Annotated in this window: 68 protein-coding genes (2 of these 68 cut by a window edge); 45 read left to right on the plus strand and 23 right to left on the minus strand. The window is 42.4% G+C overall.

What is annotated here, in order from left to right:
• From B3P16_RS02420 to B3P16_RS02460, 9 genes are all read right to left on the minus strand, one after another.
• Positions 1–866, minus strand: partial view of a sigma-54-dependent transcriptional regulator gene (locus tag B3P16_RS02420; RefSeq protein ID WP_286841216.1) — the 5' portion only. 511 nt of this gene lie to the left of the window's left edge; the window shows 866 of its 1,377 coding nt (coding positions 1–866); its start codon is at positions 864–866; its stop codon lies off the left edge, out of view.
• 10 nt (positions 867–876) lie between these two features.
• Positions 877–3,099 carry a tetratricopeptide repeat-containing sensor histidine kinase gene (locus B3P16_RS02425; protein WP_286841217.1) on the minus strand — a complete coding sequence of 741 codons (2,223 nt, stop codon included), beginning with the start codon at positions 3,097–3,099 and terminating at the stop codon, positions 877–879.
• An 81-nt stretch (positions 3,100–3,180) separates the two neighbouring features.
• Positions 3,181–3,846 carry a YoaK family protein gene (locus B3P16_RS02430; RefSeq protein WP_286841218.1) on the minus strand — a complete coding sequence of 222 codons (666 nt, stop codon included), beginning with the start codon at positions 3,844–3,846 and terminating at the stop codon, positions 3,181–3,183.
• 4 nt (positions 3,847–3,850) lie between these two features.
• Entirely contained in the window at positions 3,851–4,324 is a 474-nt protein-coding gene (locus B3P16_RS02435; protein ID WP_286841219.1) for a Dps family protein, read from the minus strand.
• A gap of 4 nt (positions 4,325–4,328) precedes the next feature.
• Positions 4,329–4,763, minus strand: a complete 435-nt coding sequence (locus B3P16_RS02440; RefSeq protein WP_286841220.1) for a DoxX family protein — start codon at positions 4,761–4,763, stop codon at positions 4,329–4,331.
• A gap of 12 nt (positions 4,764–4,775) precedes the next feature.
• Positions 4,776–6,659 carry an amidohydrolase gene (locus B3P16_RS02445; protein ID WP_286841221.1) on the minus strand — a complete coding sequence of 628 codons (1,884 nt, stop codon included), beginning with the start codon at positions 6,657–6,659 and terminating at the stop codon, positions 4,776–4,778.
• A gap of 12 nt (positions 6,660–6,671) precedes the next feature.
• Positions 6,672–7,436 carry a M17 family peptidase N-terminal domain-containing protein gene (locus B3P16_RS02450; RefSeq protein ID WP_286841222.1) on the minus strand — a complete coding sequence of 255 codons (765 nt, stop codon included), beginning with the start codon at positions 7,434–7,436 and terminating at the stop codon, positions 6,672–6,674.
• A gap of 4 nt (positions 7,437–7,440) precedes the next feature.
• On the minus strand, positions 7,441–8,838 hold the full coding sequence (locus tag B3P16_RS02455) for an alginate export family protein (RefSeq protein WP_286841223.1): 1,398 nt from the start codon (positions 8,836–8,838) through the stop codon (positions 7,441–7,443).
• A gap of 38 nt (positions 8,839–8,876) precedes the next feature.
• Positions 8,877–9,512: a hydrolase gene (locus tag B3P16_RS02460; protein ID WP_153845091.1), complete on the minus strand. Its 636-nt coding sequence runs from the start codon at positions 9,510–9,512 to the stop codon at positions 8,877–8,879.
• A 584-nt stretch (positions 9,513–10,096) separates the two neighbouring features.
• Between B3P16_RS02460 and B3P16_RS02465 the strand changes: the two genes are divergently transcribed.
• From B3P16_RS02465 to B3P16_RS02480, 4 genes are all read left to right on the plus strand, one after another.
• On the plus strand, positions 10,097–13,333 hold the full coding sequence (locus B3P16_RS02465; protein WP_286841224.1) for a SusC/RagA family TonB-linked outer membrane protein: 3,237 nt from the start codon (positions 10,097–10,099) through the stop codon (positions 13,331–13,333).
• A 12-nt stretch (positions 13,334–13,345) separates the two neighbouring features.
• Entirely contained in the window at positions 13,346–15,112 is a 1,767-nt protein-coding gene (locus B3P16_RS02470) for a RagB/SusD family nutrient uptake outer membrane protein (RefSeq protein WP_070567448.1), read from the plus strand.
• Positions 15,113–15,236: 124 nt separating this feature from the next.
• The gene (locus B3P16_RS02475; protein WP_286841225.1) at positions 15,237–15,494 is read left to right on the plus strand and encodes an Imm32 family immunity protein; all 258 of its coding nucleotides are present in this window, start codon (positions 15,237–15,239) and stop codon (positions 15,492–15,494) included.
• A 5-nt stretch (positions 15,495–15,499) separates the two neighbouring features.
• A complete protein-coding gene (locus B3P16_RS02480) occupies positions 15,500–15,955 on the plus strand; it encodes a hypothetical protein (RefSeq protein ID WP_286841227.1) in 456 nt (151 codons plus the stop codon).
• Between the two features lie 101 nt (positions 15,956–16,056).
• Here the strand turns inward: B3P16_RS02480 and B3P16_RS02485 are convergent, their stop codons facing one another.
• On the minus strand, positions 16,057–17,466 hold the full coding sequence (locus B3P16_RS02485; protein ID WP_286841229.1) for an alpha-L-fucosidase: 1,410 nt from the start codon (positions 17,464–17,466) through the stop codon (positions 16,057–16,059).
• A 130-nt stretch (positions 17,467–17,596) separates the two neighbouring features.
• Between B3P16_RS02485 and B3P16_RS02490 the strand changes: the two genes are divergently transcribed.
• From B3P16_RS02490 to B3P16_RS02505, 4 genes are all read left to right on the plus strand, one after another.
• Positions 17,597–19,012: a sensor histidine kinase gene (locus B3P16_RS02490; protein WP_286841231.1), complete on the plus strand. Its 1,416-nt coding sequence runs from the start codon at positions 17,597–17,599 to the stop codon at positions 19,010–19,012.
• On the plus strand, positions 18,999–19,709 hold the full coding sequence (locus tag B3P16_RS02495) for a response regulator transcription factor (protein ID WP_286841233.1): 711 nt from the start codon (positions 18,999–19,001) through the stop codon (positions 19,707–19,709). The genes B3P16_RS02490 and B3P16_RS02495 overlap by 14 nt, the downstream gene beginning before the upstream one ends.
• Positions 19,710–19,735: 26 nt before the next feature.
• Positions 19,736–20,320: a Crp/Fnr family transcriptional regulator gene (locus tag B3P16_RS02500; RefSeq protein WP_182329567.1), complete on the plus strand. Its 585-nt coding sequence runs from the start codon at positions 19,736–19,738 to the stop codon at positions 20,318–20,320.
• A 271-nt stretch (positions 20,321–20,591) separates the two neighbouring features.
• Positions 20,592–21,401, plus strand: a complete 810-nt coding sequence (locus B3P16_RS02505; RefSeq protein ID WP_070567440.1) for a helix-turn-helix domain-containing protein — start codon at positions 20,592–20,594, stop codon at positions 21,399–21,401.
• A gap of 2 nt (positions 21,402–21,403) precedes the next feature.
• Here the strand turns inward: B3P16_RS02505 and B3P16_RS02510 are convergent, their stop codons facing one another.
• The 8 genes from B3P16_RS02510 to B3P16_RS02545 all read right to left on the minus strand — a co-directional run bounded on the left by B3P16_RS02510 (position 21,404) and on the right by B3P16_RS02545 (position 34,816).
• Positions 21,404–22,528: an MBL fold metallo-hydrolase gene (locus tag B3P16_RS02510; RefSeq protein WP_286841236.1), complete on the minus strand. Its 1,125-nt coding sequence runs from the start codon at positions 22,526–22,528 to the stop codon at positions 21,404–21,406.
• A gap of 232 nt (positions 22,529–22,760) precedes the next feature.
• Positions 22,761–24,233 (minus strand): TlpA disulfide reductase family protein, encoded by a 1,473-nt coding sequence (locus tag B3P16_RS02515; RefSeq protein WP_088160614.1) that lies wholly within the window; start codon positions 24,231–24,233, stop codon positions 22,761–22,763.
• Between the two features lie 28 nt (positions 24,234–24,261).
• Positions 24,262–25,647 carry a RagB/SusD family nutrient uptake outer membrane protein gene (locus B3P16_RS02520; RefSeq protein WP_286841238.1) on the minus strand — a complete coding sequence of 462 codons (1,386 nt, stop codon included), beginning with the start codon at positions 25,645–25,647 and terminating at the stop codon, positions 24,262–24,264.
• Between the two features lie 11 nt (positions 25,648–25,658).
• Complete coding sequence (locus B3P16_RS02525; RefSeq protein ID WP_286841239.1) at positions 25,659–29,009, minus strand: SusC/RagA family TonB-linked outer membrane protein; 3,351 nt, start codon at positions 29,007–29,009, stop codon at positions 25,659–25,661.
• A gap of 24 nt (positions 29,010–29,033) precedes the next feature.
• Positions 29,034–30,050 (minus strand): FecR family protein, encoded by a 1,017-nt coding sequence (locus B3P16_RS02530; protein ID WP_286841241.1) that lies wholly within the window; start codon positions 30,048–30,050, stop codon positions 29,034–29,036.
• An 83-nt stretch (positions 30,051–30,133) separates the two neighbouring features.
• Complete coding sequence (locus B3P16_RS02535) at positions 30,134–30,724, minus strand: RNA polymerase sigma factor (RefSeq protein WP_182982458.1); 591 nt, start codon at positions 30,722–30,724, stop codon at positions 30,134–30,136.
• Positions 30,725–31,351: 627 nt separating this feature from the next.
• Positions 31,352–32,953: a sulfatase gene (locus B3P16_RS02540; RefSeq protein ID WP_286841244.1), complete on the minus strand. Its 1,602-nt coding sequence runs from the start codon at positions 32,951–32,953 to the stop codon at positions 31,352–31,354.
• A gap of 33 nt (positions 32,954–32,986) precedes the next feature.
• Positions 32,987–34,816, minus strand: a complete 1,830-nt coding sequence (locus tag B3P16_RS02545) for a right-handed parallel beta-helix repeat-containing protein (RefSeq protein ID WP_286841245.1) — start codon at positions 34,814–34,816, stop codon at positions 32,987–32,989.
• Positions 34,817–35,101: 285 nt separating this feature from the next.
• Between B3P16_RS02545 and B3P16_RS02550 the strand changes: the two genes are divergently transcribed.
• The 6 genes from B3P16_RS02550 (at position 35,102) to B3P16_RS02575 (ending at position 47,302) form a co-directional block, all read left to right on the plus strand.
• Entirely contained in the window at positions 35,102–37,705 is a 2,604-nt protein-coding gene (locus B3P16_RS02550) for a galactose oxidase (protein ID WP_286841247.1), read from the plus strand.
• Between the two features lie 259 nt (positions 37,706–37,964).
• Positions 37,965–41,162 carry a SusC/RagA family TonB-linked outer membrane protein gene (locus B3P16_RS02555; protein WP_286841249.1) on the plus strand — a complete coding sequence of 1,066 codons (3,198 nt, stop codon included), beginning with the start codon at positions 37,965–37,967 and terminating at the stop codon, positions 41,160–41,162.
• A gap of 18 nt (positions 41,163–41,180) precedes the next feature.
• A complete protein-coding gene (locus B3P16_RS02560) occupies positions 41,181–43,154 on the plus strand; it encodes a RagB/SusD family nutrient uptake outer membrane protein (RefSeq protein WP_075991602.1) in 1,974 nt (657 codons plus the stop codon).
• Positions 43,155–43,164: 10 nt separating this feature from the next.
• A complete protein-coding gene (locus B3P16_RS02565) occupies positions 43,165–43,896 on the plus strand; it encodes a DUF3823 domain-containing protein (protein ID WP_286841251.1) in 732 nt (243 codons plus the stop codon).
• Positions 43,897–43,962: 66 nt separating this feature from the next.
• Positions 43,963–44,943: a family 43 glycosylhydrolase gene (locus B3P16_RS02570; protein ID WP_120336608.1), complete on the plus strand. Its 981-nt coding sequence runs from the start codon at positions 43,963–43,965 to the stop codon at positions 44,941–44,943.
• 97 nt (positions 44,944–45,040) lie between these two features.
• On the plus strand, positions 45,041–47,302 hold the full coding sequence (locus B3P16_RS02575) for a GH92 family glycosyl hydrolase (protein ID WP_286841253.1): 2,262 nt from the start codon (positions 45,041–45,043) through the stop codon (positions 47,300–47,302).
• A 186-nt stretch (positions 47,303–47,488) separates the two neighbouring features.
• On the opposite strand, the gene B3P16_RS02580 is transcribed toward B3P16_RS02575, so the two are convergent.
• Together B3P16_RS02580 and B3P16_RS02585 are read right to left on the minus strand one after the other, a co-directional pair.
• Positions 47,489–49,975 (minus strand): glycoside hydrolase family 95 protein, encoded by a 2,487-nt coding sequence (locus B3P16_RS02580; RefSeq protein WP_286841255.1) that lies wholly within the window; start codon positions 49,973–49,975, stop codon positions 47,489–47,491.
• 3 nt (positions 49,976–49,978) lie between these two features.
• A complete protein-coding gene (locus tag B3P16_RS02585) occupies positions 49,979–51,223 on the minus strand; it encodes a glycoside hydrolase family 71/99-like protein (protein ID WP_286841256.1) in 1,245 nt (414 codons plus the stop codon).
• Positions 51,224–51,546: 323 nt separating this feature from the next.
• On the opposite strand from B3P16_RS02585, the gene B3P16_RS02590 reads away from it, so the two are divergent.
• The 5 genes from B3P16_RS02590 (at position 51,547) to B3P16_RS02610 (ending at position 59,488) form a co-directional block, all read left to right on the plus strand.
• A complete protein-coding gene (locus B3P16_RS02590; RefSeq protein ID WP_286841258.1) occupies positions 51,547–54,660 on the plus strand; it encodes a SusC/RagA family TonB-linked outer membrane protein in 3,114 nt (1,037 codons plus the stop codon).
• Between the two features lie 9 nt (positions 54,661–54,669).
• The gene (locus tag B3P16_RS02595) at positions 54,670–56,286 is read left to right on the plus strand and encodes a RagB/SusD family nutrient uptake outer membrane protein (RefSeq protein WP_286841260.1); all 1,617 of its coding nucleotides are present in this window, start codon (positions 54,670–54,672) and stop codon (positions 56,284–56,286) included.
• A 337-nt stretch (positions 56,287–56,623) separates the two neighbouring features.
• A complete protein-coding gene (locus B3P16_RS02600) occupies positions 56,624–57,814 on the plus strand; it encodes an erythromycin esterase family protein (RefSeq protein ID WP_286841262.1) in 1,191 nt (396 codons plus the stop codon).
• A gap of 5 nt (positions 57,815–57,819) precedes the next feature.
• Positions 57,820–58,725, plus strand: a complete 906-nt coding sequence (locus B3P16_RS02605; RefSeq protein WP_286841264.1) for an ABC transporter ATP-binding protein — start codon at positions 57,820–57,822, stop codon at positions 58,723–58,725.
• Positions 58,718–59,488 (plus strand): ABC transporter permease, encoded by a 771-nt coding sequence (locus B3P16_RS02610; RefSeq protein ID WP_286841265.1) that lies wholly within the window; start codon positions 58,718–58,720, stop codon positions 59,486–59,488. The genes B3P16_RS02605 and B3P16_RS02610 overlap by 8 nt, the downstream gene beginning before the upstream one ends.
• Before the next feature lie 29 nt (positions 59,489–59,517).
• Here B3P16_RS02610 and B3P16_RS02615 read toward each other — a convergent pair whose 3' ends face one another.
• A complete protein-coding gene (locus tag B3P16_RS02615; RefSeq protein WP_286841267.1) occupies positions 59,518–62,271 on the minus strand; it encodes a hybrid sensor histidine kinase/response regulator transcription factor in 2,754 nt (917 codons plus the stop codon).
• Positions 62,272–62,563: 292 nt separating this feature from the next.
• On the opposite strand from B3P16_RS02615, the gene B3P16_RS02620 reads away from it, so the two are divergent.
• From B3P16_RS02620 to B3P16_RS02650, 7 genes are all read left to right on the plus strand, one after another.
• On the plus strand, positions 62,564–63,886 hold the full coding sequence (locus B3P16_RS02620) for a sugar porter family MFS transporter (protein WP_112374298.1): 1,323 nt from the start codon (positions 62,564–62,566) through the stop codon (positions 63,884–63,886).
• Positions 63,887–64,084: 198 nt separating this feature from the next.
• Complete coding sequence (locus B3P16_RS02625) at positions 64,085–65,035, plus strand: carbohydrate kinase family protein (protein ID WP_286841270.1); 951 nt, start codon at positions 64,085–64,087, stop codon at positions 65,033–65,035.
• 86 nt (positions 65,036–65,121) lie between these two features.
• A complete protein-coding gene (locus B3P16_RS02630; protein ID WP_286841272.1) occupies positions 65,122–68,247 on the plus strand; it encodes a SusC/RagA family TonB-linked outer membrane protein in 3,126 nt (1,041 codons plus the stop codon).
• 45 nt (positions 68,248–68,292) lie between these two features.
• Complete coding sequence (locus B3P16_RS02635; RefSeq protein ID WP_286752939.1) at positions 68,293–69,975, plus strand: RagB/SusD family nutrient uptake outer membrane protein; 1,683 nt, start codon at positions 68,293–68,295, stop codon at positions 69,973–69,975.
• 43 nt (positions 69,976–70,018) lie between these two features.
• Complete coding sequence (locus tag B3P16_RS02640) at positions 70,019–71,131, plus strand: hypothetical protein (protein WP_286841274.1); 1,113 nt, start codon at positions 70,019–70,021, stop codon at positions 71,129–71,131.
• Between the two features lie 60 nt (positions 71,132–71,191).
• Complete coding sequence (locus B3P16_RS02645) at positions 71,192–72,796, plus strand: glycoside hydrolase family 32 protein (RefSeq protein ID WP_286841276.1); 1,605 nt, start codon at positions 71,192–71,194, stop codon at positions 72,794–72,796.
• Between the two features lie 66 nt (positions 72,797–72,862).
• On the plus strand, positions 72,863–74,368 hold the full coding sequence (locus B3P16_RS02650; protein ID WP_286841277.1) for a glycoside hydrolase family 32 protein: 1,506 nt from the start codon (positions 72,863–72,865) through the stop codon (positions 74,366–74,368).
• Positions 74,369–74,430: 62 nt separating this feature from the next.
• Here B3P16_RS02650 and B3P16_RS02655 read toward each other — a convergent pair whose 3' ends face one another.
• Positions 74,431–75,579 (minus strand): alginate lyase family protein, encoded by a 1,149-nt coding sequence (locus tag B3P16_RS02655; RefSeq protein ID WP_286752936.1) that lies wholly within the window; start codon positions 75,577–75,579, stop codon positions 74,431–74,433.
• A gap of 155 nt (positions 75,580–75,734) precedes the next feature.
• On the opposite strand from B3P16_RS02655, the gene B3P16_RS02660 reads away from it, so the two are divergent.
• The 17 genes from B3P16_RS02660 (at position 75,735) to B3P16_RS02740 (ending at position 106,392) form a co-directional block, all read left to right on the plus strand.
• The gene (locus B3P16_RS02660) at positions 75,735–76,334 is read left to right on the plus strand and encodes an RNA polymerase sigma-70 factor (RefSeq protein WP_053003692.1); all 600 of its coding nucleotides are present in this window, start codon (positions 75,735–75,737) and stop codon (positions 76,332–76,334) included.
• 64 nt (positions 76,335–76,398) lie between these two features.
• Positions 76,399–77,670, plus strand: a complete 1,272-nt coding sequence (locus tag B3P16_RS02665; RefSeq protein ID WP_286841279.1) for a FecR family protein — start codon at positions 76,399–76,401, stop codon at positions 77,668–77,670.
• Between the two features lie 249 nt (positions 77,671–77,919).
• On the plus strand, positions 77,920–81,456 hold the full coding sequence (locus B3P16_RS02670) for a SusC/RagA family TonB-linked outer membrane protein (RefSeq protein ID WP_286841281.1): 3,537 nt from the start codon (positions 77,920–77,922) through the stop codon (positions 81,454–81,456).
• A 23-nt stretch (positions 81,457–81,479) separates the two neighbouring features.
• Positions 81,480–83,237: a RagB/SusD family nutrient uptake outer membrane protein gene (locus B3P16_RS02675; protein WP_115049467.1), complete on the plus strand. Its 1,758-nt coding sequence runs from the start codon at positions 81,480–81,482 to the stop codon at positions 83,235–83,237.
• Positions 83,238–83,265: 28 nt separating this feature from the next.
• On the plus strand, positions 83,266–85,908 hold the full coding sequence (locus tag B3P16_RS02680) for an alpha-L-fucosidase (protein WP_286841283.1): 2,643 nt from the start codon (positions 83,266–83,268) through the stop codon (positions 85,906–85,908).
• A 29-nt stretch (positions 85,909–85,937) separates the two neighbouring features.
• On the plus strand, positions 85,938–86,903 hold the full coding sequence (locus B3P16_RS02685; protein ID WP_286841285.1) for an SGNH/GDSL hydrolase family protein: 966 nt from the start codon (positions 85,938–85,940) through the stop codon (positions 86,901–86,903).
• A 56-nt stretch (positions 86,904–86,959) separates the two neighbouring features.
• Positions 86,960–88,798, plus strand: coding sequence for an alpha-L-fucosidase (locus B3P16_RS02690; protein WP_286841287.1), 1,839 nt, complete (start codon positions 86,960–86,962; stop codon positions 88,796–88,798).
• Between the two features lie 109 nt (positions 88,799–88,907).
• Complete coding sequence (locus B3P16_RS02695) at positions 88,908–90,191, plus strand: Gfo/Idh/MocA family protein (protein WP_286841289.1); 1,284 nt, start codon at positions 88,908–88,910, stop codon at positions 90,189–90,191.
• Between the two features lie 201 nt (positions 90,192–90,392).
• A complete protein-coding gene (locus tag B3P16_RS02700; RefSeq protein ID WP_286841291.1) occupies positions 90,393–91,403 on the plus strand; it encodes a LacI family DNA-binding transcriptional regulator in 1,011 nt (336 codons plus the stop codon).
• A 195-nt stretch (positions 91,404–91,598) separates the two neighbouring features.
• Entirely contained in the window at positions 91,599–94,184 is a 2,586-nt protein-coding gene (locus B3P16_RS02705; RefSeq protein ID WP_286841293.1) for an alpha-amylase family glycosyl hydrolase, read from the plus strand.
• A gap of 11 nt (positions 94,185–94,195) precedes the next feature.
• Entirely contained in the window at positions 94,196–97,165 is a 2,970-nt protein-coding gene (locus tag B3P16_RS02710) for a SusC/RagA family TonB-linked outer membrane protein (RefSeq protein WP_112374273.1), read from the plus strand.
• Between the two features lie 11 nt (positions 97,166–97,176).
• A complete protein-coding gene (locus B3P16_RS02715; RefSeq protein ID WP_046674246.1) occupies positions 97,177–98,772 on the plus strand; it encodes a RagB/SusD family nutrient uptake outer membrane protein in 1,596 nt (531 codons plus the stop codon).
• Positions 98,773–98,985: 213 nt separating this feature from the next.
• A complete protein-coding gene (locus tag B3P16_RS02720; RefSeq protein ID WP_046674245.1) occupies positions 98,986–100,005 on the plus strand; it encodes a SusE domain-containing protein in 1,020 nt (339 codons plus the stop codon).
• A gap of 3 nt (positions 100,006–100,008) precedes the next feature.
• On the plus strand, positions 100,009–101,871 hold the full coding sequence (locus B3P16_RS02725; RefSeq protein ID WP_286841295.1) for a glycoside hydrolase family 13 protein: 1,863 nt from the start codon (positions 100,009–100,011) through the stop codon (positions 101,869–101,871).
• A gap of 33 nt (positions 101,872–101,904) precedes the next feature.
• Complete coding sequence (pgmB, locus tag B3P16_RS02730) at positions 101,905–102,552, plus strand: beta-phosphoglucomutase (protein WP_286841297.1); 648 nt, start codon at positions 101,905–101,907, stop codon at positions 102,550–102,552.
• Positions 102,553–102,659: 107 nt separating this feature from the next.
• Positions 102,660–104,966, plus strand: coding sequence for a family 65 glycosyl hydrolase domain-containing protein (locus tag B3P16_RS02735; protein WP_286841299.1), 2,307 nt, complete (start codon positions 102,660–102,662; stop codon positions 104,964–104,966).
• Positions 104,967–105,066: 100 nt separating this feature from the next.
• Positions 105,067–106,392, plus strand: a complete 1,326-nt coding sequence (locus B3P16_RS02740; RefSeq protein ID WP_286841301.1) for an MFS transporter — start codon at positions 105,067–105,069, stop codon at positions 106,390–106,392.
• Positions 106,393–106,612: 220 nt separating this feature from the next.
• Here the strand turns inward: B3P16_RS02740 and B3P16_RS02745 are convergent, their stop codons facing one another.
• Positions 106,613–110,569, minus strand: a complete 3,957-nt coding sequence (locus tag B3P16_RS02745) for a hybrid sensor histidine kinase/response regulator transcription factor (RefSeq protein WP_286841302.1) — start codon at positions 110,567–110,569, stop codon at positions 106,613–106,615.
• 433 nt (positions 110,570–111,002) lie between these two features.
• On the opposite strand from B3P16_RS02745, the gene B3P16_RS02750 reads away from it, so the two are divergent.
• Complete coding sequence (locus B3P16_RS02750) at positions 111,003–113,987, plus strand: SusC/RagA family TonB-linked outer membrane protein (protein ID WP_201639534.1); 2,985 nt, start codon at positions 111,003–111,005, stop codon at positions 113,985–113,987.
• Positions 113,988–114,171: 184 nt separating this feature from the next.
• A protein-coding gene (locus B3P16_RS02755; RefSeq protein WP_286841305.1) for a RagB/SusD family nutrient uptake outer membrane protein crosses the window boundary here: on the plus strand, positions 114,172–115,343 show its 5' portion. Its footprint extends 400 nt past the window's final position; the window shows 1,172 of its 1,572 coding nt (coding positions 1–1,172); the start codon lies at positions 114,172–114,174; the stop codon falls past the right edge of the window.

Below are 115,343 nucleotides of genomic sequence, written 5' to 3' on the forward strand. Positions count from 1 at the left end.
TTGCGGTTAGTCGCGGCGATAATACGTACATTGATCTTGACCGGCAGCTCTCCACCTACACGGTCGATTTCTTGTTCCTGAAGCACACGCAGTAATTTGGTCTGCGCTTCTAACGGTAGTTCACCAATTTCGTCCAAAAAGATAGTTCCCCCGTCGGCAAGTTCAAATTTACCAATTCTTCTATTTTGCGCCCCTGTAAAGGCTCCTTTTTCATGACCAAATAATTCAGACTCCATAAGGGATAATGGTATGGCAGCACAATTGACTACAACCAAAGGCTGCTGCTTGCGCAACGATAGCTGATGTAATGACTGCGCAATTTTTTCTTTACCTGTGCCGCTTTCGCCGAGCAGCAGGACGGAGGTGTCTGTAGGAGCAACCAATTCGACCTGTGAAAGTACCTCATTAAGAGCTGGGCTTGTACCGATGAGCTGATCTTTTAAGCTTCTGTTTTCAATGGACTTAATTTTTGGATCCTCTGCTTTGTTTTCTGAATTGAGCCTTTCATTGGCAATATCGAGCATAATGAAAAGATCCTTTTCGCGAAATGGTTTTGTCAAAAAACCATAAGGCCTTGTCTCTTTCACCGCTTCTAAAATGCCTTGGTTGGTATTGGCCGATATAAATAGGAATGGTAGCTCTAGCTTGTTCAATTCAATAGCGAGGTCGATACCTGTTTCACTTCCCTTTAATAGGATATCGAGTAGTACCCAATTCGGTTTTGTTGTCGCGATAATTGTCTTGGCCTGCGATACAGAAGACGCTATACCAACGACCTCATAACCGTTTTTTTTGAGGATCATCCTGAGATCATTAGCGACGATAAATTCATCTTCTACGATTAAGATCTTGTTTCCTTTTTGCATAAAATTCGTCTTAAATTTCGCCTTCTTTCTGTGAAAATTGAATAGTAATGAAAACACCTTGGTCAGATGTCAGTTTAAATTCCCCGTCAAGCTGGGAAGTTAGCCCTTGCATGAGATTCATGCCGAAAGAGTCACTATCACTATTGCTAAGATCTTTCTGTATTCCGATACCATTGTCGGCAATGCTAAGCAAGAGATCGTAAGGTGTTGCTCTGATTCGCCTGAAGCTGATAAAAACGGTTCCCTCCCTTTGAGCAAAAGCATGTTTGATTGCATTATTGATTGCTTCATTGAGAATAAGCCCAACTGGGACCGCCTGTGCAACATCAAGTGTAATCGGATCTACCTGAATCTCAAATTTAACTGATTTTTCGGATTGAAAGCTATCTTTGAGGTATTCGGTCAGTTCCTGGATATACCATTTCATGTCAATGCGCGAGAGGTTGTCGGTCTGATACAGCTTTTGATGGATCAGAGACATCGCATGCATCCGATTTTGACTATTTTGAATTGCGTTGATGGCATCTTCGTTTTCAAGATAAGCCGATTGTGTATTGAGCAGACTGATAATAATCTGCATGTTGTTTTTGACGCGATGGTGAATTTCTTTTAGTAGCCATTCTTTTTCAGCGATCAGCTGTTTTAGCTTTTCATTCTGGGTATTGATTTCTTCCTGTTTAAGCGTTAGTTTTGCATTACTTCTTTTTTTAATGGCATTTTGGATATACAAAAAGCCTGCGAAGATCAACAGTACGACAAAGCTGCCTATGAACACGTTTCGTATAATAGCCTCCCGTTCAAGCAGTGATTTTTGCAGCTGACCTTTTTGCTTGAGGAGGACGATATCATGGTCTTTTTTTTCGGTATCATAATCTAATTGTAAGGCCGTAAGCTCCTTTGCCCGCTCTACACTGTTGATGGAATCGCTGATACTTTTGAAAGCCGCAAAGTTTGCGAAAGCGGATTTAAAATCACCGCGGGCCGAATCGGCAAGGTAATAGAGTTTACGCAATTCGGATAGACGAAGCAGACTGCTTTCTTTGGTCAATGATCTTTCTATCTCCGCGAGGTAGGGATACATCTGTTTGATCTGTCCATCAGCAAAAAGATAACTTGCTATGCCAACCATCATGATATGCCTTTCCTGTCCTGTGATATTTCCAGCCTTGTAATATCTTAAGAGTTCCTGATAATAGGGATAAGCTTTTTTCGTATCCTTATTTCTTGTGTACAGCATGGTATACAGATAGGCATATCGTATGGTATAAATATCGGAAGCGTAATCCTTGGTGACATTGTTCAGCAGATCCAATGCATCTGAAACGCGATCGAGACGGGATAGGATCGTTGCCAGGTTGAGTGTGATGGTATGGATGCCATATCTGTCACCTTTACTTTTGGCGATTTCAAATGCCTTTTGGTAATTTTCCAAAGCCTCTTTGTTGGATTTGAGATCATAATAGATCAATCCCACAATATTGTACACGGCAGCTAAATCATCTTTGGTTGTCGTTGTGTTTTCGTTTTCCACTACCCGACGAGCTTCGAGCGCATATTTTAAAGCTTCTTTGAGGCGCAGGAGCATGCGGAGATTACCGGCAACGGACACAAGCTCCTGGCTGATATTTTTATCGCCGGTCTGTTTTTTTAATACGGCGGCACGATGAGCCGTTTCTATGGCGCCTTTATAGTCCCCATAATTGGAAAGGAAGCTGGATTGTTCCATCAGGATTTTGGGCTCAAGTGATTTATCACTTGTCTTTTTGGCTTGTTCTAACGCTTGCTGGAATAAGCTGGTCTTTTGATGAAAGTCTACATCTTTGATGTCGTTAGCCATAGACAGGTAAATCATGGCCGAGGCTTTAGCAAGCTGATGGGTGTTCGCAAAAAGTAAACTAGCCTTTTTCTGGCTTTTTGCAAGGTCAGGTTTACCCATTTCCTCCTGTATACGGGCATCCAGAAGCATATTTAGCGCGGCTTCGGTTTTCAGATTGGCCGAGAGGTGCAGTTTTTGGGATGTCCTATTAAGCCATAAGGCACTGTCTAGGTCTTTTTTTGATTCACCTGGTTTTTCCAGGTAACATTTAGCGGCATCATAAAGCATACGAGCTTTCTGTCCGGGATCCTTTTCATGCGATATGCTGTCTAGCAGACGATGAATAGTCGTGTTGTCCTGACCGAATGTATTAAAGATCGAAAGGATAAAAAAGCTAAGTATTAGATAGATTCTCATTAAGGTGACTTACGTTATAAGATAGAGCAAGCTATCTTTCTACCGGTAGCTTGCTCTATTTGCTTTATGCTTTTATCCGAATTATTGATCCTTGTCTTTCGAAAGGAAATAACAGACGAGCATCGCTATCCCTGCAAATATAATAGAAGTTAATCCAAGTTGTTTACCAAAATAGGCTCCTGCCAAACATCCGATGAAAAAACCGGATAAGGTGATCAGCTGATTCCCAAAGCTGACGTTGGTGTCTGGATTTTTAAATTTATTGGCGATAAGTACACAGAGGTCTAGTGATGCTTGGGTCACATTTCCCGTCATCATGGTTGTTGGTCCGTGAGTTGCTTTTGCAAATAGTTTTCCGAATGCATTTTGCATGCCCAAAGCGAATACGACGAGCATAACCAGGCTATACATCACGGTTTTGGAGGCTTCTACCGGAAGAACAATAGCCAGTAGACCTGCGATGACAAGTAATAGGGCTTCGACAAAGAGGACGGTATTTTTCTTATGGGAGAGTGAGGTAAGCCATCCGCCTGCCATCACTGCGGTGACAAATACAGGGAAGGTTGCCAATTTGATCCAGGCCGTGATATCTCCGCCATTGATAAGCTGATAGGCGAAGACGATAAAGTTGCCGGTCACATGGGCCGAGAATATTTTGTCAGCTGCGACAAAGGTAACAGTGTCACAATAGCCCCCAACAAGGGTGAGAACAAGTGTCGTTAGATGTGCTTTGTTTTGATTTTCCATGGTTTTATGATAAATGCGCACGTAGCATCCAAGCCATTTTTTCGTGGGTTTCCAGAAGTCCTGTTGCGTAGTCGCTTGTTCCAATGTCCTTCAGTGCTATGGCAAAATGGTCGATGTTTTCGCGCAATGAAACAATAATGCTTTCGTGGTCCATTAATAATTCTTTGATATAGGCAGCACTATCATTGCCTGACCTTTTCTGTTCGGTTAACTGCGTCAGCGCCAGAAACTGATTTAAGCTGGCAGGGGCATAGTGTCCTAGCGTACGGATGCGTTCAGCAAGACTGTCAATCAGCTCGTCGAGTTCGTTATACTGCGCTTCGAAAAAGAGATGCTTGTTATAAAAATCGGCTCCCTCGATGTTCCAATGTGCATTTCTTGTTTTCGTATAAAGCAGGTATTCATCGGCTAACAGCTTAGAAAGAATGTGTGCCGATTCAGCTAGGTTATTGTCATGTATTCCGATATGAGGTTTCATATGTTTATTTTGTGAGTAGTTGATAAATGTAATGATCCATTGAATAAGTTCCTGGGCCAGTGAGCAAGAGGAGCAAAAGGCATAGCGTGTACATAAACGGAATATCGCGCACTTCGCGCGAATCGTGGCGATGGACGACGAAATAGCCAACTGCCGTAACTCCTATTGTCGGTAATAGCGCCAACCTTCCGAATAAGCCAAGTGCAATAAAAAAAGGTACAATGGTGTCCGCAAACTGGGCCACCGCGGCGTTGAGTTTTTCTGGCAGTTGCAAAGGATTCGGGATATGTTCAGGTTCAGCCTGTGGGCCTTTTTGTATTTTTTTGAGGCCGTGAACAGTGAGCAACTCCCAGGCTAACAAGATCCGAAAGATCAATATAGCTCCATTGTTGACTGCATTTCCCAGATCTGTGTAAAAAAGTTTTTGAAGTATTTCCATCTTTTCAGTGTCTTAAAATGCAAAACATGAACAGCCTAACGCTCCCCAGAATGCAGCGTAATTGTTTAGCGCGATATTGCTCATTCGGGCTTGATTGTGATCGTGTGCATGTACCTGACAGCTGCCGCTACAAAGGTGGATGGAATTTACAATGCTGCTTTGAGCTGTTGATGTAGTTGAACTGTTTTTTTGAGCTGTTTTCGAAACACTGTAATAACCGCCGTAGCTTTTTGTAGGTGACCAATCGGGTAGAATGGGGATCGGTGGGGGAGAGAAGCGACTGAAATCACCTTCCGCATAGACAATTTTGCCCGCTACGACAGTAAGTTCGGATTCGATCTCCTTAATAGCTTCATCTTCTACCGTAAAATAGTCATTGTTAAGTACCGTTAAATCAGCTAGCATTCCCACAGCAATATCTCCCTTTTTTTGTTGTTCTTGTGAAAACCAGGCACTGCCTTTGGTATAGAGCTGTAGCGCTGTCATGCGGTCAAGCTTGCTATCTTGGTATATTTGGAGTCCACCCACAGTTTTTCCTGCGGTAAGCCAGTACATGGACACCCAGGGGTTGTAGCTACTCACGCGTGTTGCATCGGAACCACCTCCTACAGGAATTTCCATGGCCAGCATTTTTTTGACAGGAGGTGTTTGTTCGGCCGCAGTAATGCCATATCGATCTGCAAAATATTCACCCTGATAGGCCATGCGGCTTTGGATGGCAATACCACCACCTAGCGCTTTGGTGCGTTCGATATTACGCTCGTCGATTGTTTCGGCATGGTCGAAAATCCAGGCCAGTCCATCAAACGGAATGTCGCGATTGACTTTCTCGAATACGTCCAAAAAGCGGCTGATACTTTCGTTGTATGTGGCATGTAATCTGAATGGCCATCGATTACTCACGAGTAAACGAACAACTTTTTCGAGTTCGGCTTCCATATTTTCACCGAGATCGGGCCTTGGTTGGAGAAAATCCTCAAAATCTGCTGCCGAAAAAACAAGCATTTCGCCAGCGCCGTTGTGGCGATACATATCGTCTCCTTGACGGAGTGGCACGCTGTCTATCCATTGCTGGAAATCTTCGTATTCGTGCTTGGGCTTTTGTGTGAAGAGGTTGTAGGCGATACGTACTGTAAGCTGGTCTTCACGATGTAAGTCGCTGATGACTTGGTAGTCATCGGGGTAGTTTTGAAAGCCTCCACCGGCATCGATGACACTGGTAATCCCAAAGCGATTCAATTCCTTCATGAAATGGCGGGTCGAATTGATCTGCTCTTCGTAAGGTAAAGTTGGGCCTTTTGCTAGGGTTGAATATAAGATCATGGCATTGGGCGATGCAATCAGCAATCCTGTTGGATTACCATGGCTATCGTGTTCAATGGTTCCTCCTGGAGGGGCAGGTGTGTCTTTGGTATAACCTACGGCACGTAATGCAGCAGCATTTAGCAGTGCGCGGTCATAGAGATGAAGGATAAAAACTGGGGTATCAGTTGCTATGGCATTGATCTCAGCCAAAGTTGGCATGCGACGTTCTGCAAATTGAAACTCGGACCAACCGCCCACTACGCGAACCCATTGGGGATGTGGCGTACGGTCAACTTGCTCTTTGAGCATACGTAGTGCATCGGCCAATGATGGAACACCATCCCAGCGCAATTCAAGATTATAATTGAGTCCGCCACGGATCAGGTGGATATGCGAATCGTTAATGCCTGGTACAACACGTCGACCGCCTAGGTCAATCAATTTTGTCTGTGTGCTGGCAAGCTTAAGGACATCGCTGTCTGAACCGATGGCAACAAATTTACCATCTTGGATCGCTACAGCGGTAACAGCTTCCTGGTTTTGGCCAAAATGGGTTATCTTTCCGTTATATAGAATAAGGTCTGCTTTCATAATCTAGTTTGTTTAATTGTTTAAGGAAGCAATCGCATTTTTAATGCCTTCGCCTGCTGTTTCGAAGAAAGCTGGTCCGGCTAATAACGTGACCTTGTTCAATACCGGTTGCTGATCCAAGTTTTTTTCGCGCAACCATTTTTGGGTTCTGAAGGCATCGATACAACCGAGAACAACATTCTCTGCGACCAGAGCAGTCGGCGAATCTACACCTGCATCTTTGAGATCACTCGCAAAACTAAAATCTTTGACGCCTAATCGAAGCGCTTCGCGCATGGCAACATGGGCTACATCCTTCATCAGTTCAGCATGGAAGTCCTCCCGTTTGCCAAGCCCAATCAACAACAGTTTTTTACTTCCGAGTGTACCCTTTTGGCTTGGAGCTAAGAGGATGGTTTCGAGTGCATGCCCCTTAAATTTTCCTGTTTTACGTATTTCAGTTAACGTACCATGTAAAGCTTCATCCAAATGGACAAGTCCATTCAATGCGGGAGGTAAAGCGGGCGGAGATACGAAGATATCACCTTCGGTGTATTCAAATACACAGGCAACTTGTAGATCACTTGCAGCAGCCGAAGGACCTTGAACGAGGCCTTCAATAGCAAGTCCATCGACATTTCCCCAGATGGTACTTGTGCCTATTGCTGTAGTTTTAATAGGAGCTGCCGCTGTTACTTGTGCATAGGATTGTATCGGAGTGACCGCCAGGGTGCCAAGTAACGTGATTAGTGCCCATTGACATGTTTTCTTTTGAAAGGGTCTCTTTGTTATTTTCATGATTTTAGAATTTAAAGGCGATCCTGCTATTGAAGAAAATTCCATTTTTTGGTGTACTAATGATGTCTTCAATGAAAGCGCCGGTTTTGAAATATTGAATACCTGTTACCAGCGACAGTTGCTTACTGGCGGCGTAGGTAAAGTTGGCTAGATAAGCCGCGCCGATATAGCGTTTACGCGAAGCAGATCCCGGCAGGTTAAAAGATCCGCTTGGTCTGTATAAACCGTCTTTTAGCGTATGTCGCCAGTTGAAAACCACGTCAACCTGCATCTTGAGTTTAGGAAGAAGGTCTAGCGTGGCATAAGGGTGAATGTCAATCAAGTTGACAGGACCGATCTGCGGACTAAAACCGAAGTATCCGCCTTTGGGGTAAATGGGGTTGAAAGTTTGCAGATTGCCATCTCCAGCCTTTTTGTCCCCTGAAATATAGTCGTTACGTAGATTGATGGATGGTTTGAGTACCGTATTTTCAAAGAGGTAGCCGATATCGACGGAAGCAGTCCATGCTGATATCTTACCGTGGCCAAAAGATCCAAATTGATAAGCCCCTTCAAGGTTGTAAATAAATCCACCGCCATATTTCCAGATCCGGGTTCCAACAGTATGGCGGGTTTCTTGTGCTATACCCTCCTCAAAAGCCGAACGGTCGCGATAGATGCCGATGTAATATAAGTCGAGATTGGCCTGTTGAGGAATAATAAATTTACCGTAAGCTCCCCACAGGTTGACCTGTTTGGATGGTTTGTTGTCAAATATGCCCGGTCTAATGGTATCTGCCATCATGGCAAATGCTTCAACATTCACTTTGCTGCTGTTGTAAGCTAGTTTTGCTCCAGTGAAATATCTTCTGGCATTTGGGCCTTCACCTACGGAGATTAAGCGGCCGGAGCCATAGTCAAGCTCCTGCCTGCCAAGGCGAATCAATACTGATTTATCATTTTGTTTGAACAGCGTTCCATCTATAAATAGGTTCTGTACATTCAGTTGGTCTTCATCGATCTGGCGTGAACCATTTTTGCGGCCATGCTGCAGGGCTGAGCGAAGCTGAGTGAAAAGACGGAGACGCGTCCCGAAATGTAGATCGGCGTGAAGGCTATAGCGTTGCAGTAGAAAGTTGTTATGCCCAAGTTTTACGCGTCCCCAGTCCTCATTGTTAAAATCGACATATTCCAACCGTGCCTCGCCACCCATCGAAAGCCATAATTTTCCGTCAGCAGTTAAAGGGCTATATTTGAGCTTTTGATAACCATGACGTGTACTGTCTGCGAGAGCGCTGTAATCTTCCTCGAAACGCATTAATTTGTAGGTTTGACCCTTGGAAAAATGCGGAAATAGGCTGAGTATCGACAATACGACCACCGCTTGACGGATGTAATTGAATATGGTCTGTTGCTGTTGCACGAGGTACGATTTTGAATGAGTATTTTTTTACAATTGAATTAACCGTGTTTTAGCATATTGTGGGCGTAATGAATCCCTAAGCCATAGCTGCCACCATGTTTTTTCATGAGGTCCGTTACAGCTACATAGGTTTCCTGACGGGCCCAGTCGCGTTGTAATTCCAGAAGGTATTGTACAGCAGTAATCGGTTTTACACCCATATGAATCATTCGTTGCATAGCACGCTCATGTGCCTCTTGACTTACATCACCACAGGCATCGGCAATGACATAAACTTCATATCCCTCCGCTAGTGCAGATAAGGCTGGCCCAACAATACATACACCTGTCCATAGACCGGCCAGCACCAATTTTTTCTTACCTGTGCCTGTTATGGCTCGGTAAGCGGCCTCATCTTCCCAGGTATTCATACTGGTTCGGTCGATATAATCTGTACTGGCTTGTGGATAATATGTCTCAATTTCCGGAAAAACAGGACCTGAAAAGCTTTCTTCCGCGACTGTGGTTACGATGGTCGGCACATTGAAAATCTTGGAAGCACCGCAGATTACGGCGACATTATTACGGAGTTCTTCCATAGTAATGCTTTTTGTGGCAAATGCCATTTGGCCTTCGAAGTCGATCAATACCAATGCATGGTTGCTTGGTGACAATAGTTCTAGTGATGGTTTCATAAATATGTATTTTTTGTTGTTTGATATTTGTTGAGATTCAAATCTTTTACCTTTTTTCTTATTGTTTTGATTTTTAGTTTTCTATGGTGTTTTGTTTGTTTTTAAAATTGACGATATATCGTCAATTTGTTTTTCGTATTAAAATAATCTGATAAGTCAAATGATCTATTCACCGCTTGGGAGTTGCTGTTATCCTTTAGAGATACTCAAAGCATTTGTTGTATACCCAAATTTAGGCGGGCTAATTTTGCTGTTCATTGAACTAGTTCAAGAAAAACAGGGAAAGAAAAAATGTACTAAACTATGGATCTTGCGGAATCTCTTCGCGGTCAATTAGCGTATTTCTGGATTATGAAAAATGGGACTTTAGGTTTTTGAATTGAATAGATTAACTTTTAGATGTCTCAAGGCTTGTTTTTATGATTTATGTTATCTAAAAGATAAATTTTGATTATTTAATGGCGTCCTAAACCTGGTTAAGTAGTAATGTTGTTGATATTAATTAAATATTTGTTAACATTACGGTAAATTATAAACCAAGTCAAAGCATCAAATTTGATGCAAAATTCTAAACCAGACTAAAAATGCAAAAAACATTACTAATCAGTATGGCATTGGGTCTCTCATACCCCACTTGGGCTAATGTAGAGCGTGATTATGTCAAATTGAATCAAGAGGTGCACAGTGTTGCAATTCAATCTACCGTGAAAGGGGTGGTAAAAGACAAAAATGGAACAACCTTGTCCGGAATTACCATTGCCAATTTAACCAGCCAAAAAACAACCTCAACGAATGTAGCGGGTCAGTTCACGATTGAAGCCACTATAGGGCAAAGACTCAAATTGACAGGGATAGGCTACAGTGAAAAGATCGTCAGCGTGACGGCAGGCCAGATCGATATCATCATGGAATCCAAAGATACCGAACTGGAGGAAGTTGTGGTGGTCGGTTATGGTACGCAGAAAAAAGTGAATCTTACCGGTGCAGTAGACCAAGTGGGATCTGAAGCTTTTGAGGGACGCGTACTGGGTAATGCAAGCCAGATGCTCCAAGGTGTAATTCCTAACTTGAATGTAACTCCTGCAGATGGTAAGCCCAATCGGGCACCAAGTTTCAATATCCGTGGGACAACTTCCATTGGTCAGGGTGGAAGTGCACTTGTGCTTATCGATGGTGTCGAGGGTGACCTTTCGGCGATCAATCCCAATGATATTGAAAGTGTAACTACACTCAAAGATGCGGCTTCATCTGCGATTTACGGCTCCCGCGGTACCTTCGGGGTAGTTTTGGTCACAACGAAACGTGCCAAGTCCGGAAAAACTTCAATCAACTATTCAGGAAGTGGCTCTTTTCAAAAACCTGTAACGTTGCCCAAATTCGTGACAGATGGTTACGAATATGCTTCGCATTTCTTTACAGCCTATAATGCCTGGAACAATTATTCTTCGATTCCGAGCAAGCTCAACAAGACACAGATCTTTACAACAGATTGGCTGGAAGAATTTAAGAGAAGAAAAGAACAGGGCATTACCGAACAGGTCACTGTCGACGATCAGGGTAATTATGTATACTACGGTAATGAAGATTATTACGGTACATTGATCAAGGATAATACGTTTGTCCAGGATCACAACCTGTCCATCAGTGGTAATTCAGAAAAAATGGATTACTATATTTCTGGACGTGCTTACGACTACAATGGCCTGTACCGCTACAACAGTGATAAATATAAGACCTATAATACCCGTGCAAAAGCGGGACTTCAGGTCACCGACTGGTTACGGATAAGCAATAACATCGATTTTAATTATGCCAAATATAGAGACCCATCGACTGCTGGTGAAGGTGGAAATATCTGGCGCAATATTGCCGATGAGGGACACCCTTCTTCGCCGATCTTTAACCCTGATGGATCTATGAGCTTCTCTGCAGCCTATACAGTAGGGGATTTTATCTATGGTAAGAATGGTACGAATACGGCTAATCAGGATCTCCGCAATACAACTTCTTTCGAGACTAAGTTTTTCAACAATACGTTCCGCGTTAAAGGGGATCTGACTTTTAGAAATCGCGATTTTAATTCGGTAAGAGTCCGTGTGCCTGTTCCGTATAGCACACAGGAGGGAAAAATGTTGCGGTTGGAAACAAGTATGAACGACAATATTTATCAAGTAGACCAACGCTACCGTTACTTGTTTGGAAATCTCTACAGTGAATATGAACGCACAATAGGCGATCATTATTTTAAAGGTTTGCTCGGATACAATTATGAGCAGCGTACCTACAATTCAACCTATATTACCAAAACAGGTCTACTTAATGATGATGTTGAAAATATCAATCTGGCAGTAGGACAGAATACCACAGCGACAGCGGGATATAACAAGTACCGTAATGTCGGGGTATTTATGCGTGCCAATTATATTTTCAAGGACCGTTACCTTTTTGAATTCAATGGCCGCTACGATGGTTCGTCCAAATTTCCGACAAACCAACGATGGGGATTATTCCCTTCCGCATCCGTGGGCTGGCGTATTTCTGAAGAGCCATTCTTCCAGGTGGACAAAAGAGCACTTTCTGATCTGAAGTTAAGAGCGTCCTATGGTTCATTGGGTAATGGTAATGTCGATCCGTATTCCTATTTGGATATTTACGAGATCAAGATTATGGATCGGGTATTGAACGGACAGAAGCCGGCATATACCTCGGTGCCTAAGGTGATCCCGGATAACTTAACTTGGGAAACAGCGCGCACGGCAAACTTAGGTCTTGATCTATCGTCTTTAAATGGAAGACTGACTTTTACGGGCGATATCTATCAACGCAAGACCTTAAATATGTATACCTTAGGTGTAGCTTTGCCTGACATCTTTGGTGCGGAGTCGCCGAAAGGAAACTATGCTGACATGACCACAAAAGGTTTTGAAGTGAGCCTGACTTATAAGGATAGATTCGATCTGAACGGTAGTCCTTTCAATTGGTCCGTAAGGGGTACTTTGGCTGATTATAGATCCAATATAGACCGTTACGAAAATAAGGAGGGTTTAATCAAAGATGGATCGTATTATGAAGGTCAGCGAATCGGCGAAATATGGGGCTATGTAACGCAGGGTTTATTTCAGAATCAGGCGGAGATTGATGGTGCCGCAAAACAAAAATTGATCAAATCGTCAAACAATGGTACAATATATCCAGGTGACGTACGTTTTGCGGATCTAAATGGAGATGGTGTAATCGATTATGGAAATAATACGATTTATAGCCATGGTGACAGAACTGTAATCGGTAATGCCGATCCACGATATATCTACAGTTTTAACCTTAATCTGGATTGGCAAGGTATTTATTTCTCGTCTTTCTTCCAGGGTGTGGGTAAGCAGAATTGGTACCCGAGCAATGAATCTATTTTTTGGGGACAATACAATCGACCTTACAACAACTTGCCGGAATGGCACCTCAACAATTATTGGACTGAAGACAATCCAAACGGTTATTTTCCTCGTTATGCTGGGTACAATGAATCTATCAAAACAACGCCACAGACAAGATATCTTCAGAACGTTGCCTATATACGGATGAAAAATATACAGATCGGATATAGTTTTCCTAAATCTGTAACCAACAGGTTAAAAATCAGTAGTCTTCGGGCTGGACTCTCGGGCGAAAACTTATGGACCTGGTCGCCTCTTTACAAAAAAACGAAGGATCTCGATGTCGGTAATCTGGGCAAATCTGATCCCGAGATCGGAACGGGTTCTGGCGACGGATTTAACTATCCAATTATGAAGAGTGTTAGTTTTAATTTATCTATTGGCTTATAGTTTTTTAATATCATGAAAAAATTATTTTATATACCTATTGTTGCGCTTTTGTTCTCCTCCTGTGAACTAAACGAGCTGCCGAAGGCAGGTGCCACCGAGGAGGATATCTTCGGGAGCGAAAGTGGATTAAAAAATTACAGCAACTCATTCTATCGGAATATTACCTCTGGTAGTGACGCTTATAAAGGTGACGCTATGGCTGACTATTCGGCCGTAAATAGCCTCAATGATTTTATGGTCGGCGGCGCTTACAGTGCTGAGATCAGTTCGGGGTGGTCCTGGACTACCCTGCGTAATATCAACCAATTGATAGCTAAATGTAATAGTCCCAAATTGAGCGATGCCATCAAAAATAATTATATCGGCTTAGCCCGCTTTTTCAGAGCTTGGTTCTATTATGAGAAAGTAGTTCGTTTTGGCGATGTGCCTTGGGTAGATCACCCTTTGGCGGTTGATGAGACGGATATTCTTAAAGCACCACGGGATTCGCGCGAAGTGGTCATGAAACACATCATGGAAGATCTGGACTTTGCCTACGCCAATATCACAAATACGGCGGGCGACGGTAGTACGGTTAATAAATGGACAGCACTGGGTTTGAAGACCCGAATCGCGCTGTTCGAAGGAACATTTCGTAAATACCAAAAGCTCAATTTGGCTACACAGCCGGAAGTATTTTTCCAGATGGCGGTAGACGCTGGCAAGATTTTAATGGAAAATGGTCCTTATGGGCTTAATATCTCCGCAGACCCTAAAACATCACAGCGACAGTTGTTTACCAGTAATACTCCAGTGACAAAAGAGGTTATGTTGGCCGTAACTTTCAGTAAAGATCTTGCGCTTTTGAACGACGCCAACTGGTGGTGGACATCTGCAACCTATGGTCCACGTTTAAGTTTGGTAAGGCCTTTTATCAATAGTTTTTTGAATGTTGACGGTACTCCTTATACGGATAGACCGAACTTTCAGACTGAGGAATTCTATGAGGAGTGTCAAAATCGCGACTTGCGCTTGGCGCAGTTGATCCGGACGCCAGGATATTCCCGTAATGGACAGCCTGCTCCCCCAAATTTTGCAAGTTTTACTTATACGGGGTATCAACCGATCAAGTATACTTTAGACGATCCCTATTACGACAATGGCGGTTACAATACTAATGCAGTTCCTTTAATGCGTTATGCTGAAATACTATTAAATTATGCTGAAGCGAAACAGGAACTAGGTACGTTCAATGATGCGGATTGGTCGAAAACTATTGGAGCATTACGTTCAAGGGCAGGAATAACAAGTGGAACGAATACACTGCCAACCAAAGTGGATACCTACTTGAAAAATACCTTCTTCCCCGAAGTCAATAGCCCCGTGCTTTTAGAAATACGTCGGGAAAGACAGGTGGAATTAGCTCTGGAGGGTTTCCGTTTCAATGATTTGAAGCGATGGAAACTTGGACCGCTTATGGCAAATTTGCCTTGGACGGGAATTTATATCCCTGCTTTAGATAAGCTGATTGATATCGACCACAATGGAACTCCAGATGTCGTGTTCTATGATGGAAGTAAATCAGCTCCTTCGATAACTGTTCCTGCAGGAGTAGCCAAGGTGGCTATAGGGGGTAAAAGTACCAATTTCCAGACAATGACTTCGGACAATCACCTGGAATGGTTTAAAGCTGTGAAGCGTACTTGGGATGACAACAACAAGCAATACCTTTACCCAATTCCGTCTGCAGCGATTGTGCTGAACGGAAATCTGACACAAAACCCAGGTTGGAGTAAATAGGAATTTAACCTATTAGTCCCCATAAAAGAGGCTCCNNGGAGCCTCTTTTATGGGGACTTTAGATTATATGGACGCTAGATCTAGGTAATTTTAATTAAGTTTAGGTGGAGCAAAACCAGTATATATGAACTTAGAAATTAATTTACCCACCTATTCCGAAGAGTTGGGGCTACAGGCGTCATGGGAACCTGGATTCGAAATTGCAGTTCAAGTTGTTGCCAACGAAATTGTAATTCGAGCCAACAAACAGGGACTTATTTCATTGGCCAAGCAACTTTTGATACTCGCGCAGGATGAGGTGCCTAAAGGCGCCCATTTCCATTTGGATGAAACGAATGCCCTTGAAATGAACGCTGTTCCGATGATTTTTGAAAAACGATAAAGATCATGAAAATACATCACCTCATAAGAAGCAGCCTACTTTTTTTATTTTTAAACTGCATGACGTTGATGGCTGTTGGGCAGGAAATTTTGTATGTATTTCCAGATTCCGTAGAGAGAATACTGGAACAACATTTAAGTAAATACAGCCTAAATAATGATAAAGAAAGGGTTTATTTGGATCTCGCTAGAAACGATAAATTTTATCGGTTAACAATCGGAACCTATTTTGTTGACCGGGATGATGATGTGACCCGTTGGATTAAAGCGAGCAATCGCTTGGGTCTAGTTAATACAAAGAAATATCCCCTGTTGATTGATGTGGATTTTGATTTCGGCGCACCAGAAGAGACGGCTTTGGGGACTTTTGGAAAACGAGAAGGAAAGGTCAAACGTACGCGGGTTCTGATGCATGGCTTTAGCGTGAAATTCACTAAAAATGAAGCGATTTTGAAAGAATAGGATAACAGGCCATGGGTACAAATCTCTCCCTATAAAAGTCGGTGGATATAGACTTTTATAGGGAGAGAATAGCAAAGACGTTTTTGATTCTTTGTTTTGTGTTAGCGTCTTTCTTGGTAAACGCCGATTTCGTTTACGACCGCATGGCCTTTTTCTGGTTTAATGCTGAAGCGTAATTTTTGTCCCAGTACTTCATCAAAGCGGAAGATCTTGATGCGGCCCTGTTGTACCGCTGTAACCGCGATAGGATGCCATTTTCCATCTTTCAGATAGGATAAGTTATACTGTGAAGGATTGTCTTTTCCTTCGGTAATAACAACACTATTGAAAGCTTTACTACGTTCAAAATCCAATTCATACCATACTTCACCTTTGACTGCCGGATTGGAGACCCAGGCACTACCAAAGTTATCGTCGTTGGCAAAATCCATAATGTTCATATCTTCGCTCCAGCTACTGTATGAAGGTACTTGTTTGGCCATATTGTGGTCGACTATTGGTGCCTGGTAACTTGGTAATGAGTTGTAGCTGGGTTTATTTTTGTATAATGTACCGATTGTCTTCAGTGCATCAAGCGCATTTTGATCCATCAGACCATCACTATTTGGTGCTACATTGAGCATAAAGTTGCAATACGCGTTGTTGTACGGAATTACAAATTTCTCGACCAATTCATTGACATTTTTAACTGGGGTGTTCGGAAACGATGTTTTCCAGAACCAATTTTGCTGTAAGGGAAGACAGGCCATTGCCGGCAATTTGTTATGCTCCTTGGAGATAAATTGACCCGCGCCTTGTTCGTACGATTTGATATCGGTGTAAAACAACGCATCACCGGGGTATTTTGCCGAATTGAGATCCATCAACAAACATTTCGGTTGGAGTGATTTGACAAGATAATAGATGTCATCGAAAGGAACATCATCGTACGAAATACGCGACCAAGGGGCGTCCCATCCATCAATGACCAAGGCGTCGATTTCTCCGTATTGGGTCAACAATTCCGTCAGCTGATCTTTGATCAATTGGATATGCGCTTTGGTAATGGTATGTGGACGTATGCCCTGATGCATATCCAAAATGGAATAATAAAGCATAACACGCAAACCATTTTTGCGGAAAGCATCCGTAAATTCTTTAACAACATCACGATGTAAAGGCGTGTTCATTACATTATAATCTGTTGTTTTGGTATTCCAGATCGGGAAGCCACTATGGTGCTTGGTGGTTAGGCAACCATAGCTCATATTGGCCGATTTGGCAGCTTTAGCCCATTGATCTGCGTTGAGCTTCGGAGATTTGAACAGTTCAAGTGCGGCATTGGGATCGGACCAGTCTTGTTCCATAAAAGTTGGCATGCCATAATGGATGAACATACCGAATCCAAGATTGACAAAGTCGAGCTGACTCTGCTCAAGGACCTTCTTTGAAAAACCGGATTGTGCCAATAACGTGTTGCCCAGTAAAAGAAAAGATAGGCAGTAAAGTAGGGGCTGTAAAATTTTGGACATAATTTGCTAAGTTGTTATGTTGTAAAGATAGGTCAAGGTTGTGTTATTTAAGCCTAATGGAAACCTAACGAAAGCCTAATAAAAGCCTAATAGCTATCTTGATTCGACAAATTGATGTTATTTTTAAACCATGAAGAGTACCGGTAAAAATATATATCCTTGGGCATTTGGAACAAGCTTCTTGATCTTGACGGGGTTGATCGGTTTTCTGATCTTCAATACGTATAAGCTTGAAGACAAGAATTATCAGATTGGACAGCTCAACCGGATCCAGAATGCTTATGGAGCTGTTATTATGGATGATAAGATATTCCCGGGGGGAGATGCCATATTCCAGACAACATTGGTACCCTGTTTGCCGAAATGGTATGAAAAAAAAATAAATAAGTCCGCAGACGCAGACCAGTACGGTAACCATTGTATGAATGGCTTTCTCGATCAGATGCGGAGGCAACAGTCGTTAGACCGTATTTTTCGTCGGATCGTACATCAGCAAGGGCTCGATACGACACTTGTTTACCTATTCCATTTTGATAAATTGGAAATATATAATGCAAGAGACCGTGCCTGGACGACTTTCTATGCGTTAGCAGCCGATGATTATGCAGGTCTAATTAGTGGCAAACTCAAGCGCGGAACAAATAATAATAGGGTATTCCAACTGTCTGTTAGTGACAAGAATCCTATTCCTTATCGTTTTACCTATAGCCTGTATGTTGATTATGAAAATAGGGACTGGCGTCTTGTCCAACGTATGGTGCCCGTGTTTTTACTCTCCTTAGCTTGTATTGTTGTGATCGTATTATTGAGTTATCGAACCTATCGTAATTGGATCAATCAACGTAAATTGGCGGACCTGAAAACGAGTTTTCTAAATCATATGCGCCATGAATTTAATACGCCACTGACGACAATTTTGATCAGTGCACATAGTTTGATCGATCGTGAAACAGGAAAAGACGATAAGGAGGTGGCACAACTTGGGCGCATCGTAGAAAGGCAAGCCAAACGACTTAAAGCTTATTTTGAACAGGTCATGGGATCTGTGGCATTACAGGAACAAGAGGCTACAATTGTATCCGTTTCTATTGATCGGCTTACACAACAAATATTGAAAGAACTTCATTTGCGCTACCGAGGTGAAATTGAAATTCAATATGAACCTTTAGCTGCCGATGTGGAGATGAGTCTTGATGAAGATTATTATTTTTCAATCTTAGATAACCTGGTATCCAATGCGATAAAATTTAACGATAATAGTAAGAAGACGATTCAGTTTAGCTGGGAGCAGCAAGGTCATCATTATAACCTCAAAATAGTGGATAATGGGATTGGGATCGCCACTGCAGATCAGGAAGCGATATTTACAGCATTTTATAGAGGGAAACTATCCGGTAATAAACCTGGACTAGGACTGGGGCTTTACTATGTCAAATCTTATTTGGACAGGCTGGGTTGGACGATCCAAGTAGCAGGCGGTAAGTCTGGTTCCGGTACAATTTTTTATATTTACATGAGTAATGTGGCATTCAATGGCAAAAGATAAGATTGATATCCTTTTGATTGAAGACGAACCTGATTTGGGCGAAGTTTTCTCACGTTATTTGCGATACAAAGGCTTTAGGGTACGCTGGGAAAGTACGGCGCAAGGAGGCTGGGCGGCTTTTCAGTCTTGTGCCGTCAAATTACTAATTATTGATGTGCAGTTGCCCGATGGTAATGGTTTTGACCTGGCGCAACAAATGATACAATTGAATCCTGGGCAACCTATTTTCTTTTTGACAGCACTTCATGAACGCACATCGCGACTCAGAGGACTTAGTCTGGGCGCTGTTGATTACATTGCGAAACCTTTTGACATGGACGAAATATTGCTCAAGATTCGCAATTTATTGACCGTGGCAAATGCGCCCGAAGTGCAGACGAATCCGGAAATCGAACTTGCTATCGGTTGTCTGTTGCTCAACATGGAACGCTATAGTCTGCGTGATGGGATGGGAAGCATACAAAAGCTCACAGTCCGTGAAGCTGAATTGCTGCGACATCTGGTCCTTCATAAAAATCTATTGGTCAATAAAAAAGATCTCCTGCTGCAGTTTTGGGGTAATACGGATTTTTTTAACGGTAAAAGCCTGGAGGTTTTTATCTCCCGACTTCGTAAATTGCTGCAGATGGATCGCAAACTTCATATCGAAAGTATCTATGGAGCGGGTTATATTTTACACGAAAATGAAGGTGTTTAACGACCGGATCTATTTAAAGAAATACTATGTTATACGAAAATATTCTTAAAAATGTGTCCAAGTGCATTACTTTGACAGCGGAAGAAACCGAACAATTTACTGGTTTATTGACAGCAAAGAAGGTTCCCAAAAAAACGATGCTATTGGAGGAAGGGGAGGTATGTCAGTTTGAAGGATATCTTCAAAAAGGTTGTGTCCGGATTTATTATCTGGATGAAAATGGTTTTGAAGTAACGCTGGCTTTTGCTGTCGAAGATTGGTGGATTAGTGATATTGCTTCATTTCATTATCATACACCATCTAGTTTATACATGGAAACATTAGAAGACAGTGAGTTTTTGATGTTAACACCAGAGACGAAAGAGAGATTATTAGAGACTGTTCCAAAGTTTGAGCGGGTTTTTCGTATGTTGGTGCAACGTCGGCTCGCTGTTCTGCAAAATAGGCTGATCCATACAATGGCCAAACCAGCTGCCGATCGCTATCTCGAATTTATTGAACTATACCCGACTATTTCCCAAAGGGTACCGCAATACTATATTGCATCCTACCTGGGGGTTTCACCCGAATTTGTCAGTATTATACGTAAGCGGCTTGCTGCAAAGAAATAATAAGCAGTTCGAATGGCTCCATTTTGAAACACGTAGGTGATGACATGGGCCATTCGATTTAGAAAAAAGAAGGATGCTTTCCAAAAAGTGAATGTATTTATGCGTTGAGTTTTTCGGTAGCTTGATTTGAGCTGTGTACCAACTATATTTTGAGCTTTCGGACAACTAGACTTTGCAAAAGGTATGAGATATTTGCTACCTTTAGGCTGGGACTGATTTTAGCTATCGGTACCCATAATCGCAGAGCCGTTTAAAATAAATCGTATTGAGCATGGAAGAGAAAGATTTTGGGAATGCCTTTTTGTATTCCTGTTATGTCGAAAAAGCATTTGGGCACGAACAGTTCATTCCCGAACATGTCGTTTTTTTTCAGCTATCTGGTGAAACACATCTGGACCATCAGAAAGGAAAATTGGTGGCGACAGAAGGGCAGATTGTGGTTGCCCGTAGAAACCAACTGGCCAAAGCTTTTAAATATCCCGCGAAAAATAATATTTACAAATCTGTTTCAGTATTGCTGGGGGCTGATCGGCTGAAGCAATACGCGATGGACCATCACCTCAGTTCGGACAAAAAGTATCAGGGTGAGTCCAATGTTGTACTGGAAAGTAACCTGTTTATAAAAAGTTATTTTGAGTCATTGACGCCCTATGCGGAAGCCATCGACCGAGTGAGCCCGCAGATGGAAAATATCAAGATCTATGAATTGATCACCTTGTTGTTGGAAAGCTATCCACAGTTAAAAGACCTGCTTTTTGACTTTTCGGAGCCGCATAAAATTGATCTCGAGCAGTTTATGGTTAAAAACTATCGGTACAATGTGCCTTTAGAAAACTTTGCCAAACTAACTGGGCGGAGTTTAGCAAGCTTTAAACGTGATTTTGAGAAAATATTCCAGACCTCTCCCCGAAAATGGCTGCAAGAAAGACGTCTTTCTGAGGCTTATTATCTAATTGAAAATAAGCGACAAAAACCTGCAGATTTTTATCTTGATCTGGGTTTTGAAAACCTTTCTCATTTTTATGCTTCTTTCAAGGAGAAGTTTGGCATAACACCAGCGACTATCAATTCCGTTGCTTAACATTATTTCCGCCACCAATAACTAGGTGTTAAAGGGGGCTGATCGAGGTCAATGACCTGGCCGATCATGGGGGTAAGCAAGGGCTGTTGTTGTCGTATTGCTTCCTTGGAAATACGTTCTAGAGGTTCATTCCAGGCATGATTGGCCAATACAAACTTGGACGAATGAACCGGAAACAGTAAGGAAGCTTTGAGATCATGTGCCGCTTGGACAACCTCCTCCGGCATCATGTGTATGTGTTTCCAACTGAGGTCGTATTGGCCATTCTCCAATATAGCCAGGTCAAAAGGGCCCAATTGATTACCTATCTCTTTGAAGTGGTTATCGTAGCCGCTGTCCCCGCCTAAATAGAGCCGCATGGAAGGTGTCTGGAGCGCATAGGATGCCCATAATGTGTTGGCAGTAAATATACTGCGGCCTGAAAAATGTCTGGCGGGCGCAACTGTTACACTGAAACCATCATCCAAGTTGATTTCGTCCCACCAATCTTTTTCGATGATCTGCTCAGGACGATATCCCCAATATTCAAGATGGGAGCCAACACCAAGGCCAACAATGACTTTTCCAACCCGGGGTTGTAGTGCCTTTAACGTCTTATAATCCATGTGATCATAATGGTCATGTGATATAAATAGATAGTCAATCGGCGGTAGAGCAGATACGGTAGAGACATCGGCTCCTTTAAACGCTTTTACACTTCCTGGAATAGGGGAAGCACTGCCACTAAGGACAGGATCGACGAGTATGTTCTTACCATCGAGACGAAGGAAATAAGAGGAGTGACCAAACCAAACAAGCCCATGAGGCTGACTTAACAACTTTTCCCAGTCGATATCCACTGTTGGTATAGTGTATTTGGGACTTGTTTCGTTCGAGCGCTTAAAAAAATAATCGTATAGGGCTACGGTCCAGGGCTGCGTGAGCTGTGGTGTAGGGCTGCTATTCTGGAATTTTCCGTCTTTAAACTGTTTCGATAGCTGTATGCGTTGAAGTCTTTCACCCGAGGGTCTTTTGCCGAATTGTGGATGCATCATATATAGTCCGATAAGAGCGATGAGAACTGCCAGTCCTAAGATTGTTCTTTTCAAAAATAGAAGCCACTTCTTCCTGTTGTTTCTTGTTGCCATCTGCATATTGTATAGCAACAAAGATAAGACTGCTGAGACAGATCTATTTTTGCTGATAGCTCAAATTTATGTGCTGTATGGCTCATTTCGGCGGATTCATCCGATCCACAATATAAAGAAAGTCTTAAAGCCCATAAAAATTCTTCTTTTACGCTCGGGAGTTGGTTGGATTATAGTTGGCTGGATATTAAAAAAAAGGGGGCTGTCCGATCTTTTTGGACGCCCCCTTTTTTTACCCTTTGTAAGGTTTTTTAGCGGCTTCGATGAGCTCTTTCATTTCTAATTTAATGTAATCTACATTTGGGGTAGATCCCGTAAGAAAATAACGTATATTTCCTTCCTTATCAATAATAAATTTTGCTGGAATTCCTTTGACTCCGAATTTCGCGGCCATAACTTCTCCGGTTTGTGGATCTTTTTGATCGTCATAGAGCACTTCAAAAGGATAATTATTCTTGGTGATAAAGGATATCACATTTTCCTTATAGTTCTTATCACGCTCCCAGGTATTCATGAATAAGAATTGTACATCCTTATCATCTGCATAAGAGTCCTGTGCTGCCTTCATTCCTGGAAATGAACGGATACATGGCTGACACCAAGTTGCCCAAAAATCCAATACCACAACTTTTCCCTTTAAACTGGCTAGGGATACTTTTTCACCTTTAAGATTGAGTAATTCAAAATTAGGTGCAGGTTTAAAAGTTGCCATTTCTTTGATATGGTTGCGAATGTTTTGCGTTAACTCTATTTTTAAGGATGCATTAAAATTCTCGTAACCTTGAACAGATCCATTCAATTCAGTATATAATTTCTTAAGATCATTTTCGACCGCAAATTGTCCTTTAGCATATAACTTGGTGAGAATATTATATGCCTCAAGCTTTCTTCCTGTGCCCATTAAAGATTTGTAGTATACCATCGCTAGACCATCCGCTTGCTCTGGTGCTGCATTTAATGCATTTTCTATATAACCTAGCGCTTCAGTAAATTTTTTCTGTGAAACGAGTATATTGACATAAGCTGACATGGAGCTTGCATATCCCATGGCCGCAAACCGAGCCTTATTGTCTTTTTGATCCTCTGGAAGGGTTAAATAGTAATAACTATCATCCATAGCAGTTTTTAAGAGTGGTGCTGCAGTAGTCGTATCACCTGTCCTCAGGAGGATTTGACCAACAGGGATATATCCATTTCCGCGCCAGAATCGTTCTTTCATTTCTCCTAGATAATATATTGCTTTTTGTGCATTTCCATCGTTCGCGAAACTTTGTGCTAAATTAGCCAATACATAATCATAAGTCAGTGGTTCTTCCTTGAAGTTTTTAACTGGCCATTTTTTGATAAGGTCGTTATACGCTTTTTCTTTTTGTACTGGCGTACTTGCATTGTAAAAAACATCTGTGATAAAGGCATCACGGGTTAGTGATCCTTTTGGATATTTTTTCTTAGCCAGTACTTCTGCAGATGCCTGCAGATCTTCTTTCCCTAAAGAACGCAAAATGTTGATTGTAGTACGGTAGTCTTCTTCCGATTTATACGTCTTTAATTCGCTCATTAATACATTAGCGAGCGAATCCTTTTGTACCAACGTACCTTTTTCTATAATGGGCAGATACTGTTGGTATTTGTTTTTTGCTGGTTGTTGTGCAAAAGATGCTGTTAGCGAAAACACCAACGCAGCCGTTAAGATTTTTGTTTTCATTTTTTGTCTGTATGATTTTTTAAATTCATTAATCTTCGTATCCTGGATTCTGTGTCAGTTTATTGTTGATCAAAATCTGGGCTTGTGGAATAGGATACAAGACATCCGTGGCCTGCCAGTTTGATTTGATTGGAGACAATACAGCGGTAGCACGATCGGTCCGCTTGAGGTCGAGCCAACGATGGCCGAACTCACCGAAAAATTCGTGCAGGCGTTCCATTTCTATTGCAGATAGTAATTGTGTTTGGTTTAAGCTTGAATTAAGTCCTGCAAGTCCAGCGCGAGAACGGACAGCATCCACATCTGTTCGGGCTTCGGCAAGTTTTCCCAGTTTAGCCCTCGCTTCCGCGCGAATAAGATACTGCTCGGCTAAGCGAAGCATAATATGGTATTCGGAACCTGTTCCCGAGGATACTTTATATTTGGTTATGGCATAATAGATTTTGTTGGAGACCGTTTTTGAACTTGTCCAATTTGTTTTTCTTAAGTCAACCGTCGGAGATGTCTCAAAGCTATTATACACAGCGTCCGGTAGAGTGTAGCCGGGTGTAGCTGTAGCCGCGGTAATATAATTGGAGCCAAATGTCGTTACTCCCGTTTGATTGCCAAGTTGAAGAATAACCTCATTACTTGAGTTTACAAAATTTTTATCTGGTGTCGGCATGCCATAATCAGATGACTGTAATACTTTGGTCGCATAAGATTCGGCATTTTGATAATCCTTTTGGTAGAGATAAACTCTTGCCAATAGTGCGCTTGCAGCAGTTTTGTTAGCTCTTCCTCTCGGGCTTGCCGTTGCATCATAGGCCGTCGCCATCTTACTTTCCGCATCTTTTAGATCAGCAATAATCTGATCATATACTTGCTGTGCAGAAGTTCGCGGAAGAATTGCATCTTCAAAAGCGTGGAGGTCATCACGTAATTGCAATGGCACATCACCATAGAGGTTGACGAGATAGAAATAGGTATAAGCCCTAAAAAATTTCGCTTCGCCCAGGAGCTGATCTTTTACACTTGGGGTAAGGCTGGTGGATGCTTCGAGACCCGATATCGCATTGTTTGCATTCTTGATAAGTTGGTAGCAATTTGACCAGAAATTAGCGACATTCCCATTTGTGTTCAGCAGGTTATTGCTGGCGAATTCCGAGGTATTTGCATCAGCCGCATTGTATTGAAGGTCGTCTGCAGCGATTCCTGTATAAAAGGTTGAAGTCCCGGCGAGATTGATGCTTAATGTTGTGGTATACAATCCGCGTATGACACTATTTGCAGAAGCATCTGTAGAGAATGCTTCGCCAGCTACAACTTGTGTCGGTGGAGCGCCCAATTCCACAAATTTTTCGCAGGAGCTGGTCAAAAGAGTTCCACTGGTAATTGCTAATAATAGTATATTTTTATTGATGTTTAATTTCATGATCTCTAGTTTTAAAATTGACAGTTAAATCCAAATACAATCGTCCGCAATGGAGGCAATACTTGGGCAATCGTTCCAGTTCCTAAACCAGATGGACCGCCTTGCACGGTCGTTTCGGTATCCAGGACATATTTGTTCTTGGCCCAAGTAAAGAGATTTTGCCCTTGCATAAATACATTACAATTAGACATTTTTAATTTCGAAGTCCAGCTTTTGGGCAGGTTGTAAGATAAATTGACAGACCTCAATTTAATATAGGAAGCATCACCATAGACAGCATCAGAGCTGGTATATTGATTATAAGAGTTGCTTAATGCAACTCCATCAGCTGAAGATGCGGGTACTGTCGGGATAATTGCTCCGGGGATATTGGTATTGCTGTTATTTGGTGTCCATCTGTCCAACCAGTAATCATTTTGGTTGAGCATAGCACCAGGTCTTGTATTGAGGATTTTAGTTACTCCAAAGCGGTGGTTAAATTGAAAAAATACGCCAAGCTCGAAGCCTTTGTAGGAAAAAGTATTGTTAAATCCGCCATAGAAAGGTGTACCTAAGTTAGCAACGTATCGGTCATCGCCCGTTATAGCCCCATCGCCATTGCGATCTTCGTATAACGCCCTTCCTGTTGCGGGGTCTACACCTTGATAGTGATACAAGCGGACCATATTGAGTGGCTCACCAACTAGAAAGCTACTTGAATAAAATGTGTTTTCAATTCCAGGAAATTCGACAAGTTTGTTTTTATAAAACGTGAAATTAGCAGATGTTTTCCATGTAAAATTTTCATTTGTAATATTGGTGGTGTTTAACTCCAATTCCAAGCCTGTATTTTGGATCAATGCCGGTAGGTTTTCTTTGTAACTGTTGTAGCCCGTTTGAGTACTTAAAACTAAATCAGTTATCTGATCAGAAGAACGATTTCTGAAAAAGTTTCCAGTAAACAAAATTCGATCTTTCAAGAAACCTAGATCTAAAGCAAACTCCAGTTTTTTGGTTGTTTCCCACTTGATATATTCATTTGGAAGTGTTCCAATATTCATGGAAGGATTATTTAGATACGCGGTTGTTGAAGAGTAGAGTGGAAGATAAAGGTAATTTGAAATTTGATCATTACCTGTAGTTCCATAGCTCGCTCTCAATTTACCAAAACTTAAAAACGTTAGATTATCTTGTATAAAATCCTCTTTTCCAAAGACCCATCCTAGCCCTATTGCTCCAAAATTTCCGAATCGGTTTTTAGGTCCAAAACGAGATGAGCCATCTCTTCTAAAAGTTCCATTAAACAAATATTTCTCTTTCCAGTCGTAATTTACTTTTCCGAATAGTGCATTGTATTTGTAATATACGAGGTTATTGCTGGCAGTGAATAATCCTGCGGCACTGAGCGAACCTAAAAGTGCATCGTTTGAATAATTAGAACCATTGGTTGTCTGTGAACGGGATGAATTTTGCTGAAAACTTGTTCCAATTAATGCCGTAAATTTACCTTCGCCGATACTTTTTACATAATCCAATGTCGGTTCAATAATCCAATTTTCGGCCTTTGTATTAGAGAAACTAGAAGAACCAAGCGGGTTGGAAACGGTATTGTTTAAGGAAGTAATTGGCCGTTGGTTATTTTGGTTCAACTGTGTGATTGTATAGCCAAAATTTGCTTTTGCTGTCAGTCCAGGTATAATTTTGTAGCTCAGATTGGCATTTGAGATCAGATTATTGGTATTACCAAAGTATTTCCGTTCGAGCAAGGCGATTGGGTTGTCAATAAAAGCTGATGACGGTAACCAATAGTATTTTCCATTGTCACCATAGATCGGATAATTGGGGGGCAAATTGTAGAGTGATGTGACATCAGAGGAAGGCATATCCGAATTGTCGTTGGCATAGCTAACTGATAAAGCGGCATTGAATTTTTTGTCAGAAGAGGTGTGATCTAAGTTTAACCGTGAGGTAAAGCGACTGTTTTTGCTATCCCCATAAAAAACAGTACTCTCGCGTCTATATCCCGAATTAAAGAAAAAGCGGGTAGATTCGTTCCCACCAGACATATTCGCTTGAACGTCGGTAATATGTCCTTTGTTTCCAATCAGCATTTTCTGCCAATCTGTCGATTTGTTCTGATCCCATAACATAAGATCTGGAGCGTTATCGGCTGTGGGTGTAACTCCAGCATTAGCAAAAGCCTCTTTTCTTAGCGTGAGATATTGTTCTAGGTTTAACATAGGGATAAAGTGGTTGACCTCGGTAAATCCGGTGTTAAAGTTGACACCAATGCGAGTACGACCTGCAGATCCTTTTTTTGTGGTGATCAATACGACACCATTTGCGCCCCGGCTACCATAGATCGCTGTAGCGTCGGCATCTTTCAAGACATCGATACGTTCAATATCCGCTGGATTAATCATGCTGAAGGGACTTAAGCCGCCTGAAGAAGCTGAGATCCCAAATGAATTGAGGTTATCCGTTGCAGGTTGTCCGCCGTTAAAATTGGTAAAGGGAACTCCATCAACCACGTATAGCGGTATTGAACCTGAGGTCGTTCCACTTAATGACGCCTGATTCCTAATCTGAATCTGAACAGCACTTCCGGGCACACCATTGTTTTGGGCGATCAATACACCGGACATTCTTCCTGATAGTGCGGCAAGGGGATTACTTACAGGTTGAGAGGTTATGTCCTTCGCTGTGATCGAAGCAACTGATCCCGTATTCAGTCTACGTGTTGTCGTACCGTAGCCAATAACAACCACTTCTTCTAAGCTTCCTTCTTCCGGTTTCAGTTTAATAGGAGTAGAATTGGCAATAAGCTGCTTCGCAGTGATATCAACCTTCTGATAACCAATAAAAGAAAAAGTAATAATGACATCGTCATTTGGAATACGCAGTCCCCATTGTCCATTGACATCCGTTGCGGTGCTCGTTTGCATATTGCGGTATTCTGCTTTTTGCCAGTCCTTTATGATAACAGATACTCCTGCCAAAGGCGTTCCATTTTCATTGACTACTTGGCCCGCGATGTGTTGCTGATTCTGTTTTTTTTCTTTTATAGCGATAATATCATTGTCCAATACTTCCCATGTTAGGTTGCTCCCGGCCAGAGACTGGGAAAGAAGATCTTTTACACTGATTTTCTTTCCAACAATATTGATTGTCGAGTTTGGGAGAGTCGATTTGCTAAAGAACATTTTGTATTTGCTCTTGTCATTGATTGTTTGAAATACATCTTCGAGTTTTCCCCCCTGGACGGAGACATCAATTTTTTCAGTTTGAGAATAGGCGAAGCTCTGTATATGCATGGCGCTAAGACAAATGAGCAGTAAAGCCAATCTCGACTCTTTTCTAAATTTGGGTTTTGTTTTGTTCATGTGAGTTATATAGGTTGATTGTTTTTAGAGTAGTTGTATTTGATTTTTCCCCGTTTTTTTAATTTGAAAGTAATTGACAGTTTGTAATGCTTTTAGGATATTTTCTAGTTGTTCGTTTTCGAATGTTGCTGAGTAGCGTTGGTTGGCAACTGCTTTGTTTGTAATTTTAATTTCCACGCCATACATGCGCTCAAGTTTTAAGGCGATATCCAGTAATCTATCATCTTGAATGGTAATCCGATTTAATAACCATTCGGTTTCTAAGGCGGATCCGTCACTTTCAGAAATTGAAAATGGCTGAATAGCTATTGCCATGGGAGCCGATGCGGTTTTAGTAGTTGTAGATGGGAATTCCTTTTCAACTCCATATACCTTTCTGATCACAAACTTTTCTTTGGGCTTTAATATAAATTTCTGATTGTCAGGTCCTTTTTTCCAAATGGATACTTTGCCACGTACCAAAGCTGTTTGGGCATTATTTTCTTCGGCATAATCGCGCACATTGAAAGCGGTTCCCAGTACGCTAATTTCCATTCTTGGTGTATGAATAAGGAAGGGCTTGGATGGATTTTTGGCGACATCGAAAAATGCTTCCCCAATCAAAGTAACTTCACGTGTGCTGGAATCTTTGAATGAGGCGGGATAGATTATTTTGCTCGAAGCATTAAGTGTAACTTTTGTACCATCTTCTAGAACAATTCGCTGCTGTTGTCCGTTTGTTAGCGTAATTTCTCGATTGTTTGGTTGCGCAATTTTGTAAAGATAAAGAGATGTAAAAGCGATACAGAGGATAGCTGCAGCTGCTGCAATTCTAGGGAAATTGAATGTTTTCTGATTCCTCCGAGTCAGTTTCTTTATAATTCTGCCATGAATGCGTGCTTTGAGTGCTTTCTGTACATGATCGGGTAGTGTTTTGATTAAATTCGGTCGGGATGAAAATGAATCAAAAAAACGTTCCACGACGTCTATTTCTTCCGAATTGGCTTCGCCTTTTAAGTATTTGTCAATTAGCTTTTCGAGCTCTTGGTTAGGATATTGCATATGATTAGTACAATGTTCACTTAAATAGTGCCCCTAAAAGGGAAAAATGTACTAGTCTAAATTGGTGTTTATTTGTAATTTGCTTATTTACAGTTGTATAAAATTAAGAGTAGGGTCAAAAAATGTTGGATAACAAGTTTTTTTAATTTTTGAATTGATACTCCGAGGTGATTTTGAACTGTATTTTGGGAAGTTTCTGTCAAATCACTAATTTCTTTTGTGGTAAGTCCATCTAAGTATCTCATTTTAAAGATTTCTTTTCTTTTTTGTGGGAGATGGGCTACCCATTGTTCAATTAAAGATTTTAAATCCTTTTCGGCATACTGATCTCCTTCCAGAATTTCATAACTTCGATAAAGGTGATGATTTTCTTCGATAAGGATATTTCTGCGTTTGTTTTTCTTATAGGTTTCAAAGACTTTGTATTTCATGCATGCAATGAGGTAGGATTTCAGGTTGTGAATTTCTCTACTGGGACAGTGTTCCCAAAGTTCAATAAATACATCCTGAACAATCTCTTCACAGGAAGCCAAATCTTCGAGCCTTTTGTAAGATTCATCTAAAAGTAAAGACCAATATTTATCATACAAAATATTGAAAGCCTCTAAATCGCCTTCTCGGAGCCGAGCTAACAAGCTTGCATCATTATGAGCTGGATATTTATCGTTTTTCATGATATGATAGTGTGAAGTCGAATTCCTTAGATTGGTCGGGTTGAGGAATGTAACTTTTTTTCAATATTACAGATTTTATTAAATAAGGTCAAGATCTGTAAGTATTTTTTATTTTTTGTATTTAATCTTTTGAAATTCATTAAACATTTGACATCATCATTTGGGCTTATATTCATAAGAAATTGGTTTTTGAGCCGTAGTTAACTCAAAATTAGGTTGAATAAAATTAAAATAGAATTCACTTTTAATTTTTCGAATAAATAGTCAAAAGTACATTTGTTTTTGGATGAGTACTGAAATTTATCTTGTTTTATGCTTGCAGGGCAATAAAAAATTCGGTTTTTATTGTCAAGGTTTAATAATATTTTAAATTAATAAATCTTTATGGAGAGGTTTTTAGATAAGAGCCGACGACCAAATTAATTCAACAGGATCGACCCCTAATGTCGATTACATTAAGTTAGAAATGCGTGAACTGATTGAATCTGCAAAAAAAGAGAAAAAAGGATAGTTGTCATGGATAGCGACATATTTTGCTAAATCGTATCCTCGGAGGAGAGGATAAACCAGCGAAGCCCCGATATGTACTTTCGGGGCTTCGTTGTATAAATCATCCAAGCAGCCCCCTTAATCCATCGGCTTAATTTGATCAGGATAGGGGATCTGCTGTCCCGTAGCTTTGTAGGTCGGCAACTGAGCCTTCCAGGTCCGGAGCTGATCCGAAAGTAATTTGCTGAGCTCAATGGTTTTTCCCTTCATTTTTGGGGCAAGGTTGTTGAGTTCACCGATATCTTGCTGCAGGTTGTAAAGTTCAAGCTTCCCATTTTTCATGTCGTAAAGCAACTTATAATCACCTTGTCTTATTGCCGAGAAAAAGTTGATTCCAGGGCCGTCTGGCACTGTCCACTTGTTGGGGATATTCCATACCAATGGCCGGCTGTTCCAATTGTCGGACCTATTACCTTCCATTAATGGCAAAAGATTTTTTCCATCTGGTTTTTCCTGTACGAGCCGATAGCGATCTATTTTGGCTAAACTGAGAATCGTTGGAAAGAGATCTTCGACCATAACAGGGGTAGCATCTGTGCTTGCAGAGTGCTGCTTGGCCTGTTTGATCAACAGAGGAACCCGGATTCCACCTTCGTAAACCGACCCTTTCCCAGCTTTTAATGGTAGGTTCTGTGTATGGCTTGGTCCGGAGCGCATTGGGCTGAGGCTAAGTCCGCCATTGTCGCTAAGGAAAATAATGACGGTGTTATCGTATAGGTTTTTGTCTTTAAGAAATTGAACGATATCACCCACACTTTTGTCATAACCTTCGACCAGTGAAGCATAAGCTGCTTCAGTGGAATCTAAGCCACGATCGAGGTATTTTTGCACAAAACGTGGATCGGGTTGGATCGGGACATGCACCGCATAGTTGGAAAAATTAAGGAAAAAAGGCTCCTTACGGCGTATAGGCTCCTCCAGTGCCTTCAGCGCCTCCCGGGTTAAGGCTTCCGTTAGAAATGTGGATGTGCCATGATATTCCATAAGGTCGGGAACTGCCTGATAACCTGCTTTGCCAGGAAGGTTACCGTAATTCTGCTCGCCATAGTAGTTTTGTGGGTGCCCAGCGGAGTGTCCTGCAATATTGACCATAAAGCCCAAATTTAAAGGGCTGGCACCAGGAGTTCCGGCAGATCCCCAATGTGCTTTACCCACATGAATGGTATAGTAACCATTGGCCTTAAGGATGCTTGGAAATGGAGTAGCATATATCGTATGTGGTATATTGGGCACAGGGCTTAGTCCGTTGATATTCCAATCCGGTGGATTCAACAATTCATCTCTGCTATCGGTCGGGGTGTCAGCCTTGGGATGGGTCCAATTGGTGACACGATGATGAGCAGCATTTAAACCGGTCAGAAAGCTCACCCGGGAAGGTGTGCACACCGGTGTTGCATATGCATTGGTAAATTTAATGGCTTCTTTGGCTAATGTTTCCAGATAGGGGGTATGAAACTTTTCGTTGATTGGTGTTTTGACCTTGTAAAATGGTTCGGACATGTCCTGCCAACCGAGGTCATCCACAAAAAACACGACAATATTGGGGCGTTCTGTTGTGGATACCGATTGATGCTTCTGCTTAACTTTAGTTCGGTTGACAGTTTGCGCATGGCCTCCTACATACATACCGATAAATAACACCACAAGGGTGAATGATAAATTGTTTTTGTGAAATAACATAGGGACAGTTTATAGTTTAAATATCGGGACATGTTATTGATCGAACGTTTGTAAATCACTTTGTTTGCCATTTACCGTATTGTTTGAAATACTGCTATTTGCGACACGTTCAAAAAATAAGGGCTTTTTATTCCAATGAAATGCAGGGTATTCCTTATTGGTCTTGATTTGGTTGTTGCGAAAGACCAATCCATCGACTGATTTGGCATAAAGAATAGGCTTATCGAAGGTTTCAAAGCGGTTGTCTTCGATGACGATATGGCTATGGAAGTATTTCTGCTGATTTTTTAAATCCGAAATTTCTGGATAGATCGATATAATCGCATTGGTAAATTGGAACATATTGGTTAAGGCATTGATGAAAGTATTGTTCCGGATGCGAATATCGTGGCAGCTGCCAGTTTCATACCAACCATTGGCATCGCCACACAGGAGAATAGCTGTACCTGAAGTATGATCAAAGAGGTTGTTTTCTACCAGGGTCTTTTTGGGTGTACTGAATAAAGCACCTCGTGCTCTATTGTGGCGTACGGTATTGCCACTAAATAGTACACGTGGCGTCCACGTAAGGTTTTCGATGCCAATATCCATTTTTGTTGGGTCAATAGCTGGGTCCATAGCATTACTTAAAGTAATCTTGAATTCGCGGATTGGATCTGAGGCTTTCTCGCGTAAAACGCTAATGGATTGGATCTTATTTTTCTGGTCCCAGAGTTCCATTGTACTGGATCGGATAAATTGGACCGTATCCCCCTGGTAGCCCCAGTCAAATCCGTAGGATTGATCGTGCATATAACGACCGATCAATGTTTTGTCATCTAGTCGTTTGGTGATCTTCAGGTAGGTGCCATGGATATTGATGGCATCATCCATCATATTTTCATAGAGTCCATTCTTCGATACAATGATGCCCTTGCAACCCGAAAAATGTGTTGCGTCGGCCTGAGCCGTAAAATAACGGGGATCCTGATCGCTGCGAAGTGCAATTCGGAAACCTTCCAATGTGATGTTGTCCGTTAATTGAGCTAACAAACCCATGCCTTCGGCGTAATGGACGGCGATATTTTCAAGTCGTATATTTTTTCCTTTATGCACAAATACGCCCGGGTTGGGACGAAATCCAGCGCGCATGGCAACGACGGTACCCGGTATAAGCTTGCTGTTCTTCCATTGCTGCGCTTGAATAATACCCGGAGAGAGCTCTTTCACTTTGGTTGTGCCCACGCGAATATCGCTTGTATTATAGACAATGCGTTTGGTCTTTTCTTCAAAGGCAATCCCCGATGTCGGTCTCAGTTGCCAGCCTTCACCGGTATTGTAAAATATACTGTCTTTGATCGTATAGGTTACCCAAGGTGCAGTTTGATAAGTAATTGTACCGTTGATTGTATCGTTTTGTAAAATCTTGACCTGGCAGATCTGGGGACGCTCAAAATCGATGTGGATATTTTTCAAAGTGAGGTTTTTATTTTCAATCAATGCAATTGGTAACATGCGGCCATGATAGATAAAGTCTGATCCTTGTCCATCAATTGTGATATTGTCGCAATTTTCAAATGCCATACCTACGGTCTTGGGGTTGTCCTGATCGTGATTGGAGATGTAGTATTCGCGGATTAGTGCCCCTTCTGGATGAAAGTCATAACGTCCCTTTTTGAATTTTAAAATAATAGGTTCTTTCTTGCCAATCTTGCTGAAGACGGATTGAATAGCTTTATTGATCAATGCGGTACTATTGTTGCCCGTGTTGGGAACAACACCATAGGTGGAAAGATCGATAATCTTTGCTGCGGACTGCGCAAGGCTGTCAAAATACATGAATGATAGGAGAAGGATAAGCAAATAAGGTTTTAGGATGTTCATGATGTCCTGCTTTGATAAATTGGTTTATATCGCACAATTTCCCTATGGGATTTAGCTTGTCGAATATAGGGATAATCGTTCAACATCCAAATTAAGTCGTGAAGCGTAGCGTTTTTTTTACGCATGTGAAAATATGGTTTTACGCATAAATGGAAGCAAAATACACGATGAAGAAGAAATTTGTTGCTAGGCAAAAGATCGCTACACCCACTGCGGTAATAGTTGCAGAAATTTTAGATTTCTATTTAAAATTTTATATTTTTGAGATCAGGCTTAATCTAAATTGTGAAGAAAAAATCAAGACATCTTTTTCTGGTTTTATGGTTTGTACTGATCTGTCAGATTGGATCGGCGCAATATGGGTTAGAATTTGCCAGCCACAACATGGAAGCCGATAAGCGGACTAGCCTGCAGATCGGTACCAAGGAATCTATTTCTTTTCAACATAAACTGTCTGTTTCGTTCGATCTTTCCTTTTTGCCACTCCAACAGGATTATTTTGGTTATATCTTTCGACTGATTTCGGATGATGGTGTCAATATCGATTTGATATACGATCGGCGGCTTGATCAGGACAAACATTTTAAATTGGTAGTGGGGGAGGACTTTACACCGGTATCTTTCAATATCACAGCCTTACAGTTGTATTATAACTGGACGCCAATGCGCCTCGAGCTCGATATGGATAAAAAGGAGCTTTATTTTCAGGTTGGAACGGCCCGGTATTCCTATCGGCTCAATAAACAGTTTGCGCCTCAGTTTAAGCTCGTTTTTGGTGCAAATATGATGAAAAACTTCCAAACGATGGATGTTCCCCCCATGCGCTTAAAGGATATTCGAATTGCTGATAATGGTAAACTTAAATACTATTGGCCATTGGATGAGTCTTCAGGGACCAAGAGTTTAGATGAACAAAAAAAGAGCACAGCAGAAATCGGTAATCCGATCTGGATCAAGCGGCAACGTAGTGAATGGAAAACACAGTCTTCTTTTACACTGGAAGGGCAAGCTAGTGTGGCCTTTGACAAAAATGAAGAAACACTGTTTTTTGTTGGAAATAAGCGTTTAATGATCAGTAAAATTGGTGGTAGTGACTTACGTTCGCAGGAATATGCGGATGGCAAGCTTTTGCTTGTCAATGGTAGCCAATCGCTTTTTGATCCGATCAAAAAGAACGTCCTGAATATCTCCATCGACCAAAAAATCGTTGCTGCTTATGATTCCACCAGTCGAACATGGAATAAACAATTTGATTTTCCTGCTGTAGGCACAAACTATTGGCTGTTCAACAAATATTTTAATTCGTCCGACACGAGTATCTATATGATCGGGGGCTATGGACATTTTAAATACAAAGCGGGCGTATTGCGTTATCATCTGCCCACACAATCTTGGGATAGCATTCCTTTTACAGGTGATGAAATTTTTCCGCATTATCTTGCGGGAATGGGGCAGGGAAAGGATGGGGTATACCTGGCCGGTGGTTACGGCAGTTCCACAGGAGATCAAATGTTGAATCCCCGCATTTCAAATGATTTTCTTAAGCTTGATTTTAAAAACCGCAAGTCTCTAAAAGTTTACGAATTTTCATCTGCATTCGCCGATATGGTATGGGCCAATAGTCTGGTCGTTGAAGATAGTAGTGGACTGTTTTATGGATTGATTTTCCCGAACAATAGATTCAAAACACATTTACAACTGGTGGCAGGCAGCCTCAAAGGGACACAATACCAGTTTCTGGGGAGCAGTATACCCTTCGATTTTCATGACATCCGTTCTTTTGCCGATCTCTATTATGCGCCGAAATCTAAGTCCTTCGTTGCAGTTACCTTGTTTTATGATGATAAGACCGATTTGACTAAGGCAACGATTTATACTTTGCTGGCTCCCCCTTTACCGTCTGAGCAGGGTATAATACCTTTGGCTAAGCCTGCGCTGCTTAAATACTGCCTTTATGCCCTCGCTGTAATGGGATTATCGCTCTTGATCTGGTGGTATCGAAAAATAAGCAAGCAAAAAAAACAAACTATTTCCGTCATGGAAACTGATAAAATAGGAGAGCCGCACCTACAAGCAGGTCCCTTGAAGGAGACTGAACAAGATAAGAGCGGGCAATTGGTAGATCTTCCGCAACCCAAGAAAGTGGCCAAGGGATTTGAAACCCGACATGGCGCCGGAATCTACCTTTTCGGTGGCGACTTACAGATTGTGGATCTTGGTGGAAAAGAAATCACCAAGAAGTTTTCGCCATTGCTTAAAGAAATGCTGCTGATTTTTATTCTCTATACCGTACGATGGGAGCGGGGAATTAGCTCAGAGAAGCTGACTGAGCTATTTTGGTCCGATAAGAGCCAGTCCAGTGCGCGAAATAATCGATCAGTGAACATCGCCAAGCTCAATAGTTTACTCGAGCAATTGGGTGATTTTAGGGTGACCAAAAAAAGTGGTTACTGGTGCATTGAGCCAATGGATACAGTATATATCGATTACCTCCGCTTCAGCAGGATGGTATCCAATAAAAAATATTTTACAGAAACTGAAATTAGAGAATTACTCGATATAATTGACAAAGGAGGCTTCCTTTTCGAAGTGGACTATGAGTGGCTCGATAATTTTAAAAGTGAAATGTCTATTCTGGTGCTCACAACGTTGGGCAATTTTATTGAAAATCTGAATGTGCAGGATAATGCTGAACTGATTATTGAGATCTGCAATAAGATATTCTATTTTGATGAAATCAATGAGGAGGCGATGATTCATAAATGTCGTTCCTTGTTACAGCTGGGCTATCACAGCCTGGCCTTACAGTGCTATGAGAATTTCTGTCAGATCTACGCTCGTTTATATGGTGAAGCTTACCCCAAAAGTTTTAAAGACTGTCTAGATTAAGAAAAAATATTTAAAATTTTAATGTGTTGATATACAGTTGTTAATGGTGTTTTTGGATGCCTGTTAATCTTCTGTTAATCTTCTATTATACCCCTCGCCAATATATTCGTTTTCATACTTAATAACCAATCAAATGAAAGCGAAAAATTATCTTCAACTCTTCCCTAGGGAATAGCGGTAATGGACTGTTTGTAGCAAACAGGTCCTCCCTAAATACATAAACCTAATACATAATTCAATAACCAATTTAAAACAATACATGAAAACAAACTTCATTTTTAATGAAAGGCCACTGCCGTGGAACAAGCTCCGTAGTTACCCTTGGCAGTGGGCATTGTCCTCGCTGCTGCTATTGTCTCCAATGGCAACCATCGCGCAGCAACAGCAGATCGAAGGTAAGGTGCAGACTTCAAAGGATAAGCCGATCGCTGGGGCTTCCATTACAGACCTCCGTACCGGGCAGACAACATCGTCTGATGGTCAGGGACGCTTCAAGATTAGCGCATCGCCGGGAGATAAACTCGTGATCACTTTTGTCGGTTACCGCAAGACTGAAATGATCGTTGGGCAACAACGCCTCATGGATGTGTTGCTCAACGAAGATAATACAAGCTTGGAAGAGGTCGTGGTTGTGGGATATGGCACGCAGAAAAAGGCTTCGTTAACAGGGGCGATATCATCGGTGAACAATAAAGAAATCACAGTAACAAAAAATGAAAATGTGGTCAATATGTTAGCCGGTAAGATGCCCGGTGTCCGTATCAGCCAACAGTCGAGCCAACCGGGATCGTTTGAATCAAATATTGACATCCGCGGAATGGGTGAGCCCCTGATTGTGGTTGACGGAATCCCCCGTGATAAAGATTATCTGTCACGCATGGATGCCAATGAAATCGAAAGTGTATCCGTATTAAAGGATGCTTCAGCAGCTGTTTACGGTGTGCGCTCGGCGAATGGTGTTCTTTTGGTGACCACACGCCGGGGAAGCAATGAAGATGGAAACTTTGAAATAAACTATTCCTATAATCGTGCCTGGCAAAAGTTTCTTTATGTTCCCAATACGGTGGATGCCCTTGCCTATATGCAGCTTAAAAATGAACAGATAGGCCGCGATTTTAATAGTAATTATCCGGCGAAGATGCCTAATATTTTTGGACCGGCAGATTTTGAAGCGTATCAGAACGGCACAAAAAAGACATCCAATTATGTCGATGCGGCATTTGACAAAGTATCACCGCAATACCAGCACAATCTTTCCATCAACGGTGGCGGCAAGAAAGTTAATTATTTCTTCAACCTGGGCCATATGGATCAGATGGGTGCTTACAAAAGCAAGAGTCTCAACTATAATCGCTGGAATTTTCGCTCCAACATTGATGCGCAGATCACAGATCGTCTGAAAGCGTCTTTGGATGTGGGCGGGTATGCCGATGAGACCAACCAACCACGTACGGATATCTGGGCCGTCTACAAACAGGCCTGGAGACAAAGACCTATTGTGCCGATCTATGTCAACGACAATCCCCTTTATCCGAATTTTGAGATGATCGATAACGAAAATCCGGTCGTGGTAACGGACTCCAAACAGACTGGCTATCGTAAATTTTTACGTAAGCAATTCAACGGTATTATCTCTTTAGACTATAAAGTACCCTTTGTGGAAGGCTTAAATGCGAAGGCAACCTATAATTATGATTTCAAGTACAGTGACAATACGGATTTCAAAAAGTCCTATTTTTTATATAGCTATACACCACCTGTCTATGATGGTAACGGCCAGATTATAACCCCTGAAAAGTATAATGCACATGAGAAAAATGCTCCTACGACCGTGAGGCGGAGTTCCTATCCGGATACACATTCCCTGATGCAGTTCTCGTTGAATTATAACCGTCGTTTTGCCGAAAAACACCAGGTCTCCGGTTTGTTGCTTTTCGTCGAAGAATATAACAAATGGGATAGCTTCTATGCACAGCGGGAGATCATGGTCAATTCGGAATATCTATTTGCTGGTGAGGACAAGAACCAATTGGCAAATATGGAAGGTATTGGCGAACGTACAGCACGAGGTTTGGTCGGTAAGTTCAATTACGATTACTTAGGTAAATACATTGCCGAATTTAGTTTTCGTTATGATGGCTCATCTAAATTTCCAAAAGAATCACGCTGGGGATTTTTCCCGGCAGCCTCGGTGGGTTGGCGTATCAGCGAAGAAGGGTTTATTAAAAACAACTACAATTTTATCAATAACTTAAAAATAAGGGCATCCTATGGTAAGCTCGGAGATGACCGTTCGGCAGGTAATTACCCTTCAACCATCGTTGGTTATGCACTGGAACCCAATGAAACGGGATGGATCTTTGGTGGAAACCTTGTGAATGGGGCCCTGCCTACTGCAATTCCCAACCCTAATCTCACCTGGTATACTTCCAAAACTGCTGACGTGGGTTTGGATATGGATCTATGGAACGGCAAGCTGGGCTTGACTTTTGATTATTTTAACCGTAATCGCTCAGGCCTTCTAGCGACAAGCCTTGACTTGATCCCTGGTACTGTTGGTGCCAACCTACCGCAGGAAAATCTGGAAAGCGATCGCACGTTCGGCTATGAGCTCTCTTTGACACATCGCAATAAGATCAATGATTTCAATTATTTTATTAATGCGCAGGTCTCTTCTACCAAGAGTCAATTTGTAAACCGCGTAGAATCAAAAGCGGGTAATTCGTATGACAACTGGCGTAACCGCTATTCTAATCGTAATAAGGATATCTGGTGGGGCAAGGAGTACGCCGGACAGTTTGGATCGTATGAACAGATTTATAACCACCCAACATTGGTAAGCAGCGGCACATTGCCTGGTGATTATTACTATCAGGACTGGAACGGCGATGGAGTGATCAACGATGCCGACAATCATCCTATTGCAACGTACAATATGCCTTTGATCAACTATGGTTTTACGTTAGGAGGATCGTGGCGGGGTCTGGATCTAACGATGAATTTTCAGGGTGCTGCAAAAGTGTATGTACAGTATAGTGAGGTACTGGCAGGACCACTGCAGTTTGACGGTGGTGCTTTGACGCAGTTTTTGGACCGTTGGAGACCAGTTGATGCCGGTGCCGATCTATTTAACCCAAGCACACAATGGCTTGCTGGATATTATCCTTCTACTGGCTCTGCCATGGCCGAAGGAACCCGGGCAGTTCAAAATGCCTCCTATCTGCGTCTGAAAACCTTAGAACTGGGTTATTCTCTCCCGCAACAATGGTTGAAGATATTAAAAATAAAAAATCTAAGGATCTATGCGAGTGCTTATAACCTGTTGACATGGACAGGTCTCAAATATACCGATCCCGAGCACCCAGGATCTGCCGGAGGTTCTTCATCGGGTGATATTGATGTGTACAAATATCCCATCAATAAAACCTACAACATTGGAGCATCCATTAAATTTTAATCTCAAAACGAACAAAACATGAAAAAATCAATCGCTATAGCAATCATTGGCCTTTTTCTGTGCTCGGGCATGCAATCCTGTAAAAAAATGGATCTGGATCCACTAGGGGTATTAGGTGAAGATGCGCTTTTTGGAAATGAGGCTGGAGCACGTAAATATGTCGCTGGAATGTACAGCTATCTGCCCATAGAAGACTTTGTATATCATCCTGAAAGAGGATTTAGATGGGACAATTATTGGCAAAATTCGGAAACGCTTGCGGCCATGAGTGGCGAGATGACCGGACAATTTTGGGGGGTAGCTGGGGCACAGGGCTTTGGTTACTGGCCATATGATCGCATCCGGAATGTCAATACCCTGATTGCAGGCCTACCTAAATACAAAGCCAATTATACCGAGCAGGGGTACAACCAGATCTTTGGGGAAGCCCATTTCCTACGGGCTTTCTATTATTTTGCTTTGGTTAAGCGCTACGGTGGGGTACCTATTATAAAAGACGTGCAGGATCCAACAGCCGATAAAGAACAGCTCTTGGTTAGCAGAAATAAAGAATCTGAGGTTTATCATTTTATCAATGAAGACTTGCAGGTGGCTATTTCAATGATGTCTGGAAGCAGCGAACGTGGCCGCGCCAACAAATATGTGGCAGCAGCTCTACTTTCCCGCGCCATGTTGTATGCCGGTAGTATTGCTAAATATAGTTCGTATAGCAATCTCTCTGGCGATGCCACAGACAAGCAGTTGGTAGGTATCAAAAAGGAAGAAGCGGAATGGTTCTTCAAACAGGCTTATGATGCTGCAACAACCGTGCTGGCAGGACCGTACAGTCTGTACAATAAAAATGCACAGGATAAGGAACTCAACTACGTAAATTTGTTTTTGGACTTAGACAGCCCTGAAGATATTCTGATCAAGGAGTATAGTCTGACCGCACCACACAACAACCGTCTCAAACATAGCTATGACGCTACGCATTTACCCAATCCGACCTTTTCGAGTGACAATGAGTCTGCGGCATATCCCGTATTGAATGTCGTGGAGTTATTCGGTGAACTTCCAATCACTGATGCCGGTGGAAAACCAGTACGCTATACGGACCGTAAACAGCTGTATGCCGATTTGGAACCTCGTCAGCGGGCCACATTTTACTTCTCGGGAATGGAATTGCGCGAAGGCGCCGAAAGACGGAGTTTTGATATTCAGCGTGGACTCTACAAAACCTTTCCCGGTAAGGCTGCTGATGCACAGATGGGCGCGGGTACTGCGGCGATAAATAGCGAGTCAAATCGAATCTTGGCTGGCCCCAAAAATAGTCTGTTTGATTACAATGGTACGAAGATCAACATAACAGGCGAGCATGGCATGTGGAAAGATGGACATGCCAACAATACCCGAACTGGATTTTACATCCGTAAATACATTAACTATAAAATGTCTACCAAGGATGTGAAGTTATATAACAGTACACAACCCTGGAAGGTCTTTAGGCTCGCTGAGATACTTTTGAATAAGGCAGAAGCTGCTTATGAACTTGGCCTGATCAAAAATGATGAAGCACTTAAACAGGAAGCATTTCAATACATCGCGCAGATCCGTAATCGTGCTGGTGCCAAGCCTTATCTCTATACAGCTGCTTCGGCAAACCTCTCCGGTAAATATGGTTATCCCTTGGATGGAAATCTGCAATTTATACGTGAGGAGCGCGAACGTGAACTTTGCTTTGAAAATCACCATTGGTGGGATATGCGGAGATGGCGCATTGCAGATGTGGAGCTCAACAACTTTGTACCCAATTCGCTGATGCCTTACCTTGTATTGGATGAACTGAAATATGCTCCGGGCGGCGAACGGATCAACTCCTTTATTTTTATTCGCGAAAAGGAACCTTGGAACAAGACGTTCAACTTTGAAAAGAAATGGTATTATGAACCTATTCCGGGTGGAGAACTGAACAAAAACCCTAATCTATATCCACAGAACCCTATTTACTAACTGAGCGGAAATGAGAACGATATATTTATTTACAGCATTGACAGGCTTATTATTTTTAAATGCCTGTTCGAAAACAGATAATTACGATGGCCCGAATGCGAGTATAAAAGGGCAGGTCATTGATAAGGTAACGAATAAACCCTTCCTGACCGGACAGGGCGAATTTAGCATCCGTTTGCTAGAAACCAGTTGGAGCGACAATCCCGCACCGCAGGATATTGCCGTCAAGCAGGACGGATCGTATAACCATACAAAACTCTTTCAGGCAACGTATACCCTCCAGCCCTATGGTGGTGCATTTTGGCCAGCACAGAAGATCGAAGGTTACCAACTGGGTGCTAATGCAGAGCAAAACTTTGAGGTGACACCCTACCTACAGATCAAAAATGTGAAGTGGACCTTAAAAGCCGAAAATAAACTGGAAATCTCCTGTACGCTTGCCGCACCTATTACAGGTGGATTGCCGCAAGTGATTGAGGTTCGCCCATTCCTGAGTCTGACACCATACTGTGGGGCTGGCAACCGTATTGATGCGTATTATAAGGATGAATATCGCGCATTGATCAATCAAAACTGGGAAAATATTGGCAATATGCAGACCGGAGAAGGAAAGGAAACTTATACGATCAAGGATATTCCATTGAAATCAGGGTACACCTATTATGTACGGATGGGTGCAAAAGTGCGCGACACCTACGAAAAATTCAATTATTCGGAAGTGGAGGTTATTAAAGTACCTTAAGTAAAGAATCTAAACAATGAGCGGGACTTGGTGCCCGCTACTACTCAATACTAAATAATTATTCGGATGAAACAATTTATCAAAGCAGGTTCCAGATGCCTATTGGGCATGACATTATTTTTTGCCACACACTTGCAGGCGCAAGATAATCCATTTATCAAACATATGTATACCGCAGATCCTTCGGCACGGGTATGGGCCGATGGCCGCCTGTATGTGTATGCTTCACATGATATTGCTCCGCCTCAAGGTTGCGATCTGATGGATCAGTATCATGTGTTTTCGACTGCGGATATGAAAACATGGACCGATCATGGCGAAATATTACGCGCCTCACAAGTCCCATGGGGTAGAAAAGAAGGTGGATTTATGTGGGCCCCGGATTGTGTCTATAAAAATGGTACTTATTATTTTTATTTTCCACACCCAAGTGGTACCGAGTGGAACAAGACCTGGAAAATTGGTGTAGCTACGAGTAAATCACCAGCAAAGGATTTTGTGGTACAGGGCTATGTAAAGGGGGCCGAAGCACTTATTGATCCGCATATCTTTATCGATGATAATGGACAGGCCTATTTTTATCAGGGGGGCGGTGGTGTCTGTAAAGCGGGTAAGCTCAAAGACAATATGATGGAGATTGATGGTGAATTGCAAAAGATGGAAGGTTTGGAAGATTTTCACGAAGCTTCGTGGGTACACAAGTATAATGGGAAATATTATCTGTCCTATTCTGACAATCACGATGAGAACTGGAAAGATGGAGTAAAAGGAGATAACCGTATGCGCTATGCGGTAAGTGATAGTCCAATGGGACCATGGAAATCAATGGGCATCTATATGGATCCGACGAATAGCTATACAAACCATGGCTCCATTGTCAAGTTTAAAGGTAAATGGTACGCTTTTTACCATAACAGTGAATTGTCACAAAAAAATGGCGAATTCAACGATTGGCTTCGTTCCATCTGCGTAGACCGCTTGGAGTACAATAAGGACGGTAGTATCAAGAAGGTAAAGCAGACTGGATTATTGACAGGTCCCAAATAATCGATGGACACGAAGACGATATGTTGCCAAAAAAAATTAACTTTAGGGGCGGAACAACTGTTTCGCCCTTAAACCATCGAACACTTAATTGTTTAAAATGCTAACGAAGAATATCAAACGTAAAACCAATACATTGTTACGCACAATATGTTGCTGTTCTCTTCTTTCGGTCAGTATGCTAAAAGGTTTTTCCCAAGCTAAAATGACGAAAGATTATGTTGACTATGTCAACCCTTATATGGGAAACATCAGCCATTTATTGGTGCCAACCTACCCAACGGTCCACTTGCCAAACAGCCTTTTGCGCGTTTATCCTGAGCGGGGAGACTATACGTCAGACCGTCTGTTTGGTCTGCCGCTTATCGTTACCAGCCATCGTGGAAAATCGGCTTTCAATCTTAGTCCCATGGTGAAATTGCCGGGCAGTTTGAAACCGGTACAACTGTATAGTTACGATCAGGAGGAAATACATCCGTATGCCTATTCGGTGCTATTGGATCAAGAGAATATTCAGGTAGACTATGCGCTGTCGCATCAGTCGGGGATGTATACCTTTACGTTTCCGACAACTTCGACAAAATACCTTCAGTTCAACTCACAGGAAGGGAAACTTCAATGGGATGGACGGGGACTTTCGGGTACACAGGATATTGGTAATGGTACGTACGTGTATATTTATGCTATTCCCGAATCCAAACCTGTTGCGGTAAAGCGACTGCAAGGCCAACAACTGGAAAATGCAACAGAAACTGCCGGTAAGAATTCGTGTATGATATTGGAGTTTAATCAGGCAGGGACTAGCTTGCGCATGAAATATGGTGTTTCATTTATCGATGTCGCACAGGCAAAAGCCAATTTAAAACGTGAAATCAGCGATTTTGATCAAAAGAAGCTAGCTGAAAAAGGGCGTAAAATATGGAACGATGCTTTAGGTAAAATTGCGGTGGAAGACGACAATGAGTCCAATAAGCATGTGTTTTATACCTCCTTATACCGCACCTACGAACGGCCAGTCAATATTTCTGAGGATGGACGTTATTATAGTGCGTTCGACGGTAAGGTACATCAGGACGAGGGCAAATCTTTTTTTACCGATGACTGGATCTGGGACTCCTACCGTGCACATCATCCATTGCGGGTACTGTTAGATCCAGGTACAGAATCCTTGATCCTCAATTCTTTTGTCCGGATGTCTGAACAAATGGAGCAGCCTTGGTTGCCTACTTTCCCTGAGATTACCGGTGATAGTAGACGGATGAATTCAAATCATGGTGTAGCAACTTTGTTGGATGCTTACCGCAAGGGAGTGCGTAATTTTGATATCAAGAAAGCCTATCTGGCAGCAAAAGGTGCGATTACAGAAAAGACACTAGCTCCTTGGTCGGGTAAAGCCGCAGGGAAATTAGACGAGTTTTTTAAGGAGAAAGGCTATATTCCAGCATTATATCCAGGTGAAAAAGAAACGATACCAGAGGTAAACGGTTTTGAACGGAGACAACCGGTCGCTGTAACCTTGGGTACCTCTTACGACTTATGGTGCTTGGCACAGCTTGCTCAAGAATTGGGTATTCAGGCTGATTATGATCTCTTTATGAAGCAATCTTTCAATTATCGAAATCTTTTCAACGAACAGACCAAATTTTTCCATCCCAAAGATGACAAGGGAAATTTCATCATGCCTTTTGATTATGTGTTTTCTGGCGGACAGGGAGCACGGGAGTATTATGGTGAAAACAATGCCTGGATCTATCGCTGGGATGTACAACACAACATTCCGGATCTGATCAAATTGATGGGGGGAAATGAATTGTTTGTCAAGTACCTCGATGAGATGTTTCAGCAGCCTTTGGGTCGGTCGAAATTTGATTTTTACGCACAGCTTCCAGATCATACAGGTAATGTTGGACAATTTTCCATGGCGAACGAGCCGGCTTTGCATATTCCTTATCTCTACAATTACGCCGGACAACCTTGGATGACACAGAAACGGATACATAAACTGATCGGTGAGTGGTTTAGAAACGATCTAATGGGGGTACCGGGTGATGAAGACGGTGGCGGGATGTCAGCTTTTGTGGTCTTTTCCCAAATGGGCTTCTATCCTGTAACACCAGGTCTGACTTCCTACAGCATCGGATCTCCATTTTTTCAGAAAGTGAGCATACAGCTTCCTAATGGCAAGTCTTTTGTAATTATCGGCAAGAATGCATCTGCAAAAAACAAATACATTCAATCGGCGAAATTAAATGGGCAGCCGCTGAACGTTCCACAGCTGACTCATGCCGATGTGCTGAAAGGTGGCACATTGGAATTTGTGATGGGGGATAGAGCAAATCGAAATTGGGGAAAGGGAAACTAACAAAGCTTGCTTACCGGCATGTGTATGTCAGAAAGTAAAAAAGGTAAAAAGCGCTGTTGATCATCGATCAACAGCGCTTTTGTTTATGGATAGCTTTGTCCTATTGTCTATACGCGGTAGGATATTCGCCTTGCTTTAAATCGAATAACCAAAACTTTGATAAGCAGCTCAAATATGGATGCTCCCTTATTGAAACATATCGGGGGTAATCAAGACTGCTGTACCTTTTGTTCCATTCCGTTCGATCTGTTTACCTGCATAGCTGATACAGACCGGACCATTACTGCTGGGTAGGATTTCGGCTTTCTTAAGCTTACCGTTTTCCCACTGTATATTCACCGTACGATTACCTCTTGCTTTAAGTCCGGTTACGCTTCCCTGATCCATGTTGTGGCTTAAAGCGGGTAGCAGCTCGATCAGGTAATTGTTGTTTTTGTCCCTGACCTGGCTTTGCAGCAGCATTTCGGCAATCGCTGCGGTCGCGCCAAAGTTCCCGTCAATCTGGAAGGGTGGGTGATTATCGAACAGATTGGGCAGTGTCTTATCACTGATCAGGTTATACAATAAGCGGTAGGCATGCTCTCCATCGTGCAATCTATTCCACATATTGATTTTCCAGGCTAGACTCCAACCTGTACCATGATCGCCCCGACTTAATAGCGTCTTTTTTGCAGCTTCGGCTAGTTCGGGCGTATTAACGATTGAAATCTGGTTGCTCGGATGCAAACCAAATAAATGTGACGTATGCCTATGATTTACCTCTGTTTCTTTATAATCTTCGATCCATTCCATAATGCGGCCTGTTTCTTTGCTGATTTGTGTTGGAATAAGTTTGGTTAAGGCAGCTTGACAGCGTTGTCTGAAATCAGGATCGCAATCTAAGAGCTTTGTGGCTTCAACACAATTTTGCAGGAGGTCGCGGATAATCTGTGTATCCATGGTGGCACCGTAGGTAAAACTGGAAACTTCACCCGATGGTAGGATAAAACTATTCTCAGGGGAATGTGAAGGGTTGGTGGTCCAATAACCGGCAAATGATTTACCTTGGGGGATTTTGACCATAAAATCCAAAATAAATTCAGCCGCTCCTTTCATAATAGGATAAGCCTGGACTTTTAAAAATTCTCGGTCGCCAGTATAGTTATAATGTTCCCAGGGGTGCTGCGCCATCCAGGCCGATCCCATGGGCCAAATGCCCTGTACGCCATCGGCTGGAGCTGTGTAGCCCCAGACATCGGTGAGATGATGTACCACCCAGCCTTTGGCTCCATAGAGCTTGCTTGCGGTACGCTCACCAAAAGGAATTAATGCCTTCGTCAGGTCAAATAGGGGCTTATGCAATTCAGAAAGATTGGTTACCTCGGCAGGCCAATAGTTCATTTGCAAATTAATATTGGTATGAAAATCAGCATTCCAAGGTGGATCCATCTGCCAAGCCCATAAGCCCTGCAAATTTGCCGGCATATGTCCTGGACGTGAACTGCTGATTAAAAGGTAACGACCAAACTGAAAGAATTTGTTGACTAAGGTATTAGGTACCTTTTGCAATTCTTTTGTCAACCGAATGAGTGAATCGGTGGGTAGTTTTGCGAGTTTATCTTGTTCTGGATCAGGAAGATTCAACTTGACCCGATTAAAATACTGTTGGTAATCTTCTATATGAGCTTGTTTTAACTGTTGATAATGCTGTTTGTTCAGGCTACTGATTACCTTGCGGCAGCTTGCAAGTGGATCAATATCCACCGGGGTTTGTGGATAGGCGATATGCTTCAATCCGGGATAATCCGTAGCGGCGGTGACGATGATGGTAATCTCATCTGCTCCGGTAATCGCTACGCGGCCGTCGGCATTGATAAGTTTACCGCCTTTAAGGATTACTTTTGCAATTGCGGCAAACTTTGTTCCGCGCTCATGGGCATGAGCAGATTGGCCAATCTGACCCTGAAGTAGCAATTGTGTGGGATCTGTCGGATCAGCCGTGCAACTGAAATCCTGGGCTCTTTTCCAGGTGAAGTTTAGATCGAGTGCCTGTTTCTTGTTTGCTGTATAATGGATGACCATCGCGTTGGCAGGAGCTGAAATGAATGACTCGCGAAAGAACTTGACGCCATTATACACGTAGCTTGTTTGTTGCAATGCACGCTCAAGATCAAGCGAGCGCATATACTGTTCAGCTTTAAGATGGGGCATATCAAACCATAGTTCGCCAAGCGACTGATAGGGTTTGATGTTTTTGGGTAAGCCCATCAAAGTTGTGTCTGCAAGGTCGATTGCTTCTTTATTTTTACCTTCAAAAAGAAGTTGTTGTATGCGGGGCAGATACATTTTCCCCTTGGGATTATTGGGATCCTGCGGATGACCGGCCCAAAGCGTACTTTCGTTCAGTTGGATGCGTTCATCGGCGACACCACCAAAAAACATAGCACCGAGCTGACCGTTACCGAGCGGTAGCGCTTCCTCCCAAACTCCTGCGGGGCGTGCATAGCATAACGTTAAAGGGCCTGCGGAAAGACTTGCTGCCGACTGAATCTGTGTGCGGTCTGTCCAGAATTGCGTGATCTTATGTTGCCGCTGACTAGATGGGGCATCTATTATTTTAGTGGACTGCTGTGCCTTAATTGTTGTGTTGCCCATCAGTAGCAGTGCGCAGTATAGGAGCGTTTTTATTTTCATCTTTTAGTTTCTTTTTGGTTGTTTTACGGGGACTGAGGTTTTGGTTTTTAGGTATTTGCTTGCCTGTCCGGTTAACCAAAGATAATGATCATTGGGAAGATTATCTTCAATACCGACAAATGAACCTGTTCCATTAAGTGGGACATCTTTTTGATGCAGTGTCTTGAATATGGCGGTACCTTCGTCGACTTCATCAAACATGGCGATGTAGAGCATTTGGGCACCAATTGAGAGGTTATACTGTAATTGTTTCCATAAGAAATTTCCGGAATCACGTGGGACAAAGGCACGTGAACTCCCAGTCATGTTCGTCCAGGAGAATCCAGGGAAGCAAAGTGGAGCATAATCGATTTGATGTTGTTTGCACCAGTCCATATCATCTTTGATCAGGGATTTGAACTGATCGAATCCGGCCTGATTATATCGACCAACAAACCAAGGCATAATGATATCTGATTTTTTGATGAGTTCATGCAAAAATGGATCGGATTCAGTATCCTGGCGTAATTCACGCCAATAAGTCGGTACGCCAAGAAGTACGCTATAGCCGTTTTGTTTGAGGTAATTGACAATACGTTCGGCTGTTTTGAGATTATATTTGCGACCGTCGTTAAATCCGATACCCCAAACGGCAATCAGTGGTTTGCCATGATGAAAAAGATAGGTTTTGGCGCGATCACGCTTTTTGAGGTTCCATTCTTTTTCAAGGGCGGCTACATCGTCCATTAAGATTTTGTCGTCACCATCTTTAATGCCACTAAGGTCGTACATGACGCAGATTGCGCGGTCAAATTCATTGGCTGAACGAATAGCCGAAGTCAAGACTGTATTGAAGTGGTTGCGACCACTGGGGTTAGCGATCTCACCCACGAATCGTTGCATAAATACGCCATCGATTCCGTATTGTTGCATCCATTTAAAATGAAGGTTGACGGAAGAATAATCATGTGCGCTATAGAGTTTAGCGGGCTTTCCCTCTTTTGTCATAAAAGGACTGTCATAGGTTATTTGATAGGCGCTGACGTCGGGCCAAAAATCGATATTTGTAGAACCGGGTTGGAATCCGTTTTTTCCACGGTAATGGTACCATCCGCGGTCTGCACCATCCGTAGGACTATTGAACCAGCCTTGGTAGCCGGCCATAACAAGGCCGCTATACGAGTCGTATTGTTTTTGTGCGAATAGTAAGCCTACCGAAAAAAGTAGACAGATGCCAAGAAGATGGAATTTGAGCGTTTTAGCTATCATATCGATTTATAATTAAGTTATGCCGCTAAATATCGATTAACCCAATTAATAGTCCATTAATAAAGTATTAATGGAACATATAAGTATTTGTTTTTAATATAACAACAGCGCTTCAGCTTGGATGCAGCCGGTTGCATTGTTTTCTATACTAAAAAAGTGACAAAGTGAATTTCAATAAATAGAAGTCAATCGATTGCGTTATTTACGCAATCGATTTCGTGACACCGTTGTTTTGTTCCCATAAAATATCCCTCTAATTTAACGGGCTGAACCAGTCAATCTAATACTAAACTGACAGACTCAATTTTACTAACTATTTAATTATGATTTCAAAATTTACAAGTAACCAAAAGGTAAGCCTGCTTGCTATTGCTCTTCTTGTTGCGTCTTCGCAAAGTTTGTGGGCCGCAGAAATGCCGATTGCATTTAAACATACAGCAAACAAGGCCGCTCAGAACCAAGTTACCGGGAAAGTAACCGCAGAAGATGGTCCTCTTGCGTCTGCGACTGTTTCGGTCAAAGGAACATCGGTATCGACATCTACAGATGCAAAGGGAACATTTGCAATTCGAGCTAAAGCTGGAGATATTTTGCTTGTTAGTAGCGTTGGCTACAAAACCAAAGAAGTGACAGTTACAGGAACGACCCTATCAATTCAGCTGGAAAGTAATAATGAGGCTTTGGAGGAAGTGGTCGTTGTGGGATTCGCTAAACAAAAGAAGGTAAATTTAACCGGTGCGGTACAAGCGATCACGTCAAAAGATCTACAGGATCGTCCGGTTACCAATGTATCTTCTGCGATCCAGGGTAAGTTTTCGGGTGTAACGATTACCCAAAATTCAGGACAGCCCGGTAAAGACAACGGTACGATCCGTATTCGTGGGCTGGGTACCATCAATAATGCGAATCCGCTTGTTATTGTTGATGGAATAGAAAGCTCGATGAATAATATCAACCCCAACGATATTGAAAGTGTTTCGGTATTGAAAGACGGACCTAGTGCAGCAATTTACGGCTCTAAGGCTGCAAACGGGGTTATCTTGATTACGACCAAAAAGGGCGGTAGTGGCAAGCCGCAATTGAATTATACAGGCTATGCCGGTATTCAGGATCCAACACGTCTACCGGAATATATGAACTCTTATGACCATGCTGTTATCTTAAATGAGGCCCTTAAAAATGAAGGGAAGACACAGCGTTTTTCCCAGCAGGATCTTGAACTTTTCAAAAATGGATCTGATCCGGACGGTCATCCCAATACGGATTGGTTAGGACTGCTCTACAAGGGATCGGGCTTTCAACAATCGCATAATTTGCAAGTTACAGGTGGAACAGAAGATGTGCAATATATGGCTTCGGGAGGCTACTTAGGACAAAAAGGCGTTATCAAGGTAGCGAGCTCTGACCGTTATAATTTACGCACAAATGTTGGTGCAAAAGTATCTTCAAGACTTCGATTTGATCTAGGACTGGCGTATAATTATCAACGTATCACCGAACCTGTAAATCCTTATACCGGTGATATGGCGCAGATCTTTAGACAGGTAAACCGTATTCCTAGTTTTATTCCTTATAAATACAGTAATGGTGTATATGGTCGTGGTAGCGATGGTAACCCAATTGCATGGATGGATCTCGAAGCCAAGGATAATATGACCTATAAACATACACAGGTCAATTTCTCCGGTGAATTTCAGATTATGGATGGACTGAAGATCAAACAGGTTGTAGGCTTTCAACCGATTGACAATATGTCTTCCAAATTTGTCAAAGACATCCAATACTATGCGCCAAATGGTGATTTGGGACCTAAACAAGGGGTGAATAATTTGACTGTTTATAACTTCCAATCCGAACGATTGACTTTTCAAACCTTGATGACCTATGACAAAAAGATTGGTAACCATCAGATCAATGTTTTAGGCGGTTTTATGGATGAAACATTCCGTGCGGATTACTCCAGTGCTTATGCACAAGGTTTCTTAAATAATGATTTTTCGGAACTGAATTTGGGTAGCAAGGACGGAATGAAAGTCGATGGAGGAGCCAAAAAGCTAATATTACGCTCTTTCTTCGGTCGTATCAATTATGCATTTGCGGATAAGTACCTATTGGAAGCCAATGTGAGACGTGATGGAACATCGCGATTCTTGGGAAGCAATCGTTGGAGTACATTCCCGTCGTTCTCAGCCGGCTGGCGTATTTCTCAGGAAGATTTCTTTAAAGAATCTTCTTTGTCCGATGTAATCTCAGAATTGAAATTAAGAGGCGGTTGGGGTAAACTAGGAAACCAACAATTAGCGGCAACATCAGACAATTCATATCCTTCTTCCGACGCCTATTATCCAGGCTTATTTACCATTTCTCCTGGTTATAACTATTCTTTTGGTGGTGAGATTAGTTCCGGTGGAGCCATTGTAGAGTCGGCAAACCCAATATTAAAATGGGAGTCAACGACAAGTACCAACATTGGTCTAGACCTGAACTTCAAAAATAATCTGGGCTTTGTATTTGAATACTTTGACCGTAAAACTGATGGGGTGTTGTTAAAACTGCCTGTATCGAACTTATATGGTCTTCCAGCGCCTTACCAAAATGCAGGAAAAGTGCAAAATAATGGGGTAGAGCTACAAGTCAACTATCAAAATAGCATCGGAGATTTCAAATATAGCATTGCCGCAAACGGTTCTTATATCAACAACCAGATTAAAAAATGGGCCAGTGACGAACCACAGGTCAATGGAACTTTCTATATCTATGAGCAGGGACGACCAATCCGTTCGTTTTATGGCTACGAAACTGCTGGAATCTATCGTTCGGACGAGGAATATAAAAACAGTGGTATTCAAGGGGTGAACGGAACTGTAGGTGCTGGTGATATTATCTATAAAGATCAGAATGGCGATAAGAAAATCGATGGAAATGACCGTGTATATCTAGGTTCGCCCGATCCAAAATTTATCTTTGGTCTGACCTCCAATATGAGTTATAAAAACTTTGATCTGAGCCTATTCTTCCAAGGTGCGGCTAAAGTACAGGGCTATCTTTGGGGCGAAGCCATTGGCGGGATCTCGGGATCGGATAAACCGACAACCATTTTTGCAGATCGTTTCAATGCAGAGACCAATCCAAACGGATCTATGCCGAGGGCATTGACCAGTTGGTCACAAAATAGCCCTTCAGGCACTCCTTCCGATTTCTGGATCCAGAATGCAAGTTATGTCCGCTTGAAGAATATCACCTTCGGTTATACCTTACCAAAAACGTTTACGGATAGAATCGGTATTAAGGGGGCTAAAGTATACTATAGTGGACAAAATCTCTTGACTTTTACCGGATTTGCTAAAGGATTTGATCCGGAGGCCCCAGCGGATTCTAGAGGTAATTACTATCCCCAAGTGAAAACAAATGTGTTTGGTCTTAACGTAAACTTTTAATTGAAAATCATGAAACTTAGAAATATAACGATTGCATTGAGCGTAGCCACCTTACTGTTCTCTTGTCAAAAACTCGATCAGGAACCGTTGGATGCCTATAATGCCGATAATTTTTGGAAAACGGAAGCAGAAACCGATTTTGCTGTAACAGGTTTGTACAGCGGTACAAGGGGAAGCGACGGTAAGCTGGCCGAAGGATCTGCTTGGGAAGACGGTACCCAGATTTTTTACATGGACTGTACGTCGGATAACTCCAATAGTGATTTCCCTTGGGAAGGATTCCAGGCTTTAGGAAATGGCACCGCAACACCGACAAACTCTGGAAATGCAGAGGCCCGCTATACGTACGAGCATATCCGTCGAGCCAATTACATCCTTGAAAATATTGAAAAATCACCGGTTAATGCTGAAAAGAAGAAGCGGCTGACCGCCGAGGTACGCGTTATACGAGCATACAAGTATTTTGATTTGGCGACCTTATTTGGGGGAGTGCCTATCATTACGAAAACTTTGACGACAGAAAATTCGTTCGTGCCTGCAAATACGCAAAAAGAAGTATTGGAATTTGTGGAAAAAGAATTGAAAGAAGCTGCAGCAGATTTGTCGTTTGCTAAGGGAGGCGGGCGGATGTCAAAAGGTGCCGCCCTTGGTTTGTTGGCTCGCTGTTATGCTTTTGAAAAGAAATATCAGGATGTCATCAATACAACACAGGAGATCATCTCTTCGGCTAATTATAAATTATTCGATGATTATGCAACCCTATTTGAAGAGGCAAATGAAAACAACAGTGAGGTTATGATGAATATCGAATATTTGGTAAATATTCAAGGATATACTTCACTTGGTATTATGCTGCCCAATTCCATGGGCGGATGGGGGTCTATTGTACCAACACAGAGTCTGGTAGATGCTTACGAAACTGCCGATGGAGAAACTATTGGCGAGTCGAAATCCTATAACCCTGCCAGTCCATATGAAAAAAGAGATCCACGCCTGGGCGCAACAATTGTTTACCCAGGAGCACTGTATAACGGAAAATATTTCGATCCATTGGATCCGAAATCGGAAGATTATCCATCTGGTCCAGATAATGCATCTAGCACAGCTTACAACTATAAAAAATACATCCAAAATCCGAGCAGTTATGCGAACATTTGGAACGTGGGTACCAACATTATTGTGATGCGTTATGCTGAAATGCTTCTGTTAAATGCGGAAGCAAAGATTGAATTGGGGATCATTGATAATAGCGTATATGACAATATCGATCTGGTTCGCGTGCGAGCAAAGATGCCAAAAGTAGATAAAGCAGTTTACAGTGGTCAGAGCAAACTGCGTGAGTTGGTTCGTCGCGAGCTGCGTGTAGAATTCGCAGGAGAAGGACGCCGTCGCTTTGATATTATTCGTTGGGGAATAGCCAAAGATGTGATGAACGGTCCTGTCAATGGCGCGCTGTCAAAAGGTGCGGTGGATCCTAAAACAGGCAAGGTTACTTACACGTCGCTAACGGACCGTTTTTTCTCTGAAAATAGAACGTTCAAAGCTGGAAAAAATGAATTGTGGCCAATTCCGCAAGCTGTAATCGATAACAGTAAAGGAACGTTGAAACAAAATGTAGGGTATTAATTTTCTCCTGCTATATTTTTTACGAAGCAAGCAAGCAAGCAAGCAAGCAAGCAAGCAAGCAAGCAAGCAAGCAAGCAAGGCGGTTATGTGATACACTCACTTAACCGCCTTTTTGTAGTTATAGGGCATTTCTAATTTTTTTTTGTATAATTTTTTTGTGGAAAAAGAAAAAATGATCATCTTATGTTAAAATGTATTCTACTTTAGCGTGACACGCAGTAGATAGATCAATTATGAATCATATAAGCTGAAATGCATGAGAGGTGTTTTATGTGCACTTGCGATAACTACAGTTTTAATTTTATCGTTTAATAAGCTTGTCTATAATGATACGCCCATGGCGAATCATGCAACATTATTAAGCGAAGTGAATCGCCATAAAAAAGAAATCAAAAGTATCTTGATGACCGATAGTAATTTTTCGGATCTACGCTTTTTTGATGCTACGCTAAAAAATAATAGAATTTTGATGTTGGGTGAAATGCTGCACAATGATGGCGAAACTTTCAAAGCGAAAGCCAGACTCATCCGTTATCTGCATGAGCTTCTCGATTATGACGTAGTTTTATATGAGGCAGGGCAATATGATATGTGGATGATGAATGCACAGATGGATAACCCTACGAGTCGGTCTCAAGTAAAAACGGTCGGCGGTATCGGTCTATTTGACTTTTGGTGGCAAAATGAGGAAAATCAACTGCTCTTAACTTATTATAAAAATACGAAAACATCCCAGAATCCTATTTCTCTCGGTGGGTTTGATATTCAGTTTTCGGGTAGGGAATTGTCTGATAAGCGGGCGAAATTATTAGAAGATTTCTTAGTCAAAAATGGGATTGATTCAACCAAGTATCCTTTATTGAAAAAAAATAGAAACAAACTGGAATACCTGACATATGAACGTTTTGCCAGCAAGCAGCTCGATGCGGACCAAAAGAAACAGTTTTTAGCAGAATTGGATGCATTGAGCCGTGTGATCAGCAGGGGTGTAAAAGACAATGAGCACCTGATCTATAGCCGATATCTGTCCGATATGAGAAATAACTTTGACAAATCTTGGCGCTATAAATCAGGATCAATGCAGAGCATGCATTTTAGGGATTCCCTGATGGCAGAAAATCTATGCTATCAGATCGATTCGCTTTACGCCGGCAAAAAGATTATCGTCTGGTGTGCCAATATCCATAGCTTTTCTGCTCCATACAATAAAGATTATCGGCCGCTTGGGACTTATCTAAAGCGTAAATATGGCGCCCAAGCATATAGCCTGGACTTTACTTCCTATGGACGATACGATAAAACTGGCCGTGTTGTCGATAGAGTGGGTAAGTTGGCGGTGGAAAATGTATTTCATGCCACTAAATTGCCTTATTTCTTTTTAGATCTTCGGGAGTTGTCCAACAATAGTATTTTAAAACAGAATTTTAGTTCAGTCATCAATCAAGGGATTGATGAAGATAGAAGGTGGCACGACTTTATCGACGGCATTTTCTATATCGATATCAATAAAGATCCAATTTACCGGTAACACCAATGGAAAGTATCCTCACAAAACAACTTAGCTTTAAAATAGGCGCGAAAACAATCCTGGATAACATCAGTCTGCAGGTACCAGAAAAGGGTATTTATGGCTATCTCGGGCGAAATGGAGCCGGAAAATCGACAACAATCAAGCTACTTTTAGGTCTTTTGGAGGACCGGACAGATGCGATTTTTATTCAGGGAAATAGTCTTAGGACAAATCGAACACGTATCTATACGAATGTTGGAAACCTGATCGAATCGCCTTGTTATTATACTAAGTTAACCGTTTTTGAAAATTTAAAGTATTTGGATATCATTCATAAAAAAGGGAATAAACGCATTGATGAAGTGTTGGAAATGGTTGATCTTCATCGGGAGAAAAAGAAAAAAACGAATGCTTTGTCTATGGGTATGAAACAGCGGTTAGGGATTGCAATGGCGATATTTCATGATCCCCAATTACTCATTCTGGATGAACCATTAAATGGTCTTGACCCACAGGGTATTGTGGAAATGCGCAACTTGTTTTGTCACCTCAATGAACAGGGTAAAACGATCTTTCTTTCAAGCCATATTTTGAGTGAGCTTGAAAAAATAGCAACACACATTGGTATCATAGAAGGTGGGAAAATGATTTTTCAAGGAACTAAGCATGAGCTGCTGGGGCAGGTTGACCGAGAAGTGTTCTTACGGACATCCAATCCTGCTGCAACAGTTTCTATTTTGCAAAATGCAGGTTTTTCTACCGTTAAGATCGATGGTCAAAATGTTGTCGTCAGTATAGGGGATGATCAACAATTTGATTTTGTGATCAAATCTTTGGTTGAACAGCAGATTGCTATTTATGGGCTGGAATCCCGTGGTGCTGACCTTGAACAAATTTTTATAAACCTAATCGCTCGTGCAAATGACTAATACATTTTATACTGCTTTTTTGTCTGAAAAGTACAAACTTCTTCGTAACAGGGAAATTTTTGGGATCTTGATCGCACCTATGCTGCTTATTTTTGCGATTAGCGCTTATATAATCTATGACATTGTCAATTCCGGTGGTGCCAGCGCCATTCCAAATCCCTGGAAAGTCTTATTGGGTCGATATGTATTTCAATTTTTTTATTTACTCTATCCCATTCTTGTCGCTTTGTTTGTATATGCTTGCTGTGATGTGGAGTATAAGAATAACAATTATAAAATACTCTTTACTGTGCCCATCAGTAAATCGAATATTTTCTTTTCCAAAGCGACCTTTATTCTACTAACATTACTTTTTTCAATTCTTTTTGCGTACGCTGCATTTTTGATCAGCGGCTATCTGCTCAGTCTGATTTATCCCGTCCTTGGTTTCCAGAATTACGACTATAGGCAGGTGATTTTTTATACATTTCTGAAGCTTTTCATTACCTTATCAGCTATTGGGATGATCCAGCTGGCTTTAAGTCTATTGTTCCGAAGCTTTATTTACCCGATTGGGGTGGGGATGTTTATGTTGGTGTTTTCAGTGCTGGTGGCGCAAAAAAGCTTTTCGGATTTTATACCCTATACGGGTGCTTATAATGCGGTCATGAACATCCTATCCGAAAATGACTCATTTGCACGGCTCGATTACTGCAACATGGTGATGGTTGTTGTATTTCTATTGATCAGCTTTTATCTATTTAAACGAAAGGGGCAGTTTTAACGTTTCGTTCGTGCATGCCCACTGATCGGCTATTTTTTGTCAAATTCTTTTTTATAGGCGCTTGGTGACTGTCCATATTTCCTTTTAAAGGCCGACGCGAAGTAAGATGCTGATGAAAAGCCGACACTACTAAATATTTCGTTGATGGTTAGACCCTCAGCCATCAGGCTTTTGGCTTTCTTTAATCTTCGTTCCACAATATACTCATTGACACTGCAGTCGAGCAGCTGTTTCACCTTACGATAGAGCTGAACGCGTGAGAGATGGAGGTCGTTGGCAATCCTGTCGACGCTTAACCGCTGATCCGATAACTTGGATTCGACAATGGCGGAGAGATTGTTTAGGAATCTTCTGTCGCTATCGTTGACCTGTTCGGCTTGAGTACGCTCAAACTGTTCGACGTTGCTGCTATATTTTTCTTTAAGCTGATGACGCGATTGAAGAATATTTGAAATACGTATCCGCAGCAGTTCGGCATTGAATGGCTTAGTAATATAGTCATCGGCCATTAATTTGCTCCCCTCAAGCATGGTCTCCTCGTTGGCAAGTGCACTCAGTAAGATGACGGGAATATGTGCGGTCTGATAAAAGGCTTTGATGTCTTTCAAAATATCCAGTCCGCTTCCATCAGGAAGCATAATATCGGTGATCACCAGGTCTGGAAAATGTGTCTTCATCATACTAGTGGCTTGCTGGGCATCCTTCGCCAGAAACAGGTTGTAATCCTGTTCCAATAACGAGCGTAGATAGTCTCTGATTTCATCATTATCTTCGACGATCATAATGCTCTTCGATTTGTTGGATCGAAAAGAAAGATTGTTGTCTACCACCTTTGCTGTCGTGTCCAGTAGATCTTGTTGCTGAAACGATGGTTTTTCTCCACTGTCGAAACCGGCCAGTTCAGCAGGTTCATAATGACCGTTCCCAATTGGCATGCGGAGGGTGAAGATCGATCCATGGCCGGGCTTGCTGCTCACGGTGATCTGGCCATGATGCAGTTCGACGATCTGTTTGCTGTATGCGAGTCCGATTCCGGATCCGTTACGGCTGCCGGCTCCTTGGTAAAAAGGATCAAAAATATGCTCAATATCAACCGGCGCAATTCCCAGACCATTATCCAATACGCGTAGATAAAAATAGTCCTTGAAATTGTTTTCTTCTAGTATAATTTCAATTCTGCCGCTTGCTGAAGTATGTTTGATCGCATTGGATAATAAGTTGGATAGGACCTGTTCCATGAGGTATTCGTCCATCCAAACCTCTTTCAAACTCGTTTTGTTGATATAACTGACCGAGATTCTGTTTTTCTTAAATAGCGGTTTGAAACTACCTATTACCTGCTGGATGAATGGATCGATATAAACGATAGACGCATGTAACCTAATTTTTGATTTACTGATTCGGTGGATATCAATGAGGTCGGTAACCAAACGCTGTAGTTTTTTTGCATTCCGCTTGACGCGCGACAACTGTTCTTTGACTTCTTCTGGCAGGTCTTTTCGTAATTCAAGGTCCTCGATAGGCGCTATAATAAGCGTCAGTGGTGTTTTAAATTCATGTGAGATGTTGGTGAAGAAATTATTCTTGATTTCTGCCGCTTGCTGGATCTGACTATTCATCTCGACGATCTGTTTTTGTTGCGCAAGGATCTCACTATTTTGGATTTCCAGATGTTTGTTCTTTTCCCAGTTGCTCCTGATCACGATAATAGAAATGCCACCAAAGACAACAGCAAGCACCAAGCTAACGACCAGTACATTAAGAACCGACTTTTGACTTTGGTAAATCTTATTCTGTTCCGTAATGAATTCCTGTCTTTTGTCTATATCGAGCTGCTGTTGCTTTATTTTATCCGACTGCAGGGCAAGCAATTCCGCGTTAGTTTTATCGATGACAGAGGTTGCGAGTATATTCTCGCGGCGGTAGTTTTGGTGGTTGATGATAGCCAAGGCCGTTCGAATGGCTTCGGCTCCGCCAGTGGGGTAGAGTATGGAAGCGAACATTTTGCCCTGTATGATCTGTTCAAGGCCATTTCCGGGACCAGGAAGGGCATCAACACCGATTATCTTAATGTCCTTTTTGATCTGGGCTTCGTCCAATGCTTTTTTTACCCCCATGGCCATCTGATCATTGAAGGTGAAGATGATATCACTCTGGATCATTTGGTCTATATGCTTACGCGTTTCCAAATAAGCTTTGTTTTTTTCCCATCCGCCGTGAATGATTCCGCTCGTTCGAATCCCTTTAGCATCTCCAATTTGCTGCATAAAGCCTTTTTCACGTTCTATGGAGGCGGATGTACCCGATAATCCAGTAACCAGGCCGATCGAACCATTGTTTTGTAAAATGGTGCGGCTATACTGGCCCGCCAGTTTTCCGATAGCAAGATTGTCTGCCCCCACATAGGCATTATATTGGCCTGAGGATGTCTTACGGTCAGTTACGATGACGGGTATATTGCGTTGAAATACCGAATCTACTATAGGGGTAAGGGGCTCGGCCTCATTTGGCGATACAATCAGAAGATCGATATCCTGTTTGACTAATTCCCGAATTTGATTAATCTGGACATTATTGTCGCCATGGGCATCTCGATAAAGAAAGTCAATATCCGGATTGAAGGAAAGTTCCCTTTTCATTTCTTCGAGCATGGTTTGTCGCCAGGCATCATTTCCGATACACTGTGAAAAAGCAATAATCCGCTTTTTCTTCTGGACCATTGGTTGACATCCACAAAAAAGAAGCAGGATCAATATGCCACCATAAATGAAATATTTTCCCATGATTTTTTTCCCTTCAATATCCGAATATACATTATTTAGTTTTTTTAGGCTAACCTCGTCTTTGTTAGTGTATTCTTTACACTGATATGGAAACTTTCAAAAATGTATCATTTTCTAAATTTTCTGTTTAAAAAGTGAAAGTTTTAAAAAGTAATACTAGTGTAAGTTTCAGATTTTTAGTGTTTTAATGTTTTTTAAAAAATGTTACATAAATAAATGTTTTTGCGAAGCTCAAATTTAAGTTAAGATGAAACCAGGGTTAAATTTGGATTAATCAATTATAGATCATAACATGAACAAAAACACGGTACTAGCTTGGTCCTTTGTAGTGGCTTTAGGCGGATTTTTATTTGGATTTGATACAGCGGTTATTTCAGGAGCAGAAAAGGCCGTGCAGGAACACTGGCATTTAAGTGAGTTTCAGCATGGATTGACCATGGCCATTGCATTGATCGGAACAGTTGTTGGAGCAGCGCTGGGTGCACTGCCTTCAGATAAGTTGGGGCGTAAGAATACTTTATTTGCGGTTGCAGCTCTTTACTTTATCTCAGCAATAGGCAGCGCATTGGCGAATGACTGGACGATATTTATTTTATTCCGCTTTTTGGGTGGTATAGGCGTTGGCGTCTCTTCGGTAACTGCACCAATCTATATATCGGAAATATCTCCGGCGGCATCGCGTGGAAAATTGGTCGGACTTTTCCAGTTCAACGTCGTATTGGGGATTCTGATTGCCTATCTGTCCAATTACTTTATCGGTCAGGTAGGGGAGGAGTCCTGGCGTTGGATGTTAGGCGTACAGTGTTTTCCGTCGTTATTATTCTTCGGTCTGATCTTCCTTATTCCGGAAAGTCCAAGATGGTTACTGCTGCACAGGGGTAATTTAGCTGAAGCAAAACGAATTATGAAAAAAATCAACTCGGATGGTTACGAGCTGGAGATTTCAAAAATTCAGGAGTCCAAAAACAATACAGCAGGGGAGGGCAAACTCTTCGTTCGCGAAAATGTCAAACCTATTTTATTGGCCTTTTGTTTTGCGCTATTCAATCAGGTTTCAGGTATTAACGCAATCATCTATTATGCCCCCCGTGTATTTGAAATGGCCGGCTTGGGCTCACAGAGTTCATTGCTTTCAACAGTTGGGATCGGGGTTGTCAATTTTATCTTTACGTTGCTGGCGATCAATTTCATCGATAAGGTCGGTAGAAGAAAATTAATGTTGGTGGGCTCGATTGGACTGATTGTTTCTTTGGCACTCGTTTCCCATGCTTTTTATACCAATCAAACGACGGGTTTTGCGATCACCATCTATCTGATGAGTTTTATTGCCTTTTTCGCATTCTCGCAAGGCGCTGTGATTTGGGTGTTTATTTCGGAAATTTTTCCGAATGATGTCCGTGCTAAAGGACAGACATTCGGCAGCTTGACACACTGGGTGATGGCGGCAATTATTACCTTTTGTTTTCCTGCATTGACGGAAATGCTCGGCGGGGGCGGTACCTTCTTGATCTTTGCCCTATTTATGGTTTTACAGCTTATCTATGTGCTTAAGTTTATGCCGGAGACAAAAGGGAAGTCACTGGAAGACCTTGGGCATACCATCAATCTACATTAGTCTTTAGCTGGACTAAACGAATAGGCGTCGGAGTAGCCATGGCGCGACTGGCGCCTATCGAAAGCTATTTAATCAATGACATTATGATAGCAAGTCGTGTGTATCTATTGTCAACATTGAACTTAAAGGGAAATATAATAATCAATTCGTTACATGGCTTTTGGCGCTCGGCCGAAGCTTTGTGAAAAAAGAAGAAATATGAAAAACGGAGAAAAATCAATACAGGGTATTTGTTTTGGAGAGGTACTTTGGGACAATCTTCCTACAGGTAAAAAATTGGGCGGGGCGCCGTTGAATGTGGCTTATCACCTCAATAAACTGGGCGTTACGACGCGTATGCTAACACGCATAGGGCGTGATGAAAATGGTTATGAACTACGTAAGGTATGTGAGGATCTGGGCATTCCGACCGATTTTTTCCAGTACGATGAGTTATTGCCTACCTCAACCGTAGAGGTTTCGATCGATGCTAAACGCGATGTGCATTACGATATCGTTTATCCGGTAGCTTGGGACAGAATCGCAGTGGATAGTGTGGTTCTGGAAGCAGTTGCAACGGTGGATTTTTTGGTATATGGAAGTCTAGCCTGTCGGGATGAAGTAAGCTTCCAAAGTTTGCTGTTATTGCTTGAAAAAGCCCGCTTTCGGGTGATGGATGTCAACCTGCGTACACCTTATTTTGGTCCTGAAAAAATACATAAGTTGTTGGCATATGCTGATTTTGTGAAAATGAATGCCGAAGAACTGCATGTTATTTCCGACTGGAATGGCGCTACGGAAGCCTATACCGATCAGCAGCGTGTAGACTTGATCATGGCCCGTTTTGCAATTCAGGAGGCAATTGTAACCTATGGTGCAGATGGAGCCGTGTATCATTATAAAAAAGATAATATCAGTTATCATTTCCCGGCCTTGAAAGTTCAGGTAGAAGATACAATCGGAAGCGGTGATTCGTTTTTGGCGGCTTTCCTCACCAAAAGGTTTCAGATGCAGGAGGGTGTTCAGCTGGAGGAAGTACTGGAATTTGCGGCGACCTTAAGTGGGTTTGTGACACAGAGCCGGGGGGCTTGTCCTGAATATAACGATGAGGTCATCAATCGATTCCAATGGTTGCATCCGATCTTCAATGGAGGCCAGAAGCAACAGTAAGTATACTGCTTCTTAAAGAAGCAGTATACACGCTATCATCATAAAATAATCAATCTAAATAATTAACCATTTACGCATAACCAATTATGTTTACAAGACAGAAAGCAATGCTGCTCCCGTCTTTAGCACTTTTTTCTGTTGTCGCATTTGCGCAGCAGACTGAAATCCGGGGAAGAATTACGGATAGTGGAACAGCAGCACCTATAGTGGGGGCATCTTTAGTGGTGAAGGGAACCACAATAGCTACCAAGACAAATGAAAAGGGAGAATTTGTCCTCCAGACATCGGGCAATCAGGGCACATTAGAAATAAGTTATGTCGGCTATGCCACGCAGACAATTGCTGTTGCCGGAAGAAAGTTCCTCGATATTCAGCTTACGAGCACCGAAAAAGGACTGGATGAAGTGGTCGTTACGGGATATCAAACCGAACGGAAGAAGGACTTGACTGGTGCAGTGAGTGTTGTGAATGTTGCTGAGATGATGAAGGCTCCAGAAAATAACCCAATGAAATCCCTGCAAGGAAGGGTAGCCGGTATGACTGTAACTTCGGATGGTAGTCCAAGTGGAGCGGCAACAGTGCGTATGCGCGGAATCAGTTCGATCAATAGTAGTCAGGATCCCTTATATGTCATTGATGGAACCCCCACACAGGGCGGAATGCACGAACTCAATTCGAATGATATCGAAAGCATTCAGGTTTTAAAGGACGCTTCTTCGGCGAGTATCTATGGCTCGCGTGCAGCCAATGGTGTTATTGTCATCACTACGAAAAAAGGAAAGCTAGGTGCCCCTAAACTTACAGTAGACGCCTACGCCACCAGTACGCATTTTAATAATCGCATGAAAGTGCTCGACGCACAACAATATGGTCGTGCCCTATGGCAGGCAACGATCAACAGCGGTGGCAATCCAAATGGAAACAATATTGGTTATCAGTTTGAATGGAATAACGATGCGAATGGCGTGCCTCAGCTCAATACTGTTTTTGTTTCCAAGTATATTGATCGTGAGCACACCATGTATGCTTCAGATACCGATTGGTTTAAGGAAGTTTCGAAACCAGGACTGCAGCAGTCATACAATGCGACATTGAGCTCCGGAACAGAAAAATCCAGCTCCTTTTTCTCCTTAGGTTATTTGCACAACAATGGCACACTCCGTTACACGGATTTCCAGCGAATATCCGCCCGGATGAATGCTGACTATAAACTGTTTGATGGGAAACTGGTTGTTGGAGAGAATTTTACGGTAAACAACACGGGTGAAGTGCAGGTCCCCGGCGATGTACTTGACCTTTCGTTGAAAGCTTTACCGATTATCCCCGTGCATACGGTAGATGGAATGGGCTGGGGGGGACCAGCATTAGGAATGAACGACCGTCATAATCCCATGCGTATACTTTACGACAATAGAAATAATAAATACAATTATTGGCGTTTGTTTGGGAATGCCTATGCCGATCTACAGCTGATAAAAGATCTGCATGTTCGAACCAGTTATGGCCTGGATTACAGTAATTTTTACAAACGTAACCTGGAAGTATCCTATCGTTCGGGATTTATGAACAGCAGCCGCAGTGGCGTTAATATGGAGCAGTCTCATGGGATGAAGTGGACTTGGTCCAATACAGCGACTTATCGGAAGGCAATCGACAAACATACAATAGATGTGCTTGCTGGTATCGAAATGAACCGTCAGAATGATATTAATTTTAACGCCTATACCGCTGGTGATGGTGCATTTGCCATAGAAACACCAGAGTATATGTGGCCAGGTGTGAGTACGGGTACAGCGGCAGTAGGAGGTGGCTCTACAGGCTTCTCGCTGCTATCCTATTTTGGAAAGGCCAATTATTCCTATGATGACCGTTATCTGGCTTCTTTCACCGTACGCCACGATGGCTCTTCCCGCTTCGGTAAAAACAACCGCTTTGCCACTTTTCCAGCAGTAACGGCAGGCTGGCGGATCTCTTCTGAACGCTTTATGGCAAGTACAAAAAATTATATTTCTGACCTCAAGTTACGTGTGGGATGGGGGCAGACAGGCAACCAGGGTATTGGTAATCTGGCTACCTATGCCCTGTTCGTCCCCGAATATGGTGTTGCTGATCCAACATGGAATATCGTGGACGGTACAGCATACGATCTATCGGGTGCAGGAACGGGAAAGTTACCATCGGGATACCGCAAAATCCAAACGGAAAATAATGATCTGAAATGGGAAACTACCACGCAGACGAATATAGGCTTGGACTTTTCATTGTTTAATCAAAGTCTCTATGGTTCGATTGACTGGTATGTTAAAGCAACCAAAGATATGTTGATCAATCCAGCCTATATCGGTGTGGTCGGAGAGGGCGGTTACCGTTGGGCGAATGGTGCCTCCATGGAAAATAAAGGTTTGGACATATCGGCCGGATATCGTAATAAAACAACCTTTGGATTGGATTATGATGTAATGGCTGTGTTCTCGACCTATAAAAACAAGGTGACACATTTACCCGAAGCAGTAGAAAACTCCTATGGTGGTCGTCAAGGAGACAATATTATCGGCCGGCCGCTAGGGTCATTTTATGGCTATGTCACCGACGGCATTTTTCAGAATCAGGACGAGGTGGATGCGCACGTCAATCAGACCGGTAAAGGGATAGGGCGTTTACGTTATGTCAACGTCTATGATGCGGACAAGCAGATCACCGATATGGACCGTACATGGATTGGTAGTCCTCATCCTGATTTTTCTTATAGTTTGAACATTGTGCTAAAATATAAAAGCTTTGACCTATCTGCGTACTTTCAGGGGGTACAGGGAATAGATGTTGAAAACTGGCTGAAAAAGCAAACGGACTTCTGGAGTGTGGACGACGTCAATTCCAATAAAGGTGTACGTCTGCTCAATGCCTGGACACCACAAAATCCAACGTCAACGATCCCGGCCTTACAAACAACAAATAACAACGACGAGGGCCGTCTGTCAAATTACTTTATCGAGAATGGATCTTATATGAAGCTCCGGAATTTGTCCCTGGGCTACACTTTGCCAACAGCAACCGCCGCACACCTACGTATGAGCCGATTAAGGATTTATGTAACTGGTCAGAATCTATTTACCGTTAAATCAAAAAATTTCACCGGTGTGGATCCTGAAAATGTAGGTTGGGGTTATCCAATTCCAACCACGTGGACAGCTGGGGTAAATATTGGATTTTAAAATGGGAGCGAAATAAGGCGATACACTTCTAAATAATTTATACGGATGAAAAAAATAACCACTAAAATAGCGATATTCATGGTTCTTGCTGGACTACTTCCAGGATGCACCAAATTTTTAGATCAAACACCCAATGGTGTACTAAGCTCCGATCAGGTTAAGGAGCCTGAACGATTATTGACAGCTACCTATGCGGCATTGGGTAACGATCATTATGATGTCCCTTTTAGCTTATGGCCCTATGGTACGGTTCGGTCGGACGATGCTTATAAAGGCGGATCGGGACCACAGGATATCCAGACCTTTCATTTCCTGGAGGTCTCCAATAACATTACAACCAATTTTGCAGAGTTGGATAAATTGTGGTTTCAGTTGTACGTGGCGATTTCGCGTGCCAATACCACGATCAAGACCATACAGGAGATGGATAATTTCGATGGGAAGGAAGAAAAGCTGGGTGAAGCACGCTTTCTACGCGGTCATTTTTACTTTATGCTAAAGATCCTTTTCAAATATGTGCCTTATATTGATGAAAATGTCGCGGTAGACAGCTATGAAACCGTATCGAATAGGGCCTTGAGCAACGATGCGCTATGGCAAAAGATTGTGGATGATTTTCAGTATGCTGTAGATCATCTCCCGGCTGTACAAACGGAGGTCGGGCGTGCCAACCGTGTTGCTGCTGCGGCATATCTTGCCAAAACCTATCTCTATAAGGGATACCGTCAGGACAATGCCGAACGTAATGTGGTGACGGGCATCGATGCCGGAGATTTGGAAAAGGTTGTACAAAATACGGATGTTGTACTTTCATCCAATCATACGCTGGAAACCGACTTTGCTTTTAATTTCTTGCCGGGCAAATATGAAAATGGGACCGAAGCCCTGTTTTCAGTTCAGTTTTCAAAAGATGACGGCACAAAATTTGGGCGTGTTAATTTTTCTGATGTGCTATCAGTACCTATGGGCGTAGGCTGTTGTGATTTCAATAAACCGAGTCAAAGCCTTGTCAACGCGTTTCGCACAACGGGTAAAGGTCTACCACTGGATAACTACAATGCGTTGAATAGCTTTAATACCTCAGAAAAGTACGATCCACGGTTATTTCATACGGTTGCAATTCCGGGCTTACCGTACAAGTATAGTAGCAAAAGAACGTATGAAGAAAGCTGGAACCGTAACCCGGCAGAATATTCGGTTTACGCCTCATTGAAAGAGAATGTAGATCCCGATTGCGATTGCTTTGTCCCGATGGTACCTTTCTATGCCAATACAAAAAATCGAATTGTATTGCGCTTTGCCGATGTGCTGTTGATGCGGGCAGAGGCGCTTATCGAGCTGCATCGTTCGGCTGAAGCACTGCCATTGATAAACCAAGTACGTACGCGGGCAAAAAATAGCACTGCACTTACGGGCTATGCAAATGATAAAACCCTGATCGAAACGTACAAAAATGGAGATAATATTGTATGGAACGAAGAAAATGCCCGGAAGGCGTTACGTTGGGAAAGACGATTGGAGCTTGCGATGGAAAACGGAAGGTTCTTTGATCTTGTACGCTGGGGAATTGCAGACCAGGCCATGAATGCCTATTATGATGCGGAAAAGTCACGTCGATCTTATTATTCTTCGGCACATTTTACTGCAGATAGGAACGAATACTTGCCGATTCCTGAAGCACAGATCAGATTAAGTAAATATCTGTACAAACAAAATCCAGGCTATTAAATAAGCATTTATTGTTGAACGATTAGCATAACCAATTATTCCAATGCACACATTAAAAAATACGATAAAAGTAGGGATTACTATCCTGCTTATCTGGCTTATTGCTGCCTGCAAGCGTGATGCCGATAGCACACTCAATTTGAACGCAGATGTAGAGGTACTTTCCTTCAAGGTCGGTAATACCGCTGGAAAAATACATCCGGCAAAAGGTACCATTCTTGTCATGGTTCCTGAAGGCACAGATCTTTCAGCGGTGGCTCCGACGATTGAATTGCCCAATAATGCCAAGGTTTCTCCAGCTTCAGGTATCGCCCAGAACTTTTCATTTTCTGGAACAACACCAATTACTTACCGCGTGTTTAATGGAAATCTATTCAACACCTATCAAGTAACCGTCAAAGAAATCAAAGCGGAAATAACGGCATTCCATATCGGAGAAAAAGCTGGAATCATCGATCAGAAAAATAAAAGCATTAAAATTTACCTACCCCTGGGGACAGACCTGAAGAACTTATCACCTGCGATAGAATTTACAGCTGGCGCGAGCATAACGCCCAATCAGAGTGGCCCCGTGGATTTAAGTTCTCCGATAAAATACAGCCTTGCGTATATGGGGCAGACGTTCCAGTATACGGTAACAGCGATTTTTGGCACGGAACCCAAACAGATCCTGATGATTTATAATGGCGAAACAAGCGTTCCACATTTCGACGGGTTAGGGGTGAGCGCCGTAGATTCACCTTATCCCAACCCGAAAACTACGGGAATTAATGCAACACCGTTCTGTGCGTCTTTTGTCCGGGATAATAAAACGGGCGAAGGCTGGCATGGTGGTGCGCTGTGGAATGCAAATAAAGTGACTATCAATCCGGCAGAATATGGCCGTTTTTCCATTATGATATTGAAGGATGTAGCGGGAGATGTACAATTGGAGATTCAATCGGATGGTGAACAGCAAAAAGATTGGTTGCGGGCTAATTATGCAAAGGAGCACGTTGGGGAGTGGCAAGAGTTGGTTTTTCAGATTCCTGCTGGAAGAAAGGCTATCATCAACAATATACTTGTGATGCCGCATGAGCATCCTAATGGACAGCCCGTGGCATTTCCTACCCAACGGATGTACTGGGACGAATTGAAAGCATTACCTAAAGAATGATCGAATACAAATAAAACAAGCGATGATAGATTATAAGGGATTAATAGAAAGATTTAAATCATGAGACCAAAAATGTATTTGCTTCCGACAGTATTCTTGCTCAGCTTGTTGACAAGTTGCAAGAATAGCGACGAGCGTTCGACAGTGGTAGATAAGCCCATAACAATACAACCTGTGGACAGTTCTACGGCTTGTATTTCGGGGCAGGAGGCTGGCCCATATCAACGATTCTATAGGCCTCAGCAGGGGTTTGTGGGCGATCCCATGCCTTATTACAATGCCAGCGATAAAAAGTTCTACTTGTTTTATCTCTATGAGAACGCCAACAGGCACCCGATTTATAGCACGCGAACAAGTGACTTTGGAACATTTGAGGGCTATACCGAAGTATTGTCGTCGGGCGCTGTGGGGAGTCAGGATGAATGGATCGGAACAGGAAGTTTTATCAAAAAAGGAACAGTGTATTACTGTTTCTATACAGGTCATAACAGTGTTTTTACTCCAGCAGAAAAGATCATGTTGGCTACCTCCACTGATTTAATGAATTGGACCAAGCAACCAGCTATGGCACTGCAGGCTGCGGTGGGCTATGATCGAAATAATTTTCGGGATCCGCACGTTTATTGGGATGAAGGCCGTAATGCCTACGTGATGCTAGTCACGACGCGAAAAGACGGAAAAGGAATCCTTGCACGTTATCAGTCAACCGATTTAAGCAGTTGGTCGATGATTGAACCGCTCGTTGCGACGACAGGGACAGTGGAAAAATATGGCATCGAAACAGATGCTGAACTATTGGAATGCCCGGATCTATTTAAAATGGGCAATAAGTGGTATCTGTTGTTTTCGCGGATCAACCGGGATGAACATCGCAAGACATTTTATCGTATTGCGGATTCTCCGGATGGTCCCTGGATGATCTGTCGGGATGCCGAAGGACATCATGAAACCTTTGATGGACTTTATCTCTATGCTGGCAAGACGGCTAGCGATGGTACAACACGTTATCTTTCGGGTTGGTGTTCAACGGGACAAACCGTCAATAATAACAACGAACTGCCCTGGGCTGGAAATCTAATTTCCCATCAGTTGGTTCAGGGAACGTCAGGACAGTTGTATCCTAAAATTCCGGAGGCCCTAAACAGCAAATTCAATAAAGAAGTCGCCTTTGAAAAACTGAGCAGCGTTGGTCAAGTTTCTGAGTCGAATAAAACCTATCGTTTGTCAGCTCAATCAGGGGGAAGAAGCTATGCGCTGTTTAACCGAAATACGTCGACCGTAAAAATGACAATGACTATTGATGCTTCGCAATCCAATCAATTTGGTTTTTCATTTGGAGCATGTGATGATCCGACCGAAGTGTATAGCATTGCTTTTGACCTGACTTCATCCAATCGTTGGAATATGCCGGCCCTGCTTATGAATAAGGAGGCTCGAAATGGTGGCGGAAGTAAAACAGCACTCAATTTTACACCACTCACCGTACCGACCAATCGGATTTTTAATCTGAAAATTAGTATTGAAAAGTCTATCTGTGTCGTGTATGTGAATGATCGTGTTGCTTTTACCAACCGGATCTATAAAATGGATCAAAATCCATGGACTATTTTTGTGGATCAGGGAACTGTTACAGTGAATGGGTTGAAAGTTGAAAAATCTTCCTGATAATTTATAAGATATTTGCTTATTGAAGCGAACAATAATCGGATTATAAACGTAAACAAAAGAAAAATGATAAGATTAAAAAAATACGGACTTACGATGTTCTTGCTAAGTATTGTCGGTACAAGTCTGGCCCAGATGGGACAGCAAAAACAACGGGATGCTGAAGAAAAATATCGCCCACTTTACCATTTTACTCCACAGCAGGGCTGGATGAACGACCCCAATGGGCTGGTCTATTTGAACGGTAATTATCATCTTTTTTTTCAGCATAATCCCGAAAAGCCCGTTTGGGGACCAATGCATTGGGGCCATGCGATCAGTAAAGATTTGATCCATTGGGACGAGCAGAAGATCGCATTGTACCCCGACAGTTTGGGAACTATTTTCTCAGGTAGCGCTGTGATCGATAAAGACAACACCGCAGGGTTTGGGAAAGATGCTATGGTCGCCATTTTTACCCATCACAATCATCAGGAAGAGGATCGGAAAACGGGATTGCATCAAAATCAAAGTTTGGCTTATAGTTTAGATAAGGGTCTTACCTGGACAAAATATAAAGGCAATCCAGTATTACCAAACCCTGGCATATGGGATTTCAGGGATCCAAAGGTGATGTGGCATGCGCATAGCCAACGTTGGATTATGACCTTAGCTACAAAAGATTGTATTACTTTCTATTCTTCCAAAGATTTGAAAACATGGCAGAAGGAAAGTGAGTTTGGTAAAGAGGTGGGAGCCCATGGAGGCGTCTGGGAATGCCCCGATCTTATTCCCATGGACTACAAAGGAGTTACAAAGTGGGTCTTGTTGGTCAGTATCAATCCAGGTGGGCCCAACGGTGGTTCCGTAACACAATATTTTGTGGGTGACTTTGATGGACATCAGTTCCACACAGAAGATACCAAAATAAAGTGGCTGGATTGGGGACCCGATAATTATGCCGGTGTAACTTGGAGTAACCTGGGGGATAGGCACCTGATGATTGGCTGGATGAGCAACTGGCAATATGCCAATGTGGTTCCTACCACAAAATGGCGCTCCTCCTCAACCATACCACGTGTTTTATCGTTGGATAAAATTGGACAGTCGTTCTACGTTGCAAGTACTGCGCCCAAAGAAATTGAAACTGCATTTCGACCGCTTAAAAAGTACCATGGCGGCGGAACGAAGGAAGTTTCGTTCGAGCAACATCTCCCGCAAGCGTACCGTTTGGACCTCAAAGATTTGAAGCAACAGTCTTTCAAAGTGATCTTATCAAATGAATCTGGTGACGAATTGGTTATTGGTTATCGTGAAGATCAAAATGCCTATTATATTGATCGTTCTAAGTCCGGGGAAGTGTCGTTTAACGAGGAATTCCCAAAGATAGCTTCAGCACAACGCCTGCTGAATAACGGAAAACTCTCTTTCAGCTTGTATGTTGATGTGAGCTCTGTGGAGCTTTTTGCAGATGGGGGACTAACGGTAATGACCAGTTTATTTTTTCCGAACAGACCGATAACCAAGGTGCGTATCGTGGGGAATAAAAAGCTGGAGTTTCAAGAGCTCGGTATTGCTGGATTTAAGAAATAGAACCCCAATTTACACGATTAAAGCGATCCTCGTTTTCACGAAGGATCGCTTTATGGTTTATACTATTCTATATTATTGGCCTGATTCAAGTATACCGGCATTAATGTCGGGAAAGTCCAGGCAAAATGATTCTTTTTGTAGATAATTGGACGGTAAATCGAGAGATACGAATCATATTCAGCCGTCTGATAAATATCCTTCATGGCTTCAAGTAGGTTGGAAGGCCAGACGCCTACCGTCATGTTGTGAATGTCTACGTCAGGATTTTTAAACCAGGGCCATGCTGTAGGATGTTGATTGTAATAATATAAGTAATCTAGGGCCTTTTTGATCGATTTCCCATCCTTCGTGGCTGCAAACAGGTTCTCGCCCGTCACCTGACGTATACACCACATGGAGGCTGTTAATGGGGCCAACGAGAAATAGGTGTACCATAAACCTTTTTCTCCTCGTTTTACTTCCTCAATGAGGTGACCATCCGCTGCGATTTTTTCAAAAAGATCGCCTTTAATCAATGATATGGTGAAGGCGAGCTCTTTTGGGTCATCAAGAAAATTGGCCGAAAGCAAATTTGCAAACCTTGCCCAATCAGCAATATTATTTGGCCTTTCACGTAAGAAATGTGTCGCTTTTTGATAGACGCTGATCGTCCAGCTTTTAAAGTGATTAAGATCGTTTTCTGCCCAGAGCGGATCGTTTTTGAGCAGCTCTGCTGCAATCATTAATCCGGCACCAGCATAAGAAAGTACAACTGGTCCGTCAAACTGGGAATATTTTTTATTGATGGTGGCCCAAGCATTCATGAAGTAAAGGGCTTTTTGGGCATATTTCTGCTCCCCGTTCAACGTATAGGCGAGGGCCGTACAATAGGCGGCAAAAGCGTCTGTGTGGAGTTTTTTTGCCATGGCACGTTGGCCTTCTTTATCGCTATAAAAGCCAGGGACGCTAAAATCTTCGACAGCATGATGATTGGTCAATAAAAGAGAATCGGCCAGCGTAATCAATTGCTTGTACGCCGTATATACCGGTTCGGATTTTTTGCTGATCTGCGATTTTACAAACTTAATCTGTGCATTCGGGTGCATAAGAGATTGGGCATGGCAGGGAGAAGAAGCCGTAAAAAAATAGATCAGAATCAAGGTTGACCCTATTTTAATACATTGAGCTGTCGAACGGCTGAGCTTCCGAAAATAATATCTAAAATTTTGCATGTTTTAAATGGATACGTTTATCAATTGATTGCGCAGCTATGGGGGGATTAGCTCCTGCAAATTAAAAAAAAAATACAATAAGTTTACTGGGCTTCAGAAATTTGATTTGAATTATTGCAGCGAAGTAATTAACTTCATGCCTAGAATAATCAATTATGGACATCGATCAAAATCTGCCTGAGAAGGAACTCTTGTGCCAACTTCACTATGGAGATATCCAGGCCTTTGATATTTTGTACCATCGCTATAGCCAGATTATTTACGCCAATATTCTTAGGTTTTTGAAAGATGAAACTATCGCTGAAGATTTACTTCAGGATGTTTTTCTACGTATTTGGGAAAATAGAACAAAAATAAATCCTGAACAATCTTTCGCCGCATTTCTGTTTACCTGTTCACGTAATATTACGTTTAATTTCAAACGAAGGTTGAAATTGGAAATGGAATCCGAGATCCAGCTCGCCTATGGGGTAGTGGAATCCGAGAATACTATTGATAAAGTGCTGGATTCAAAGGAAGCCTTGGTCCTGGTCGAGGAATTACTGAGCAAATTGCCCAAACAACGCCAAAAAATATTTAGGCTGTCCAAGCTGGAGGGTAAAAGTTATCAAGAGATCGCCGAAGAAATGGGGATTTCCATTGCGACAGTTCGCGACCATATTGTCAAAGCAAATAAGTTTATCCGAAGTGGCGCATTGCAGGATAGTGGATTTTCATCATTGTTATTGGCATTGCTTCTCTATTCGGCTAAATAAAAAAATTTTTTCTAGAGCAGACCTTTATTTCATGCTGTGTGTATTTACTTTAAAATACAGCTCAGTGGAGACCAATAAATCTAAAATAGACCAATTACTTCAAAAATATCAAGAAGGGAACTGTTCGCTTGAGGAGATCGAATGGCTACAGCAAGCGCTTTCTACTACTGACACCAGTGAGCAGGATGCGATCGATCAGGCGCTAGTCGCTAGTTTACTACGGCCTTCGTCTGTTGGTAAAATGGAGGAATCGAGATTGAAAATAATACTCGAAACCATCAAAAAACAAATCCAGCAAGGAAAAGAAGATAACGATAACTTATTGGAAAAAGGAGGGGAAGATCGTATGCCGATCCAGAAGAAAACTATTATCTCCATACGATGGCCCTATTGGGCTGCAGCGGCCTGTCTATTGCTCTTTGTTTTTTCAGTAATATTTTGGCAACAGCAGACGAGTCATACCCTGGCGGACAGGAATCTCGCTGGACTGGAAGATACAAAGGATGATGCTGTACAGCCTGGCGGAAACAGTGCCACTCTTCGCTTGGCAGATGGTACAGTTTTGGAACTCGATAAGCAGGCTTCGGGGATTGTCATGGGGGAAAATATCACCTACGAAAATGGGCAATCTATCGCCGATGCCTTAAGTAAACAAGGCCAGCAAATGGATCCAAGCAAGGCGATGTTGGAGTTGACCACACCGCTGGGGGGGATGTATCAAATTACTTTACCTGATGGAACAAAAGTATGGCTTAATGCGGCCTCTTCGCTAAAATATCCGATGGCCTTTGCCAAAAATGAACGAAAAGTTATCCTGTTGGGAGAGGCCTTTTTCGAGGTGACCAAAGATAGCTCGAGACCTTTCAAAATACACAGTAAAGGGCAGGAAATTGAGGTGCTTGGGACAACATTCAATGTGAATGCTTATCCGGAAAATACGGCTATTAAGACAACTTTAATCACAGGGAAGGTCAAATTATCAAACGATAATCGCGCTTCACAGGCAATATACCTTCAACCCGGTCAGCAATCGACTAATACTAATAATGGAAATATACAAGTTGCAAATGTAGATACAGCGCCGTTCACTGCCTGGAAAGATGGCTTGTTTTATTTTGACGAAACACCGGTGTCGGATGCATTGCAGCAGATTGGTCGCTGGTATAATGTAGAAGTGAGGTACAAGGGCGAAGTGCCACAAACGCATTTCTATGGTCGTATCAAACGAAACAAGTCACTCCGTGACGTACTCGATGTATTGGAAGAAGGTGGGTTGCATTTTGAGTTGAGTAAAGGTCAGGAAAAAAATATCTTATTGGTGACACCATTGCAATAAAACCTTAAATATTGATGAAAAAAGAAATGACTATAGACTCTTCTTGAGCTGGAGAAAGGTATAAGCAACACAAAAAGGGCAGTGCTGGGGGGCACTGCCTTAAATTGGATGCATATACTTACAAGTGTTGCCCAAAGGCAAATTTTTGATAACCATTTATAAATAACATACAAACCGTACAAACATATGATTTTTTATCCATTTGTTAGGCTACACCCGTGGAGTTTAACTTTACGAAGTATACTGATTATGAAATTAATCGTACTCATTTCTTTACTGACTGCAATGCAGCTGTTTGCAGAAGGAAATGCGCAAACCATAAACTTAACCGCTAAGCACGTCACCTTAAATCAGGTGATGCGCGATCTCCAAAAGCAGAGTGGCGTCAATTTTTTCTTAAATGGCAAGTCGCTGGCACAGACTCGCTTGTCAGTCAATATACAGCATGCCAAATTGGAAGATGCATTAAATGCTATCGTAGCACCTCTGGATCTGGAATGGATCAAAAAAGATGAGGTGATCGTGATAAAACCCAAAAGAAATCCATTAATTCCCGAACACAAAGAAGTCCTGCAGCGGGGCATTGCCGGTAAAGTCGTTAATGGCAAAGGACAGGCCCTGGTAGGAACGACCGTTACCGTGAAAGGAACCAATATCTCCACGGTGACAGATCAAGATGGGAAATTTACCATCCAGTTACCAACTACCAATGCAACCTTGGTAGTTTCAAACGTCGGTTACCAAGGTCTAGAAAAGAGTGTCACCGGCAATGAAGAATTGAGTATTGTGCTTCAAGAGCTTGTCAGTGGTCTAGACGAGGTGGTTGTTGTCGGGTACGGAAGTCAGAAACGCGCAAATGTGATTGGTGCTGTATCGACCGTGAACGGAAGTTCGGTGGAAAACAGATCAACGGCTACACTTAGCTCTTCTCTGGCCGGACTCGCGGCGGGGGTTAACGTACAGACCACAACCGGAAAACCGGGGGCAGATGGCGCTAATATCCTGATCCGAGGAAAGGGAACTTTAAACAATACCTCACCCTTGGTGGTGATCGATGGTATTGTCGGATCCATGGATGCTGTCAATCCCAATGATGTAGAATCGATTTCCATTTTGAAAGATGCGGCAACAGCGGCAATTTATGGATCATTGGGTTCAAATGGAGTTATTTTAATTACGACAAAAAAAGGATCAAAGGGAAAAAATAATGTATCCTATTCGGGAATGGTTTCGATGCTACGGCCCAATAATGTACCCGAATTTATTACCGACTACGCGCAGCATATGCGCCTTGTGAATGAAGGGTTCAAGAATCTGGGGCAGGCGGCCGTATATACGGATGCAACAATCAATCTCTGGGAAGAAGCGAAGAAAAATCCGAATGGATTGACCGAATTTGGGATTCCCAATGAAGTTGCGTATCCCAATACCAATTGGGGAGATGTGCTTTTTGGACAACGCAAACTCTTACAAAATCACAATCTATCCTTAAATGGTGGGAGTGAGAACACGCAATACCTCTTTTCAGTAGGTTATTTCAACAACCCGGGGACCATGCCCGAAACTGGAGCCGACAAGATACGCATGCGTATTAATCTACAATCGAAAGTTGCCAAGTTTTTAACGGTGGGTACCCAGACCTTTGGCGATATGCAGAATTTGAGTGTGGCCGATGTAGTAACTGCATATTCTTACCTGACACAGACTGTGCCCGGAGTTTATCCTTATTACAATGGCGCTTATGGTTTTCCGGCTGCCGCCGAAGAATCGGCAACCGCAAACAATGCCCTAGCTTTTCTAAATGGAATGGGAGGGAAGAACCAGGTCAACCGATTCAACACCACAATATTTGCAAAGTTAAATTTAATGAAGGGGTTGGAGTTTGAATCTAAGGTAAATTACAATTATGCGTATACCGAAACCAACTCCCATCAGGTGCCTTATGAAAAATGGAATTTTGCAACCAACAAATTGAGTACAGCTGCGCTTTCGTCGGGACAAATTACAACCCAATATGGCCTTACCAAGAGCTACAATGTGATTATTGATAATGTATTACGTTATTCAGGATCTTTTGGTAAACACGACGTTGGCGGTATCTTGGGCTATAACGAACAGTATTTTAACCAATATAATATAGGGGCGGCTAAACTGGGACTTGTACACCCCGACTTGACGACATTTAATTCGGCAACAACAATGAGTTCTATCACAGGTGATGAGCTCGACTACGGTTTACGTTCCTTTTTTGGTCGCGCCAATTATGCTTACGATAATAAATACCTGGCCGAAGCGGTGTTACGGTACGATGGATCATCACGCTTTGGAACCGCCAAGCGCTGGGGCTTCTTTCCGGCCTTCTCCGCAGGATGGCGTATTTCGGAGGAATCGTTTATGCGTCCACTTAAGTCTTTTCTGAATGATTTGCGGATAAGGGCCTCCTGGGGGAAAACCGGAAATAATGCATCCCCGGGTAATTATGATCATCTGCCCTCGTACGGTACTGTAAACTATTCATTCAATAACCAGGCTGTTCGTGGTTTGGCGCAGACTAAATTAGGAAATGACCTGTTGCATTGGGAAACCACCACTACGACAAATGTAGGCTTTACAGCGACAGCATGGAGAAATAAATTGACCGTCGAATTTGATGCCTATCGCGCTTACACGGATGGAATTCTATACGTCCCGACTATTCCGGCGACCACAGGTACCGCTACAGCAGCGACGATGAACATTGCCGAAGTGAGCAAACGAGGGATTGAATTGACGCTGGGATACCAAGATAAAATCAACGATTTTAAATATGGCGTATCAGCCAACTTCGCCTATAATACCAATCGTGTCGAAAAATATAAAGGCGCATTGTCGGAGGGGTATGTCACTGATGCCGCCGGTAATCGGGTTTACCAGTCCAATATCGGTATGGTTTCTAATGGAGTAAACCAACGGATTCTGGAAGGCCACGAAATCAATGAATTCTATTTATACAACGTATACCGTGGCTCAGGAAGCCACTTCTTAGCGGATGGCTCCGTTGATAAAAATGGTGGACCTCGCGACGGAATGATCCGGACAGAACAGGATATGGAATGGTTGAAGGCTATGGTCGCTGCAGGCTATTCATTTCAGCCCGCCGACGGGATAGATCCTACCAAGATCTGGTATGGCGACTTGATTTATTCGGATATGAACGGTGACGGTGTTTATGGAAATGTCTATGACCAAAAGTTTATGCGCAAAAGGGCAACACCAGCATTCAATTATGGTCTTAGTATCAACATGGCCTATAAAGGATTTGATGCGTCCATGATCTGGTCCGCTTCTTCAGGTATGTCGTATTATTGGAATGAACTTTATCTCAATTCCTCTATCGTCGCACAGGGGAAATCAGTCCCGGCATTGGTCGCTAACAACCATTATTATTATAATGCCGCGAATCCTTCGGATCCCAACAATCGGATAGATGGCTATTATCCACGCTTAAAAGGGGTGACCGATGCACAGAATGGACGTACCAGCGATTATTACTTATATAATGCGTCTTTTGTGAAGCTGAGAAATCTTCAGTTAGGCTACACCCTTCCTGAAAGCATAGCAAAACGTTTCTCAATCGCTAAACTTCGGATTTATTTAGCTGGTGAAAACCTGTTGACATGGACCAAGTTCCCTGGACTGGATCCGGAAATTGGACCTGCGAGCAATGATCCTTCGCTGATCAACTCGTCTGTCGTCAACTACCCAACGATGCGTCAATATTCATTGGGTTTGAATCTAACCTTTTAATCTAAATGAACACCATGAAAAAGATGAAAAAATTTCTAGCGATTGTATTGCTAACAGGTATAGTAGGGTGCAAAAAAGATCTTTTGGATACCTCTCCATATTCATCGGTTTCCACGGCAACGATGTGGACAACCGACAATTTAACAGATTTGGGCGTTGCGGGAATCTATAGTTCGTTTAGGCTCCTGATGGGGCATAGTGGACTGATCTCACCCTATGAACTGTATCAGTTTGATCGGTTTTCCTATACGGGGCAGGCACGTTTTGATGAACCCTTATTGACGGGAACCATTACCGCGGGAGACCCCTTATTTTTGAACGTTTGGAAAATTCAATATGAAGGTATTCAGCGTGCAAACGACGCCTTAAAGAATATTCCCATAAAATCGCCTTCTACAGCAGAAAAGAAAGCAAAATATATTGCGGAAGCTAAATTTCTGCGCGCTTATTTTTACTTTCGACTTAACCAACTCTACAAAGGAGTACCCATTTATCTCGAGCCCTTTACAGCGGCGGAGGCCATTAAAGGACGTAGTTCGGAAGAGGAGGTTTGGAATCAAATATTGGCTGACCTGAACGATTGTATTGCTGAAAGCAATTTCCCCGATCGTTATCCCGCGGGTAATGCAAATTATGGACATGCAACTAAAGCGGCAGCCTATGCCTTACGGGGTAAAGTTTATCTTTATCGAAAGGATTGGACAAAAGCAGCGGCTGATTTTCAAAAAGTAAAAGATGCTGGCCACACCCTGTTCGGCGATTATAAAGCTTTGTTTAAGGAGGCCAATGAGCAGTGTCCTGAGATGATTTTTTCCATTCAGCATCGCAGTGAACAGGGATATGGGAATAATATGCAGCTATTTTGCGGTTGGCCCTCGGTCTATTCGCGAGGCTGGAATTACTATATGCCTTCACCACACTTAGTTGATCTATACGAAAATAACGATGGCTCTAAGTTTGAATGGGATAAAATTATTCCAGGATACAGCAGTTTAACCGAAAATGAAAGGGAGGTCTTTTTTCTACGTAACAACTTGACAGATGCGGAGAAGGCAGCTGCGGTATTAAGAGGTGCAAAAATGAGTCTTTATCTGCCCCAAGGCAATGAGGAGCGCATCAAAAAGGCCTATGAAAATCGCGATCCCCGTTTGCAGGCCAATGTCGTGACGCCTTATTCGACTTTTAGGGGTGCCTATAATTTTACGAATGTTGAAAGTCTTCAATTTATGCGCTGGCCATTTCGTGGGCAGGCACAGGTAGACGGCGATATTCAGAGTGATACGCAGATCAATTTCTTCTATTTCTATCGAAAATTTGTTGCTGAAGGAGTCAATGAGCTCGTGGATCGTAATTATGGACCTATCGATTTTCCGATTTTTCGCTATGCTGATGTTTTATTGATGTGGGCCGAGGCCTTGAATGAAGATGGTAAATTGAATGAAGCTATAGCAAAAGTTAACGAAGTTCGCCAGCGTGCGGGGCTGGCACTTTTAAATTCCAATGCTGTAACAGCTGTTGGCGGAAAAGATGATTTACGTACACGTATTCGCAACGAACGCCGTGTGGAGTTCCCGAATGAAGGGATCAATTACTTTGACGAATTGCGTTGGGGGACCTGGAAAGAGACAGTGTTTCAAGCAGGCAATGGACGTAAGCAGGTCTGGGGGACAAATGTTGGGAATTATAGCTACAAAGGCGATTTCTTGACCGTATGGCCTATTCCGACCTCAGAAATACAGATGAACGTGAACCTGGTGCAAAACCCGGGTTGGATTGATTAGTTTTTGTGGGTATAAAATGAACCTAAACATGATTTTTTTTAGATATAGCTTATACTTTATTTATTTTTTGACCTTTTTTTATCCTTTTCTCCTACGTGCGGATACAAGCGATATCGTAAAAAAGGGATTTGATTTGGCCGAACGACAGTATGCATTGCTGTATCAAGATCATAAAGATCTGAGTAAGTATCCACGATCGGCAGATCATAATGGAAAAACAACGTTTACTGATATCCGGGATTGGACTGGTGGCTTTTGGCCGGGCTGTCTTTGGTATGTTTTTGAGTATACAGGCGATGATCAATGGCGGGACGCTGCATTAAAATGGACGAATTCATTACGTCAAAATCAATTTAATACGCATCACCACGATATTGGTTTCGTAATGAACTGCAGTTATGGCAATGCCTATCGGTTGACGGGTGACACCACCTTCAAATCGATCTTGATCCAGAGTGCCAAATCTTTATTGACACGTTTCAATCCAAAGGTTGGAGCGATCAAGTCTTGGAATACATTTTCTTCTTGGGACAGTAAGCATAATTATGAATTCCCAGTCATTATCGACAACATGATGAATTTGGAACTTCTTTTTTTGGCTTCCAAATTATCTGGCGATTCTGTTTATCGGAATGCCGCTATTCGACATGCAGAAACGACGTTGAAAAATCAATACCGACCGGATTACAGTTCTTACCATGTGGTTACCTATGATCCCAATACGGGTGCTGTATTGAGCAGGGAGACTGCTCAGGGCTTTTCGGACAATTCCGCCTGGGCGAGAGGGCAAGCTTGGGGATTGTATGGATTTGTTGTGTTGTACCGTGAAACGAAGGATCCTAAGTTTTTACAGGCTGCTCTAAAAATGGCAGACTTTTATGCACGGCACCCGCGCTTGCCTGATGATGGAGTTCCCTTGTGGGACTTTGATGTCGATCAAGCGGGGTTTATTCCAAACTGGGACTATCGAAAAGAAGATTTTGGCACTACCCCGCGGGATGCATCCGCTGCTGCTGTCACTGCATCGGCACTTTTGGAATTGGTTGAATATATGGAGCCGGGACAACAGCAGGATTATTTGGATCTGGCTGAAAAGATTTTGCGATCATTGGGCTCGCCAAAGTACGCTAGTGAAGTTGGAGGAAATGGTCTGTTTATCTTAAAACACAGTGTAGGTAGTATTCCACATAAAGGAGAGATTGATGTGCCTTTGGTGTATGCAGACTATTATTATTTAGAAGCCTTGACGCGATGGAACAAGCGAAGACATCGACTTGCACAGCTAATGAAGGAATGGCAGGAGATGAATAAACAGAAAGCACGGGCACTCCAAGACTTTCAGCAACAAAAGTTTGGTCTATTTATCCATTGGGGACTGTATGCGATCCCAGCAGGTATATGGAACGGTCAGAGAATAGAAGATTTAGGGAGTCCTAGTGTCGCCGAATGGATTCAATTGGTCGCAAAAATTCCACGGTCAACCTATGCCAAATTAGCAAACCAATTTTCGCCTCAATCTTTTGATGCCGATAACATTGTTAAAATGGCCAAGGATGCCGGGATGAAATATCTTGTTGTGACAAGTAAACATCACGATGGATTTGCGCTATATGGTTCAAAGGTCAGTTCATTCAATAGCATACAGGCTACGCCCTTTAAACGCGATATCATTCAGGAACTTTATGATGCCTGTCTTCGGCATAAACTCGATTTTGGTGTCTATTATTCACAGAATATCGATTGGAGGGATGGTAGCGACGCGCAATATAAGGTAACGAAGGCACAGCATGATCTTGCCCATACCAAAACCGATGCTTTTGGTGCCAATCTTTGGGATCCCAGTAAAAATTCCTTTGCTTCGTATCTCAACGAAAAAGCAATTCCTCAGGTAAAGGAAATTTTGACGCGGTTCAAACAGCTGAAATATATCTGGTTTGATATGCCGGGACTGATGACTGGAGAACAAAGCTTTCGGTTCTATAAAACCGTTTATGATTGCAATCCACATGTTATTGTCTCCGAACGGATTGGCAATGGCATGGGCGATTATGCCATTCCAGGAGATAATCGGATTCCAGATCCTTCGGAACATTTTAACCAACCTTGGGAAGCCATCGGGACATTCAATCATTCCTGGGGCTATAAATCCTACGATCATGATTGGAAAAATGTAGACGAATTGCGCTATTGGCTTTTGGAAATTGTCAGTAAAGGTGGTAACTATATGCTCAATATTGGACCCGATGCGCAGGGGAATGTCCCTGCGCCGGTAAAGAAAAATCTTGCTATATTAGGGAAATGGTTGCGACTCAATGGTGAAGCGATTTATGGAACATCCCCATGGACCACTGCACATGAGGGGCCTACAGCAATTCGGATAACGGATACCGAACAACGGGAGAGAGAAGGATTTAAGGCATCTTTTACCGCTTCGGATTTTTGGTTTACCCAAAAGAATGATTTTGTATATGCAATGGCTCTTGTAGTACCTAAGGGTGGAATCGTCAATGTAAAGTCCCTGAACCAAAGTAAGGCTAAAGTGAAATCAGTGGAAATCTTAGGGTTTGGTCAGATCGATTTCCAGCAGGATAACCATGGATTGCAATTGAAATTACCCAAGAATATAGAAAACAACAGCTTGGGCTATGCGCTAAAAATAAAACTAGGCTAATTCGAATATTGACTGTATCAATTATAACGATGTTGAATCAATTATTAACTACAAAAAAAATGCGTGTTTTGTCGCTGCTCTTCTGCTTAAGTTTATGGTTTATCCAAGCTGTTGGGCAAAAACAGGTTAACCAGTTTGCCTGGAACGAAGGACAGAAAATTCTTTTTCTGGGAAATAGCATTACCTATGCCGGGCAATATGTCGCCATGACCGAAAGTTTGTTCCTTAGCAGTCATCCGAAAAAGAAACCCCAGTTTATTAACTCAGGGCTACCAAGTGAGACCGTATCTGGACTTAGTGAGCCGAATCACGCCGATGGAAAGTTTCCGCGACCTTGTCTATTTGACCGTTTGGATAATGTACTCGATAAAATCAATCCTGAGGTTGTCTTCGTCTGTTATGGCATGAATGACGGTATTTACCTACCATTTGATTCGGCTCGTTTTGAAGCCTATAAAAACGGAATTATACACCTGCAAAAACGACTTGCAGATCAAGGTGTCAAACGTATCATATGGATGACTCCACCGGTGCATGATGATCCACAGCTTCGGCTCAATGGGTACAATAAAGTATTGGATCGTTATGCCGAATGGTTGATCGATTATGGCCGAAAACAATCATGGGAAATCATTGACCTCCATTTTCCCATGCGGCGATATTTGGAGACTGGCATCAAGAAAGATCCTCAGTTTAGGCTAGCAGCAGATGGTGTTCATCCTGGCGAGTTGGGCCATTGGCTCATAGCAAGGGAAATTGTTAAACACCTGATGCTTAATTTCCCGATCGAAAGCACATGGGATGATAATTTGCGCGATAAACCAAAACTTCGCCAGTTATATACCCTTGTTTTGAAAAGACAGACGATCATGAAAGACACATGGTTGACTTTTACAGGCCATAAACGACCCGGACTATCAAAAGGAATTCCATTAGAGGATGCGCGAAAGACTTATGATACCATGCAGGAGGAAATAAACCACTTGGGTTTCTGATGACCCCTGTTTAATGATTATAATCCATGAACTTTTATGTATAAAACTATATTACGATGAAAATCAATTTTTTAAAGTGGAAGTGTGCAGCAGCAGTGGGAATGTTGCTATGTATGACCGATGTTGCTAATTCACAGACCAAATCATTACCCTATGAAGGCGTAGCTGGCTGGCAGGAGACACAAGATAAACGCATGGAATGGTTTAAAGAAGCTCGTTTTGGGCTATTTATCCATTGGGGATTGTATAGTGCAGCGGGAGGTTCTTTTGAAGGAAAAAAATACCCACAGCATTATGCTGAATGGATACAAACTTGGGGGAAAATTCCCAGTAAGCAGTATGCTGAAGTGCTGAAACCAAAATTTACATTGCGTTCTTTCGATCCAAAATCCTGGGCTCACCTTGCAAAAAAAACGGGAATGAAGTATATGGTGCTGACCTCCCGACACCACGAAGGCTTTAGCTTATTCAATAGCCAACAGCCTTACGCGGTTAAAAACGATGTAACAGGTACGGCAAATTTATCGCCAAAAGGGAGAGATCTTTACCGCGAAATTATGGAAGCTTTCCGCCAGGAGGGAATGAAAGTTGGCGCCTATTATTCGCTGCTGGATTGGCAGCATCCCGATTCCTATGAGGCTTTTCAGTTAAACCCAAATGTAGATAATCATCAACCTGATCATGAACGGTATAAGGCCTATCTCTACGGCCAAATTAAGGAACTTGCCCAAAATTACGGGCGATTGGATATGCTGTGGCCCGATTTCAGTAGCAAACAGCACGAAGGTGAAGCCTGGGGAACCAAACATATTTTAACAGACCTGATCAAATGGCAACCCAACATTATTATCAATAATCGATTTTGGAATGGACTCGAAAATAAAAACGGTGATATTGGAACGCCTGAAAAATATATTCCACCAACAGGCTTGCCTGGTATGTATTGGGAGGTAAGCCATACCATGAATGAAAGTTATGGTTATAGCGCCCATGATCAAAATTGGAAAAGCTTCCCCAAGATCATGCAATTATTTGTGGAAACAGTAAGTAAGGGCGGCAATTTCCTGTTAAATGTCGGACCCGATGGTGATGGCGGCATTCCCGAACCTGCGGTGCGTATTATGGAGCAGATCGGGGACTGGATGAAGATCAATAGCGAAGCTATTTACGGGACTACGGCGAGCCCTTTCCAAGCGTTGGATTGGGGTTATTGTACGCAAAAAAATGGGAAACTCTATCTGCATGTTTTTGACCGTCCAGCCGATGGGAAAATAAATCTGCCAATCAAAAATAAAGTGACGGCTGTCTATGCCCTGGCTTCACCGAAAATGAAGTTAAAATCTACGCTGGAAAATGGTAGACCAGCAATTCCTGTTGATGTCTTCGACAGCAATAAAGGGCCTAAGGTTATCGTGGTGGAGATCCAGGGAAAACCAATTGTTGAGGAAAGCCTAACACAAACACAGGCGGATGGTCGCATCGTGATGAACGCAAATAATGCAAAACTGCAGGAAGGAAAGGGACTGAAAATTATTGGCGCACATACCCATGATCCAAATCGCCCGAATGCCATAGGTCAATGGAAGGATCTTGCCGATCAAGTAATTTGGGATATTAAAATTCAGAAACCGGGTAAATACCGAGTACTCATCAATTATCTACCTAATCCTAAACATCAGGGCAAAATTTTGCTAACCGCTCTTGGACAAAAGATTCCTTTCGCCTTTATAAATGAAAATGGAACTGCATTTAAGGAAGCGGTCATGGGAACAATAGAAGTATCACAGCAAGTGATCGGAGAGCCAAGTACAAAAGTGCTGCTGCAGGCTACGGCAATTGATGGCGATGCATTACCTGAGATTGCGTCAATTACACTGGTTCCGGTTCAAGAATAAACTATTTTTGAGAAAGCCTAGACAAATCATCCATACATAAACCATTTTGCCGCCGAGGACCGAATAAGTGTCTATAAAGACGAGCAGAAAAATAAACTATCAGTAAAAAATGAAAAGAAGAGAATTTATAGCCAAGGGGATTGTATCCTCTTTGGCTTTCACAATTGTCCCGCGCGTTGTGTTAGGCGGAAATGGATTTCTTGCACCAAGTGATCGTATCAATCTTGGATTTATCGGTGTCGGAAAACAATCCTATACTTTGATGAACGGTCTCAATCGCTGCAAGGAAATCGCAAGTCTGGCGGCCTGCGATGTGGACCGTAAGAAGTTGGCCGCATTTATTGCTGCGACAGCGAAAAAGCAAACGGAATTGTCAAAAGCACAGACTGAGATCAAGGCCTACCACCATTATCGCGAACTATTGGATCGGAAAGATATTGATGCTGTTGTTATTGCAACACCAGATCACTGGCATGCGCAGGTTGCTGTTGATGCAGCTAAAGCCGGCAAAGATATTTATTGTGAGAAACCCCTGGCGCTTACCATTGCCGAGGGGAGAGCAATGGTTGATGCAACCCGCAAGTATAAACGTGTCTTTCAGACGGGTAGCATGCAGCGTTCTTCCTATAATTTTAGACAAGCCGCAGAACTGGTTCTCAATGGCTATATCGGCAAAATAAAAGAAATTAATGTGTCTGTGGGCGAACCGGTCAAACAATGCGACCTACCAGCTATGCCAGCACCGGATTATCTGGATTGGGATATGTGGGTAGGACCTTCACCTTACCGCGGTTATAACCCGATTTTAAGCCCACCGCTTGAGGATGATAAATGGGCTTGGTGGCGTGGTTACCGTGATTTCGGCGGTGGTTATATTACCGATTGGGGAGCACATATGTTTGATATTGTGCAATGGGCATTGGGCATGGACGAATCTGGCCCGGTGCAATTCAATCCACCTAAAGCAGCAAATAGCAATAGCGGGCTTTCCTTTAACTATGCCAATGGAGTTCGGGTAAACCATGTGCAATGGGGCGTACATAACGCGATTCAATTTATTGGTGAAAAAGGTAAGATTGAAGTAAGCCGCGAATTTATCCGTTCGAATCCCGAGAATTTGGCCAATCTTAAATTGAGCTCCACAGATCGTCGCCTGTATTACAGTGATAACCACTATCAGGATTGGGTAGACGCGATCAAAAAAAGAAGTAAGCCGATCTGTGATGTTGAAATAGGCCATCGGACGAGCTCTGTTTGCAATGCCATCAACATAGCGTATGAACTTCAAAAGGATTTAAAATGGAATCCACAAAAGGAACAGTTCGACAATGATTATGCTAACCTCATGTGTAGCCGCCCTTATCGCGGAGAATGGGATTTTAGAAAGTTCTAATCAAGAAAATGGTCGACTAATGATAAAAACAGGCTTAGCATATTTGCTAAGCCTGTTTTGTTTATAGATCAATATTTCTACAACAATGTAGACTTGTATTTAAAATAAAGAGGACAAAAAGAAAATTTGCTATTCTGGATAGATAATTGCTTTATTTGTATCCAACAATTATTACATTCGAACAGCAAAGGGAATCTTGATATGTCGCAATTAACAATAGTAGATCTGGCCAAAAAACTCGGCTTGTCAAAATCGACCGTTTCCCGTGCATTTCGGGATAACGAGGATATTAATCCGGCGACAAAAGCCCGTATTTTGGCCATGGCCGAAGAAATCGGTTTTTCGCCGAATGTCTATGCGAGTAGTCTGAAAGCGAATAAAAGTCTGACCATTGCGATTATTATTCCCGAATTTGGTAATAAATTTTTCTCGCAGGCCATCAAGGGAATTGAGGCAGTGGCACGCTCTAAGGGCTATCATACCTTGATTTACGTGACGGATCATCAGGTACAAAATGAAGCTTCCATCGTGCGCTCGCTGGCTAATGGACGAGTGGATGGCGTGATCATTTCGGCTTCGGGTGAGGGAAAAGACCATTCGCATTTGCAGCTGTTGGCGGAAAGGGGAATACCGGTCATGTTCTTTGACCGTGCATACGACGATTGGAAGGGGGGATATATTACGGGGAATGACTTTGATTCGGCTTACCAGGCTACGAAGCACTTGATTGATAATGCCTGTCAACGGATTGCTTATCTCGCCATCAATCCTCATGTTTCGATTGGTAAGGTGCGTAAAGACGGGTATGAAAAAGCTTTGCGGGAGGCGGGAATACCGATTAGGCCCGAGCTTATTTTGGATACCGTCAATGATGCCGATCAGAATATGAAAGATATCGCCAGCTTGATCGAAAAGGAAAACCCCGATGCCATTTTTGCTTCAGTAGAACGTCTCGCTATTTCGAGTATACGGGTCGCCAAGCAGCTCGCAATTCGTATTCCTGAAGACCTCAAGATCATTTGTTTTTCTTGTTTGGATATCGCCGATCTGATCGACCCAGCACTGAGCGTAGTGAAACAACCTGCCTACGAAATGGGCCAATTGGTAACAAAATACCTGTTAGATAAAATGGATGATCCAACAAATGATAAGTTTGCTAATTCGGTTTACCTTGATTCCCAGCTTATTTTTCAAAAATCTAGCCTCAAATAAGAAAAAAAATATTTGTTTTTTGTAATCCCATTATTTAGCTTTGATTACTTTCGGGAACATTCCCGAAAGTGTTTAAATAATCAATTTGTATAAAATATTGGATAGGGAAATCCAGCAAATCGCAACAGGCGATTTCTTTTTACCTTGATTTCGGGAACGTTCCCAATATCAGATTCCAAGTAAAGCTAATTATCGATGGGGAAGCATATCTCTCGTTTAATAGGGTATCTCTGGGTGATTGTCCTATTATCATCATGTGCAAATAAGAAAGATATCGTGGATGTCGAGCAACCACCTGTTATTGAACAGCAGGGGACTGGTTTGGTGAATCTTTCTGCTCCATTTATCTTTTGGGATAAGGAAATCACCTTGCAATTTGATCTTTCGAAAGGAAATGCAGCGTTAAAAGGTAGCACCGCCGACCTGTATCTACACGCGGGGTTGATTCCTGTCCATGGGGGGAGCTGGCAGCATGTAGCGACAGACTGGTCAAAGAATGACAACGCTTATAAACTTAAATTTGTTTCTGCTGGTTTATATACATTTACATTTACGCCTTCCACATTCTTTAATCTGTCAAATGCTTTGGAATTTGGTCAGTTGGCACTTTTAGTGCGCAATGGTGATGGATCGCTCGTCCAACGAAATAAAAATAATTCAGATTTATTTTTGCCTTTCGTGGCGAGTAACATGCAAGCGATTCGTTTTGTGTCGCCTACGCTGCAACCCACAGATCCAATGACCACAGAGCAAATGTACACCGTTGGCGATAACCTGAAGCTACAATTACAAGCAACGCAGTCCGGAAAAATCAGTGTCTGGGACAATGGTATATTGCTGGCTGAATCTTCTGCTGCACTGTCTTTAGAAAAATCTGTTAGTCTACAAAGCAATGGCCTGCATGAGCTCGAAGCCCGCTTGGAAGCTGATGGCAAGGTATATTCCAGTAAAGTGGAGCTATTTGTAGAATCAAAACCTACCATTGCTGCCCTCCCGATAGGTATCAATCCAAACGGAACAACCATAAACAGGGAAAAAGGGGAGGTCAGTTTTGCGCTCACAGCACCACTGAAAAAAAGTGTATATCTGTTAGGTGGTTTTAACAACTATAAAGCATTACCAGCCTATGCGATGAGCCAGACTCCAGATGGCAAAACCTGGTGGGTAACGGTATCGAATCTGGATTTCTCCAAAAAACAGACTTATCAGTTTTTGGTGGATGGCCAATTGGCTATCGCTGACCCCTATGCTGAACTGATTCTTGATCCGCAGAATGATGCTGCACTTGGGCTTACAGCAGCGGCTGTACCCGCTTATCCCGCAGCTGCGCATGGTATTGTCGGCGTATTGGATCTTTCCACAAAGGCTTATACCTGGAAAACAACTGCTTTTAATAGACCTGCTCAAGGTGATTTGGTGATCTATGAACTGTTGGTCCGCGATTTTGTCAGACAGCATCAATATACTACACTCAAGGATTCTTTGTCTTATTTAAAAAGGCTGGGTGTAAATGCCGTTGAGCTAATGCCTGTACAGGAATCGGAAGGGAATTCGACTTGGGGATACAATCCTTCATTCCACCGGGCATTGGATAAATATTACGGCTTGAAAAATGACCTGAAAGCTTATGTCGATGCCTGTCACGAAAATGGTATTGCCGTGATTTTGGACGTTGTTTTTAATCACGCATTTGGTCAGTCACCGCTTGTACAGCTTTATATGGAGCAGGGCAACGTCGCTGGCAATAGTCCTTGGTTCAATACGGTTGCCAAGCATCCGTTTAATGTTGGATTCGACTTTAACCACGAAAGTAGTTATACACAGACTTTTGTTAAAGATGTCTTGACCTATTGGATGCAGGAATACAAGATCGATGGCTTCCGCTTTGACTTGTCTAAAGGTTTTACCCAGAAAAATTCAGGCACTTCAGAAAGTGATTTAAGCGCTTGGAATGCCTATGATGCTTCCCGTGTGGCGATCTTAAAGCAATACCAGCAGCATATTCGGAGTATAGATCCTTCTTGTTATATCATTCTCGAGCATCTTGGCGGTGATCAGGAAGAAATGGAGCTGGCGCAATCGGGTATGTTGCTCTGGAATAATATGAATCATGTCTTCAACGAAGCGGCGATGGGATGGAATGCCAATAATGGCTCGGATCTCGGTCGGTTGTTTGCCTCAAATCATGGGATGGTGCAACCTTCTTTTGTGTCCTATATGGAAAGTCACGACGAACAGAGACTCTTGTTCAAGTGCCTCAATTATGGAAATTCATCCGGTAACTATAATATCAAGAATCTCGGTACAGCATTAAAACGCTTGGAACAAGCGGCGGTATTTTTATTGGCTTCGCCTGGACCTAAGATGATCTGGCAGTTTGGTGAATATGGCTATGATGTGTCTATCGATGAAAATGGACGGACAGGTGAAAAACCAATATTATGGAGTTATCTGCAGCAAGATGATCGTAAAAATCTCTTTGAGACCTATGCGAAACTCACCCGTTTCAAAACCAAAAATAGCATTTTCCAAAACGGGACAATTGTTACATCGGCTATGAAAGATGCCGTTAAATATTTCGTGCTGGAAAAGGATGGACAACAAGTAGGGGTACTTGGCAATTTTGGGGTAGAAAGTGTGGAATTTACATTGCCACAAGCACTGCAGGGACAGTGGGTGGACAATTTTACGGGAAAAGAGCTCAACTGGCCCAGTCAGTCAAAATTGAGCCTTTTGCCTGGACAATACCAATTGATAAGCAAAACAAAACTAAATAAATAAACAGTTATTTTATGAACAAACAGCTATCACGTCCATTTTGGGCTCTGAGCATGCTACTCGGCGTAAGTGCTTCGGCATTTGCCCAACAGGCAACGCTAAAGGGGCGAGTAATGGACCAGAAGGGGAGTTCCTTGGTCGGTGCTACACTGCGCTTCGAGGATATTCAAAAATCACTGTCTACCAATGCGAATGGGGATTTTAGCTTGGATAGACTACAAACGGGGAAATTACGCCTGCGAGTCAGCATGGTCGGATACGCGAGCCTGGACACCTTAATCCAAATCAGTGATGGGCAGAATCCGTTAAACCTCTACCTTAAATCCAATACGAGCGCGCTGGATGAGGTTGTTGTGATTGGTTATGGTACACAAAAGAAAAGTGACCTGACGGGGTCAATCAGCACGGTGAGTTCTAAGGATTTTCAAAAAGGACAGATCTCCTCTCCCGAGCAACTCATTATGGGGAAAGTTCCGGGCGTACAGATTACAACAAGTGGGGGGCAGCCAGGCGCAGGAAGTACAATCCGGATCCGTTCCGGCGCTTCACTGAATGCCAGTAACGATCCATTGATCGTCGTGGATGGGATTCCTTTGGCTGGTGGCTCGGTATCTGGGGTAGCGAATCCATTAAGTTTGATTAACCCAAATGATATCGAGACATTTACCATCTTGAAAGATGCCAATGCAACGGCAATTTATGGATCGCGTGCATCGAATGGTGTCATCTTAATCACCACCAAAAAAGGCAGCCGCTCAGGAACACAGATCAACTTCTCTACACAGAACTCCTTGGCGACTGTGGCCAATAAAGTAAAACTGCTTAACGCGGATCAAATCCGCGATTATGTCAATACCAATGGCAGTGATGCCATGAAAAAATTGTTGGGAACAGCAAATACCGATTGGCAGGATGTGATTTATGGCAATGCCTTTACTACGGACAATAATGTTAACATTGCTTCCAGAGCTGGTAATATGCCTTACCGTATTTCTGCTGGTTATATGAATCAGGACGGTGTGCTGAAAAATGATAACTTAAAACGGACCACCGCGGCATTGGCCTTGACACCGAAATTTCTGGACAATCACCTTTCGCTGGATGTGAATGTACGTGGTACCTGGTCGAAATCGAAATTTGCTACGCAAGATGCGATCGGGTCAGCGATTCAGTTCGATCCCACCCAACCTGTTTATGTCGATGATAAGGATAGTTTTGGCGGATATTATGAGTGGGTTCAGGGCGGGAAACCCAATCCAAATGCACCTCGAAATCCTTTGGCCTTATTGGATCTGCGCAAAGATAATGGCGATGTTTTCAGAAGCATTGGAAATGCAAAAGTGGATTATAGTTTTCATTTCCTTCCCGAGTTACACGCCAACTTAAACGTCGGCTACGATCTGGCGCGTTCAAAAGGGAATACATTTACGCCGGCTATTGCTGCACGTAATTTCAATGAAGGTGGTGAAAGAACGCAATATAAAACCGATATCAACAATAAAACACTCGAGTTTTATCTAAAGTATGATAAAGAATTACCTACAATCAAAAGTACGATAGACGCGACACTTGGGTATGGTTACTATAAAAATAGTAGTAAAGTATACAATTTTAACCGTACAAATGCCGAAGGTGATAAGATCTTAAATGAACCAACGCGGCCTTTTGATAAACCCGAAAACCTGTTGATCTCCTATTACGGACGTCTGATCTATACCTACGACAACCGTTATGTCCTTTCTGGAACCTTGCGGACAGATGGTTCTTCCCGTTTTAGCCCGGACAACCGCTGGGGATATTTCCCTTCTGTCGGTTTTACCTGGCGCGCGAAAAATGAAGGCTTTTTAAAAGAAATAGCTGCGGTTTCGGAGTTGAAACTTCGTTTAAGTTATGGAAAGACAGGTCAGCAAGACGGTATTGCCAACTATTCTTATTTGCCTAATTATACCATCAGTGGTAATGAATCCATGTATCGATTTGGTAATGAGTATTATTACCTAAATTCGCCGGTCGCCTACGATCAAGATATCCGCTGGGAGAGTACAACGACCTACAATGCTGGAGTTGATTTTGGTTTCGCTAACAATCTATTCTATGGTAGCATAGACTACTATTCGAAAAAGACCAAGGACCTGCTCAGTACCATTCCAGTTCCTGTAGGATCAAACTTTAGCAACTTTTTGTTGACGAATGTCGGTAATATGGAGAATCAGGGTCTGGAGTTTAACCTGCATTACGTTCCGGTAAAAACAGAAAATTCGTCGTTGGATCTTGGTTTCAATGTGACTTATAATAGAAGCAAAGTGACCAACCTGACGCAGAGCGATGATCCAAACTTTATCGTGGAGACCGGTAGTATTCGTGGTGGAACAGGGGGGAATATCCAGGCACATAAGGTGAATTTCATGCCCAATAGTTTCAATGTGTTCCAGCAGGTATATGATGAACAGGGGCATCCTGTAGAAGGGGTCTATGTTGACCGCAATGGCGACGGCGTGATCAGCGATAACGACCGTTACCTATACAAATCACCTTTACCGAAATACCTTTTGGGTTTTACGGCGGCATACAGTTACAAAAAATGGTCGGCAAGCACCGTATTGCGCGCAAGTTTGGATAATTATGTGTACGACAATGTTTCATCCAACCTAGGCAGTGGCGCGAACATCAACGATCAGGCGGTTTTGGTGATCAACAATGCCCCGGTGGATTTTTTGAATACCAATTTTCTACTCAAGCAGTTACGAAGTGATTATTACATCAAAAATGCGTCATTCTTGAAAATGGATAATGTTAATCTGAGTTATAACCTCGGAAAATTTATTCGGAACAGCAAAGCTTCGATGTCTATTTCTGCCACTGTACAAAATGTATTTACCATCACCAAGTACAAAGGAGTTGATCCAGAAATATCCAATGGTATAGACGACCGTTTCTATCCAAGACCAAGAACTTATGTATTGGGTGTAAATGTGAGTTTTTAAATGATATAACAATGAAAAAATTAAATAAATATATAGGCGCTTGCCTGCTCGCCATCGCATTGAGCAGCTGCCACAAGGATTTGGATTTAAAGCCTACTAATGATGTCACCGCAGATATTGCTTATAAAGATTTTAAAGGTTATACCTCATCATTTGCAAGGTTGTATGGATCATTGACTTTAACGAGCACATCGGGGCCGAATAATACAGACTTAGGTGGTTTAGATGCCGGAACATCGGATTTTTTACGTCTTTTTTGGAATGCGCAAGAACTTACTACCGATGAAGCTGCTTGCGCCTGGCTTAATGACCCGGGAATTAGTGGTTTGGATTACCTCAATTTTGACGATAGCAATCCCATGCTCCGCGGTCTTTACACGCGTTGTGTCTACAGTGCTACCCTTGTCAATGAATTTTTAAGAGAGAGCACGGATGCTAAATTGGCCGAACGCGGTATTTCAGATGCCGACAAAAAAGAGATCGCTTATTATCGTGCCGAAGCAAGATTCTTACGTGCTTACAACTATTGGGTTCTACTTGATCTATTCGGAAATCCACCTTTTGTAACCGAAGAAACTTCAGTAGGCAAAGTATCACCGCCACAGATCAAACGACCTGAGCTTTTCGCGTATGTGGAGAAAGAACTGCTGGAGGTTGCTGGTCAGCTCAAAGGTGCCAAACAGAATGTTTATGGTCGTGTGGACCAAGTAGCGGCATGGGGGCTATTGGCTCGTTTATACCTCAACGCTGAAGTCTACCTTGGGGCCGGTAATAAGAAATATACCGAAGCCATCACGTATTCAGAAAAGGTATTGAACTCGGGCTATAGCTTGGGGACAAATTACCGGGAGCTTTTCTATGCAGATAATGATGTGAACAACCCCGAATTTATTTTTTATCTGCCTTACGATGGAACCAAAACACAGAGCAAGGGGGGAACGACTTATCTGATCAATGCAGCTATCGACGCGACCATGAATCCCACTTCTTTTGGTGTGCCTGGCGGCGGTTGGGCGGGAAATCGGACGCGTGACAATATCGCAACCATTTTCGGTGACTACTCCGGAGCAACGGACAAAAGGGCAATGTTTCACTTAAATACAAGCGTAAAAATAGAAGATATCGCTGTCTATAAGCAGGGCTTAGCAGTTACTAAATTCCGGAATGTGAACAAAGACGGAAAAACTGCTCCTCCAGCAGCTGAAGGTTTTGTAGCATCGGTGGACTTTCCATTAATTCGATTGGCAGAGATGAACCTGATTTACGCCGAAGCAACTTTACGAGGTGGCTCCGGTGGTAACGTGGCTAAAGCATTGGATTACGTCAACAAGTTGCGTGTGCGTGCCTATGGCAACAACAGTGGGAATTTGGCAAACCTCTCGCTGGACGATGTACTCAACGAGCGTGTGAAAGAGCTGTATTGGGAAGGGTTTAGACGTTCAGATTTAATTCGTTATGGCAAATTTACGGGCGATAATTACCTCTGGCCTTTTAAAGGAGGTGTGTTAGCCGGTCAAGCTGTGCCAGCCTATAGAACATTGTTCCCGCTTCCGGCTTCAGATATAATCGCGAACTCCAATCTTGTACAGAATCCCGGCTATAATTAATCAGCATCGGAAAAGGAGAATTTATTCCAATGAAAGACGAATCTACAACTCCTGATTGAGTTTGGATGCGGTAAGCTTCTTCTGATCGATGTGGCCATACCTGTACTAAGAAAATTGTTGACAGATGAAACCGAGCAATGCATATTGGTCGGCGCACAGGACGGTTAATATTTGCCTGAGCTTTCATCAGCTATTGAAAACAAAATTAAACAGATGAAAACTAGACACTATATCGGAATCATGCTGCTGTTTATAGCGCTATTCCAAAGTTGTAAAAAAGACGAAACGCGGGCCATATTGGCTAGTGATGAAGGTATAAAGCCAGCGACTTTAAGCCTTGATAAAAATAATGTAACCCTGTCTAAAGATAATGCAAAGGACACGGTACTGCACTTAACTATGATTCAGCCTGACTTTGGTTTTCAGGCGGCAGTAACCAACGTACTCCAGTTTGGACTTAAGGGAGACAATTTTAAAACAGTAAAAGAAGTTGTTATTCCGAGTGGTCGGACAACAGTTGGTTTTACGGGTTATGAATTGAATAGCTACTTACTTTCTCTTGGTGTTCCGACAGGAACGGCTTCTGACTTTGATGTACGGCTGAAGTCAAGTATCAATGCTAAAATTACGGTCGTGTTTTCAGCTTTGGCAAGCCTGAAAGCAGTTCCCTTTGCTTCAACCAGCTATCTGTATGTTCCAGGCGCTTATCAGGGATGGGATCCAGCCACAGCTGAGTCGTTAGTTTCCCCAACAAGTAACGGTATCTATACAGGCATTATCTTATTTCCGGAAGTGAATTCAGAATTTAAGATTACAACTGAACGCAATTGGGCGAATTCTTATGGACAAACTGCAGATGGTAAAATCGCATTTAATGGTGGTGGAAATATAAAAGCGCCGCGTGCAGGTAATCTGGAAATCGAGGTCAACACAACTGCCAATACCATTTCATTTAAAGATCACAACTGGGGCATTATTGGCAGCGCGACACCGAAAGGTTGGGATGCCGATACAGATATGAAGTTTGACAATGCCAACCAGGTATGGAAGCTCACAGTGAGCTTGACGGCAGGAGAGATCAAATTCCGTAAAAATCACGATTGGGGAACCAATTTTGGCGGGGCAAATGGAACTTTAGCGGCTGGCGGTGCCAATATCGCGGTCGCCAGTGCCGGTACCTACGCTATTGTCGTGGATTTCAATGCAAATACCTATACGCTGACAAAGAAATAGCAAATGATGTTTAAAATAAATAAAAATATTACCACAGTAATCGTGGCGCTAACAGTGCTTGGATGGAGCCCCTTATTGGGGCAATCCATTCAACGTGTAGAACCTTTAAACTGGTGGGTAGGAATGGAAAATCCAACCTTGCAGCTCGTTGTCTATGGACCCCAGATCGGGAAAAGTGAGGTGCAAGTGGAGGATAAAGGAATAGAATTGGTAAAAATCAATCGGGTGGAAAATCCCAATTACCTGTTTTTGGATGTCAAGGTGGCTGCTTCGGCCCAACCGGGATGGTCAACTTTTACCTTTCGTCAAGGAAAGAAAAAACTGACTTATCGTTATGAGTTGAAGCAAAGAGATCAAAAAGTAAAAGCGCAAGGAGTAAACAGTGCCGATTTGATCTATCTGATTATGCCTGATCGTTTTGCCAATGGAAATAAGGCAAATGATCAAGTGAAAGGTATGTTGGATATGAGCTTGAACCGGGATTCAATGTATCTGCGCCATGGCGGTGATTTGGAAGGTATTATCGGGAAACTGGATTACCTGCAAGATCTTGGTGTTACATCCTTGTGGCTGACTCCCGTGTTGACCAATGACATGCCACAGGCCTCGTACCATGGTTATGCCAATACCGAAACATATCATATAGACCCTCGCTTTGGTAGCAATGACACTTATGTGCAATTAGGCGAACAGCTCCACCGGCGTCAGATGAAATTGATTTTTGATGTGGTGCCCAACCATATTGGAAGTTATCATTGGACGGTGAAAGACAAACCGATGGCAGACTGGCTCAATGAATGGCCTTCCTATACGCAGACATCCTATAAAGATCAGGCTGTTTTTGATCCTTATGCCTCGGCAGATGACAAAAAGAAAATGGTCAAAGGTTGGTTTGTTCCCACCATGCCCGATATGAACGAACAGAATCCATACGTTCAAAATTACCTGACCCAAAGCCATATCTGGTGGATAGAGACCGCAGCAATAGACGGATTCCGAATAGATACCTATCCGTACAATGATCTGGATTTTATGGCTAAATGGACCGATCGCATTTTGCAGGAGTATCCAAAGTTTACCTTTTTTGGGGAGACATGGGTACACGGGGTTGCCAATCAGGCTTATTTTCTGGGCGGAAAACGAGTTGGTCAGGACGTGGATTCCAAGCTGATGGGCGTAACCGATTTTCAGCTTAATTATGCCATAGGTGATGCGCTCAACCAAAAGACAGAATGGACTGCCGGAGCCAATAAATTATATTCGACCCTGGCCTCAGATTTTCTATATCCACATCCAGCGCAAAATGTGCTTTTTTTGGATAACCACGATAAGGATCGTTTTTTCTCCGTTGTAGGCGAAAACGTGCAGAAATATAAATCAGCAATGGCTTGGCTTATGACAACAAGGGGTATCCCACAGTTGTACTATGGAGCTGAAATTCTGATGAAGAATTTCTCTAATCCCGACGGCTTGCTAAGGGAAGACTTTCAGGGTGGTTTTATAGGTGACAAATCGAATAAATTTACAGCTGACGGAAGAACGAAAGCCGAGCAGGATATGTGGAACTATGTGCAGACCTTAGCCAATTACCGAAAACAACATACCGTTCTGCAAACAGGTAAAACGATGCAATATGTGCCCGAAGATGGCGTATATGTTTATTTCCGTTACAACGAAAAGCAAACTGTTATGGTCGTGATGAATTGCAATGATGTCGCGAAGGAACTTAAACTCGATCGCTTTAGGGAACGAAATAACCAGGTGAAGTCCTATTTCGATATTATTCAAAAGCAAGAGACCAATCCAGTTGACCATAGCTTGAAGTTGGACGCTTACGAGACTAAAGTGTTCGAGCTTAAGTTTTAACACAATTTAAAATTCTATAGAATTCATTTTTCGATGATTAATTATAAAACTGTAAAAGCCGTAATATTTGATTTGGACGGTGTGTTGGTGGATACGGCGGTCTACCATTTTCAAGCCTGGCACAGATTGGCAGAAGGCTTGGGTTATTCGTTTTCTCTTGTTGATAACGAACAGCTGAAAGGGGTCAGTCGCATTGAATCCCTCGAGCTTATTTTAAAATGGGCGGGGGCGAAAATATCCGATGCTGAAAAAGCGGATTTGCTGTCACTTAAAAACAAATGGTACTTGGAGCTGATTGAACAACTCAGCCCTGACCACTTGCTTTCAGGTAGTTTAGATCTATTAGAAAAACTCCGGAAAAAGGGGATTAAGATTGCATTGGGGTCAGCCAGCAAGAACGCGATGGGTATCCTTGAAAAAACGGGGATTATCAGCTATTTCGACGCATTGATTGATGGAAATGTGGTTCAACTGTCTAAACCTAATCCAGCAGTTTTCCTGAAGGGAGCTGAGGCTTTGGGAATTGAACCGGCATGCTGTCTCGTGCTGGAAGATGCCCAAGCCGGAATAGATGCGGCAAGGGCAGCCGGCATGCAGGTGATAGGGATTGGGCGGGCTGAACATCTTAACGGAGCAGATTTAGTGGTAGCCGATTTAAGAGCCTTAGTCGATAAATTTTAAATTTTAGGAGCAATTCAAGTGATGGAGGCAAGGCGTAGATCATATTGGCAAAGAAGACCAGAATGATTGAGGCAGAGTATCCGTCGCGCATTGAAAAAAATATAAAGATGAAAACATATATCAAACATAACCCTTGGCAAATTATCGAAGACACCTTTCGTCCCGAACATAATGAATTTTCGGAAAGTATCTTCGCTATTGGTAATGGTCGGATGGGGCAGAGGGCTAATTTTGAAGAAGAATTCAGCGGGAAATCGTTACAGGGATCGTACCTAGCGGGTATTTATTATCCTGACAAAACACGCGTGGGCTGGTGGAAAAATGGGTATCCCGAATATTTTGCAAAGGTCATCAATTCCATCGATTGGATAGGCCTACATATTCTAGTGAATGGGCAGGTTCTCGACCTAAACAAAGTTGCGGTCAAATCTTTTGAACGTCGCCTGGATATGCAAAATGGGGTTTTATACCGCAGTTTTATCGTGGAAATGCCCGATGGGGCACAGTTGAAGGTTGAAGCAAGCCGGATGTATCATCTGTTTGCTTCGGAAACAGCTTCATTACAGTACAACATACAGGCACTTTCCGGTCCGATTGCTTTGGAGGTCCGCTCGCATTTAAATGCTGAAGTTGTCAATCGAGACAGTAACTACGACGAGCAATTTTGGGAAAGCACAGCGCAGGGAAGAGATGGTGAAAATACTTTTGTGGCGGCGCGTACCAAGAAAACTGGCTTTGAGGTGTACGCCCTGCTTACAACTACCGTGACAGGACCTACAGCCGTTGTCGAAGTGCAAGATACGGTGACAAGTCGAGGCTGTATAGCAGAAATTTATAAGACCGAGCTAACCGAATCTCAAATTTGTCGCGTTGAAAAGCGAGTTTCCATTGTTACATCACAGAACCATGTGTCGGCAGAGCTAGAAGTGGCTGCTTCGGTCAATTTACATAAGCTAGATGCACTGAGCTATGAGCAACTAAAGGAGAAACAAGCAGCAGCTTGGCAAGCGATCTGGGCAGAAAGTGACATTGAAATCAGTGGTGATGTTGCTGCGCAGCAGGCTATACGCTATAATATATTTCAGCTCAACCAGACCTATACCGGCGAAGATGAGCGACTCAATATTGGTCCGAAAGGTTTTACCGGAGAAAAATATGGCGGTGTCACCTATTGGGATACTGAAGCTTATTGTATTCCTTTTTACCTCGCAACACAATCTCCAAATATTGCGCGTAACTTGTTGATTTATCGTCATCAGCAATTGGGTAAAGCCATCGAAAACGCCGCTAAACTTGGCTTTACCAATGGAGCTGCACTTTATCCCATGGTGACGATTAATGGTGAGGAATGCCATAATGAATGGGAAATTACGTTTGAGGAAATTCATCGCAATGGAGCTATTGCATTCGCGATTTATAACTATGTCCGTTACACCGGTGATCAGGACTACATCTGGTCACACGGCTTGGAAGTCTTGATTGCGATAAGCCGATTCTGGGCACAGCGCGTTAATTGGAGCGCTGAGCGCCAGCAATATGTCATGTTGGGGGTGACGGGGCCAAACGAGTATGAAAACAACGTGAACAACAACTGGTATACCAATCGGATTGCTTCCTGGTGCCTGGAATATACACTGGACTGTTTAAACAAGCTGGCGCAGCTGAGCTCCGACAATGCTGAGGCACTGAAAAAGTTAGCCATAGGAGCGGAGGAACAGGAAAAATGGCAGCATATTATCGATAACATGTATTATCCTTTTGATGCGCAGCGCGGGGTATTTCTCCAACAGGATGGTTTCCTCGACAAAGAGTTAATTCCTGTGGCCGAACTTGATCCGGCTCAACGACCGATCAACCAGCGTTGGAGCTGGGACAGGATTCTACGTTCCTGTTACATCAAGCAGGCCGACGTGCTGCAGGGCTTTTATTTTCTTGAAGACCAGTTTGATCTTGAGGCCTTAAGGCGACATTATGAATTTTATGAACCGTTTACGGTGCATGAAAGCTCGCTTTCTCCTTGCGTCCATGCGATATTGGCTGCTAAGTTGAATAAACCAGAAAAAGCCTATGAATTCTATCTGCGGACCTCGCGTTTGGATCTGGATGATTATAATAACGATACCGAAGACGGTTTACATATCACTTCCATGGCGGGTACCTGGATGACAATCGTAGAGGGCTTTGCAGGAATGCGGATTAAGGGAGGAAAACTGTATTTAAATCCGATGTTACCAAAAGAGTGGGAAGGGTATAAATTCCGTATCTTATTTCGCGGTGCGACCTTGTTGATTGCGGTACGGTCGGATGGATTTACGATCGAAAATGACAGTGACACTGCGGCCCATATCCAGACGGAGGCAGAAGCTTTCGTTCTGGCTGCACAAAGCAAAAAGCAGGTGTTTCAGGTTCGGTAAGCCCCTGTTTTCAGCAGCGTAAGAACCAATCTTATCCTGCTGAAAATAGGGATTAAGTGATAATTAAATTGTATTTTGTCTTAAATTTTGATAGCCTATTATGGGAAATAAACCTGAATTAAGTATTAGCCAGGTCATCAATATGAGTTTTGGGTTTTTGGGCATACAAATGGGGTTTGCCTTACAAAACGGCAATGCTTCCCGTATTCTACAGACATTTGGTGCTGATGTAGAACACCTGTCGCTGTTTTGGCTTGCTGCTCCGATTACGGGGATGATTGTGCAGCCAATTATCGGGCATTATAGCGATCGAACCTGGAATAAATTGGGGCGTCGTCGGCCTTATATTTTGGTGGGTGCACTGTTGACCACCATAACCCTGTTTTTGATGCCGAATGCAGCGGTATTTACCACATTGCTAGCACCACTTTGGATAGGAGCAGGACTATTAATGTTTATGGATGCTTCTATCAATGTGACAATGGAGCCCTTTAGAGCCTTAATTGGCGATAATCTACCGAGTAACCAACGTAGTCTTGGATTCTCCGTACAAACCTTTCTGATCGGTATTGGAGCCGTATTGGGATCGTTACTTCCCTTTATACTGACAAAATATTTTCATGTACAGGGGACTTCCGAAGCTGGTCAGGTGCCAAACAATGTGATATATTCTTTTTATTTTGGTGGTTTTGTACTGCTTCTAACGGTGTTGTGGTCGGTGTTTAAAACGAAGGAATATACGCCACAGGAATTACGGTCATTTTCCGATACCATGGTGGTTGAACAGGAGACAGCGCCAAAATTTGGTTTGCGCGCTATTGCCAGCGATATTGGTAAGATGCCATTGATCATGCGCAAACTCGGTTGGGTTCAATTCTTTTCCTGGTTTGCCCTTTTTATGATGTGGGTATATACAACTCCTGCGATTGCAGATTCGGTTTTTTACCTGCGGGAAGGAAATCGGCAGGATCTTTATATGGAGGCGGCCAATTGGGTGGGCGTGCTTTTTGGTATTTACAATGGGGTATCGGCTCTATATGCTTTGTTTATTCCGCGGATAGCCAAACAGCTCGGACGTGGAAAAACGCATGCGCTTGGGCTTTCCATTGGAGGACTCTCGTTGATTTCACTGTTTCTGATTAAAGATGCTAATCTGCTGATTCTTCCCATGATCGGTATTGGTATCGCTTGGGGAAGTATTTTAGCGATGCCTTATGCCATTTTGAGCGATCACCTGCCTGCAGGGAAAATGGGGGTTTATATGGGTCTTTTCAATTTCTTCATTACCTTACCACAGATTGTATGTGGATTTTTTGGAGGAATGATCATCAAATATTTTTTTCATAGCCAATCCATTTATGGCTTGTTGTTGGCCGGTGTATTTATGCTGCTGGCTGCATTCTTTGTTCCCAAGAGTAAACGCTAAGATCATTATCGTAGACGTAGTAAATAGAGCTTACGTCTACGATTTTCTGCTCACTTCGCCCAGCTCCTGCAATTGGATTTTCATCATCTCCTTAAGTATACTAATTTGTTTTAGTTAGCACGGCTCGCTTTTACACAGCGGGATAATTTCGTTCGATTTACTAAAACTTGTGCGTATCATTTGCTGAAAAATGCACCATCATTTGCTGAACACGTAAGCATTATTTACTGTTTTCAAGAATATAGTTGCTCGGCGACATACCATAATGCTTATGGAAGTCCCTGGAAAAATTGGATTGCACGGTGTAACCTACCATCGTTGATACTTGGGTAATGTTGTATTCTTTCTGAGTAAGCAGTTCTGCCGCTTTTTTTAATCGTGAAATATTGATCAATTCATTGGGTGTTAGGTCAGAGAGCCCTTTGATTTTACGGTAAAGGGTCGGACGACTCATATGCATCAGTTTGGCCAGTTCATCCACATTAAGGTCTATCGCTGAAATATTCTCATAAATAACCGTATTGAGCTGACTGATGAAATCTTTGTCAGGACCCGAAACGTTGATATCTATTAAGTTGGAGCTGGGTGCGTTAGTGAAGTAATTCTTGATAATTTTTCGGTTCTTGAGAATATTGCGTATTTGTACCATGAGGAATTCAAGCGAAAAAGGTTTTTCGATATAAGCATCGGCACCATTTTTTAATCCCTGAATTTTGGAATCCAATGCATTTTTTGCGGTCAGAAAGATCACCGGAATATGACTATAGAGAATATCTGTTTTGATACGTCTGCATAAAGCCAGGCCATCCATAATAGGCATCATGATGTCTGTCAGTACCAGTTGTACATTTTCTTGGTCTAATATTTCGAGCGCTTCGGCACCATTGCCGGCTCGTAGGATTATATAGCTGGTTTTTAATTCTTTATTGAGGTAGGCCAGTATTTCTTTATTGTCCTCGACGAGCAGAATCACCGGCTTTTCTTCCTCCTGTTCATCGGATTTATCATTCAATACATGATCGTCGTTATCTTCCTGAAAAGATTTGATGTCGAGCGATTGTTCTTGAAAAATTGGGATCGATAGCAGGAAGATATTGCGGTTTTCCTCCAGATGTACAAGAGATAAGTTTCCTTGGTGCAATTCGACCAAGGAGCGAGATAAAGGAAGGCCAATGCCCGTCCCCGTATCTTTATCGGATTCATTTAAGCGATAAAATGGTTCAAATATTTTCTCCCTTTTCTCAAAGGGAATGAGCTCACCATCATTCTTAAACTCGATATTAAACATAATATCATCGCTATTAAAAGGGAGGAGTTTGACATAGACTTCTTGATCCGCATATTTGATAGCGTTGTGGATCAGGTTGGTAAAGATTTTTCGAAGGGCTTCTTCATCCACATAAGCCGTGAGACTGATACGCGGGAGACTGAGGTCATAGTGCAACTGTCTATCTTTTGCAAAATAATTTAAATCGTGAAATACTTCGGATAGGAGTGCGTTGATATCCGTTTTAGTAAAAATAAGGCTCATATTGTTAGTTTCTGCTTTTCTAAAATCCAGTAATTGGTTGGTGAGGCGAATTAATCGCGCCGTGTTTTTTTCAATCAGCGCAAGGTCTTTGGCTGTGTCGCGATCGGTAAATTTATGGTTATTGATTATTTTCTCAAGGGGCATTTTGATCAACGTGAGTGGCGTACGAATTTCGTGGGCCAGGTTTGTGAAGAATTCCAGCTTGAGGTTATATATTTCCTGTTCTTTTTTTCGTTCATAACTATCCATCTTTTGGGCGTTGTTGGCCTTTATAAGGAGAAAGTAATACCGTAATACGAGCAGTGCAATGGTGCCGAAGCTCAAAAAATAAAGTAAGTATGCCCAACTTGACTGCCACCAGGGTGGCGAAACGATGATGAGTAGTTTTTTTTCATCCGGATTCCAGACGCTGTTGTTATTTGCACCTCTGAACTTAAACGTATAAGTGCCCGGAGGAAGTTTATTGTAATAGATCTTTTGATTGCCTGTAATATCGGTCCAGTCTTTATCGTAACCTTCCATGATATAACGATAAGGATTGCTCTTTGGGGAAACAAAGCTCAAGGCGGCGATATTGAAGCTAATATTGGAATTGTCGTAGGTCAGTTGGATCTCTTCTGATAGGGAGATGGATTCTTTCAGTATGCCATTTTCACGAACCGGTACGCTCACATTGTTAATCTGAATGCCGCTGATGAATATAGGTGGAATAAAGCTGTTCTTAATGGATTTTGTGGGGTTGAAGCTAACCATTCCTTTAATCGTCCCGAAATATAAAGTTCCGTCGCTATCTTTATAAGCCGAATTATAATTAAACTGATCTGCGGGAAGCCCGTCTCTCGATGTATAGATGACCCTACGCGGGACACCTTCATCCAGTCTGACCAGTCCACCACCGGTAGATATCCAGATGCTCCTGTTGTCATCTTCCAGGACCTTGAATACCTGATTGGAAGGTAAACCGGATTCGGTCAGATAATTGGTGAAGTGCCCATCACGACGGTATTTTGAGAGGCCGCTTTCGGTGCAAAACCACAAGTTATTTTTGCTGTCTTCAAATAGACCGTTGACGTAATTATTGACAAGTGTATTTTGTTTACCTTGTTCGGATAACAGGTGCTGAATTTCTCCCGAACTGCGGTTATATTGGTAGACTCCACTACCGTAGGTGTTGATCCAAAGTATACCATATTCATCTTCATAAATGCCTTGTATCCATGCGGTAATTGGAAGGAGGTCAAAACTGCCGCTATTTTTGTTGTAGCGGTATAGTGCGCGGTCTGTCCCGACAAACATGCTGTTGTCTTTAGACTTATAGAGGCATACGGCAAAGCTGCTTTGTAAGGGGCCTTTGCCGATGCGATCATAGTGTTTTTTTAGTTTTCCGGTTTTTACGTCTAGAACGTCTAGTCCATGTGTTGTGGAGCCTACCCAAAGATCGTCGCCGATTGTTGCCAGGCCATGAACATTGTTATGCGCTATACTTCCCTTTTTTCCATTGGCAAGGAAGTGCTGAATCTGTTGTGTTTGAGCATCAATTTTGTTCAGGCCACCATCTTCTGTTCCTATCCAGAAATTTCCATAGCGATCTTTTTTGATATCGTGTACAATATTGCCTGATAAGGCCGATTTTCCGAATCCGGATAGATATTTTTTGAAATTGTCGAATTGGTTGCTGTATTGGTTAAAGCCGCCGAAAAATGTTCCAAACCAGATATTGTCTTCACGGTCCCGATAGAAATTCAGGACAGCATTGTCAGATATGGCAAATGGATTGAGCAGATCTTTTTTGATGTGCTGGCTCTGACCCCTGTGAATATCATAGGTATATATTCCAGTTTCTGTTCCGATCCAGTATATCGACTCCGTTTGTTGAATAATACAGTTTGCCTGGATGACTTTATTGGGGTAATGACTTGCAAATAGATTTTTTAACCGGCCATTTTTGAAATCAAACAAATAAGCCGAATTGATTGTCCCGACCATCAATAGGGAATCATTGATGGCGTAAACAGTTTTTGTATTTGCCAATGCTTTTCGATCAATCTTTTTAAGGTCAACTTCGACAAATTTGCTCGTATTTACCTGGTACCGTTGTATGGTACTGTTATTGTCCGTTGTCCACAACCCGCCTTTCTTGCTGCTGGTAATCGCCACAATGGTATTTTTGTTCTGATCAAATGGAATTATTTCTGTTGTATAAGAATTATAGCGATAAAGTTTTCCGTTCGAAAGCAGCCAGATAAAACCGGCGTATTCGTGTATGGCATTTACTTCACCGATTGGTACTCCCCTGAATGGTGTGAAATTTTCTTTAATAGGATCGTAACAATAGGTACCGCGTGTGGTTCCCACCCATAGTATTCCTTTGCTGTCTGTGAGAATACTTAAAATGGACGAACTTCCGATACTTGTAGAGTCTGAAGCATTGTGTCTAAATATCTTAAATTGATTGCCATCAAAGCGATTGAGACCATTCCTTGTCCCTAACCATAGAAAACCCTGAACATCCTGTGTAATACATTTGACCGTGCTATTGGAGAGACCGTCGTGGGTTTGATAATTTTTAAAATAGATCGATTGTGCCTGCACGTTAATACATGCTAGCAAGATATATAAAAGGAGTATGGTGGTTATTCTTTTCAAAACTGATTACGTTGAACTAAAAATAGTCAATTAAAAGATAAAAAAGAGTTTTACTGATACGCTTTGATATAAAATTGAGACGCTCTGATTGGACTAGCTACAAGGATTTACGCATTTTTATAAAACAATAATAACCAAATATAAACGTATGTTTCGCCCTAGAATTATGACAGGTAAGTCCTGTGTCCTTGTTTTTCAGTTTGTTAGGTTTTTGTTTTTACATGTGAGACATGATGTTCACGATGCTTTGGTTTTGAATTTTGGCTTTAAAGGCCTTGATACCGAGCGCTACGTCTTTGCCATTATTGGGGAAGACTATACGCATTTCAAAAGGGCTTTGGAGCAAAAAAAATACCATTAAAATCACTTAGTATCATTTGTGTATCCTAGATGCATGATATAAAAATCAATTAAACCACCAATCAAAAAGCGTATGAAAAATAAACTACTTGCACAATGCGTAATGACGCTTACATTTTTGCTTGTATCTTTTATTGTAGTTGCCCAGACGAAAGTCTTGAAGGGAAAGGTTGTAGATGAGACTCAAGGTCCATTGGCAGGAGCTACAATTAAGGTAAAAGGGGGAACCGCGGCTACAACAACAGACACGGAAGGTTCCTTTACATTTACTGTTCCCAGTGAAGCGAAAACGCTGGAAGTATCCTTTATTGGATATACTTTAAAAGAAGTACCCATTGTGGGAAACGATATCACGGTAGCGCTGGAACCTAGTGCCGGTCAGGGCCTAGATGAGGTCGTTGTGATCGGTTATGGTACCGCCCGTAAAAAAGATCTAACGGGGTCTATGGTCACTATTGGAGCGAAGAACTTCAATAAGGGGATCATGACGAGCCCCGATCAATTAATACAGGGAAAGACACCAGGGGTTATGGTGATTAACAATACGGGGCAACCTGGCGGATCAACCACAGTACGTATCCGTGGAAACTCATCGATCCGTGCCAGTAACAACCCATTATTTGTGCTAGATGGTGTGCCTATGTCGGGTAATTCGCCTCTGCCTGAAGGAAGAGGAGGCTTTTCTTCCGACAGAGGAAATCCTTTGACTTACTTGAATCCGGGTGACATTGCTAGTATGGACATCCTTAAAGATGCATCGGCTACGGCAATTTATGGTTCACGTGGGGCAAATGGCGTTGTCATTATTTCGACGAAAAGAGGTAAAGTAGGGCAGCCCGAGGTTTCTGTAGGAGCCTCTGCAGGTGTTTCGACCATGCGGGAATATCCTGATGTGTTAGATGCTGCTCGATTTAGAGAAGCGTTGAAATATTATACACCATCTGAAGTCGCAAATGCTGATTTTGGTGGCAATGAGGATGCCTTTAAAGCGATCACAAGAAAAGCGATCACGCAAAATTACTATGCTGATGTAGCTGGCGGAACTGAGTATGGTAAGTATCGCCTTTCAGGTGGATATTTAAACCAAAACGGTATTATTCGTGGATCACAGCTGAAGAAATACACAGCCAATTTTAACGGAAATTTCCGTTTTCTGGAAAACAAACGATTGGGATTGGATTTTGCAGTCTTTTTGACGCAAATGGATAATAAATACGCACCGATCAATGCGATGGTAGGTTCGGAAGGAAATGTGATTTCCCAAGCCTTACAATGGAATCCGACACGACCATTACGGGACGATCAAGGCAATTTAACCTTTGTCAGTTCAACTACGCGAAACCCATTGACAAGTATTGACGCCTTTAAAGATTTGGCGACAACAAATACCATGGTAATCAACTTGGCGCCATACTATAAAATTACAGACGATTTGGAATATCGCTTTATCTATAGTGCGATGCGACAAACTGGAAACCGTGAAGGTATGTACCGCGCAGGACTTATTGATCCTTCAGCTGTGAACAATGAGCAGGCCTTTATTTCCAATAACGGAGAAACCAACTTGCAAATGACGCATATGCTCTCTTACAATAAACAAATCAATTCAGATTGGAGTGTCAATGCGGTAGCAGGTTACGAGTATTTGGATTATAACTACAACAACAACATTTCCTTTGGCGGTGGATTTCGTTATATGGGACTAGATTATTTTGACTATCTACAATATACACCTGTTTCCACGCGTGAAATATCGTCGTATAGAAGTCCAACCAACCAGTTGCAATCACTTTTCTTGCGTGGCGGATTCAATTACTTGGATCGCTACTTATTGACTGCAACAGTAAGAAGGGATGGCTCGACGAAATTTGGTTCAAACAACAAATACGCCATGTTCCCTTCATTGGCCGTAGCCTGGAATGTGAATCAGGAAGAGTTTTTGAAATCTACCGGTATTTTTGATCAGTTGAAAGTAAGGGTAGGCTGGGGAAAAACAGGTAACCAAGAATTCCCATCTGGGGCATCGTTAAATAGATTGGTTTTTGGTAACCAAAGTGTAAGCCAGGCAAACTATGGTAATCCTGATTTGAAATGGGAGACTTCGACCACGATCAATGCAGGTATTGATTTTGGAATTTGGGGTAACCGTCTGTATGGATCCATTGATTATTTTAATAAAAAGACCACAGATGCACTATTTGAGCAAACTCTTGCACAGCCAGCTCCAGCAGGGCGTATCTGGGTAAATTTGGATGGCGAGATTGTCAATAAAGGGGTAGAGGTCGCGTTGACCGGTACAATTATTAAAAATGACAATTGGACTTGGGATTTGACAGGTAATGCAACTTTCCTGAAAAACAGTGTAAGCGGTCTAGTGGGCTATTACGAAACAGGGGCATTGCGTGGACAAGGTTTTTCAGGTGTATTGGGACAACGTATGGTAAATGGGCAACCATTGAATGTTTGGTACCTGGCCGATTACCAAGGTATTGATCCGCAAACCGGAATGAGCATGTATCGCGGACAGGATGGTAGTATCAGTACGGCCAACGACCCTGCAATTAATAAATTCTATATGAACAGTCCAAATCCGACGACTTTATTGGGTATTTCTACCAACGTAAATTACAAACAGTTTTCTTTGGCTGCCAATATGAATGGTGCTTTTGGACATTATCTATTCAATAATACGGCCGCGACAACTTTAGGATTGAGTAATCTATCATCACGTAATATCGGTTCAGCATTCTTTAATACAGCTGTAAAAGAGTCTACTTCCAATTCGGCTGCGCCTTCGACGCGATTCCTTGAAAAAGGTGATTATCTAAAAATGGCTAATCTTACTTTAAGCTATCGTGTTGGAAATGTAGGTAGAACACTTAAGAATTTAAACGTATCCCTTACTGGACAGAATCTTTTCATCATCACGAAGTATACAGGATTTGATCCTGAGGTGAATACAGATGGTGCAACAAATGGTATTCCTTCGTTGGGTATCGAATATTTACCCTATCCACCGGCAAGAAATATCCTATTGGGGGTTAACTTCTCACTTTAAGCGTATACTGTAGATCATTAGATAATAAAAAGAGGAGAGCATCAAGATGGATTTAAACGTATTAGTGAATGAATAAAAATGAATAAATCTGATCGCCTCATTACGAATGAAACACCAAAGGCAGTATGAATGCCTTACAGTCAAAATGGATGAATAAATAATCAAATTTAGACGGATGAAAAAGATGAAATTAAGAACTTTATTATATATCGGAATAATTGGCTCCATTGTAACAAGTACATTTTCTTGTACTAAACTAAAGGAGGAATTTAAAGGAGAATTAGAGGAAGGGACATCCAATGTGGATCCTGGAAGCTTGTTGATCACAGCTTACAATTCATTGAATACCCCTTATCAGCAGGAACAGCGCTGGGTGATGCAGGAAATATCAACGGACGCAGCCATGGCCCCTACACGGGGTGGCGACTGGGATGATAATGGTATGCATCGTGCGATCCATTTACACACCTGGAATGCAGATAATGGCTACATGAACAATACTTTTGTCAGTTTGGGTACAGCCATCTATAATGCGGGCAATGTGTTGCGGTACAATCCGAGTGCGCAACAAGGCGCTGAAGCGAAGTTTATTCGTGCGTTGGTCATGTTTGATATGTTGGATCTCTATGGCGTAGTACCCGTCCGGGAAGGAGCCTCTTTTGAAGATTTTAGAATCGCACCAGAGGTGTTACAGCCACAGGCGGCTATTGACTATATGGTGAAGGATCTCAACGAAATTATAGCGAGTTTGCCTGCAAACGGGCCGAGAGCCGCATATGTAGCCAATAAAAATGCAGCGAAAGCATTATTGATGAAGATTTATTTGAATAAGGGAACATTTTTAAATAGACAAGCTCCTTCTTTTGCTGCCGAGGATATGAATAAGGTAGTGACCTTAGCCAAAGAAATTACCGCTTCGGGATCCTATACGATTTCTGCGAAGGGCAAATACTTTGATAATTTTGCGCCGGATAATGACGAGAAGTCTACTGAAAATATTTTCACTTTATACAATAAAAATGGCGATAGAGGTGGAAATGTGGACCGTACCTGGAATACCGTTGCTCACTATAATATGAATCCAGGGGGTTGGAATGGCTGGTGTACCTTATCAGATTATTACGATAAATTTTCGGATACTGATGAGAGAAGGGGAATTTATTATAATTATCCAGCTGATACGACTTCTAACAGAACAAAAGAATTCAAACGTCAAAATGTTGGTTTTTTTGCTGGACAGCAATACAATTGGAGTACAAACAAACCTTTAATGGCCCGGAACCCAGCGAATGCGCCTTTGGTCTTTACGCGTGAAGTGACCATCCGTACATCGGGTGCAACCCTGGAAACAGCTGG

Origin of the sequence: Sphingobacterium sp. UBA7631 (assembly GCF_002483935.1) — a bacterium.
GTDB classification, from domain to species: domain Bacteria; phylum Bacteroidota; class Bacteroidia; order Sphingobacteriales; family Sphingobacteriaceae; genus Sphingobacterium; species Sphingobacterium multivorum.

Bases quoted from the DNA above. Each gene is read 5' to 3' on its own strand.
- B3P16_RS02425 (WP_286841217.1), bottom strand. From the start codon at position 3,099: ATGAGAATCTATCTAATACTTAGCTTTTTTATCCTTTCGATCTTTAAT.
- B3P16_RS02430 (WP_286841218.1), bottom strand. From the start codon at position 3,846: ATGGAAAATCAAAACAAAGCACATCTAACGACACTTGTTCTCACCCTT.
- B3P16_RS02435 (WP_286841219.1), bottom strand. From the start codon at position 4,324: ATGAAACCTCATATCGGAATACATGACAATAACCTAGCTGAATCGGCA.
- B3P16_RS02440 (WP_286841220.1), bottom strand. From the start codon at position 4,763: ATGGAAATACTTCAAAAACTTTTTTACACAGATCTGGGAAATGCAGTC.
- B3P16_RS02445 (WP_286841221.1), bottom strand. From the start codon at position 6,659: ATGAAAGCAGACCTTATTCTATATAACGGAAAGATAACCCATTTTGGC.
- B3P16_RS02450 (WP_286841222.1), bottom strand. From the start codon at position 7,436: ATGAAAATAACAAAGAGACCCTTTCAAAAGAAAACATGTCAATGGGCA.
- B3P16_RS02460 (WP_153845091.1), bottom strand. From the start codon at position 9,512: ATGAAACCATCACTAGAACTATTGTCACCAAGCAACCATGCATTGGTA.
- B3P16_RS02465 (WP_286841224.1), top strand. From the start codon at position 10,097: ATGCAAAAAACATTACTAATCAGTATGGCATTGGGTCTCTCATACCCC.
- B3P16_RS02470 (WP_070567448.1), top strand. From the start codon at position 13,346: ATGAAAAAATTATTTTATATACCTATTGTTGCGCTTTTGTTCTCCTCC.
- B3P16_RS02475 (WP_286841225.1), top strand. From the start codon at position 15,237: ATGAACTTAGAAATTAATTTACCCACCTATTCCGAAGAGTTGGGGCTA.
- B3P16_RS02480 (WP_286841227.1), top strand. From the start codon at position 15,500: ATGAAAATACATCACCTCATAAGAAGCAGCCTACTTTTTTTATTTTTA.
- B3P16_RS02485 (WP_286841229.1), bottom strand. From the start codon at position 17,466: ATGTCCAAAATTTTACAGCCCCTACTTTACTGCCTATCTTTTCTTTTA.
- B3P16_RS02490 (WP_286841231.1), top strand. From the start codon at position 17,597: ATGAAGAGTACCGGTAAAAATATATATCCTTGGGCATTTGGAACAAGC.
- B3P16_RS02495 (WP_286841233.1), top strand. From the start codon at position 18,999: ATGGCAAAAGATAAGATTGATATCCTTTTGATTGAAGACGAACCTGAT.
- B3P16_RS02500 (WP_182329567.1), top strand. From the start codon at position 19,736: ATGTTATACGAAAATATTCTTAAAAATGTGTCCAAGTGCATTACTTTG.
- B3P16_RS02505 (WP_070567440.1), top strand. From the start codon at position 20,592: ATGGAAGAGAAAGATTTTGGGAATGCCTTTTTGTATTCCTGTTATGTC.
- B3P16_RS02510 (WP_286841236.1), bottom strand. From the start codon at position 22,528: ATGGCAACAAGAAACAACAGGAAGAAGTGGCTTCTATTTTTGAAAAGA.
- B3P16_RS02515 (WP_088160614.1), bottom strand. From the start codon at position 24,233: ATGAAAACAAAAATCTTAACGGCTGCGTTGGTGTTTTCGCTAACAGCA.
- B3P16_RS02520 (WP_286841238.1), bottom strand. From the start codon at position 25,647: ATGAAATTAAACATCAATAAAAATATACTATTATTAGCAATTACCAGT.
- B3P16_RS02525 (WP_286841239.1), bottom strand. From the start codon at position 29,009: ATGAACAAAACAAAACCCAAATTTAGAAAAGAGTCGAGATTGGCTTTA.
- B3P16_RS02530 (WP_286841241.1), bottom strand. From the start codon at position 30,050: ATGCAATATCCTAACCAAGAGCTCGAAAAGCTAATTGACAAATACTTA.
- B3P16_RS02535 (WP_182982458.1), bottom strand. From the start codon at position 30,724: ATGAAAAACGATAAATATCCAGCTCATAATGATGCAAGCTTGTTAGCT.
- B3P16_RS02540 (WP_286841244.1), bottom strand. From the start codon at position 32,953: ATGTTATTTCACAAAAACAATTTATCATTCACCCTTGTGGTGTTATTT.
- B3P16_RS02545 (WP_286841245.1), bottom strand. From the start codon at position 34,816: ATGAACATCCTAAAACCTTATTTGCTTATCCTTCTCCTATCATTCATG.
- B3P16_RS02555 (WP_286841249.1), top strand. From the start codon at position 37,965: ATGAAAACAAACTTCATTTTTAATGAAAGGCCACTGCCGTGGAACAAG.
- B3P16_RS02560 (WP_075991602.1), top strand. From the start codon at position 41,181: ATGAAAAAATCAATCGCTATAGCAATCATTGGCCTTTTTCTGTGCTCG.
- B3P16_RS02565 (WP_286841251.1), top strand. From the start codon at position 43,165: ATGAGAACGATATATTTATTTACAGCATTGACAGGCTTATTATTTTTA.
- B3P16_RS02570 (WP_120336608.1), top strand. From the start codon at position 43,963: ATGAAACAATTTATCAAAGCAGGTTCCAGATGCCTATTGGGCATGACA.
- B3P16_RS02575 (WP_286841253.1), top strand. From the start codon at position 45,041: ATGCTAACGAAGAATATCAAACGTAAAACCAATACATTGTTACGCACA.
- B3P16_RS02580 (WP_286841255.1), bottom strand. From the start codon at position 49,975: ATGAAAATAAAAACGCTCCTATACTGCGCACTGCTACTGATGGGCAAC.
- B3P16_RS02585 (WP_286841256.1), bottom strand. From the start codon at position 51,223: ATGATAGCTAAAACGCTCAAATTCCATCTTCTTGGCATCTGTCTACTT.
- B3P16_RS02590 (WP_286841258.1), top strand. From the start codon at position 51,547: ATGATTTCAAAATTTACAAGTAACCAAAAGGTAAGCCTGCTTGCTATT.
- B3P16_RS02595 (WP_286841260.1), top strand. From the start codon at position 54,670: ATGAAACTTAGAAATATAACGATTGCATTGAGCGTAGCCACCTTACTG.
- B3P16_RS02600 (WP_286841262.1), top strand. From the start codon at position 56,624: ATGGCGAATCATGCAACATTATTAAGCGAAGTGAATCGCCATAAAAAA.
- B3P16_RS02605 (WP_286841264.1), top strand. From the start codon at position 57,820: ATGGAAAGTATCCTCACAAAACAACTTAGCTTTAAAATAGGCGCGAAA.
- B3P16_RS02610 (WP_286841265.1), top strand. From the start codon at position 58,718: ATGACTAATACATTTTATACTGCTTTTTTGTCTGAAAAGTACAAACTT.
- B3P16_RS02615 (WP_286841267.1), bottom strand. From the start codon at position 62,271: ATGGGAAAATATTTCATTTATGGTGGCATATTGATCCTGCTTCTTTTT.
- B3P16_RS02620 (WP_112374298.1), top strand. From the start codon at position 62,564: ATGAACAAAAACACGGTACTAGCTTGGTCCTTTGTAGTGGCTTTAGGC.
- B3P16_RS02625 (WP_286841270.1), top strand. From the start codon at position 64,085: ATGAAAAACGGAGAAAAATCAATACAGGGTATTTGTTTTGGAGAGGTA.
- B3P16_RS02630 (WP_286841272.1), top strand. From the start codon at position 65,122: ATGTTTACAAGACAGAAAGCAATGCTGCTCCCGTCTTTAGCACTTTTT.
- B3P16_RS02635 (WP_286752939.1), top strand. From the start codon at position 68,293: ATGAAAAAAATAACCACTAAAATAGCGATATTCATGGTTCTTGCTGGA.
- B3P16_RS02640 (WP_286841274.1), top strand. From the start codon at position 70,019: ATGCACACATTAAAAAATACGATAAAAGTAGGGATTACTATCCTGCTT.
- B3P16_RS02645 (WP_286841276.1), top strand. From the start codon at position 71,192: ATGAGACCAAAAATGTATTTGCTTCCGACAGTATTCTTGCTCAGCTTG.
- B3P16_RS02650 (WP_286841277.1), top strand. From the start codon at position 72,863: ATGATAAGATTAAAAAAATACGGACTTACGATGTTCTTGCTAAGTATT.
- B3P16_RS02655 (WP_286752936.1), bottom strand. From the start codon at position 75,579: ATGCAAAATTTTAGATATTATTTTCGGAAGCTCAGCCGTTCGACAGCT.
- B3P16_RS02660 (WP_053003692.1), top strand. From the start codon at position 75,735: ATGGACATCGATCAAAATCTGCCTGAGAAGGAACTCTTGTGCCAACTT.
- B3P16_RS02670 (WP_286841281.1), top strand. From the start codon at position 77,920: ATGAAATTAATCGTACTCATTTCTTTACTGACTGCAATGCAGCTGTTT.
- B3P16_RS02675 (WP_115049467.1), top strand. From the start codon at position 81,480: ATGAAAAAATTTCTAGCGATTGTATTGCTAACAGGTATAGTAGGGTGC.
- B3P16_RS02680 (WP_286841283.1), top strand. From the start codon at position 83,266: ATGATTTTTTTTAGATATAGCTTATACTTTATTTATTTTTTGACCTTT.
- B3P16_RS02685 (WP_286841285.1), top strand. From the start codon at position 85,938: ATGTTGAATCAATTATTAACTACAAAAAAAATGCGTGTTTTGTCGCTG.
- B3P16_RS02690 (WP_286841287.1), top strand. From the start codon at position 86,960: ATGAAAATCAATTTTTTAAAGTGGAAGTGTGCAGCAGCAGTGGGAATG.
- B3P16_RS02695 (WP_286841289.1), top strand. From the start codon at position 88,908: ATGAAAAGAAGAGAATTTATAGCCAAGGGGATTGTATCCTCTTTGGCT.
- B3P16_RS02700 (WP_286841291.1), top strand. From the start codon at position 90,393: ATGTCGCAATTAACAATAGTAGATCTGGCCAAAAAACTCGGCTTGTCA.
- B3P16_RS02705 (WP_286841293.1), top strand. From the start codon at position 91,599: ATGGGGAAGCATATCTCTCGTTTAATAGGGTATCTCTGGGTGATTGTC.
- B3P16_RS02710 (WP_112374273.1), top strand. From the start codon at position 94,196: ATGAACAAACAGCTATCACGTCCATTTTGGGCTCTGAGCATGCTACTC.
- B3P16_RS02715 (WP_046674246.1), top strand. From the start codon at position 97,177: ATGAAAAAATTAAATAAATATATAGGCGCTTGCCTGCTCGCCATCGCA.
- B3P16_RS02720 (WP_046674245.1), top strand. From the start codon at position 98,986: ATGAAAACTAGACACTATATCGGAATCATGCTGCTGTTTATAGCGCTA.
- B3P16_RS02725 (WP_286841295.1), top strand. From the start codon at position 100,009: ATGATGTTTAAAATAAATAAAAATATTACCACAGTAATCGTGGCGCTA.
- pgmB (WP_286841297.1), top strand. From the start codon at position 101,905: ATGATTAATTATAAAACTGTAAAAGCCGTAATATTTGATTTGGACGGT.
- B3P16_RS02735 (WP_286841299.1), top strand. From the start codon at position 102,660: ATGAAAACATATATCAAACATAACCCTTGGCAAATTATCGAAGACACC.
- B3P16_RS02740 (WP_286841301.1), top strand. From the start codon at position 105,067: ATGGGAAATAAACCTGAATTAAGTATTAGCCAGGTCATCAATATGAGT.
- B3P16_RS02750 (WP_201639534.1), top strand. From the start codon at position 111,003: ATGAAAAATAAACTACTTGCACAATGCGTAATGACGCTTACATTTTTG.